Origin of the sequence: Mesorhizobium sp. M0011 (genome assembly GCF_040324155.1) — a bacterium.
Lineage (GTDB): Bacteria > Pseudomonadota > Alphaproteobacteria > Rhizobiales > Rhizobiaceae > Mesorhizobium.
The window spans coordinates 1-112,164 of sequence record NZ_JAMYVQ010000007.1 but is presented as its reverse complement, the minus strand read 5'-3'; the positions used below and the strand labels follow the sequence as shown (position 1 = coordinate 112,164).

110 protein-coding genes and 5 pseudogenes (1 of these 115 only partly in view) are annotated in these 112,164 nt (G+C 59.8%); 44 read left to right on the top strand and 71 right to left on the bottom strand.

The features are described from left to right. A protein-coding gene (locus tag NKK51_RS10500) for a methanol/ethanol family PQQ-dependent dehydrogenase (RefSeq protein ID WP_127293373.1) crosses the window boundary here: on the bottom strand, positions 1-700 show its 5' end (the start). It extends 1,202 nt beyond the left edge of the window; the window shows 700 of its 1,902 coding nt (coding positions 1-700); it begins with the start codon at positions 698-700; its stop codon lies beyond the left edge, outside the window. A gap of 684 nt (positions 701-1,384) precedes the next feature. Between NKK51_RS10500 and NKK51_RS10495 the strand changes: the two genes are divergently transcribed. Beyond that, positions 1,385-1,738, top strand: a complete 354-nt coding sequence (locus NKK51_RS10495; protein WP_023810388.1) for a hypothetical protein — start codon at positions 1,385-1,387, stop codon at positions 1,736-1,738. A 127-nt stretch (positions 1,739-1,865) separates the two neighbouring features. Here NKK51_RS10495 and NKK51_RS10490 read toward each other — a convergent pair whose 3' ends face one another. The 6 genes from NKK51_RS10490 to NKK51_RS10465 form a co-directional block, all read right to left on the bottom strand. After that, positions 1,866-2,729: a quinoprotein dehydrogenase-associated SoxYZ-like carrier gene (locus NKK51_RS10490; protein ID WP_352552672.1), complete on the bottom strand. Its 864-nt coding sequence runs from the start codon at positions 2,727-2,729 to the stop codon at positions 1,866-1,868. A 118-nt stretch (positions 2,730-2,847) separates the two neighbouring features. Continuing rightward, a complete protein-coding gene (locus tag NKK51_RS10485) occupies positions 2,848-3,819 on the bottom strand; it encodes a quinoprotein relay system zinc metallohydrolase 2 (protein WP_352552671.1) in 972 nt (323 codons plus the stop codon). Between the two features lie 34 nt (positions 3,820-3,853). Further along, entirely contained in the window at positions 3,854-4,594 is a 741-nt protein-coding gene (locus NKK51_RS10480; protein WP_023810391.1) for an ABC transporter ATP-binding protein, read from the bottom strand. After that, positions 4,563-5,387, bottom strand: coding sequence for an ABC transporter permease (locus NKK51_RS10475; RefSeq protein WP_031212962.1), 825 nt, complete (start codon positions 5,385-5,387; stop codon positions 4,563-4,565). The genes NKK51_RS10480 and NKK51_RS10475 overlap by 32 nt, the downstream gene beginning before the upstream one ends. Beyond that, entirely contained in the window at positions 5,384-6,370 is a 987-nt protein-coding gene (locus NKK51_RS10470) for an ABC transporter substrate-binding protein (protein ID WP_352552669.1), read from the bottom strand. The genes NKK51_RS10475 and NKK51_RS10470 overlap by 4 nt, the downstream gene beginning before the upstream one ends. Before the next feature lie 33 nt (positions 6,371-6,403). Further along, positions 6,404-6,613: a hypothetical protein gene (locus tag NKK51_RS10465; RefSeq protein ID WP_352552667.1), complete on the bottom strand. Its 210-nt coding sequence runs from the start codon at positions 6,611-6,613 to the stop codon at positions 6,404-6,406. 363 nt (positions 6,614-6,976) lie between these two features. On the opposite strand from NKK51_RS10465, the gene NKK51_RS10460 reads away from it, so the two are divergent. Continuing rightward, positions 6,977-7,357: a c-type cytochrome gene (locus NKK51_RS10460; protein WP_024504374.1), complete on the top strand. Its 381-nt coding sequence runs from the start codon at positions 6,977-6,979 to the stop codon at positions 7,355-7,357. 47 nt (positions 7,358-7,404) lie between these two features. On the opposite strand, the gene gph is transcribed toward NKK51_RS10460, so the two are convergent. The 10 genes from gph to NKK51_RS10410 are packed head-to-tail and all read right to left on the bottom strand — an operon-like array spanning position 7,405 to position 17,383. Then, positions 7,405-8,106: a phosphoglycolate phosphatase gene (gene gph / locus NKK51_RS10455; protein WP_352552665.1), complete on the bottom strand. Its 702-nt coding sequence runs from the start codon at positions 8,104-8,106 to the stop codon at positions 7,405-7,407. Beyond that, the gene (locus NKK51_RS10450; RefSeq protein WP_023810397.1) at positions 8,103-8,660 is read right to left on the bottom strand and encodes a thioredoxin family protein; all 558 of its coding nucleotides are present in this window, start codon (positions 8,658-8,660) and stop codon (positions 8,103-8,105) included. Before NKK51_RS10450 ends, gph begins: the two co-directional genes overlap by 4 nt. 21 nt (positions 8,661-8,681) lie before the next feature. Then, complete coding sequence (gene rpe, locus NKK51_RS10445; RefSeq protein WP_128303317.1) at positions 8,682-9,368, bottom strand: ribulose-phosphate 3-epimerase; 687 nt, start codon at positions 9,366-9,368, stop codon at positions 8,682-8,684. Between the two features lie 59 nt (positions 9,369-9,427). Then, complete coding sequence (cbbX, locus tag NKK51_RS10440) at positions 9,428-10,366, bottom strand: CbbX protein (RefSeq protein ID WP_352552663.1); 939 nt, start codon at positions 10,364-10,366, stop codon at positions 9,428-9,430. A gap of 7 nt (positions 10,367-10,373) precedes the next feature. Next, positions 10,374-10,808 (bottom strand): ribulose bisphosphate carboxylase small subunit, encoded by a 435-nt coding sequence (locus NKK51_RS10435; protein ID WP_013532057.1) that lies wholly within the window; start codon positions 10,806-10,808, stop codon positions 10,374-10,376. Between the two features lie 18 nt (positions 10,809-10,826). After that, positions 10,827-12,320 (bottom strand): ribulose-bisphosphate carboxylase large subunit, encoded by a 1,494-nt coding sequence (locus NKK51_RS10430; RefSeq protein ID WP_352552661.1) that lies wholly within the window; start codon positions 12,318-12,320, stop codon positions 10,827-10,829. Between the two features lie 21 nt (positions 12,321-12,341). Then, positions 12,342-13,421, bottom strand: a complete 1,080-nt coding sequence (fba, locus tag NKK51_RS10425; protein WP_023810402.1) for a class II fructose-bisphosphate aldolase — start codon at positions 13,419-13,421, stop codon at positions 12,342-12,344. 11 nt (positions 13,422-13,432) lie between these two features. Beyond that, positions 13,433-15,445 (bottom strand): transketolase, encoded by a 2,013-nt coding sequence (tkt, locus tag NKK51_RS10420; RefSeq protein ID WP_352552660.1) that lies wholly within the window; start codon positions 15,443-15,445, stop codon positions 13,433-13,435. Between the two features lie 10 nt (positions 15,446-15,455). Further along, positions 15,456-16,328, bottom strand: a complete 873-nt coding sequence (locus tag NKK51_RS10415) for a phosphoribulokinase (protein ID WP_352440189.1) — start codon at positions 16,326-16,328, stop codon at positions 15,456-15,458. A gap of 8 nt (positions 16,329-16,336) precedes the next feature. Next, entirely contained in the window at positions 16,337-17,383 is a 1,047-nt protein-coding gene (locus tag NKK51_RS10410) for a class 1 fructose-bisphosphatase (RefSeq protein ID WP_023810405.1), read from the bottom strand. A 124-nt stretch (positions 17,384-17,507) separates the two neighbouring features. Here NKK51_RS10410 and NKK51_RS10405 point away from each other — a divergent pair, with 124 nt between their 5' ends. Both NKK51_RS10405 and NKK51_RS10400 read left to right on the top strand, forming a co-directional pair. Continuing rightward, a complete protein-coding gene (locus tag NKK51_RS10405; protein WP_352552658.1) occupies positions 17,508-18,446 on the top strand; it encodes a LysR family transcriptional regulator in 939 nt (312 codons plus the stop codon). Positions 18,447-18,646: 200 nt separating this feature from the next. Next, positions 18,647-18,847, top strand: a complete 201-nt coding sequence (locus NKK51_RS10400) for a hypothetical protein (protein ID WP_352552657.1) — start codon at positions 18,647-18,649, stop codon at positions 18,845-18,847. A 16-nt stretch (positions 18,848-18,863) separates the two neighbouring features. Here NKK51_RS10400 and NKK51_RS10395 read toward each other — a convergent pair whose 3' ends face one another. The 7 genes from NKK51_RS10395 to NKK51_RS10365 are packed head-to-tail and all read right to left on the bottom strand — an operon-like array spanning position 18,864 to position 24,103. Then, complete coding sequence (locus NKK51_RS10395; protein WP_352552655.1) at positions 18,864-19,439, bottom strand: hypothetical protein; 576 nt, start codon at positions 19,437-19,439, stop codon at positions 18,864-18,866. A 53-nt stretch (positions 19,440-19,492) separates the two neighbouring features. Then, the gene (locus NKK51_RS10390) at positions 19,493-20,329 is read right to left on the bottom strand and encodes a lanthanide ABC transporter permease protein PedC (RefSeq protein ID WP_050580490.1); all 837 of its coding nucleotides are present in this window, start codon (positions 20,327-20,329) and stop codon (positions 19,493-19,495) included. 35 nt (positions 20,330-20,364) lie between these two features. Next, a complete protein-coding gene (locus tag NKK51_RS10385; RefSeq protein ID WP_352552653.1) occupies positions 20,365-21,153 on the bottom strand; it encodes a lanthanide ABC transporter ATP-binding protein PedB/LutE in 789 nt (262 codons plus the stop codon). Positions 21,154-21,208: 55 nt separating this feature from the next. Next, positions 21,209-21,652: a hypothetical protein gene (locus NKK51_RS10380; protein ID WP_023810411.1), complete on the bottom strand. Its 444-nt coding sequence runs from the start codon at positions 21,650-21,652 to the stop codon at positions 21,209-21,211. A gap of 29 nt (positions 21,653-21,681) precedes the next feature. Continuing rightward, on the bottom strand, positions 21,682-22,653 hold the full coding sequence (locus NKK51_RS10375) for a YVTN family beta-propeller repeat protein (protein ID WP_023810412.1): 972 nt from the start codon (positions 22,651-22,653) through the stop codon (positions 21,682-21,684). 21 nt (positions 22,654-22,674) lie between these two features. Then, positions 22,675-23,904: a lanthanide ABC transporter ABC transporter substrate-binding protein PedA1 gene (locus NKK51_RS10370; protein ID WP_352552651.1), complete on the bottom strand. Its 1,230-nt coding sequence runs from the start codon at positions 23,902-23,904 to the stop codon at positions 22,675-22,677. Continuing rightward, positions 23,786-24,103, bottom strand: a complete 318-nt coding sequence (locus NKK51_RS10365; RefSeq protein ID WP_352552864.1) for a hypothetical protein — start codon at positions 24,101-24,103, stop codon at positions 23,786-23,788. The genes NKK51_RS10370 and NKK51_RS10365 overlap by 119 nt, the downstream gene beginning before the upstream one ends. A 51-nt stretch (positions 24,104-24,154) precedes the next feature. On the opposite strand from NKK51_RS10365, the gene NKK51_RS10360 reads away from it, so the two are divergent. The 4 genes from NKK51_RS10360 to NKK51_RS10345 are packed head-to-tail and all read left to right on the top strand — an operon-like array spanning position 24,155 to position 28,521. After that, positions 24,155-25,984, top strand: coding sequence for a (5-formylfuran-3-yl)methyl phosphate synthase (locus tag NKK51_RS10360; RefSeq protein WP_352552650.1), 1,830 nt, complete (start codon positions 24,155-24,157; stop codon positions 25,982-25,984). Positions 25,985-25,987: 3 nt separating this feature from the next. Further along, a complete protein-coding gene (locus NKK51_RS10355; protein WP_023810415.1) occupies positions 25,988-26,539 on the top strand; it encodes a flavoprotein in 552 nt (183 codons plus the stop codon). Further along, positions 26,532-27,926 carry a DUF6513 domain-containing protein gene (locus NKK51_RS10350; RefSeq protein WP_352552648.1) on the top strand — a complete coding sequence of 465 codons (1,395 nt, stop codon included), beginning with the start codon at positions 26,532-26,534 and terminating at the stop codon, positions 27,924-27,926. Before NKK51_RS10355 ends, NKK51_RS10350 begins: the two co-directional genes overlap by 8 nt. Positions 27,927-27,930: 4 nt before the next feature. Continuing rightward, positions 27,931-28,521, top strand: coding sequence for a DUF447 domain-containing protein (locus NKK51_RS10345; protein WP_352552647.1), 591 nt, complete (start codon positions 27,931-27,933; stop codon positions 28,519-28,521). Positions 28,522-28,540: 19 nt separating this feature from the next. Here NKK51_RS10345 and NKK51_RS10340 read toward each other — a convergent pair whose 3' ends face one another. Next, positions 28,541-29,578, bottom strand: coding sequence for a hydantoinase/oxoprolinase family protein (locus NKK51_RS10340; RefSeq protein WP_128303327.1), 1,038 nt, complete (start codon positions 29,576-29,578; stop codon positions 28,541-28,543). Between the two features lie 33 nt (positions 29,579-29,611). On the opposite strand from NKK51_RS10340, the gene NKK51_RS10335 reads away from it, so the two are divergent. Continuing rightward, complete coding sequence (locus tag NKK51_RS10335; RefSeq protein ID WP_352552645.1) at positions 29,612-30,322, top strand: HisA/HisF-related TIM barrel protein; 711 nt, start codon at positions 29,612-29,614, stop codon at positions 30,320-30,322. Positions 30,323-30,459: 137 nt separating this feature from the next. Here the strand turns inward: NKK51_RS10335 and fae are convergent, their stop codons facing one another. From fae to NKK51_RS10300, 7 genes are all read right to left on the bottom strand, one after another. Further along, complete coding sequence (gene fae / locus NKK51_RS10330) at positions 30,460-30,966, bottom strand: formaldehyde-activating enzyme (protein WP_013532036.1); 507 nt, start codon at positions 30,964-30,966, stop codon at positions 30,460-30,462. A 149-nt stretch (positions 30,967-31,115) separates the two neighbouring features. After that, positions 31,116-31,976, bottom strand: a complete 861-nt coding sequence (locus NKK51_RS10325) for a triphosphoribosyl-dephospho-CoA synthase (protein WP_352552643.1) — start codon at positions 31,974-31,976, stop codon at positions 31,116-31,118. A gap of 11 nt (positions 31,977-31,987) precedes the next feature. After that, positions 31,988-32,935 (bottom strand): ATP-grasp domain-containing protein, encoded by a 948-nt coding sequence (locus NKK51_RS10320; RefSeq protein WP_352552641.1) that lies wholly within the window; start codon positions 32,933-32,935, stop codon positions 31,988-31,990. Positions 32,936-33,069: 134 nt separating this feature from the next. Next, positions 33,070-34,026 (bottom strand): methenyltetrahydromethanopterin cyclohydrolase, encoded by a 957-nt coding sequence (gene mch / locus NKK51_RS10315; protein WP_352552640.1) that lies wholly within the window; start codon positions 34,024-34,026, stop codon positions 33,070-33,072. Further along, entirely contained in the window at positions 34,023-35,117 is a 1,095-nt protein-coding gene (locus NKK51_RS10310) for an ATP-grasp domain-containing protein (RefSeq protein ID WP_128303332.1), read from the bottom strand. Before NKK51_RS10310 ends, mch begins: the two co-directional genes overlap by 4 nt. A 13-nt stretch (positions 35,118-35,130) precedes the next feature. Next, a complete protein-coding gene (locus tag NKK51_RS10305) occupies positions 35,131-36,024 on the bottom strand; it encodes an NAD(P)-dependent methylenetetrahydromethanopterin dehydrogenase (RefSeq protein ID WP_352552638.1) in 894 nt (297 codons plus the stop codon). 29 nt (positions 36,025-36,053) lie between these two features. Next, the gene (locus NKK51_RS10300; RefSeq protein ID WP_352552637.1) at positions 36,054-37,025 is read right to left on the bottom strand and encodes a beta-ribofuranosylaminobenzene 5'-phosphate synthase family protein; all 972 of its coding nucleotides are present in this window, start codon (positions 37,023-37,025) and stop codon (positions 36,054-36,056) included. Between the two features lie 155 nt (positions 37,026-37,180). Here NKK51_RS10300 and NKK51_RS10295 point away from each other — a divergent pair, with 155 nt between their 5' ends. From NKK51_RS10295 to NKK51_RS10265, 7 genes are all read left to right on the top strand, one after another. Beyond that, entirely contained in the window at positions 37,181-37,561 is a 381-nt protein-coding gene (locus tag NKK51_RS10295) for a 4a-hydroxytetrahydrobiopterin dehydratase (protein ID WP_013532029.1), read from the top strand. A gap of 117 nt (positions 37,562-37,678) precedes the next feature. Then, on the top strand, positions 37,679-38,767 hold the full coding sequence (locus NKK51_RS10290; protein ID WP_352552635.1) for a tungsten formylmethanofuran dehydrogenase: 1,089 nt from the start codon (positions 37,679-37,681) through the stop codon (positions 38,765-38,767). Further along, complete coding sequence (locus NKK51_RS10285) at positions 38,761-40,392, top strand: formylmethanofuran dehydrogenase subunit A (protein WP_352552633.1); 1,632 nt, start codon at positions 38,761-38,763, stop codon at positions 40,390-40,392. The genes NKK51_RS10290 and NKK51_RS10285 overlap by 7 nt, the downstream gene beginning before the upstream one ends. Then, positions 40,380-41,288 (top strand): formylmethanofuran--tetrahydromethanopterin N-formyltransferase, encoded by a 909-nt coding sequence (gene fhcD / locus NKK51_RS10280; protein ID WP_352552632.1) that lies wholly within the window; start codon positions 40,380-40,382, stop codon positions 41,286-41,288. The genes NKK51_RS10285 and fhcD overlap by 13 nt, the downstream gene beginning before the upstream one ends. Beyond that, positions 41,285-42,094, top strand: a complete 810-nt coding sequence (locus NKK51_RS10275) for a formylmethanofuran dehydrogenase subunit C (protein WP_352552631.1) — start codon at positions 41,285-41,287, stop codon at positions 42,092-42,094. The genes fhcD and NKK51_RS10275 overlap by 4 nt, the downstream gene beginning before the upstream one ends. Before the next feature lie 99 nt (positions 42,095-42,193). Then, entirely contained in the window at positions 42,194-43,024 is an 831-nt protein-coding gene (fghA, locus tag NKK51_RS10270; protein WP_352552630.1) for an S-formylglutathione hydrolase, read from the top strand. Next, positions 43,008-43,307, top strand: a complete 300-nt coding sequence (locus tag NKK51_RS10265) for a hypothetical protein (protein WP_352552628.1) — start codon at positions 43,008-43,010, stop codon at positions 43,305-43,307. Before fghA ends, NKK51_RS10265 begins: the two co-directional genes overlap by 17 nt. A gap of 47 nt (positions 43,308-43,354) precedes the next feature. On the opposite strand, the gene NKK51_RS10260 is transcribed toward NKK51_RS10265, so the two are convergent. The 4 genes from NKK51_RS10260 to NKK51_RS10245 form a co-directional block, all read right to left on the bottom strand. Then, positions 43,355-43,561, bottom strand: a complete 207-nt coding sequence (locus tag NKK51_RS10260; protein WP_127293307.1) for a type II toxin-antitoxin system HicB family antitoxin — start codon at positions 43,559-43,561, stop codon at positions 43,355-43,357. A gap of 4 nt (positions 43,562-43,565) precedes the next feature. After that, on the bottom strand, positions 43,566-43,790 hold the full coding sequence (locus NKK51_RS10255; protein ID WP_352552851.1) for a type II toxin-antitoxin system HicA family toxin: 225 nt from the start codon (positions 43,788-43,790) through the stop codon (positions 43,566-43,568). A 952-nt stretch (positions 43,791-44,742) separates the two neighbouring features. Then, positions 44,743-45,027: a hypothetical protein gene (locus NKK51_RS10250; RefSeq protein ID WP_352552627.1), complete on the bottom strand. Its 285-nt coding sequence runs from the start codon at positions 45,025-45,027 to the stop codon at positions 44,743-44,745. Between the two features lie 158 nt (positions 45,028-45,185). Then, complete coding sequence (locus tag NKK51_RS10245) at positions 45,186-46,028, bottom strand: DUF3800 domain-containing protein (RefSeq protein ID WP_352552625.1); 843 nt, start codon at positions 46,026-46,028, stop codon at positions 45,186-45,188. 461 nt (positions 46,029-46,489) lie between these two features. On the opposite strand from NKK51_RS10245, the gene NKK51_RS10240 reads away from it, so the two are divergent. Beyond that, complete coding sequence (locus NKK51_RS10240) at positions 46,490-46,855, top strand: hypothetical protein (protein ID WP_352552623.1); 366 nt, start codon at positions 46,490-46,492, stop codon at positions 46,853-46,855. On the opposite strand, the gene NKK51_RS10235 is transcribed toward NKK51_RS10240, so the two are convergent. Further along, the gene (locus NKK51_RS10235; RefSeq protein WP_352552622.1) at positions 46,813-47,121 is read right to left on the bottom strand and encodes a hypothetical protein; all 309 of its coding nucleotides are present in this window, start codon (positions 47,119-47,121) and stop codon (positions 46,813-46,815) included. The genes NKK51_RS10240 and NKK51_RS10235 overlap by 43 nt on opposite strands. Before the next feature lie 548 nt (positions 47,122-47,669). Between NKK51_RS10235 and NKK51_RS10230 the strand changes: the two genes are divergently transcribed. Further along, on the top strand, positions 47,670-48,455 hold the full coding sequence (locus tag NKK51_RS10230; protein ID WP_352552621.1) for an 8-oxoguanine DNA glycosylase: 786 nt from the start codon (positions 47,670-47,672) through the stop codon (positions 48,453-48,455). On the opposite strand, the gene NKK51_RS10225 is transcribed toward NKK51_RS10230, so the two are convergent. The 5 genes from NKK51_RS10225 to NKK51_RS10205 form a co-directional block, all read right to left on the bottom strand. After that, on the bottom strand, positions 48,440-49,129 hold the full coding sequence (locus NKK51_RS10225; RefSeq protein WP_352552620.1) for a nitroreductase family protein: 690 nt from the start codon (positions 49,127-49,129) through the stop codon (positions 48,440-48,442). The two genes, NKK51_RS10230 and NKK51_RS10225, sit on opposite strands and share 16 nt — an antisense overlap. Then, on the bottom strand, positions 49,116-49,712 hold the full coding sequence (locus NKK51_RS10220) for a 7-cyano-7-deazaguanine synthase (RefSeq protein ID WP_352552619.1): 597 nt from the start codon (positions 49,710-49,712) through the stop codon (positions 49,116-49,118). Before NKK51_RS10220 ends, NKK51_RS10225 begins: the two co-directional genes overlap by 14 nt. Next, positions 49,709-50,899, bottom strand: coding sequence for a PfkB family carbohydrate kinase (locus NKK51_RS10215; RefSeq protein WP_352552618.1), 1,191 nt, complete (start codon positions 50,897-50,899; stop codon positions 49,709-49,711). The genes NKK51_RS10220 and NKK51_RS10215 overlap by 4 nt, the downstream gene beginning before the upstream one ends. Next, positions 50,896-51,153 carry a hypothetical protein gene (locus tag NKK51_RS10210; protein ID WP_352552617.1) on the bottom strand — a complete coding sequence of 86 codons (258 nt, stop codon included), beginning with the start codon at positions 51,151-51,153 and terminating at the stop codon, positions 50,896-50,898. The genes NKK51_RS10215 and NKK51_RS10210 overlap by 4 nt, the downstream gene beginning before the upstream one ends. A gap of 353 nt (positions 51,154-51,506) precedes the next feature. Further along, entirely contained in the window at positions 51,507-52,019 is a 513-nt protein-coding gene (locus NKK51_RS10205; protein ID WP_352552615.1) for a hypothetical protein, read from the bottom strand. Positions 52,020-52,239: 220 nt separating this feature from the next. On the opposite strand from NKK51_RS10205, the gene NKK51_RS10200 reads away from it, so the two are divergent. Together NKK51_RS10200 and NKK51_RS10195 are read left to right on the top strand one after the other, a co-directional pair. Then, positions 52,240-53,652: a deoxyguanosinetriphosphate triphosphohydrolase family protein gene (locus tag NKK51_RS10200; RefSeq protein WP_352552614.1), complete on the top strand. Its 1,413-nt coding sequence runs from the start codon at positions 52,240-52,242 to the stop codon at positions 53,650-53,652. A 35-nt stretch (positions 53,653-53,687) separates the two neighbouring features. After that, positions 53,688-54,428, top strand: a complete 741-nt coding sequence (locus NKK51_RS10195) for a hypothetical protein (RefSeq protein WP_352552612.1) — start codon at positions 53,688-53,690, stop codon at positions 54,426-54,428. 559 nt (positions 54,429-54,987) lie between these two features. Here the strand turns inward: NKK51_RS10195 and NKK51_RS10190 are convergent. The 7 genes from NKK51_RS10190 to NKK51_RS10160 form a co-directional block, all read right to left on the bottom strand. Further along, the gene (locus NKK51_RS10190) at positions 54,988-55,515 is read right to left on the bottom strand and encodes a YjaZ family protein (protein WP_352552611.1); all 528 of its coding nucleotides are present in this window, start codon (positions 55,513-55,515) and stop codon (positions 54,988-54,990) included. A gap of 42 nt (positions 55,516-55,557) precedes the next feature. Further along, entirely contained in the window at positions 55,558-57,534 is a 1,977-nt protein-coding gene (locus NKK51_RS10185; protein WP_352552609.1) for a TniQ family protein, read from the bottom strand. A 2-nt stretch (positions 57,535-57,536) separates the two neighbouring features. Then, positions 57,537-58,613, bottom strand: coding sequence for an ATP-binding protein (locus tag NKK51_RS10180; RefSeq protein WP_352511224.1), 1,077 nt, complete (start codon positions 58,611-58,613; stop codon positions 57,537-57,539). Continuing rightward, entirely contained in the window at positions 58,610-60,856 is a 2,247-nt protein-coding gene (locus NKK51_RS10175; RefSeq protein WP_352552849.1) for a TnsB C-terminal domain-containing protein, read from the bottom strand. The genes NKK51_RS10180 and NKK51_RS10175 overlap by 4 nt, the downstream gene beginning before the upstream one ends. A gap of 67 nt (positions 60,857-60,923) precedes the next feature. Further along, entirely contained in the window at positions 60,924-61,505 is a 582-nt protein-coding gene (locus tag NKK51_RS10170; protein WP_352552608.1) for a PDDEXK family nuclease, read from the bottom strand. A gap of 1,613 nt (positions 61,506-63,118) precedes the next feature. After that, positions 63,119-63,598, bottom strand: a complete 480-nt coding sequence (locus tag NKK51_RS10165) for a hypothetical protein (RefSeq protein ID WP_352552606.1) — start codon at positions 63,596-63,598, stop codon at positions 63,119-63,121. A gap of 347 nt (positions 63,599-63,945) precedes the next feature. Further along, positions 63,946-64,464 carry a hypothetical protein gene (locus NKK51_RS10160; protein WP_352552604.1) on the bottom strand — a complete coding sequence of 173 codons (519 nt, stop codon included), beginning with the start codon at positions 64,462-64,464 and terminating at the stop codon, positions 63,946-63,948. Between the two features lie 254 nt (positions 64,465-64,718). Between NKK51_RS10160 and NKK51_RS10155 the strand changes: the two genes are divergently transcribed. The 4 genes and pseudogenes from NKK51_RS10155 to NKK51_RS10140 form a co-directional block, all read left to right on the top strand. After that, positions 64,719-66,395: a RecQ family ATP-dependent DNA helicase gene (locus NKK51_RS10155; protein ID WP_352552603.1), complete on the top strand. Its 1,677-nt coding sequence runs from the start codon at positions 64,719-64,721 to the stop codon at positions 66,393-66,395. A gap of 268 nt (positions 66,396-66,663) precedes the next feature. Further along, the gene (locus tag NKK51_RS10150) at positions 66,664-66,999 is read left to right on the top strand and encodes a system killer suppression protein (protein WP_352552601.1); all 336 of its coding nucleotides are present in this window, start codon (positions 66,664-66,666) and stop codon (positions 66,997-66,999) included. Further along, positions 66,999-68,090 carry a HigA family addiction module antitoxin gene (locus NKK51_RS10145; protein ID WP_352552600.1) on the top strand — a complete coding sequence of 364 codons (1,092 nt, stop codon included), beginning with the start codon at positions 66,999-67,001 and terminating at the stop codon, positions 68,088-68,090. Before NKK51_RS10150 ends, NKK51_RS10145 begins: the two co-directional genes overlap by 1 nt. A gap of 7 nt (positions 68,091-68,097) precedes the next feature. Continuing rightward, a pseudogene (locus NKK51_RS10140) lies at positions 68,098-68,352 on the top strand (ATP-binding cassette domain-containing protein); the annotation flags it as partial. A gap of 345 nt (positions 68,353-68,697) precedes the next feature. Here NKK51_RS10140 and NKK51_RS10135 read toward each other — a convergent pair. The 3 genes from NKK51_RS10135 to NKK51_RS10125 all read right to left on the bottom strand — a co-directional run bounded on the left by NKK51_RS10135 (position 68,698) and on the right by NKK51_RS10125 (position 71,004). Further along, positions 68,698-69,141: a hypothetical protein gene (locus tag NKK51_RS10135; RefSeq protein WP_352552599.1), complete on the bottom strand. Its 444-nt coding sequence runs from the start codon at positions 69,139-69,141 to the stop codon at positions 68,698-68,700. Between the two features lie 427 nt (positions 69,142-69,568). Further along, positions 69,569-70,360: a hypothetical protein gene (locus NKK51_RS10130; protein ID WP_352552597.1), complete on the bottom strand. Its 792-nt coding sequence runs from the start codon at positions 70,358-70,360 to the stop codon at positions 69,569-69,571. A gap of 359 nt (positions 70,361-70,719) precedes the next feature. Continuing rightward, positions 70,720-71,004 (bottom strand): hypothetical protein, encoded by a 285-nt coding sequence (locus NKK51_RS10125; protein ID WP_352552596.1) that lies wholly within the window; start codon positions 71,002-71,004, stop codon positions 70,720-70,722. Positions 71,005-71,476: 472 nt separating this feature from the next. Between NKK51_RS10125 and NKK51_RS10120 the strand changes: the two genes are divergently transcribed. Continuing rightward, positions 71,477-72,907, top strand: a complete 1,431-nt coding sequence (locus NKK51_RS10120) for an ATP-binding protein (protein ID WP_352552594.1) — start codon at positions 71,477-71,479, stop codon at positions 72,905-72,907. Between the two features lie 291 nt (positions 72,908-73,198). Here NKK51_RS10120 and NKK51_RS10115 read toward each other — a convergent pair whose 3' ends face one another. Continuing rightward, the gene (locus NKK51_RS10115; RefSeq protein ID WP_352552593.1) at positions 73,199-73,876 is read right to left on the bottom strand and encodes a hypothetical protein; all 678 of its coding nucleotides are present in this window, start codon (positions 73,874-73,876) and stop codon (positions 73,199-73,201) included. On the opposite strand from NKK51_RS10115, the gene NKK51_RS10110 reads away from it, so the two are divergent. Then, the gene (locus NKK51_RS10110) at positions 73,867-75,219 is read left to right on the top strand and encodes an IS5 family transposase (protein WP_352552591.1); all 1,353 of its coding nucleotides are present in this window, start codon (positions 73,867-73,869) and stop codon (positions 75,217-75,219) included. The genes NKK51_RS10115 and NKK51_RS10110 overlap by 10 nt on opposite strands. Positions 75,220-75,296: 77 nt before the next feature. After that, positions 75,297-76,301, top strand: a complete 1,005-nt coding sequence (locus NKK51_RS10105; protein WP_352511181.1) for a hypothetical protein — start codon at positions 75,297-75,299, stop codon at positions 76,299-76,301. A gap of 617 nt (positions 76,302-76,918) precedes the next feature. On the opposite strand, the gene NKK51_RS10100 is transcribed toward NKK51_RS10105, so the two are convergent. Beyond that, entirely contained in the window at positions 76,919-77,923 is a 1,005-nt protein-coding gene (locus NKK51_RS10100) for an NADP-dependent oxidoreductase (protein WP_352552590.1), read from the bottom strand. 132 nt (positions 77,924-78,055) lie between these two features. Between NKK51_RS10100 and NKK51_RS10095 the strand changes: the two genes are divergently transcribed. Next, on the top strand, positions 78,056-78,967 hold the full coding sequence (locus NKK51_RS10095) for a LysR family transcriptional regulator (RefSeq protein WP_352552589.1): 912 nt from the start codon (positions 78,056-78,058) through the stop codon (positions 78,965-78,967). A 355-nt stretch (positions 78,968-79,322) separates the two neighbouring features. Here the strand turns inward: NKK51_RS10095 and NKK51_RS10090 are convergent, their stop codons facing one another. Continuing rightward, positions 79,323-82,850, bottom strand: a complete 3,528-nt coding sequence (locus NKK51_RS10090) for an AAA family ATPase (protein WP_352552587.1) — start codon at positions 82,848-82,850, stop codon at positions 79,323-79,325. Next, on the bottom strand, positions 82,850-84,124 hold the full coding sequence (locus NKK51_RS10085; RefSeq protein ID WP_352552585.1) for a metallophosphoesterase family protein: 1,275 nt from the start codon (positions 84,122-84,124) through the stop codon (positions 82,850-82,852). The genes NKK51_RS10090 and NKK51_RS10085 overlap by 1 nt, the downstream gene beginning before the upstream one ends. 724 nt (positions 84,125-84,848) lie before the next feature. Between NKK51_RS10085 and NKK51_RS10080 the strand changes: the two genes are divergently transcribed. Further along, on the top strand, positions 84,849-85,838 hold the full coding sequence (locus tag NKK51_RS10080) for a hypothetical protein (protein ID WP_352511147.1): 990 nt from the start codon (positions 84,849-84,851) through the stop codon (positions 85,836-85,838). Positions 85,839-86,020: 182 nt separating this feature from the next. Here NKK51_RS10080 and NKK51_RS10075 read toward each other — a convergent pair. Both NKK51_RS10075 and NKK51_RS10070 read right to left on the bottom strand, forming a co-directional pair. Continuing rightward, positions 86,021-86,606: pseudogene (locus tag NKK51_RS10075) on the bottom strand (DUF6088 family protein). Between the two features lie 216 nt (positions 86,607-86,822). Then, positions 86,823-87,945: pseudogene (locus tag NKK51_RS10070) on the bottom strand (IS630 family transposase). A 46-nt stretch (positions 87,946-87,991) separates the two neighbouring features. Here NKK51_RS10070 and NKK51_RS10065 point away from each other — a divergent pair. Together NKK51_RS10065 and NKK51_RS10060 are read left to right on the top strand one after the other, a co-directional pair. Next, positions 87,992-88,297 carry a LexA family protein gene (locus NKK51_RS10065; RefSeq protein WP_352511145.1) on the top strand — a complete coding sequence of 102 codons (306 nt, stop codon included), beginning with the start codon at positions 87,992-87,994 and terminating at the stop codon, positions 88,295-88,297. Positions 88,298-88,512: 215 nt separating this feature from the next. Beyond that, on the top strand, positions 88,513-89,064 hold the full coding sequence (locus tag NKK51_RS10060) for a hypothetical protein (RefSeq protein WP_352511144.1): 552 nt from the start codon (positions 88,513-88,515) through the stop codon (positions 89,062-89,064). 256 nt (positions 89,065-89,320) lie between these two features. On the opposite strand, the gene NKK51_RS10055 is transcribed toward NKK51_RS10060, so the two are convergent. The 4 genes and pseudogenes from NKK51_RS10055 to NKK51_RS32405 all read right to left on the bottom strand — a co-directional run. Next, positions 89,321-89,677 (bottom strand): HEPN domain-containing protein, encoded by a 357-nt coding sequence (locus NKK51_RS10055; RefSeq protein ID WP_352552584.1) that lies wholly within the window; start codon positions 89,675-89,677, stop codon positions 89,321-89,323. 64 nt (positions 89,678-89,741) lie between these two features. Further along, the gene (locus NKK51_RS10050) at positions 89,742-90,101 is read right to left on the bottom strand and encodes a nucleotidyltransferase domain-containing protein (protein ID WP_352552582.1); all 360 of its coding nucleotides are present in this window, start codon (positions 90,099-90,101) and stop codon (positions 89,742-89,744) included. Positions 90,102-90,225: 124 nt separating this feature from the next. Continuing rightward, entirely contained in the window at positions 90,226-90,576 is a 351-nt protein-coding gene (locus NKK51_RS10045; protein WP_352511141.1) for a hypothetical protein, read from the bottom strand. Positions 90,577-90,653: 77 nt separating this feature from the next. Further along, positions 90,654-90,740: pseudogene (locus tag NKK51_RS32405) on the bottom strand (transcriptional regulator TraR); the annotation flags it as partial. A 321-nt stretch (positions 90,741-91,061) separates the two neighbouring features. Here NKK51_RS32405 and NKK51_RS10040 point away from each other — a divergent pair. The 3 genes from NKK51_RS10040 (at position 91,062) to NKK51_RS10030 (ending at position 94,456) form a co-directional block, all read left to right on the top strand. Next, on the top strand, positions 91,062-91,463 hold the full coding sequence (locus tag NKK51_RS10040; protein WP_352552581.1) for a hypothetical protein: 402 nt from the start codon (positions 91,062-91,064) through the stop codon (positions 91,461-91,463). 404 nt (positions 91,464-91,867) lie between these two features. Then, on the top strand, positions 91,868-92,488 hold the full coding sequence (locus NKK51_RS10035; RefSeq protein WP_352512711.1) for a hypothetical protein: 621 nt from the start codon (positions 91,868-91,870) through the stop codon (positions 92,486-92,488). A gap of 69 nt (positions 92,489-92,557) precedes the next feature. Beyond that, positions 92,558-94,456, top strand: a complete 1,899-nt coding sequence (locus tag NKK51_RS10030; RefSeq protein ID WP_352552579.1) for an AAA family ATPase — start codon at positions 92,558-92,560, stop codon at positions 94,454-94,456. Between the two features lie 647 nt (positions 94,457-95,103). Here NKK51_RS10030 and NKK51_RS10025 read toward each other — a convergent pair. The 4 genes from NKK51_RS10025 to NKK51_RS10010 form a co-directional block, all read right to left on the bottom strand. After that, entirely contained in the window at positions 95,104-95,721 is a 618-nt protein-coding gene (locus NKK51_RS10025; RefSeq protein WP_352552577.1) for a hypothetical protein, read from the bottom strand. 6 nt (positions 95,722-95,727) lie between these two features. After that, complete coding sequence (locus NKK51_RS10020; RefSeq protein WP_352552575.1) at positions 95,728-96,018, bottom strand: hypothetical protein; 291 nt, start codon at positions 96,016-96,018, stop codon at positions 95,728-95,730. A gap of 324 nt (positions 96,019-96,342) precedes the next feature. After that, entirely contained in the window at positions 96,343-96,477 is a 135-nt protein-coding gene (locus tag NKK51_RS10015; protein WP_352552574.1) for a hypothetical protein, read from the bottom strand. Positions 96,478-96,617: 140 nt separating this feature from the next. Further along, on the bottom strand, positions 96,618-97,184 hold the full coding sequence (locus NKK51_RS10010; RefSeq protein ID WP_352552572.1) for a PIN domain-containing protein: 567 nt from the start codon (positions 97,182-97,184) through the stop codon (positions 96,618-96,620). A 97-nt stretch (positions 97,185-97,281) separates the two neighbouring features. Between NKK51_RS10010 and NKK51_RS10005 the strand changes: the two genes are divergently transcribed. From NKK51_RS10005 to NKK51_RS09995, 3 genes are all read left to right on the top strand, one after another. Further along, positions 97,282-97,521 (top strand): hypothetical protein, encoded by a 240-nt coding sequence (locus NKK51_RS10005; RefSeq protein WP_352552571.1) that lies wholly within the window; start codon positions 97,282-97,284, stop codon positions 97,519-97,521. 390 nt (positions 97,522-97,911) lie between these two features. Then, positions 97,912-98,586, top strand: a complete 675-nt coding sequence (locus NKK51_RS10000; protein ID WP_352552569.1) for a hypothetical protein — start codon at positions 97,912-97,914, stop codon at positions 98,584-98,586. A gap of 2 nt (positions 98,587-98,588) precedes the next feature. Next, positions 98,589-99,596, top strand: coding sequence for a hypothetical protein (locus tag NKK51_RS09995; protein ID WP_352552568.1), 1,008 nt, complete (start codon positions 98,589-98,591; stop codon positions 99,594-99,596). Positions 99,597-100,107: 511 nt separating this feature from the next. On the opposite strand, the gene NKK51_RS09990 is transcribed toward NKK51_RS09995, so the two are convergent. Beyond that, positions 100,108-100,377 (bottom strand): DNA -binding domain-containing protein, encoded by a 270-nt coding sequence (locus tag NKK51_RS09990; RefSeq protein ID WP_352552566.1) that lies wholly within the window; start codon positions 100,375-100,377, stop codon positions 100,108-100,110. Between the two features lie 665 nt (positions 100,378-101,042). Here NKK51_RS09990 and NKK51_RS09985 point away from each other — a divergent pair. Then, the gene (locus NKK51_RS09985) at positions 101,043-101,603 is read left to right on the top strand and encodes a Ros/MucR family transcriptional regulator (RefSeq protein WP_502902452.1); all 561 of its coding nucleotides are present in this window, start codon (positions 101,043-101,045) and stop codon (positions 101,601-101,603) included. A 205-nt stretch (positions 101,604-101,808) separates the two neighbouring features. Here NKK51_RS09985 and NKK51_RS09980 read toward each other — a convergent pair whose 3' ends face one another. Together NKK51_RS09980 and NKK51_RS09975 are read right to left on the bottom strand one after the other, a co-directional pair. Further along, on the bottom strand, positions 101,809-102,111 hold the full coding sequence (locus tag NKK51_RS09980) for a DUF982 domain-containing protein (protein ID WP_352552565.1): 303 nt from the start codon (positions 102,109-102,111) through the stop codon (positions 101,809-101,811). 118 nt (positions 102,112-102,229) lie between these two features. Then, positions 102,230-102,694 carry a phasin gene (locus tag NKK51_RS09975; RefSeq protein ID WP_352552563.1) on the bottom strand — a complete coding sequence of 155 codons (465 nt, stop codon included), beginning with the start codon at positions 102,692-102,694 and terminating at the stop codon, positions 102,230-102,232. Between the two features lie 401 nt (positions 102,695-103,095). Here NKK51_RS09975 and NKK51_RS09970 point away from each other — a divergent pair. From NKK51_RS09970 to NKK51_RS09960, 3 genes and pseudogenes are all read left to right on the top strand, one after another. Continuing rightward, positions 103,096-103,216: pseudogene (locus NKK51_RS09970) on the top strand (IS630 family transposase); the annotation flags it as partial. A 268-nt stretch (positions 103,217-103,484) separates the two neighbouring features. Continuing rightward, on the top strand, positions 103,485-103,790 hold the full coding sequence (locus tag NKK51_RS09965) for a hypothetical protein (RefSeq protein ID WP_352552561.1): 306 nt from the start codon (positions 103,485-103,487) through the stop codon (positions 103,788-103,790). A 535-nt stretch (positions 103,791-104,325) separates the two neighbouring features. Then, positions 104,326-104,937 (top strand): hypothetical protein, encoded by a 612-nt coding sequence (locus tag NKK51_RS09960; protein WP_352552559.1) that lies wholly within the window; start codon positions 104,326-104,328, stop codon positions 104,935-104,937. A gap of 35 nt (positions 104,938-104,972) precedes the next feature. On the opposite strand, the gene NKK51_RS09955 is transcribed toward NKK51_RS09960, so the two are convergent. Both NKK51_RS09955 and NKK51_RS09950 read right to left on the bottom strand, forming a co-directional pair. Then, complete coding sequence (locus NKK51_RS09955) at positions 104,973-105,821, bottom strand: thermonuclease family protein (RefSeq protein WP_352552558.1); 849 nt, start codon at positions 105,819-105,821, stop codon at positions 104,973-104,975. A gap of 488 nt (positions 105,822-106,309) precedes the next feature. Further along, positions 106,310-107,053 carry a class I SAM-dependent DNA methyltransferase gene (locus NKK51_RS09950; RefSeq protein ID WP_352552556.1) on the bottom strand — a complete coding sequence of 248 codons (744 nt, stop codon included), beginning with the start codon at positions 107,051-107,053 and terminating at the stop codon, positions 106,310-106,312. A gap of 1,069 nt (positions 107,054-108,122) precedes the next feature. On the opposite strand from NKK51_RS09950, the gene NKK51_RS09945 reads away from it, so the two are divergent. The 3 genes from NKK51_RS09945 (at position 108,123) to NKK51_RS09935 (ending at position 112,100) form a co-directional block, all read left to right on the top strand. Further along, positions 108,123-110,789 (top strand): AMP-binding protein, encoded by a 2,667-nt coding sequence (locus NKK51_RS09945; RefSeq protein ID WP_352552554.1) that lies wholly within the window; start codon positions 108,123-108,125, stop codon positions 110,787-110,789. Between the two features lie 3 nt (positions 110,790-110,792). Further along, positions 110,793-111,734, top strand: coding sequence for a PhzF family phenazine biosynthesis protein (locus tag NKK51_RS09940; protein ID WP_352552553.1), 942 nt, complete (start codon positions 110,793-110,795; stop codon positions 111,732-111,734). Positions 111,735-111,809: 75 nt separating this feature from the next. Further along, a complete protein-coding gene (locus NKK51_RS09935; protein WP_352552551.1) occupies positions 111,810-112,100 on the top strand; it encodes a transposase in 291 nt (96 codons plus the stop codon). Positions 112,101-112,164 lie beyond the last annotated feature (64 nt).

Below are 112,164 nucleotides of genomic sequence, written 5' to 3'. Positions count from 1 at the left end.
CGAGCAGGGTGTCCGCGTCCGGACCTTCCGAATAGGCTTTCCAGGCGAGTTTGCCATCTTTCAGATTGTAGGCGGCCAGCCAGCCGCGAACGCCGAATTCGGCGCCGGATACGCCGATGAGCACCTTGTCCTTGACGACGACGGGGGCAGCCGTACCGGATTCGCCTTTGCCGCCATCGGTCTGGTCGCCGTTCTTGACCGACCAGACGACCTTGCCGGTCTTCGCGTCGAGGGCGACGACCGTGGTGTCGGCCTGATTGAGAATGATCTTGCCGTCACCATAGGCAACGCCGCGATTGACCGTATCGCAACACATGATCGGAATGACGTTGGGATCCTGCTTGGGTTCGTATTTCCAGAGGATCTTTCCGTCATTCTTGAGATCGAGCGCAAAGACATTGTTCGGGAAAGGCGTGTGAACATACATCACATCGCCGATGATAAGCGGTCCACCCTCGTGGCCTCGTAGCACGCCGGTGGAAAAGGTCCACTTGACCTGCAGGTTCTTCACATTGTCCGCAGTAATCTGGTTGAGTTTGGAATAGCGGGTGTTGGCGTAGTCACCCGTCTGCATTGCCCAGTTCTTCGAATCCGAAGCCAGCTTTGCAAGGTCCTCGTTAGCCGACGCCGTAAAGGCCGCGCCGAGCGACAGAAACGCCGCAGTGGTTAGAATATAGGTAGCTTTCGTAAGTACACGCATCCGAATTCCTCCCGAGGTTCATAGTGATGAATCATTTGCTGAGCCCACAAGGGCTTGCCCAAGCGATTCACGGGGGGGAAATATTTCCGGCAGCGTGTCACGACCTAAGCCAGATGTGCAGAGGGCACCGTTACTGCCCACCTCACCTTGGCCTACGAAAGACTGTCGCCGCTCCCTAATGACGGTGACGCCCTTGAAGCCGGAAACAGGGTGAGGCTATGTCATCGCAAAACGCTAGGCAAGCAAAAAAGCCTGGGTGTTTTTTGCACCGCAATATCGTAAATGCTGCGGCGCAATATAAGGAAATAAGTGGGGTAGTATTTGTTAGATGAAGTATTCCTGATTGAGAAATAACGGTGGGCCGGATAAAATTTGATTATTTTCTGAGTTTTACATTTCACCTAAGCGTGGATTTTATTTGGAGGTATTCACTTCGATGTCTCGGCATGGCCATGTACGTGCCCGTTGGGAAACGATAGTGAGCCAAGCATGAGATGATCGTTGGAGTTGGAGCGTGGAGCGGGCCATGGGGGCCCCATGCGGAACCACCGTCGACCAGCACCGCATTCCTCCTTTGGTCGTATACGGAAGCCATGGGCGCTTGACTGACTCTGCGGCACGTTGCCAACTGCCACGGTGATCCCGACTGGGCGCATCACGCCCAGGCCAACCGGAGGTTTTCCCGTGATCAGATATGTTGGATTTTCGACTTTGCCGCTGCTCCTTGCCGCGCCGCTGGCCTTCGCAAACCCGGCGGGCGCCGCGGGAGATTACCCGACAGCAACGATTGCCGATTACGTGCTCGGCTGCATGCAGACGAACGGCCAGACACGTCAGGCGCTGGAAAGCTGTTCCTGCTCGATCGACGTCATCGCCTCGATCCTTCCCTACGACCACTATGAGAGAGCCGAGACTTTCAAGAGCATGTCTTTGACCACAGGGGAAAACGCGGGGCTGTTTCGCGAGAGCGCACCGGCGAAGGCAGCCCGTACCGAATTGAAGCGCGCGCAGTCGGAAGCCGACGTGCGCTGCTTTTAGAACCTGCTCAAATCCGCAAGCCGGATGGAGTTCCATCCTTTGTCTGGACAGTACCTTCCCGAAACAAGCTCCACTTTCGGGGTCAAGCTGGCAAGCACCCGGCAGTCCGGCACAGGATATCGAGACTTCAGAGTCCCGCTGTCTCCAGCGGCCACTGATTGCGAAATGTCTTGCCATCCGTATCGATCGCTTCAACCTGGATTTCGCCGTTGCCGTGCACGGTGAAATCAAATCGGAAATTGGGGTCTTCCGAAATCGATATTCCACCTTCCATGGAGAGGATCGGCTGGCCGGCTTGGGAGATCGACAGTTTCTGGACAAAATGCGCCGGTATGAAATACTGGGTCAGCGGATCCCGCTGCAGCCCCGAATTGTTAGGGTGCCGGATCATCAACTGCAGTTCCTCGGTCTTGGTCATCGTCTCTTTGGGCGGGAACTGGCGCAGCTTCATCTGACCCATCGTCGCGTTGGCCTCGTCCTGGTTCTTGACCGCAGGGGCGGAGCATCCGCCTGACGCCTTGACGAAGGTCTGCGCCATATGGAGTTGGCCGCCCTGCGTCTCAGCGATGGCCCGCAGATAGGAATAGTCGTTGACGCGCACGCGCGTCGACAGATGCGTCACGCCGGCATCCTTGCCGAGCTGGAACGTTGCCGCCACCGGTGCAGGGTTGGCATCGATGATCAAGGTAACGGATTTGATGCCGTCCGGCGCCTTGGCTGGATCGAGATAGATGTCGACGGGCACGATGGCGGCATCCTGCGCCCGCTTCGGCGCTTCGATCCTGACGACGCCGGTATCGACCAGAATTGCCCGATAGCCGAACACGTCGCCCTTCAAATCCTGCCAGATCCTATCCGAGGACGCGGTTGTTTGCTGTGCGCTGGCGGTTCCCGAGGAGCCGAGCAGCGTGCCGATGGCCAAGATGATCGCGAAGAAAACGAATGCGAGCGGCAAAGCGAGCTGCCGGCTCGAGTAAGCGTGATTTTGCATTTCGATGCCTCCACCAATGCAAGAGAGGTGGTGCCCAGGCTGGCGTTGAGGATAAGCCTTTGGCGACGCCTTGGCAAATCGCCGTGCCTTACAGCTGCCTGGCGCATGTCGGTGTCGTCTATTCCCATTCGAGTTCGGCAAATGCGGCCGTTGCGTTGCGCTCGTTGTAGTCGTCGAACAGGTGCCAATTATCCCGTTCGCTTTCGCCAGCGGTTTTGACTGCTTCGCGCAGCGGCGTTCCGTCGGCGATCGCCTTGCGGATATCGCGCGCCAGAACCTCGAAATAGCGTCGCTCCCCCGCCAGCGCCTGTGGCCAGTCGGCCGTTAAAGGACCATGACCTGGAACGACGCGCGCGGCGTCGATCGCGGTGAGCGCATCCATCTGGCGGAGCCATCCAAGCAGGGATCCGTCGAGCGTCGGCAAGGAGCCCATAAACACGAGATCGCCGGCAAAGAGCGTTCTGGTCGCGGGATCGAACACGGTCAGGTCGTTGTCGGTGTGCGCCGCCTTCCATGCCCGCAGTTCGATCATGCGCCCGCCGAGGTCGAGTTGCAGGCGATCGTCGACCAGCATGGTCGGCGACACGATCTCGATCCCCTCCATCAGCGCCTCGCCAAGCTGTTCGCGATAGTTGTGCAGATAGAACGCGCCACGCGCCTCAAGGGCACGCGGCAGATTGCGGTGACCGACGATGGTCGCGCCGATCTTCCGGAATGCCGCATTGCCGAAGATATGGTCGGGATGCATGTGCGTGTTGACCAGGAAGCGAACCGGCTTTGCTGTCAGCTTTCCGATCGCGGCGAGAAAGGCGTGCGCCTCGATCAGGCTGCCACCGCTGTCGATGACGGCAACCGCATCGGTGCCGATGACGGCGCCCAGATTGCAGATCGCACCGTCGTTGGGGGCGGTCATCAACTCATCCGCGCCCTGGAAGGCGAAGACGCCGTCGGCGATTTGTCTGACCGAGAACCGAGAACTGCCACCTGCGGCCAGAACGGCTCGTCCGAGGCAGCATGGCAGCAAGGCGGCGCTGGCGGCGGTGCAGGCGAAGCCACTCACAAGCCTGCGTCTTAGCCGATCAACCGACATGAAGGCCTCCGATATGCATTTCGCCTGCTGGCAATCAGGTGACGTCCGGAAATCTATGATGGAACGACCGCAGAAGGTCGCTCATCACCTGCGAATTGCGATGTTGCCGTGGCAGCCGTACGTCGAACACGCCGAGCACATGGGTTGGCCGCGGCGCGAGCACGATGATGCGGTCCGACAGCATCAGTGCCTCGCGTAGATTGTGCGTCACCATCAAGGCGGTCGTTGGCCGTGCCGACCACACGGTCAAAAGCAGATGCCGAAGCCGCTCGGCGGTCTGTTCGTCGAGCGAGACAAAGGGTTCGTCCAGGAAAAGCACCGCCGGCTCGGTGGCGAAAGCCCTGGCAAGTGCTGCCCTGCGCGCAAGGCCGAGCGACAGTTCGGCAGGATAGAGCGAGCGCATGCCGGCGAGGCCGAGCGTGTCGAACAGCCTGTCGAGATTTTTCGCTCTCAAGCTTTTCGGCAACGCCAGCCTGACATTCTGCTCCACCGTTCGCCACGGCAGCAGGGTCGGTTCCTGGAATACGGCGGCGATGCGGTTCGAACCTCCTTGCGGCAACTGGAAGGAGCCGGAAAAGTCTTTGTCCAAGCCAAGCAGGATACGCAGCGTCGTGGTTTTGCCGCAGCCCGACGGTCCCAGCAAGCAGGCGAATTCGCCTTGCCGGACCTCGAAGGAAAGGTCCTGAAGCGCCGTGATCGAGACGCCTCGCGCGGACCTGAAGGTCTTTTCGGCGATGTCGACCTTAAGCGGGACGACGGCGCCAACGGGTTGCATGTCGTTCAACGGGCTGCACCAGGAGAAGTTCAATGACAAGCATCACCGCCACGAAAGCCAGCGTGTAGGCAAGAATGGCGGCGACATCGAAGAGCTGGAAATAGAGATGGATCTGGAAGCCGACACCGTTCGAGCGGCCGAGCAACTCGACGACCAGGACGATCTTCCAGATGAGGGCGATGCCGGATCGCGATGCGGCGGCAAGATAGGGCTGCAATTGCGGCAGCAGGATATGGCGGATGCGTTCAAGGCGGCCGAAGCGATAGACGGTGGCCATTTCGGCGTAACTTGGATCAAGCGCCCTGGCGCCTTCGCGCATCGTCACCACGACATTCGGGATCTTGTTCACCGCCACCGCGCCGATCGCCGCCACCTCGTTGAGGCCGAACCAGATATAGCCGAGGACGATGACCACCAGCGCCGGGATGTTGAGGAACAGGATCACCCACGGGTTGAAAAAACGGTCGACGCGACGATGGCTGCCGAGCAAAACGCCGATGACGGATCCGATGATCATTGCGACGATATATGCCGCGGCGACCCGGCCGAGGGTCACGCCGAGATGGTAAAAAAGGTCGCCGCTCGCAGCCTCCCTGAGAAGCACCTGCCAGACCTGCCCAGGTCCTGGAAAGGCACGGCTTGGCCAGACACTTGCCGCAAGGTTCCATAGCAGGCAAAGCCCGAGCAGGGAGACCGCTACGGTCAGCGCGGGCATGAGTGCCGTCGCCAGATTGCGTCGGCCGGACATGGTCGGCGGGGCATCACGCGCGCCGTCGGTTCCCAATGCGGTCATTTCTCGGGGTCCTGCCAGAACGTGCCGGGCGCCATTTCCGGCGCGCTGCCGACAAGCTTCGCGCCGCCGATCGCCGCAAGCACATGGTATAGCCTCCCGGCGTCGGCCGCTTCGTCGGCGATCGACCGGCTGGGAATGCCCTGGCGGTAGCGATCGCGCAGCTTTTCCAGTTCCTTGCCTTCCGCGCGAATGATCGGCGCCAGGCGCAGCCATTCGTCATCGGATCTGGCCAGCAAGTCCTTGGCTTGCGCGGACGCCCTCACGAAACCCCTGACGGCATCGGGGTTCTCGTTGGCCCATTGGTCATGGAAGACGTAACCGAGCGCCGAAACGGGTCCCAGAGCCCCGAGCGTCTTTGCCGCGTCATTCACGCCGATCAATCGACGGAAGCCATTGGCCTCGAGACGCGCGCAAAAATGCCAGAAATTCAGCACTGCATCGAGTTCGCCCTGTATCGCCTTTTCCGAAATCAGTGGCGGCGCGCCAAAGACGATGTCGCTGGTTGCCGACAGGTCGACGCCGAGATCGCGTCTGGTCAGCGCTTGTATCAGCAGCCAACTCTTGTCGAGCGGGCCGCCGGCGACGCCGATCTTCTTGTCCTTGAGATCGGCGACCGTCCGGATCGGCGAATCCTCCTTCACCATGATCGCACCCACCGCGGTCGAATAGGGGGTCAATGTGAGGTCGCCGCCTTCGGAGCGCTGGCGCGAGACCCACAGCCAGTCGGAGACGATCATATCGATCGCGCCAGCCAGCATCGCGACGTTGGTTGCATCCTCGCCGGCGAAGTCGATGATCTCCAGACCGATCCCGTTCGCGGCATCGAATTTGTGCTGCCTTAGCGTATCGAGTTCCCAACTCACGGTTCCAAACTTCAGCACACCGAGGCGAATCCTGGCTGCCGCAACGCCCGGCCTGGTAGCAAGAACAGCGGCTGTCCCGAGAACCGCCAGACGCAACGTCATGCGCCGTGAAACCATCATGACACCTCCTCCCCAGGGTTCCGCGCTGCCAAATCAAATGGCTCGTTCCTTGTTTGGAAATGCGCATTTCCAGCGCATGACCTTGAGGGTCGGGTGTTCTTGGGACCATTTCGCGATTTCGCTGGGGGCAAGGATCATGCATTGGAACAGAGTGCCGCGGCTCTCGAAATAGAGATGTTCGTCTCGGCAATTGTTCGGATTGGCGCTGAGGCAAACCGTCAATATGAGATCGACCATGTCCATTCAGCACCTCTTGCGCGTTCCCAAACGCTCATCCCGGCGAGCTCAGCCCAACCAGAAGCGAGGGCAAAATCACCGTTTGCCGGATTTCCCGAGGTGCCAATGGAGAAACCGGAGTGAGGTCAAGCTACGCGCTCGCCGGATCACCGTCAACAAAGACGAATGGACGGGTCTGTTGAGCACCCAGGCCTCTAAACCTTTGTACGATTGACTTTCACAACATGCCAATTAGCTTCTGAATCACGCGGCGCGGCTCCACGGGAGAAGCGGATATTCCACACCACCGCGTAAGGCGCATGCCGACGGATCAAAGGATCGGCATGCGCAAATCGTCCAGGGCACCCAGACGATCAATGAGGAAATGCCATGCGCGCAATCGCATTTTTCGCAGTCATGTCCGTTGTGCCCTTCATCGCGAGCCAATCCCAGGCACAGGATGCGGCGGCGGGTGAGAAGGTCTTCGCCAAATGCAAGGTCTGCCATGTCGCCGACCAGGACAAGAACAAGGTCGGCCCGTCGTTGAACGGCGTCATCGGCCGAACGGCCGGCACGCACCCGGGGTTCAGCTATTCTCAGGCGATGGTCGCGGCAGGCAAGTCCGGCGTCAAATGGGATGAACCCACGCTGAAGACTTACCTTCACGATCCCAAGGCCATGGTCAAAGGAACAAAGATGGCGTTTGTCGGCCTCAAGCAGGACGAAGACATCGCCAATGTCATTGCCTATCTGAAGCAATTCTCGAAATAGAGCGCAGCCGGCCGTTCGAATTTGCGTTCGGCCGGCGGACGCCTCGATCACGCATCGGCTTGCAGCCTCTGCATTGCCGAAGGCAGATCGAAAAGGCTGTCGCAAACAAGGTCGGCGCCAAGCTCTTCCACCGGAATGTGGCTGTAGCCGCCGCGCAACAGAATGACGGGCATGCCGGCGGCGCGTGCGGCGCCCAGGTCAGCGCCACTGTCTCCGACCAGCAGCGCGTCACCGTCGTCGACCCCAAGCTGTGCCAACGCCAGCAGCAGGGCATCGGGCGCCGGTTTCAGGAATGTCACCGCGTCTCCGCCAACGATTGCGCCGAAATATTCCGTCAATCCGAAATGAAGCAGGATTTCGCGGGTCGCCAACTGCGGTTTGTTGGTTACCACCCCCATGCTTACTCCGCCCAAATGAAAGTGGGTGAGAGCCTCCCTGACGCCAGGCATCAGCCTTGTCAGGCCGGTCAGATGCCGGCGGTAGATAGGCGCCATGACGCGGTTGGCCTCATCGAGAGCGTTACCGAGCAGTGGCGCTCCCGACGCCGCGAAGGCTCGCTCGATCAATTTCCTGACGCCGCCGCCGATCATGGCCGTGACCTGATCCAGGCGCAGCGGCGGCAGATCGCGGCTGGCCAGCAATTCGTTGACTGCGGCCGCTATGTCCGGCGCCGAGTCGACCAGCGTGCCGTCGAGGTCGAACAGGATCGCCTTCGGCGATCGAAGCGGCCTACCTGCGCCGACGTTCATGCGGCATCCTTCCACTTGATCGAGCAGCCGATCGAGGCGATCTGGTCCAGCGGCCCGTCGCCGGTTCGGGCAACCTGCTTCATCGCCTCGAACAGATCGCGTCTCAGCCCGGGCGCTCCGGCTTCTCGTCGCGAGGCGTCCAGCCGACCGCGATATTGCAGTCCCAACTCGCTGTTGAACCCGAAGAAATCGGGAGTGCACACGGCTGCGTAATCGCGCGCCACAGTTTGGTGCTGGTCGTGCAGGTAAGGGAAGCTGAAGCCGCTCGTCGTGGCGAATAGCTTCATTTGGTCGAAGGAATCCTCCGGGTAGGCATCGGCATCGTTTGAGTTGATCGCGACAAAGCCGATACCTTCGGCCTTGAGGTCGTTGGCATCGCGCACGATACGTGAAATCACCGCCTTCACATAAGGGCAGTGATTGCAGATGAAGGCCACGACCAGGCCGTTCGGGCCGGCCTGGCTGAAGATCGAATGCGACCTGCCGTCGACGTCAGGCAAAACGGCATCGATGGCGCGCCAGCCGAAATCGCAGACAGGGGGGACGGCCGCCATGCTTGCCTCCGATGGAATGGTTTACGCGGCTTTCCGGATCGCACCGTCGGCCGCCTGTCGGATGGTTCCAATGTTGGCGCGATAGGCCGCCTCGGTGCCCCCCTTGAACACGGCCGACCCGGCGACCAGCACATTGGCGCCGGCCGCGGCGACCAGCGGGGCGGTTTCGGCCGTGACGCCGCCATCGATTTCGATGTCAATCGGGCGATGGCCAACCAGTGCCTTGATTCGCCTGATCTTCTCGATGACCGCGGAAATGAAGGCCTGGCCGCCAAAGCCTGGATTGACCGTCATCAGAAGCACCAGGTCGAGCCTGTCGAGCACATATTCGATGGCGCTCTCCGGCGTCGAAGGATTCAGCGATACGCCGGCCTTCTTGCCGAGATTTTTGATCGCCTGCAGGGAACGATCGAGATGCGGCCCGGCCTCGGCGTGCACCGTGATGATGTCGCAGCCGGCGTCGGCGAAGGCGGCCAGATAGGGGTCGGCCGGCGCGATCATCAGATGGCAGTCGAAGACTTTGTCCGTTCGGTCGCGGATCGCCTTGATCACCGGCGGACCGAAGGTGATGTTGGGTACGAAATGCCCGTCCATCACGTCGAGATGGATCCAGTCGGCACCCGCCCGCACGACAGCTTCGACCTCGTCGCCGAGCCGCGAGAAATCCGCGGAAAGCACGGAGGGTGCGATGATTGTCCTGGTGACCATGGTCGTCGTCTCCAATCCTGTCTGCGCTGTTGGTCTCTGCGCCAGCCGGCTTCATCCCGTCAGCGCATCTTCGTCTCCGGTTCGCCTTCGAGTTTCCCTTCCGCGAACACGCGGCTGCCGCGGATGTCGGATTCCTCGATGGTGACAAGATCGGCCTTGGTCAACACCCTGCTGCGCGATGCGAAAAGCCGGTTGGCCTGCCGCAGCCGTGCCCGATCGAGCCCATTGCGGACCGAACGCGCGTTGGAGAAATGCGGCAGCCTCATGCGGATCGGAAGATACTCTTCGAGCGCACGGGATGCCGCCTCGCTGAGGCGATAATTCTGCTCCGCGAGCATAATCTCGGCGATTGATTTCAGTTCGCTGACACCATAGTCGGGGAAATCGAGATGGTGGGCGATGCGCGAACGCATACCGGGATTGCTGTCGAAGAAGCGGTCCATCTTGTTCTTGTAGCCGGCAAGGATCACAACCAGATCGTCACGGTTGTTCTCCATGCACTGCAGCAGGATTTCGATCGATTCATGGCCGTAGTCGCGTTCGTTCTCGGGCTTGTAGAGATAGTAGGCCTCGTCGATGAAAAGCACGCCGCCCATGGCACGCTTGATCACCTCGCGGGTCTTGGGCGCGGTGTGGCCCACATACTGGCCAACGAGATCGTCGCGCGTCACGGCGACCATGTGGCCTTCGCGGACATAGCCCAGACGATGCAGGATTTCGGCCATCCTCAGCGCCACGGTGGTCTTTCCGGTGCCGGGATTTCCCGTAAAGTTCATGTGCAGCGTCGGGGCGCCCGAGGTCAGCCCGAACTTGCGGCGAAGCCGGTCGACCAGGAGGAGAGCGGCGATCTCGCGGATGCGGGTCTTGACCGGCTTCAGGCCAACGAGTTCACGGTCGAGCTTGTCCATCACCTCGTCGATGTTGGAGGCCTCGAACTCGGCCTGCAGATCAACCGTCGCGTCCTGTGCGGCAGCGTCCTTGGTCATCGCGTTCAGCATGGTTCAGCTAGCTCCGCTCGCCCTCGGGCCTGTCGGTCGCATAAGGCACGATCGAATAACCCTGGCTGCGGCCGTCGCGCTCCTGGCGCAGCAGCCGGAATCCGGGTTCGCTGGGAGGCCGGTTGACAATGAACGACATGCGCGGCGCTTCCCAGCCCTTGGTCGAATCGAAGGCGGTCACCCGCACATACATGTTCGGACAGGCTTTCCGGCAAGCATTGACCTCGAGCAGTATGCCCGCCGGATCTTTCAAATCGAACATCGGGTTGCCGTACATTTCCCAGTAGGTGTTTCGCGGATGCGGATCGTCCGTGTACTCGACGCTGACCGCCCAATGGTTCTTCAGCGCGTATTTGATCTGCGCCGAAATCTGCTCGTCGGTCAGGTCGGGCAGGAACGAGAACTGTCCCTGCGTGACCTTGTTTCCCGGATTGGTCATCATGACGATGGTTCCTTTCGTCTAGAAGCTGGGCGTTGCGGTTGGCACGAAGTCGGCCGTGTCGGTCGATTCGTAGTTGAAGGTGACGTCCTTCCAGGTCTCCAGGGCAGCCTTCAGCGGCGTGCACCATCTGGCCGCCTGTTCGAGGATCTTGGTCCCTTCGCGCAAGTAATCGCGCCCCTCGTTGCGGGCCAGGATCATCGCTTCCAGGGCGACGCGATTGGCCGTCGCGCCTGCCTGGATGCCGTCCGGATGGCCGATTGTGCCGCCGCCGAACTGCAGGATGACGTCCTCGCCGAGATAGTGGATCAACTGATGCATCTGGCCGGCATGGATGCCGCCCGAGGCGACGGGCATCACCTTGTTGAGCGAGGCCCATTCCTGATCGAAGAACAGCCCGGTTTCGAGGTTCTGCGGCGTGCGCTCCTCACGCAGCGTGTCATAAAATCCCTTGATCATGAGCGGGTCGCCTTCCAGCTTGCCGACCACCGTGCCGGCATGGATGTGGTCGACGCCGGCCATGCGCATCCATTTGCAGACGACGCGGAAATTCATGCCGTGGTTCTTCTGGCGCGAATAGGTCGAGTTGCCGGCACGGTGCAGGTGCAGGATCATGTCGTTGCGGCGTGCCCACTTGGCCATAGATTGGATCGCCGTGTAGCCGATGACGAGGTCGATCATGACGATGCAGGAGCCAAGCTGCTTGGCGAATTCGGCGCGCTCGTACATCTCCTCCATCGTGCCGGCGGTGACGTTGAGATAATGGCCTTTGACCTCGCCGGTCGCAGCCGACGCCTTGTTCACGGCCTCCATGCAGTAGAGGAAGCGGTCGCGCCAGTGCATGAAGGGCTGCGAGTTGATGTTCTCGTCGTCCTTGACGAAATCGAGGCCGCCCTTCAGCGCTTCGTAAACGACGCGCCCGTAATTGCGGCCCGACAGGCCGAGCTTCGGCTTCGTCGTAGCGCCGAGCAGCGGCCGGCCGAACTTGTCGAGCCGCTCACGCTCCACCACGATGCCTGTCGCCGGCCCCTGGAATGTTTTGAGGTACGCGACCGGGATACGCATGTCTTCCAGCCGCAGCGCCTTGACTGCCTTGAAGCCGAACACATTGCCGATGATCGATGCGGTCAAATTGGCGATCGAGCCCGGCTCGAACAGGTCGAGGTCGTAGGCGATGTAGGCGAAGTACTGTTGTTCGGTCTTGGTTCCGGGACCGGTGTTCGGCACCGGCTCGGATCTGAACGCCTTGGCGCGGTAGAGCTCGCAGGCGGTCAGCCGGTCGGTCCACACCACGGTCCACGTCGCGGTGGAGGATTCGCCGGCGATGGCGGCCGCCGCCTCCTCGTGGTCGACACCGGGTTGCGGCGTGATCCGGAACATCGCGATCAGATCGGTTTCCTTGGGCCTGTAGTCAGGCTCCCAATAGCCCATCTTCTTGTAGGGGATGACCCCTGACTTGTAGCGTTCCTTGCCTTCCTTGAGCGTCCCCACTGGCAGTATGTCGATCTTGTTCATGACAGGTCTCCTGTTTGTTGCTCAGGCGGCTTTCGCGGTTGCGATATGGGGGTCGAGTTTTCCCGCGGCGTAACGTTTCGCCATCTCGTCCATGGCGATGACCTTGATCTTCGAGGCGTTGGACGCCGTACCGAAGCGCTCGAAGCGGTCCCGGCAAAGGTCGCGCAAGGCATCCATGGCGGGTTTCAGGAATTTGCGGGGATCGAACTCGCGCGGGTCTTCCGTCGCGACGCGGCGGAACTGCCCGGCCATGGCCATGCGGCAATCGGTGTCGATGTTGACCTTGCGCACGCCGTAGCGGATGCCGCGCTCGATCTCCTCGACCGGAACGCCAAAGGTCTGGGGCATCTCGCCGCCGTATCTGTTGATGATGTCCTGCAGCTCCTGCGGCACCGAGGAAGAGCCGTGCATGACCAGATGCGTGTTGGGCAGCTTCTCGTGGATCGCCTCGATCACCTGCATAGCCAGGATGTCGCCGTCCGGCTTGCGGGTGAATTTGTAGGCGCCGTGCGAGGTGCCGCAGGCAATCGCCAGCGCGTCGACCTGGGTTGCGGTCACAAAATCGACCGCCTGATCTGGATCGGTCAAGAGTTGGTCGTGAGAGAGCGCGCCCTCGGCGCCGTGGCCATCCTCCGCCTCGCTTTGGCCGGTTTCCAGCGAACCGAGCACGCCCAGTTCGCCTTCGACGGAAGCGCCGACCCAATGCGCCATGCGTGCGACGCGTTCGGTTATGGCGACGTTGTAGTCGTAGCTTGCCGGCGTCTTGGCGTCCGCCATCAAGGATCCGTCCATCATCACCGAGGTGAAGCCGTGGCGGATCGCGGAAAGGCAGGTGGCCTCGCTGTTGCCGTGGTCTTGATGGATGCATAGCGGGATGGCCGGGTGGATTTCGGTCAGCGCCTCCATCATCTTGGCCAGCATGATGTCGTTGGCATAGGACCGGGCGCCACGTGAAGCCTGGATGATGACTGGCGCGTCGCAGGCCTTGGCCGCCTCCATGATGGCGAGGCCCTGTTCCATGTTGTTGATGTTGAATGCCGGAACGCCGTAGCCGTGCTCGGCGGCATGGTCGAGAAGCTGGCGAAGGGTGATGCGAGCCATTGTGAATCCTCCTAGATGATGAGCTTCAGCGCCGCTGCAGCAACCGCTTCGGATGTTATGTTGAAATGCCGGTAGAGGTCGGGGGCAGGGGCGCTGGCGCCGAAGCCGGTCATGCCGACGAAAGCGCCGGTCTCGCCGATCCAGCGGTCCCAGCCCAGCCGGGCTGCCGCTTCGACCGCGACGCGCGGCGCCGAGCCGAGGACGGCCTTGCGGGTGGCGCTTTCCTGCTCCTCGAAAAGCTCCCAGCACGGCATCGACACGACGGCGGCGGCGACGCCATGCTCGGTCTCCAGCCTTTCGGCGGCAGCAGCCGCGATCTCGACCTCCGAGCCGGTGGCGATCAGGGTGACGGCGCGGTGCTTTGTCGGCTCGCGCAGGATGTAAGCGCCCTGGCAGGAGCGGTTCTCGTCGCTGTGCGACCGACGCAGCATAGGCAGGTTCTGGCGCGACAGCACCAGGACGCTCGGCCGATCCTTGCTCTTTAGCGCGAGTTCCCAGCACTCCGCCGTTTCGATGACATCCGCCGGGCGGAAGACGTTGAGATTAGGCGTGGCACGCAGCATCGCAAGGTGCTCGACCGGCTGGTGCGTCGGGCCGTCCTCGCCGAGGCCGATGGAATCGTGTGTCATCACATAGATGACGCGCTGGCCCATGAGCGCCGAGAGCCGCATCGCGCCGCGCGCATAATCGGCGAAGCACAGGAACGTACCGCCATAGGGCACGAAACCACCATGCAGCGCGATGCCGTTCATGGCGGCCGCCATGCCGTGCTCACGAATGCCGTAGTGAATGTAGCGGCCGGCATAATCACCCGGCGCAATGCGGTTCATGCCCTTGGTGATCGTCAGATTTGAATGCGTCAGATCGGCCGAGCCGCCGACGGTCAATTCCGTTGCGCTGTTGATGACCTCCAGCGCCATCTCGGAGGCTTTTCGCGTCGCCACCTTGGTTGCCTTCTCGACATGTTCGCGACGAAAGGCTTCGAGCGCTTCGAAGACCGTGTCGGGCAGTTCGGCGGCGACGGCGTTTTCAAAAGCCTCGCGCCGCGGCGAGGCGGCAAGCCGCTGCTCCCAGGCGCGCCGCATCGCTTCGCCGCGACCGGCAATCTCGCGCCAGGCGAAAAGGATATCATCCGGCACATCGAACGGCGCGTGGGCCCAGCCGATGTTTTCGCGTGTCGCGGCGATCTCTACTTCACCCAGCGGTGCGCCGTGCGTCTTCTCCGAACCGCCGAGATTGGGGGCACCCATGCCGATCACTGTGCGGCAGGCAATCAGCGATGGCCGATCCGACCGCCGCGCCGACTCGATTGCCGCGGCGACTGCCTCCATGTCGTGGCCGGCGACGCTTTGGACATCCCAGCCGGCGGCCTTGAAGCGCGCCGGCTGGTCCATCGACGTGGAGAGGGAGGTCGGCCCGTCAATGGAAATCGCATTGTCGTCCCAGAAGACGATCAGGCGGGAAAGCTTCAGGTGACCAGCGAGGTCTATCGCCTCGTGACTGATGCCCTCCTGAAGGCAGCCGTCGCCCGCAATCACATAGGTATGATGATCGACCAGATCGGTACCGTAGCGGGCGGCAAGCATACGTTCCGCCAGCGCCATGCCGACGGCCGTGGAAATGCCCTGTCCGAGCGGTCCGGTGGTGGTCTCCACGCCAAGCGCATGGCCGTATTCCGGATGCCCGGCGGTGCGGCTGCCCAACTGCCGAAATCGCTGCAATTCCTCGACCTGCATGTCCTCATAGCCGAGCAAATGATGCAGCGCGTATTGCAGCATTGAGCCGTGGCCGGCTGAAAGCACGAAACGGTCACGGTCGGGCCAGCCCGGCCTCGACGGATCGATGTTGATGAAGCGGTTGAACAGCACCGTTGCGACATCGGCCATGCCCATCGGCATGCCAGGGTGACCCGAATTCGCCTTTTGGACGCTGTCCATCGCCAGCGCGCGAATGGCGTTCGCCATGTCGCGCTCCGAGACGGGAGCGGTTGTGGTGACGGGCTTCAGTGCTGTTTGGCTGGTCATTGCATCCTCCTCACGACACACGGCTCTTGCGTTCAGTCAATTGCAGAATGAGCGGCGTCAGGATCAGCTGCATGGCAAGATCGAGCTTGTTGCCTGGCACCACGATGGAATTTGGCCGCGACATGAACGAGTCGTGGATCATCGACAGCAGATACGGAAAATCGATGCCGCGCGGATTGGCGAAGCGGATAACCAGCATCGATTCGTCGGGCGTCGGAATCCAGCGCGCGATAAACGGGTTGGACGTATCGACGATCGGCACGCGCTGGAAGTTGATGGCGGTCTGCGAGAATTGCGGGACAATGTAGCGGACATAGTCGGGCATCCGGCGCAGGATGACGTCCATCACCGCCTCGGTGGAATAGCCGCGTGTCGAACGGTCGCGATGGATCTTCTGGATCCATTCGAGATTGATGACCGGCACGACGCCGATCTTGAGATCCGCATGCTTGGCCAAATTGATCGTGTCGGTGACGACACAGCCGTGCAGCCCCTCGTAGAAGAGCAGGTCGCTGGGAGCGAATTCGCGCCATTCGGTAAAGGTTCCCGGGGGCGTGCCGTGCTGCTTTTCCTCTTCCTCATCATGAATGTAGGTGCGGGTCTTGCCGGTTCCGCGGCGGCCATATTCCGCGAACACCTCTTCGAGAATTCCGAGTTCGTTGGCCGCGGCATTGAAATGGGTGAAGTTCGGGTTGCCGGCCTTTTCCTCCTCGGCCACCTTTGCCTTCATCGCCGCGCGGTCGTAGCGGTGGAATGCGTCGCCTTCGATGAAAGCGGCCTCGATGTTCTCGCGCCGGAAAATCAGCTCGAAGATGCGCTTGACCGAGGTCGTGCCGGCGCCCGACGACCCGGTGATGGTGATGATGGGGTGCTTGGCTGACATGGTGCTGCTCAGGCTCTGAACAGGCCGCGGCGGCTGAACAGCGGCGCACGCTCACCGATGTTGCTCGGCTCTGTGTGGTAGCGGGTGATGCGCGCGACTTCCCGCGCCGACCCGAAGATCATCGGCACGCGCTGATGCAGGCTCTCGGGTTCGATTTCCAGGATACGGTTGATCGCATCGGTGGCGGCACCGCCAGCCTGTTCTATGAGATAGGCGATCGGGTTGGCCTCGTAGACGAGGCGCAGCCGTCCCTGACCATAGCCCTTGCGCCGATCGCCGGGGTAGAGAAAAACGCCGCCGCGCATCAATATGCGGTAACAGTCGGCAACCAGAGAGGCGATCCAGCGCATGTTGAAATCCTTCTCGCGCGGTCCTTCGGTGCCCTCCAGGCAGTCGTCTACATAGAGCCGCACGGCCTCGTCCCAGTGCCGGTAGTTGGCGGCGTTGATGGCGAACTCCTGAGTGCGTTGCGGAATGATCCGGCTTTCATAGGCCTGGACGAAGGTTCCGAGCCTTGTCGAGAAGACGAAGACATGCGTGCCGCTGCCGAGCGACAGGACGAGTGCCAGCTGCGGCCCATAGATGAAGAAACCGGCGCCTAGCTGGTTCACGCCCGCCTGCAGGAAAGAGGCGGCCGGATCAGCGTCCGGCGCGCCAGTTGCGGTCAGGAGCGAGAAGATCGTTCCGATCGACACGTTGGTGTCGATGTTGGAAGAGCCGTCGAGCGGGTCGATCGCGATGGCGAGTGGCGCTTGCCTGTCGAGCAGGACTGGCTGCTCCAGCTCCTCGGAGGCGTAAAGCGCGACCGGCGCACGGCGCATGGCGTCGAGGAAGATGTCGTCGGAGAAGACGTCGAGATCCTTCTGGACGTCGCCATCGGCATTGGCGCCACGGGTTTCGGCAAAGGCGGCGCCGAGCACCCCTTGGTTGATGGTGTTGCGGACCTTGATGGCGGCCTGTGTCAACTGACGGACGGTCGTCACAACTGCCGAGCGAAATTCGTCAGGCTGGCCGAGATAGGAGTTCAGAAAAGCGTCGAGCGTTGCCGCTGGCATCGTAACCTCCCGGTCGGGCCGCATCTCCTCGGAGCGGCTGGACTGGAGGAATGGAAACAAACGTCGCCAGATAAGTAAAATTCAATAACTTTACTTAACCAGTAAAAATAATTTAGTGTGCGGCATGAGAAACCTCACGCTTAAGCATTTCAAGACCGTCCAGGCAATCATCAAGTGCGGCAAAATTGTCAGCGCAGCCAAGATGTTAGGTCTGTCTCCTCCAGCGCTGACAATCCAGCTGCGGCAAGTGGAGGAAGAATTCCAGCTGGCTCTGTTCGACCGAACGTCGGACGGCATGCGTCCCACTGCCGCAGGTCGGGCTTTCGTCGAGACAGCGCAGGTTATCGAGGAGCATCTCGGTTTGCTCGAAGACAAGATGGATGCCATCAAGGGCCTACGCACCGGCAGCTTGAGGCTCGGCGTTGTTTCCACCGCCAAATATTTCGCGCCGCGGCTGATGGCTGCGTTCATGAAGGACCATCCCGACATCGACATGCGGCTTGCCATCGGCAACCGTGCCCAGACGATCGACAACCTCAAGAACCACGACATCGATATCGCGCTGATGGGGCGCCCGGCGAAGGAGGTTCCGGTGCGTGCTTCGGTCTTCGGCGATCACCCGCTGGTCATCATCGCGCCGCCCGACCATCCGTTGGTCGCGGCGCGCGATATCTCCAAGGAGCGCATCTCCGAGGAGCATTTCCTTATTCGCGAGCCCGGCTCCGGAACCCGCATCTCGTTGGAAATATTCCTGAGCGACGTACCTGGGCGCATCGACGACCTCGGTGTCGAGATGGCCTCGAACGAAACGATCAAGCAGGCGGTGATGGCTGGTCTCGGCATCGCCTTCATCTCTGCCCACACCATCGCTGCGGAAACCGAAGCAGGCCGGCTTGTCATCCTCGACGTTGTCGGCATGCCGATCCGCCGGCAATGGTTTTCGGTGATGCGAACCGATCACGCGATCTCGCCGGCCATGGCCACGTTCAACGATTTCCTGATGCGCAAGGGCGCGATGTATCTGCCCCTTTTCGGAAAGCTGTATCCAGACAAGGCGGGATGACATTGCACGAACGCGGCGGATGAAAGCCCGGTGGAGAACGCTCGCGATCGTTGGTGTTATATAAGCAATATGTTATGTTGCAGTGCGAAAGAGCGGGGGCCGCGTCTTTCACACCCGTAAGCGATCCGTATGTGCAACCCCTGCAGACTGTTCGGAAACCTCCCGGGTAGCGTTCGGGAATTCGAAGGGGAAAAGGGGCAATGCTCTACACACTCGTTATGATGGTCTGCCTGACGGATGTACCGCGGACCTGCGAACAACGCGAACAAATGGTGGACGGTATGGCGATGAACCCCGGGACCGCCTTCATGCAGGCGCAGCCGCTGGTGGCTCGGTGGATCGAGACGCATCCCGGTTATTTCGTGCAGCGCTGGCGTGTGCTGCCTGGCAGGGGGTCATGAGGCAGGCGGCCAAGGTCTATTTCTTCACGGCGAGCGTTTCCGAGACGGTCTTCGACAACTGGTAAAGCCGCTGCTCGATTATCGTAGGTACATCGCAGACATAAGTCAGCGACTGGACCCGTTCGGTGAAAATTCGCGTCGCGAAATTCAGTTGGTCGGTTCGCCGTTCGACTTCGTCCGGATCCGCATCGGCCTTGGCGCGCAGCGCGTCGACTTCGGATGCTTCCTTGCGCAACTGTGCCGCCATTTCGAGCTGTTTGTGGGCATAGCGGGAGATGCCGGAGATCACGTGCGAACGCTCGGCGTCCATTTGGTCGAACATTCCCTGCACCAGCATCGTCATTTTTGGCGCAACCTGCTCGGGCGGCAGGGAAGTCGCGAAATCCTTGATCTCTTTTTGGGCTTCGGCAATCGGCGTCCGCCGGGCCGCCACCGCCTCGACAAGCGCCGACACACCGTGATCCTTCGCCCAATCTTTCGCGGTCGCAGGAAGCTCCGGCCCATTCCAGATCTGGCCAAGCGAGAGCTGTGGCACCTTACGCTGCATGCAGGGCCAGTCGGGATCGGTGTTTGCCGCGCCGGCGCTCCCCATCGAGGCAAGCGTGGCGACCAGAACCAGAGTGTGAGCAAGCCTCATTCGCGCCATCAGGCGTTTCCTCCCATGTCCTGTTTGCGGATCACCAAACCGCGCGAAGGGTCGTATGCGATGATGGCGCCGCCCAGAAACAGCAGCGTGCAGCCGGCGACGACGCCCAGCGACAGCCATTCGATCTGCCCGTAGAAGGCAAAGCGGATCAGTTCGACGGCATAGGTGAACGGGTTGCAGAGGCAGATCTTGTAGAGCAGCGGGCTCGCCTCCTGGATGCGCCACAAGGGATACAGCGCCGGAGACGCGAAATAGCCGGGAAAGATGACGAAGTTCATGATGCCGGCGAAGTTTTCGAGCTGCTTGATCAGCGAAGACAAGAGCATGCCGAGCGCGCAAAGCATCATGCCCGACAGGAACAGTGCCGGCAGCACGTAGAGGTAGCCGAGTGGCGGCGCCTTGACGCCCCACAACCAGGCAACGATCAGGAACGCGTAGACCTGCACGATCGATACGGCCACACCAGCGAGCATCTTCGACACCAGCAGGAACCAGCGCGGAAACGGGCTGACCAGCAGGATGCGCATGTTGCCCATCTCGCGGTCGTAGACCATCGACAGCGAAGACTGCATGCCGGAAAACAGCAGGATCATGCCGCAAAGGCCCGGTGTGATATAGACCTCGTAGAGCACATAGGTCTTGTAGGGCGGGATGATCGACACGCCGAGCACCTGGCGAAAGCCGGCGGCGAAGATGAACAGCCAGACGAGCGGCCGGACCAGCGAGGAAATGAAGCGTTCGCGCTGGTGCAGGAAGCGCAGGCACTCGCGCAGGACGACACCTTTCAGGCAAATGAGATAGTGGCGCAGGCCGAATGGCTCAGACCGCACCGGCATGATGCCGGCGAGCTTTCCGGGCATCGCTGGAGCGCTCATGGTGACGTCTCCACCATGCCCGCCGCATCGACGCGGCTGAGCTTCGAAAAGGTTTCACGAAGCGAATTTCCGCCGTTCGCACGGATCACATCCGACACCTTGCCGCTCGCGACCAGGTCACCTCGCCGCAGTATGACGACATGGTCGGCGTCTTCGACTTCGTCGATCAGATGCGTGGCCCAGAGCACGCCGATGCCCTCTGCCTGGACGAGCTTGCGGATGGTGGCGAGGATGCCCGCGCGGGACTCGATGTCGAGGCCGACGGTCGCCTCGTCAAGCAGGAGCAGGGAAGGTCGGTGAAGCAGCGCCCTGGCGATTTCGATGCGTCGCATCTGACCGCCGGAGAGGCTGCGTGCCTTGTCGTGCTGGCGGCCCTGCATGTCGACCGTTTCAAGCAGCGCGGCAATGCGCTGGCGAGCTTCGCGTCCGCCAATGCCATGCAGCGAGGCGTGGTAGGAGAGATTCTGGTAGACGCTGAGGTCGAGGTCGAGCGTGCGTGCCTGGAACACGATGCCGACCCGTCTGAGTGCTTCGCCGGACGCGCGGCGAATGTCATGGCCGAAGATGCGGATCGATCCGTGACGCGTGTCGTAGAGGTGGCTTATCAGTGAGAACAGCGTTGTCTTGCCGGCCCCGTTGAGGCCGAGCAGAACGGTGAAAGTCGCCGGCGCGATCGAGAAGGAGACGTCGTTGAGCGCCCGCTTCTGGCCATAGGAATGGCTGACGGCGCCGACATCGAGCGCCGCCACCTCTTCTCCCGGACCGTTTGTCCTCATATGCTGCATGCCGGGTCGCTCCTTCAGGACGCGTTGGCTATCTGGCGCCCTGGTCGCCTTTGTCTCACTTGATCGTAATCTTGCCCTTCAGTCCCTTGTCGGCAAGGTCGGGAACCGACCAGGTATATTCGCCCGGGCGAACGGTATGGAACTGCACCTGGATCGTTCCCGCATCGTCGAATTCCAGCCAGGCTGGTCCGCCGTCCATATGCACTTCCAAATCGTTGATGACGATCTGGTCCATCCAGACATTGCGGAAGAGGTCGGTCACGAACTTGTATTCGAAACCGCCTTTGGAGGTGATCTTCCAGCGATACCCCTGGCCGGCGATCAGCTCGAAGTCCTTCTGATTGACGGCATAGGTGGAATCGGCCGAACCGATAATCAATTCCGGCAGGTTCTTGCTGGCACGCGACGGTTTTGGTGTTGCGTCGTCGGCGCTTGCTCCGATCGGAGCAAGGACAAATCCGGCGAGCGCGGCGAAGAAAAACCTGCGGCAAAGTTTCATGTCTTGAGCCTCCCGATGATCAATGTCTGCTATTTGGGCGAAATGACCACACCCCAGGGCTGCTGGCCCACGGTGAGCGATTGGACCGGCTCGTCGGTGGCCGTGTCGATGAAGGTGATATCGTTGGAATTGCCATTCGTGGTGATTAGCGTTTTCTGGTCGGGCGTGAAGGCCAGATGCCAGACGCGCTGGCCGACGAGGATGTATTTCTCCACCTCGTAGGTATCGGTATTGATCACCGCGACATGGTTCGCCGGGCCGAGCGCGACATAGGCTTTCTTGCCATCGGCACTGATGGCGATGCCTACCGGCTGGATGGTTTCGGCCCGCAGTCCCTGAATCGCGAACTGGATCTTCTTCACCACTTCGCGTTTGGCGTTGTCGATGACGCTGACGGTGCCGCCAACCTCGGCGCTGACCCAGACCTGCGTGCCGTCGGGCTTGAAGTCGGCGAAGCGCGGGCGCGTGTCGACCAGCACGTTGTCGGTCACCTCATGCGTGCCGGTGTCGATGAAATGCGCCATGCTGGTGGTTTCCGAGGTGTTGACCATGGTCTTGCCATCGGGGCTGACACCCATGCCTTCCGGTTCCACGCCGACCGGAATCTCGGCCAGGACTTGCTTGCTTTCGACGTCGATGGCGGTGACGAGATTATCGTCCTCATTGGCGACATAAAGCGTCTTGCCGTCCGGCGAGAGCACGAACAATTCGGGATCGGGGCCGGATGGCAGCGTACCGACGATTTCAAGCGTCGCGGTATCGATGATCTGGACCGTATCGTCATCGCTGGCGCATAGGTAGACGAATTTGCCGTCATGCGAGATGGTGATGCCGCGAGGTCTCTGGCCGACTTCAACTGTCTTCACCACCTGCATCGTCGCCGTGTCGACGACGGTCATCGTGTTGTCCTTCTCGTTGGAAACGTAGGCCGTATAGGCCGATGCCGGACTGGCCGTCAGGCCGGCCGCGAGAATGGCGAATGCGCAAGCTCGTTTCTGCACGCAAATTCCTCCCGATTGACTCTACTTGAGAGCGCATTTCGTTTCCGGCTGATCGACACCGAGCGTGTCGAGTTCGGAGACCTGGTGAAGATAGCCCTCTTGTGGCGATGTCGAGACGACGGACTTGGTGTCGCCAAGCAGGATCGGCTGGCGAAGCTGGAGGTTCCATTTGCGGAAGGTCAGCTTCTGCCCCTTGAAAGCAGCAACCGAAAAATCGTCAGAGCGCATGTAGTCGCTGATCTTTTTCGCATCGTCGCCCTTGGTGCGCGTGGTGGCCTCGCCGACGGCACGCACCGCCGTCCAGGCCGACATGTCCTTGGAGAGCATCCGCCGGCTCGTCGTCTTCAGGAAGCGGCTCTGCATCTGGATGCCGCCCCATTGTTCGCTGGCGGGATGCCACGACGACGCAACCAGACCGGCCGTGCCGGCGACCAGCCGCGGCGTCCAGGTGCGATAGGGCACGTAGGTCCCGAAAACCTCGCTTTCGTCGGCGACAAGCACCACGTCATGCTCCGGGAGATCTTGCGTGAACACGGAAATCTGCTGCTGTATCTGCGTGGCGCCGGTGTCGGTGCGCCTGGCTGTGCCGGTATCCTTGAATTCCTTCTCGGCGACGATCTGGCCGCCGAAGCGGGTTGCCGCGCGGCGCAACGCATCGGCGTAGAGATGATCCTGCTCATGCGATCCATAGAGCAGCACCCAATTCGGCCACTTCTTCACCATGAGATACTGCGCCAGCGCATCGGCCAGCATGCTGCGCGTCGGCGCGATATGGAAAACGTTGATGCGGCAGTCCTCCTCGCGAAGGCTGTCGTCGGTCGCGCCGACGTTGAAGATCAGCACGCCTTTTTCACGGGCGATGTCGGCGATCGACAGCAATTGTTTGGCTGAAAGATCGGCGACCACATAACGGTCGCCCTTGGCGATCAGATCCTCGAATGCCCGAACCGCGTCGCCTTCGGGTTTGATCTCGGTCACGTCGAGGCTGAATTTCTGGTTGGTGAACTTTCCCGTCGTATTGTTGTCGCCGATCGCCACCTCGGCGCCGGCGACACCTTCGTCGCGTGGCGGCAGGTCGAGCATGGAAAGCGTCAATTGCGGTGCATAGGCCCGCAAATAGCCTATCTTGATTTCAGTTGTCTTTTTTTCCGGCTTCGCCACCGTTTCCTGGCCTGTCGCGTCGGAAACGTTGACGGTCAGGGAAAAAAAGCACAAAAAGGCAGCGAGAGTGCCTGGCACCGCGCTCGTCATCGATAGTAATTACCCATTCTTGCGCAAAGGTTCGACGGTTGCCGGAGCCGCGCCAAGTCAAGGTGCCCATGATCAACTTAGCCGACCCGCAAAATTTATCAAACCCTATCGGACGACTTTTCGCGCCTGCCAGAACGGTGCGGAAAGTCGCCAGCGTCGATTCGCGTGGCAACACCGACGAGACGTGGCGCAGGGGCATCGACCGCCTTTATAAAAACGTCTTGTCCTCCAAACTGGAGAAACTGTTCAAATGACCAGAATGCTGGCAAGCGTCACCGGCATCGAAGAGGCGGAGATCGCTCTTTCTGGAGGTGTCGATATCGTCGACCTGAAGGACCCGAAGGCGGGAGCCCTGGGCGCGGTGTCCACGGAAACCATGCGCCGAACGATTTCGTTCATCGCTGGTCGGGCTCCGGTCAGCGCGGTCTGCGGCGACCTGCCGATGGAACCCGAAACGATCCGCATCAAGGCCGAAGAGATCGCGGCGACCGGCGTCGACTATGTGAAGATCGGATTTTTTCCTTCGGCAAATATCTCTGCCTGCGCACAGGCGCTCGAACCGCTCGCCGCACGAACGAAGCTGATTGCCGTGCTGTTTGCCGATCTGGCGCCGGACTTCGAACTTCTGCCGATATTCGCCAGGCATCGCTTCCATGGCGTGATGGTCGATACCGCGCAAAAGGGGAGGGGCCGGCTGCTCGATCATCTGCCGCCGGAGCGTATTCCGGGATTCGTCGATCGCACGAAATCGCTTGGTCTGATGGTCGGCCTGAGTGGATCGCTGGAAGCTCCGGATATTCCGCGCCTCTTGCCTTTCGCTCCCGATTTTCTCGGCTTTCGGGGGGCGCTGTGTGGCCATTCCGGTCGCACGAGTTCGATCAGCGCCGAGGCGGTCTCGCAGATTCGAGAGTTGATCCCGACGGAATCCGGGACCGGCGGTCAATTGAGTATCGACTATCGCCTGTTGGCGGCGAGAGGCTATTCGCCGGACACCGACCCGACACTGGGCACGGACAGGATTTTTGTGCGGGATTTTGTTCTGCCGGTCCAGATCGGCGCCTACAGCTTCGAGCATGGCCATACTCAAAAAGTGCGCTTTGATGTGACCGCCGACGTGCTGCAAATCACCGACCATCCCGAGGACATGCGCCATGTATTCTCTTATGACATCATCATGGACGGCATTCGCACCATCGTCGCGCGAGGCCATATCCAGCTCAGCGAGGCTTTGGCCGAGCAGGTGGCAGCGCACGTCCTGGAGAACCAGCGGGTCGTGCGCGTTACGGTAAGGGTGGAAAAGCTCGAGCTCGGTCCTGGCGGTGTCGGCGTCGAGATCGAACGCAAGCGCCAATCGGCGGGACGCTGCGCTGCCTCCGGCACCGCTGGCCGAGAAGACGGAAGCGTTGTCTTCCGGCCGCGCCAGGAACGCCCCGAAATGCTCCGACGGGCCATCGTCAAGCTTGGCGGCAGCACGGCCCACGCGGCGGAGATGAAGAGCTGGATCGCAGCGCTGGCGGGTTCCCGGCTGCCGATCGTCATCGTGCCCGGCGGCGGGCTCTTTGCCGATCATGTGCGTGAGACGCAGACACGCATGGATTTTTCCGACACCGCCGCACATGCCATGGCGATCCTGGCCATGGAACAGTTCGGCCATGTCATCCTCGACCGGGACGAAAGGCTGACGCCGGCACGGTCGCTGGATGAGATCGGGCGAGCGTTGGAGGCGGGGAAGGTTCCGGTGTGGCTGCCGTCGTCACTGGCACTGCCGGCGCTGGATGTTCCGGCCTCCTGGGACATTACCTCCGATTCTCTGGCCGCCTGGCTTGCCGGTAAGCTTGGCGCAAACGCGCTGTTGCTTATCAAGCAGACCGGTGCATTCTTCGACAGCGATACCGCTGACAGCCTGAGGACCCGAGGCATTGTCGACCCAGGCTTTGCCGCCATGCTGCCTGACGGCGTCGATTTCCATCTCGCCGGTCCGAAGGATGCTGCCGAGGCCGGCGCGATGCTCGTGTTGGGCAAGCTGCCCGGCATCAGGATCGTGGCTTCTACAGGGTCGTCGGCAAAGAAGGCGGGATAGCCGATGGTGAAGCTGCATGTGCCGCGCTGGGCGTGGGTTTTGACGGGTTCCGGGCATTTTTTTACGGAGAGCTTCGCACTTGTTCGCCAACTCGAACATTGCGATGTCTTCGTGTCGAAGGCCGCCAACGAAGTGCTGCGCATGTACAAGCTCAAACTTGATTTCCCGGAGACGACGCGCGTGCTGCACGACAAGACCGCGAGCGCGATCCCGGTCGGCGAATTCTACCACGGTGTCTATCACACGGTCGTGGTGGCGCCGGCCACGTCCAACACGGTCGCCAAATGCGTGCATGGCATTTCCGACACGCTCGCCACCAATGTCTTTGCCCAAGCGGGAAAGTGCCGTGTGCCAGCCATCGTCTTTGCTTGCGACACCGCACCGGAACTCGAAACCCAGGCACCGCACGGGCTGGTCAAGGTCTATCCGCGCAGGATCGATCTGGAAAATACCGAGCAGTTGAAGAGTTTCGAGCGGACCCAGGTGGTCGAGTCGCTCGCTGATCTCGAAGCCTCGCTCACACGGCGACAGGCCGAACTCGCAAGCGATGGCTGAGCGGCTGGTTTTTCTTACCGGCCATCTGGCCAAGGCGCGGCTGGAACGGCTGCTGGCCGGGCTGGGCAGAACCGAATTCGCGTGGGAAATCGTCGACGTCGGCGTCAAGGTCGCCGCGCTGATGAGCGAGGACATTGTGAAGCGTCGGCTCACTCTGACAGGAGACGCCGACCGCGTCATCCTACCCGGACGCTATCGGGGAAACATCGAGCACCTGTCGGAGCATTTCGGCGTGCCTTTTGTGCGCGGCCCCGACGAGATCGCCGACCTTCCGGCCTTCCTTGGCCGGGCGGGCAAACCGCCGGATCTGACGCGTCACGATATGCGCATCTTCGCCGAGATCGTCGATGCGCCGATGCTGTCGGTCGAGGCACTGATGGCGAGGGCCTCGATGCTAGCTGCGGCCGGCGCCGATGTCATCGATCTGGGCTGCCTGCCGGAGACGCCGTTTCCATTGCTGGCGGAGGCTGTGCGAGCGCTCAAGGCACGGGGATTTATGGTCAGCGTCGATTCGGCCAGCGTGGACGAACTGACGATCGGGGCACGCGCCGGCGCGGACTATCTTCTCAGCCTCGATGAGAACACGCTGCCGTTGATCTTCGATCATAGGGCTACGGCAGTGTTGATACCTTCCACGCCTGGCGATCTGGATTCGCTCGGCCGGGCCATCGAAGCCGCGCAAAAGGCCGGTATCGCCTTCATTGCCGATCCCGTGCTCGACCCGATCCATTTCGGCTTCGCCGTTTCACTCGGGCGCTTCATCGAGGCGCGGCGCCGCTGGCCGGACGTCGAATTGCTGATGGGCACCGGCAATCTCACCGAATTGACCGACGCGGACAGTTCTGGTGTTACGGCCGTTCTAGCGGGACTCTGCTCGGAACTCCGGATCCGAAACGTGCTGGCGGTGCATGTCAGCCCACACACGGTGCGGACGATCGAGGAGCACGATATCGCCCGCCGCGTCATGTTGGCTGCTTGCACGGACGGCGCCTTGCCGCGCGGCTATCACCCAGGCCTGTTGCAGGTCCACGATCGCAAGCCTTTCACAGCCTCAACCGACGATATCGAGGCATTGGCGGCCCAGGTGCGCGATGCCAACTTCCGGATCGCGGTAGCGGAGGACGGCATCCATGTTTTCAATAGCAAAGGGCATGCAGTTGCCACGGATGCGTTCGAACTTTTTGCCGGGCTGGACGTCAACGCCGATGGCGCACACGCTTTTTACCTCGGCGCCGAACTGATGAAGGCCGAGATCGCGTGGCGCCTCGGCAAGCGTTATGTGCAGGACGAGCCGCTCGCATGGGGCGTTGCCGCGCCGGCTCCCGAACCCGACCGTACCCGTCTTGCCGAGCCGGGCAAGACGCTCCGCGCAAGGAAAGAGCGCTAGGACCATGCCCTACATTCGCGAATCGATCATCACGACGGTCAACAAGGCAGGCAACGTCCACATCGCGCCGATCGGCATCATCGCCGAGAATGACGGCTGGGTGATTGCGCCGTTCCGGCCGTCGGTCACGCTCGACAATCTCGCCGAAGTGCCGTTCGCCATCGCCAATTATACCGACGACGTGCGTGTCTTTGCCGGCTGCCTGACAGGCCGCAAGCATTGGCCAACTGTTCCGGTTGACGGGTTTCCGGTGCCGAGGCTCGAGGCCGCGCTGGCGTATTCGGGCCTCGAAGTCCAAGCGGTCGATGACAATGGCGTGCGCCCCCGCCATTTCTGCCGCGTGGTGCGGGAGGAAGCGCTTGCGCCGTTCACCGGCCTTAACCGAGCCAAGGCGGCGGTGCTTGAGCTGGCCATCCTGGTCAGCCGGCTCGGCATGCTGCCGCGCGACAAGATCGAGGCGGAAATCGCCTACCTTTCGATCGCCATCGAAAAGACAGCAGGCGACGGTGAAAAGGAAGCCTGGGGCTGGCTGATGCAGCGTGTCAGCGATCATTTGACCGCCAAAGGTTCCGGGAGCAAGGACGCGCGGGCTTAGGCCGAGCGCCGCATCCTGCTTACGACGGATATCCCGCCAAAAGCGCTACCGCGGAAGCGGGTGCCGCGCTGCTCGCTTGGCCGCGAACGGTGTCATCCGCGGGGATGATGTCGGCGAAATCGACATAGCTGCGTTCCATGCGTTCGGCCAGTCGCCTGATCTGCCAGCGACCGATTCCGGCCCCGACGATCGGGACATCCCGAGGCAAGGTCCCGGCAACCAGCGACGCTGCATCATGCATTTTGCGCAGTTGCTGCTCGCTGAACCAGCGCGCGATTTCACCCCATTCCGGCGAGGTCAGGTCAGTGGCGTCGCGCCCGACCATGCGCGCCAGCCGCGCGATCGAACCATCCACGGTCTTTTCCTTGCCGTCGGCGGGAGGGTGCCTGTCGTCGTCCTCGTCGAGCACGCCCAGGATGCGGTGAGCGTCGGCGATCGAGGCGAAATACTCGTTCATCAGCGGCGTTAGCCTGCCATGGACGGGAGCCGACGAGGCTACGCCGAACAGGAATGTCCTGGTAAAGCCGGTATAGACCAATTCGCCGGTTAGAAGCCGTCCGGCGTCGGTGTAGCCGTCATTGGCCACGACGCCGTTCTTGATGGCAATGATATCGGTGGTGGTGGAGCCCATGTCGACGAACAGGGCATCGCCGGCGAGTTTTGCCACCAACAAGGCTGTCGCGTGCCAATTGGCGGAAGCCACATCGGCGGCCAGCTGCGCTGCCCGCTCAATCCCGACGAAACCGGATGGCCCAGCATAGACCAGCTTTTTGTCTGTGGGGAAATGGGTGGAAATCTGACCCAGCAGAGCCCCTACGCCGACATCGCGGGACGGAAAGATGTCCGACAGTTCGCCTGTCATGGTGAATGCGTTGAGATCCGCACCCGCGTAGATCGGAGCCGTTTCGTCGAGGGCTGAAGCCAGCTTGTGCAGCCCTTGCCAGAGCGGCGTTGCGATCGTTACCGCCTCGACGATGCGACCGTCTTGTGCGCGGGTCACCTTCAGATGTGCGCCGCCAATGTCGAAACCGGCAATGATGCCCTTTCTTTTTTCCACGCTTCAAGCTTTCATGACGGGGGCAATTGGTCGGTGAAAAAAGCGTTGCGTATCATTCCGGTTCTCGACCTGAAAGACGGCGTGGTGGTTCGCGCCCAGCAGGGAAAACGCGATCGCTACAGGCCGATCGTTACGCCGCTCAGCCGAAGCCCTGATGTCGTCGCGGTCGCTGAAGGACTGCGTGGGCTTTATCCTTTTTCGACCTTCTACATCGCGGATCTGGACGCTATCGAAGGCGGTGTGCCAAACAGCGACGCACTCGCCCGGCTGAGGACGATGGCGGAGCCGCCGGAACTTTGGGTCGATGCCGGTGTGGCCGACGAAAAGACACTTTTGGCGGCGCTTGCCGAACGCTCGCTGTCTCCTGTTTTGGGCTCTGAATCGCAGCGGGACGACATGTTGCTGCGGCGTTTTCGCGATCATCCCGATCTCATCCTGTCCCTTGATTTCGTCGGCGATAGTTTTTGCGGACCGCGTTCTCTTCTCGATGAGCCCGAGCTTTGGCCGCAAAGGGTGATTGTCATGACGCTGGCCAAGGTCGGTGCGGCCGCCGGTCCCGACTTCGGGCGATTGCAGGAGGTCAAGGCCAAGGCCGGAAATCGCGCCGTCATCGCGGCCGGCGGCGTCCGAGATGAGACCGACATCAGCGCCTTGTCCGCGATGGGTGTCGCCGCGGCGCTGGTCGCAACCTCATTGCACAACGCTACGCTCACCCCCGGCCGCCTCGCGTCACTCGGCGCCTGACAATCGTCGCTCGTCAACTCCCGAAGGGCGAGCGCCCTTCGGGAGTTGACGTTTCAAAAGCCCAGAACCTTTTTCAGCCGGCGCAACAGACCATCCGTCTCAGAAGAGGGTTTTTCCTGTGCGGGGCTGTCTCTTGTCTAGGCTGCGAACGGATGCTTGACCTTGTCGCGCTGGGCCGTTGCTTCGGCGGCGGTCGGCGTTCCTGCAACGGCGCGCTGGATAGCTTCCTTTGTCGCCTCGTAATTGTATTTCTGGATCTTGGCGTCGTCCGCCGCGTCCCAATGGATGAATACCCCGACGCAGATGAACACGTCGTCCGCTTCGTTGGCCGGAATGGTCCCGTCCGCGACGCTGTCCTGCACGGCCTTTGCCACTGCGTGCTGCGCCGGGCCGAACATCTGGACCGCCTGCTTGGCGCCCTTGATCGTGACCTTGTTGAACATCACGGTGTTGGGTTTGCATTGAAGATTGGGCGCGATCACCGCCAAAAGCGAAGTAAAGCCGTCCTTGTTGTTGGTAAGCGCGTTGCAGAATGCCGTTTCGACCGCGCTCCCCCGCGGGCCGATGAGCAGGTCGACATGCGCGACTTCGTTGCCGTCTCCCACCAGCGATTCACCGACCATAACCTTTGAGATTTTTGCCATGCCAATTTCCTCCAAGACACAATTATGGTGTCCACGGACGCTGCAACCGAGCAGGCGCTCGATGGACAGCTATCCTTGTTGGCAGCGTCCGGATTTGCCCGGACCGGTTGGCTAGATAGCCGCGGAAGCACAGCTTCCACTTTTGGAAGTCAAGCACCAACGCCGCGATTATGCAAGGTGAGGGCGAGGGTGTGGACTAAAAGAGTAGCCACGGTGAGGTCGGCCGAGGTGCCGGGGTTGATGTTGTCGGTCTTTAACCGGCGGTCGAACTCCATGAGCAGGCGAATGCGCGACGGTTCGTCGCCCTCCGCATGGAGCGCCGCCTGAACGGCAACGGCTTCCTGCCGCGCCTGATTTGCGACGTCAACGCCGTGCTTGCGCATCACATGGCTGTCGGGGAAGTCGGCGAAAAACGCCATGTAGACGAATACCGTCGGCCACATGCCGGTTTCTCCACGTGCCAACGCTCCATCCAGCGCCGCGAGCCCGACCCCGAACACGTCGCCGAAACAGCTGCCGTACTGGCGGGCGATCATGTCCCGGTCGGTGGCCTCCCGCATCGCGTCCAGCAAATGGATCTTCGGCTCCTGCCGCACATCGTTGGCGGCTTCTCCGAGGCCGCCTGGCGCGGCCGTGACGATCGCCTCGAACACCGCCTTGGTATCCTGCACGCTCAAAGCCCGAAGCAGCGAGTCGAGATTGTCCTGCAGTCTGTCACCGCTCATTTCGGCGGCGCATATCAGTGGCCCTGTCAGAAGGATGATTCCGAGATTGGTATTGGTTGCGACCGCCAGTCGGGTCGCGCGCACCGCCTCCAGCATGCGCTGTCCGACCGGCAGACGAGGATCGGTCAGCGGCCCGGAAGAAACCTCCGCACTCATCATGAATTGAGCGGCCGACATGCCGTGTCCGTCGGCGAACAGATGGACGTTGCCCGGTTTGAGGGCTTCGATCTCCATCCTGCAGGCATCCTTGTAGCTGGCCCGGAGGCGTTCACGCGATAGCGCCATCCTACGGGCCCTCACGAATTCGCAGGCGCGGCGAAACGGTAGGGCCGCGGCGCGGCGGCCGCTTCGGCGCGGTCGGCCAGGAGTTTCAGCAAGGCATCGGCGATTGCTTCGGCGATGTTCACGGCGACCACCGATTGCAATCCCGACCAGGCGGGCATGCTGTTCACTTCGAGTATGAACAGATTGCCGTCGTCAGCCCGCACGATGTCCACGCCGGCAAAATCCGCGCCGACCGCGGCTGACGCGGCGACAGCCAGCGAGGCCAGTTCCGCCTTGCCATGTTCGGAAACCTGTTCCGGCACGCCGCCCCTGTTGACGTTCGTGATCCAGTCGTCGCTGATGCGGCTCATCATCGCCACGGTCTCGCCGGCGCAGACAAAGACGCGAAAATCCCGGAAAGGTGGACCGGCACGCGACACATATTGCTGAAGGTAGTAGACGCTGTTCACCTCTTCTGCGGCCGGCAGGTCCGAGAGCGTGCGGATCAGCTTTATCCCGCGGCCTTGCGCGCCGAACAATGGTTTCAGCACCAGCGGTCCCCGCGGAAGCTCTTGCGCCGCGATCTCCTCGGCGACGGCAAGTCCTTCTACGGCAAAGGTGCGTGGCGTAGGCAGGCCGGCATTTTTCAGGAGGAATGTCGTCATCGACTTGTCGACGCAGCGCTCGATCGCCTGGGCGGAATTCCACACGGGAACCGACAGTCTGCTTAACGCGTGCAGCACGCCGAGGCGCCGGGTAATCGCTTCGAATGATCCGGCGGCGATCGAACGGACGAGCACGGCGTCGGGCAGCGTGCCGCCGAAGCCAGGGTTCGAAAGCCCGCTCGGGCTGCTGGTGTCGAATGCGATCGCCGCCAGCGGCACGGCTGCAACGGCGGCGCCTCGCCGACCAAGCCCTGCCGCCAGGCCGTTGGAGCCGGTGTCCACTTTGTCGCTGACGATCAGGATGCGAGGGATCATGTGGCCTCTCGGGTACGGGAATGTCGGCGGCGCGAGCGATCCCGCGCCCTCATTGCCGCGTCCGCGGCAGGGCTGCACGAAATGCAGGCGTCGGGCAGGCGAATGACAGACGAATCTCTTTGCACCGCCATGCTCTAGCCGAGACTTCGTTCGAGCATCTTCAGATCACGCCGACCGGCGCGAAACGTATCGCCGGTTTCGATCGCTGTCACGATCACTTCGGCCGGGCTGAACAGCAGCGGGTCGATGGCATAGAAATCGCCCTTGAACCGCGTGAAGATCTCGGCGAAGGGTTGGCCGTAGTCCCGTGAGGCGCTGCTTGGGAGTTTTTCCGCGAGTTTGCCAGCTTCTTTCGCCGATCCTTTCACGAAGAGCTGGACGCTGCCGCCATAGATGATGGCATCGTTGGTTCGGCCCATGGCGGTCAGGAAATCCGGATGGGGGGCGGGGATCGGAGCCGTTCCGATGCCATCGACAACGTTCTCCAGCGGGAATTTGAGATCGTTGATCTTGTGCAGGGCAACCTCGAGCGCGCGCGCAACGATCTGCACGCCGCCGGCAAGGCTTTGTGTCGGCGCATAGAGGAAGGTGAGCTTTTCCGTCGCCAATCCAGTTGCCTTGCCCACTTTCTCAACGATCGCGCGGGGAGGCGGTTCGGCCGTCTCCAGGATAAGCACCGCGGACGATGCGATGTCGCGATAGGAAAGTGTTTCGAACAGCGGTTCGACCCGGGCGAGCGCCCGCGCCGGCCCAGATCCCATGGCGAAATAGTCCTGGCCAGATAGATTCCAGCCCGCATATTGGCTGCCCAGGCAGGCTAGCACCGGCTGCGAAGATCGCGCTTCGACGGTGAACGGCCATTGCTGTGACGCACGATCCATGAACACCGAAACGCTGCCGAGACCGCCCATCGCAGCCTCAGCCATGCGCAGCCCGGCTTCGACGCTGCCGACGGTCTTGGCGCCGGCATCGATCAGGCGCTCGCCCAATGGCCCCGTGGAGACGACGATACGCAGGCGTTCGGCGTCGTCGATCATGCCGTCAACGATGCGCTGTGCATTGTCGTTCAGGAATGCCGAACCGTCTTTCATGTCCGGTCTCCTTCCCATTGGAGTTGCAATTGACTGACTTGTCCCTTGATGAGCCGCTTGGTCGATTGGACGCTCGGACCGCGCGCGAAGACCGTGCAGACAGGGTCGCCGGCAATCAGACGGGTGCCAGCCGACTGCTGGTCCGCTGTCCATTCAGGCCAGGCGATCGACGGAAAGTGAGTGATTGGCGTCGCGGCGTAAGTCACCATCGACGCCATCGAATCGACGAAGCGCGGCAAGCGGAAGACCTGACCCGTCGCGGCGCGCAGATGCGCTTCGATCAATGGCGCTTCGACATCGTCGAAAATGTCGAGGGTGGCGCCTGGCCTTGGATTGATCTCGATGAACTTGTAGCCATCCGGCCCGCGGATGAGATCGGCGCTGCACAATCCAACCAGGCCGGCGCGCCGCGTCAGACTTGAGAGCCAACCGCCGATGAGCGCCGCCTGTCTGCGATCGAAGCGTCTCAACCGCACGGCGCCGCCGTAGCGATAGGGCGCTGTCGGGGAGGGGGACGTCCATTGTTGGCTGAAGCCCACGACGTGCGCGGTTTGCCCGTTGCCGACGAACAGGGCCGAGATGCTGCGACCGGCAACGAAGCGCTGGAAGTAGCGGCCGGCGGTCGGGCTTTCTCCGGTTGCTCGTCTGACGTGCCCGCCACCGGCGCCGCCCGCGGTCTTGGCCACCCAGTTCTCCGGATCAGGCGGCTGGTCCCATCGCAATTGCGGATGCGGGATGCCGAGTTCGGCGCAATCATCAGCCAGCAACTGCGGATCCTTGATCCTGCGGATCGCGCCGCCGCCATTGCCTGCGAGCGGAAAGTGTCGCGCGATCTTGTCCACGGTCTCAGGCATCCGCTCAAACCCAGAGCCCAGGATAATGGCGACCGGGAGGTCGTCGCCAGCCAATCGCCGAAGCGTGTCGATGATGCGCTCGCCATCGACGCCCCCCTGCAGGTCGCCTGGCAATATCGTCGCGCGTTCTGCGAGCGCGACGGTGTCCGTATCGCAAAAGAAATCGGCGACCAGCGGACGATAGCCGGCGCGACGCGCGGCGGCGGCCAGCGCCCGGCCTGAAATTGCCGCGATCAAAAGAGATCCGGCGTTACTTGGCAATCTCGCGTGCAAGGGAAAACGCTTCCTGAAAATCGAGCGTGATCGTCTTTTCGGATTCGATCATTCTTTTGAAGAGACCGAATTCGACCTTATATTTGACATTGCCGATGGCAAGCGGACCAATGCCGACAGCTTTTGCCGTTTCGAGTGGATCACCATTGGCATTGACGGCCAATCCTTCGATGCCGGCCGGGGGAACAGCATTGACGTCGGCCGCAATAAGCAGGTCATTGCCTTTCAATTGGGCTTTGGAGACCACTTGGACGCCGGCTTTAGCGCAAGCCAGGATAATTTCGTTTGCCTCGACCAGCTTTGTCTTGCGGGCGTCGCTCGATCCGTCAGCGGCATCGACGATGATGTTGAATCTGCTTTCGATCTCGGCCGCGATCTGCTTGACCCTTTCGATGCCGTCATGGCCGACAAGTGTGACCCGTGCACCTTCCTCTGCCGCGATGACGGCGGTGCAGAAGCCGACGACGCCGGTGGCGCCGAAAACAGCCACCCTCGTATCCCTGAGCCCACGCTGGAGTTTCTTCTCCAGCGCCTTTTCGACCTTGGCCACCATCGCCGCGGCCGTGGTGAACGAGCCGGCCGGATCGGCAAATACCGAAACCTGGAAAGGCGGCACCATCGCCTTCTTCGCGGCGTCGAACATGTCGAGCGCCAACGAGGCATCCTTCCCGGCGATGAAGATGCCGGTGTCGACACCCGCATCCGGCGGGCGCGAAAAGATCGCGTCCTGGACCAGGCCTGTCACTTCGGCGAGGCTTACATCGACATAGGGGACGACGGCGTCGAAACCTGCGTCGAGCGCCATATTCACGTCGAAGGGGCTCATCTGCTTCAACGGTGTCAGCATGTGCAGGATGTGTTTGCGGGCCATTTCTTGCCTTTCTGCCTGAAACGGGAGCGTCAGCTGCCGACGAGATTCAGCCTGGTTGAGCTGATCTTCGCGCCGGAGTTCCTGCCCTTGACGATCTTGATCTCAAGGCCGTCTCCAACTTTCGTCTTCCGAACCGCGTCGACGAACTTGAGTGCGGCGTCATGCGATGGCGCGAAGGCAAAGCCTGTCGGCCCCCAGGAACTCTGGCCGATGCCGACGGCGCCTGCTTCATTGAGACGGTGGGCCGCCATCTCGACCCCCTTCGAGGTGAACACGCCGCCCTGCGCCGGGGCGAAATGGCTGCCGATCAGCATCTGTATCGCGGTGACGGCGGCGCCGAATGCCGGAAGGTCCCGCTCGACCAGAGCCGGCATAATGCCCATCAGCACCCTCCGGCAGATCTCCCCGCTGCCTGCCGTTGGGAATGGCGGCAGCGAACGAAACGCCGCGACCTCGGCAGCGCCATGCAGTCCATGCCCGGAATGGTCGAGGATGAGGATGACGCGCCACTCTTCCGGAAACGGCAGCCGCGCGACGACCGGAGGCGTTCCGCCGCGGTCGTTCTTGCCGGCGTCGACTATGACGCCGCCGTCTTCGAAACTTGCGATGCCGATGCCGGATCGGCCGCCCCGCTCGAGCAGGCTGGCGTCGCCGACGATATCCAGAGGCAAATTATGGAGAGTGCGCAATGCCGAGGCGACGGCAAGGGCGATCTGCGTGCCGGACCCCAGACCCGCATGACTGGGGATCGACTGCTCGACCACCAGATGGTGCGGGCCGCGAATGCCGAGATGCTTGCAGAGCGTCGACAGATGCTCGCTGGCGCGGGTGCTCTCGGAGTCTTCGACGATGGTCTCGCCGGACCGCGACAGGGTGACGACGGTTTCGGGTTCGCTCAATGGAAGCCCGACGCTGCCGAACCGCCGTCCGGCATCGCCATTGAGATCAAGGAAGCCAAGGTGCAGGCGAGCGGGCACTCGTATGGTAACAGAATTCGACATCTGCCCCCCGATGGATGCATCATGGATGCATCATGGAAGTTTAGGTGCCCGGTACCATGATAACTGTTTTCGTCGATGGGGCAAGCCAAAGAGAATGCATCACGTGTTTGCCGGCTCCGGCGCATAGACAGACCGAGCAATTCGCGGAGGTCGAGATGAACGAGACAGTCAAGGAAAAGGTCTATTCGGAAGCCGAGATCGCCGATCGGCTTGAGAAGGAGCTGCCGAAATGGCGTTACGAAAACGGCTGGATCCGGCGCAAATACAAGACCCACAGCTGGAAATCGACGCTCATGGTCATCAACACGGTTGGCCATCTCGCCGAGGCGGCGTGGCACCATCCCGATATCACCGCCTCCTATGCCTGGGTCGAGGTGCGCCTGACGAACCACGCGGCGAAAGGCATTACCGACAAGGATTTCGAGTTGGCGAAAAAGATCGAGGATGTTGTTCAGTGGCAGCCGGCCAAGGAAGGCGGGGCGCTGGAAGGCACTCCGCTGACCGATCAACGCTTCGCTTACGTCAAATATGACTAGGCAGGGTCGGAATTTGTTGACGCGTATGAAAACATTCGCTGATCCGCTGCAAGGTGGGGTTCACGGCCAATCCAGTTTCGTCTAGGATCGGGCCGGCACCAGAAAGTAGTTTAGCGAATGGCGGTTGCTTGGATCGGCAACCGGGAAGCGCTGATTGAGCACGCGGCTGCGCATGCCGCGTCGCTATTGTCGTCAAGTCGGTGCCCGGTTTTCAGCTTTGATACGGATATAGACGGCACCAGGGCGGCGATCGCGCTGGCCGAGCGGGCTGGCGCGGCATACGACCATGCCGATGGCGCGGCACTTGCCCGGGAGACCGCGCTTTTTACGGACAAGGGGGCAATGACCGTCGCCCCCGGAGAGACGCGCCGGCGTGCCGATGTCGTGGTGATCGTGGGCGAGCTCCCGCGGATCCATCATGGTCTTGTTGGCGAACTCGACGGGACGGTTCCCGACCTCTCGACCGGGAACCAGCGCGCGTTCTTCGTGGTAGGTCCAAACGGGATGTCTGTGCCGCCGCTGAACGGCGGGCGCAAGGCAACGCAACTTTCCTGTGGCCAAGCCAGCCTCGCCGCCACGCTGGCGGCACTGAGAGCACAGTACAAAGGGCAGCGTACATCGCAACCGGTGTCGAATTTCAATGATTTCGCCAAAGCTCTGGCGGCCGCGCATTTTCCCGTGTTCCTGTTTTCAGGCCACGCCGCCGAAGGCTTGGCTTTGGAGATGCTGCAGGGACTGATCGCCGATCTCAATCGCAAATCGCGCGCATCCGGCCTTCATCTGCCGGCGAACGAAAACGGCTGGGGAAGCACGCTCGCCTCGGCCTGGATGACAGGTTTTCCGCTGCGCACCGGCTTTGCGCGCGGCTTCCCGGAATTCGATCCCTGGCGCTGCGATGTGGCGCGCATGATCGCTGCCGGCGAAGCCGACCTGCACCTGCGGATCTCCGCCACAACGGCTCAACCGAAGGAAAAAAAGCGCCGCATCGCGCTGATTGCGTTGACGAAAACGCAAGAGCCGGTTGCCGGCGCCGCGGTCACCATGGCCATCGGCGAGGCTGGGGTCGATCACGATGCGGTTGTCTACTCCAGCCGCACGGGCTCGCTCAGGTCGATCGATGCGCAAGCGGCCTCGCAATTGCCCTCCGCCGCGACGATCATCCGCCTGATCGCTACCCATGCTTTCGCCGAGCCACTGCCATGCTGACGAAAATCGCCGGCGGCGACATCATCGATCCCGTCAACGGCCGTCTCGGCAAAGGCGACCTCTGGATCAAGGACGACAAGATCGTTCCGGCGCCGGCGGGAGGGGCGGCCGACCGGATCATCGAAGCCAGCGGCTGCATCGTGATGGCTGGCGCCATCGACATCCACTCCCACATTGGCGGCGGCAATGTGAACACCGCGCGGCTGCTCTTGCCCGAACAGCACGCCGCCCATCAGCCGCGGCCAGCAATGACGCCGCTCTCCAATGCCGGCTGGTCGACGTTCCAGACCGGCTGCCTCTACGCAAAGATGGGCTTTACGACGGTGGTCGAGCCGGCGATGTCGCCGGGAGCGGCGCTTCACACGCATCTCGAACTGGCTGACATCCCGATCATCGACAAAGCAACCCTCGCCATTCTCGGCAATGACGATTTCCTGTTGTCGATGATCCGCGACGACGCCCCCCGAACGATGATCGAGGACTATGTCGCCTGGACGGTCGCTTCGACGCGAGCGCTTGGGGTCAAGGTGATCAACGCCGGTGCGGCGGCCGCCTTCAAGGAGAACGTCCGCACCTTCTCGCTGGACGATGTCGTGCCTTCCTATGGCGTCAGTTCGCGCAAGATCGTCAAGACGCTGCAGGCCGCCGTCGACAGTCTTGGCCTGCCGCATCCCCTGCATGTCCATTGCAACAATCTGGGCAGCCCCGGATCGGCGGATACGGCGGCTGCGACGATTGCAGCGGCGGATGGGCTGCCGCTGCATCTCGCCCACCTCCAGTTCTATGGCTATGGCACGGAAGGAAAACGCGGGTTTTCTTCCGCCGCCGCACGGCTTGCCGAACTGGTCAACGCGACGCCGGAAGTCACCATCGATATCGGCCAGGTCATGTTCGGCCAGACGGTCACGGTCTCCTCCGACGTCATGCGGCAGTTTTCGGCGCGTGGCAGCGCGCACCCGAAAAAGACCGTCATTCATGATGGTGACGGCAATGGCGGCGGCATCGTGCCCTACAGCTATGGCAAGGACTTCTACGGCACGATGCAGTGGGCGATCGGGCTCGAGCTTTTTCTCCTGATCGACGATCCCTGGCGTGTGTTCTTCACCACTGATCATCCCAACGGTGCACCTTTTACCGCTTATCCGGCGCTGTTCGAACTGCTGATGAGCCGGGAAGCGCGCGCCGAAATGACCGCTGGACTTTCACGATCCGCCCTGGCGCTCTCTACCCTGGCCGCAATCGACCGCGAATACACGTTCGAGGAAATCGCCATCATGACGCGGGCGGCGCCGGCCAAGCTGCTCGGCTTGACGGATCGAGGCCATCTCGGCGCCGGTGCAATAGCCGACATCGCTGTCTATCGCAGGGACCGCGATATCGCGAAAATGCTCGGACAGGCGGCGTATGTTTTCAAGGATGGCGATCTCGTCGTGCAAGACGGGGAAATCATCCATTACCGCTGGGGCAAGGCATTGAGGCTCAAGCCGCCTGTCGACAAGGCAATGGTGCGACGGCTCGAGGACTATCACCAGCAGCGCTACGGCCTGTCGCTGGACTGGTTCAATTTTCCGGATTCCGCGATTGCGCGCGAACAGCCATTCGGCGAGGTGCCATGCCGAACATGAGCGTCAATGGGGTGACGATCGACGATACCTTCGCCGAAGCCTTCGGCATGCGCGCAACCGCCATCGTCATCACCGCGCCGAGCCGGAAATGGGCTCGCCAGGCGGCGATCACGATGACCGGCTTCGCCACCTCGGTGATCGGTTGCGGCTGCGAAGCGGCAATCGATCTCGACCTGCCGCCATCGGCCACACCGGATGGCCGGCCGGGCTGCCGCGTCATGATTTTCGCGATGGGAACGGACGAATTGCAGAAACAACTGCTCAATCGTGTCGGCCAGTGCGTTTTGACCTCGCCGGGTTCCGCCTGCTTTGCCGGGCTGCAGGGCAGCGCCGAGCTCAAGCTCGGTTCGGCGCTGCGTTATTTCGGCGACGGCTGGCAAATCTCCAAGAAGATCGGCGACAGGCATTTCTGGCGTATTCCCGTCATGGATGGCGAGTTCCTGTGCGAAGCAACGACCGGACTGACGAAGGAAGCTGTCGGTGGCGGCAATTTCTTTGTCATGGCGCAAAGCAGCGCCAACGCTTTGGCCGCTGCCGAGGCCGCGGTCGGTGCGATCGGCATGGTGCCTGGCGCCATCGTGCCGTTTCCGGGCGGCATCGCCCGTTCGGGTTCCAAGATAGGTGGCAAATACAAAGGGATGATCGCCTCGGCCAACGAAGCCTATGCGCCGACGTTGCGCGGCGTCGTCGCGAGTGAACTCGGTCCCGACATCAACGCCGTCCTGGAAATCGTCATCGATGGTGAAACCAATGATGCAGTTGCCGCCGCGATGAAGGCCGGCATCAAGGCTGTCATAGAGCTCGGACCGAAAAGAGGCGCGGTTCGCATCAGCGCCGGCAATTACGGCGGCAAGCTCGGAAAATTCATCTACTCGCTGAAGGATATGCTGCCATGAAGGGGCTGACCTTCACCCTGGTTACAGAGCCGCCGGAGCGCCTTGACCTGTCGCCGCTGACGCCGGAGCGGCTGGCCGGGATCGAAAGGCGCGACGTCGAAGGAATCCAGATCGGCATGTCGAAGCACGGATCGAAGGTGGGCGACATTTTTCGCGTCGCCGGCAGCGATCCGACAAGCATCGTGTTCGAGGGCGGAAGCACGCGCCTTGACCTTGTGGCGCAAGGCATGCGGGGTGGGTCGGTTCGCCTCGTTGGCAATGCCGGCGCCCAGGCCGGGCGCGCCATGCGCGGTGGCAAGCTGACGATCGAAGGCAATTCGGGTCCATACGCCGGCTCCGGCATGCGCGGCGGCAGGCTTGAGATAACAGGCAATGCCGGCGACCACCTCGGCGCGCCGCTCGTGGGGGAACTGGCCGGCATGAACGGCGGTGTGTTGATCGTCAGGGGCAAGGCGGGCGCCTTCGCGGCGGACCGCATGCGGCGCGGCCTGATCGCGGTGCTGAAAGGCTCCGGCGACCTTGCCGGCAGCCGCATGATCGCCGGCACGCTGGTGGTGGCCGGTGGCACCGGTGATATGCCCGGCTATCTGATGCGTCGCGGTTCGATCCTTCTCGATCGCGCGCCGGCACGCATGTCGCCGAGCTTCGTCGAATGTGGCGCGCCCGAGAGCGTTTTCGCCGCCATCATCGATCGTCATCTGATCGCCGAGGGCATTTTGAAACGGCCGCTTCTGGGGAGCGCACCGCGCAAATATGGCGGGGATAACGCAGTGCTCGGAATGGGCGAGGTTCTTTTTTCGCGCTGAGATCCGTCGACACAAGAACCATAGGATGGCAGGACGCAAGTGCTGCCGCTGGTTGGCAGTAGGGGGCGACCGTCATCCGACCCGCAACGTGGAGAACACATGAAAATCATCTCTCAAACGAAAGCCCATGGCGGCGTGCAGGGCGTCTATTCCCATTTGTCGACGAGTTGCCGTTGCGACATGACTTTTGCCGTTTTCATACCTCCGCAGGCGCGGGAGGCGCCTTGTCCAATTGTGTGGTATCTCTCAGGCCTGACGTGCACCCACGCCAATGTAATGGACAAGGGCGAGTACAGGCGCATGGCCGCCGAGCTTGGCCTGATCGTCGTCTGTCCCGACACCAGCCCGCGTGGGGCCGACATTCCGGATGAAAAAGACAACTGGCAGTTCGGCTCCGGCGCCGGCTTCTATCTCGATGCGACGCAAGAGCCTTATGCGAAGAATTATCGCATGTATTCCTATGTCACCGAGGAGTTGCCGGCTCTCATCGCGGCTGAATTTCCAGCCGATATGGCGCGCCAAGCTATCTCCGGCCATTCCATGGGCGGGCATGGCGCGCTGACGATTGCCTTGAAGAATCCGCAGCGTTTCAAAAGCTGTTCGGCGTTCGCCCCGATCGCCCAGCCAAGCACCGCCGGCTGGTCGAGACCGGCCTTTGAGAAGTATCTGGGCAAGGATGAGGCCTCGTGGCGAACCTGCGACGCGACGTCGCTCATCGACGACGGATACCGTTTCCCCGAATTTTTGGTGGACCAGGGAACGTCGGACGGATTTCTTGACGACGGGCTGAGGCCTTGGCTGCTTGAGGCGGCCTGCGCCAAAGCGGGTATTCCGCTTAAATTGCGGATGCAGGATGGATATGATCACTCGTATCTTTTCATCTCCAGCTTCATGGACGACCATCTGAGATGGCATGCTGAGAGGCTTTGATCTGGGCAGGCCGAAGGCATGGCTAGATGCAAACAAGTTATCGACTCCGACGCCTTACACCGAGGGCGCCGCGCCTGCCGCCGTCAAACGCTACACATTCAGCCCCGACGCCGCCCACGCGAAAGAACTGAAAGCAGTAGCCGACCTCAATGAAATCCCCGAGCCGCCCTGCGGCGAAATGCCTGACGGCATCCAGTATTTCGAGGTGCCCACGGGTGAGGGGCGCAAGGTGCTGTTCGTGCGGATAGGGCAGGACGAGCAGACGCTGGAGGTGTTGCCGTAGAGATAGCAGGCGGGATCAGAGCCTGATCCGATTGAGTGAATTGCCTTCTACGCCTCTACGTATTCCGCGAGGCTGACACCCTTGGGCACATCCAGCCCATCGGCTCGCAAACCTTCGATGTGAAAGCGTATTGCATCGCGAATCTCGGTTTCCACTTCAGGCACAGTGGCACCTGTCGCGATGCAGCCGGGTAGGTCCGGCACATAGGCAGAGAAATTACTTCCTGCTTTTTCAATCACCACCGCGTAACGCATGTCATCACTCCTTCAAACCTGACTGCTTGAGGATGCTGTTCAGTGTTCCCTGTGCAACCTCTTCAGACGGCTTGCCAGCCACGGTGACGCGGCCGGCTTTGACTTCATGCTTATATTGGCGATGGCTGCCCTTGGTTGCAACCAGATACCAGCCGTCGGCCTCCAGCAGGCGAATGATCTCGCGAACTGTAAGCCGAGGTGGTGGCTGGTGCGAGAGCCAAAGTTGTATCCAGGCCCCTTCAGATCTAATTGAAATTGCAGGCATTTTAATTGGGAATATATTCCACACCCAAAGTTAGGTACCTGCCAGACGCAAAGTTGTATCCTGATGTGCCTGACAAGGGTTTTCTGGCCCCGTTTCTGGCATCAAGATCAAGTCTATCTCGTGCGGGACGAGGTATTTGCGCCTGGGCGATGGCCGAGGCCGCTCTCCCGTTAGCATCCGGATCGCGCCCAAGAGGAGCTGGGCAACCCGTCACCGCGGGAGATGGCGCTGAGACCACAGTCTGACTGCTGGCGAGCCCGCGATGCCCCTGAGCAGAGTGGCGCGCGGGACGACGGCGGCACTACCAACCGGGGTCTTGGCGGGAAGAGACCAGCAGAGGACTAGGCGGATGACCCGCGCCGACGGACTACCTTGACGCTATGAAGACGGTCACGAACCGACGGTGACAGCGAGATCAGGGCAGATTCCGAACGTTTATCCTCTGCATCGAGCTCTTCAACACCGATTGGAGAGCGTGCCTCCGGGGCTGAGTTGGAAGATCCCTCGGGGGGAATAGGCCTACGAGATGAGCCGTTGACGTTTGCCAATTGGCGCCTGACCTTGGTTGGGTTCAAACAAGAGGAGCCACGGTCATGGAAGATGGAAGCCGGAAAATCTACGTGACGAGCGAAGCAGAGAAGCTTGAGGTTCTCGCCGGGCTCGAGTTGTCCGGAAGCGTTCGCACCCTGAATCGGCTCCTCGGGACAAGTTACGCCGACTTGGCGGCTTCGCAGTCCGAAGAGGTCAGGGCGAGATACGCGAGATGGCAGGAGGTTGCCCGGAATGGACTGGCCATCGAGGCGGAATGGGGCGAGGGGGCTCTCCTGAATCTTAACGATCCAGTCTTCGTCGACATGCGAGCACGAGGGCAAATGAATCCCGTCCGCGTCCGGAATGCGGAAGCGTATGCCGCAGCTCATCCGCCGGCTGAGTTCAATTCAGCAAGCTCGTTGTAGGCGCGAATTTGGGTGCCGACCACTGTGTGCCGCACCCCCGTGCTAGCCGGAATCACAATAAAGGTTCCTTCGCTTTCGTCCGGCGCCTTTCCATCCTCCGTAAGCGCGAATTTCCCCGCACCTTTTGCTGTTGAGTGCTCTGATGCTTTTCGGCCCGCCAAGATCAGCATTAGCTGCATTTTGGCCTCGGAAGCCCCGTCCAGCGTTGGAAGAAGCTCAAGCTCGCCTGGCAGCAAAAGCCACAACGGGAATCGGAGCAGCGTGCAGCTTTTGAAGGCCGGCTCACTGTTCCGATGATCTAAAAAAGCGCTTGAAAAGCCGGAAGCACCGCCCTATAACATGTTCATGGCTTTGCCACGGGGTCTGGCTTTACGCTGACCGCCTTAAGGGACCTTCGGGTCCCTTATGTGTTTCTAGGGTTCACCCATTCCTTGTATGGATCATCGTAGCAGGAGTACTTGACCGCGATCGTCTCGTCGCCGTTGCTCCTCAAATCGATAATTTGTCCTGCTTCTGACAATCGGTCGTGCGCTCGGTTTTTCAAGCCGGTTGGACGGTGACCGAGGGGGTGAAGCACAAGGTCAGCCAATTGCAGCATGGGATTGCTTTTCCCGTCTGGCCAGATGGTCAGAAGCGTCTCTGCCAGCTCATCTTTCGTGAGAGGCGTATGCCTCGATGAGTTTGTTGCATCAAAGCCAGTTCCTTTTTTGAGAAGTCCCTCGAAATAATTTTCGATGAGGCGATCCTCGACCGCGCCTGATCGTTCATAAGCAATAGAGAGTTTCCGGCCAGCGAGCCTCGCGTACTTCGCCGCACGCTCGACGGAGATGTCGAAGGCCGTCCGGCTCATCTGCCATCGTGATCCTTCAGCGTGCTTCTCATAGTACCTGTCTCGATAGCCCGGGCGGCAGATCACGCATGCATGGGCCGTAATACGATCATCGATGATCAGAGCTTCCAGCTCTTCGAAGAAGAGGTTCCTCCGTTCCTCGTCCTGTTTCAGGAAACCGAACTTGCCCTTTCCGGATCGAATCTTATTTCCGTGCAGCTCCGGTACACCCCAGCGCTTGCAGAACCGAATTGTGGCATCAGACAGCGCCTGGACCGCCTCCGAAGGAACGATTATCCCGCCGAGGCCAAAGCTGAAGATATGAGACTCCATAGGCAGGGCGTCACCCGGTTTGCACATGGTACGAGTTCCGAAATCGTCCATGAAAAAAGTCAGGTGAGGCTGGTGGTCGTTCACAGTATTTCTTTCCACCACAATTGCTGTCGACACTGAGCCTTTGCGAGAACTACATCCATTCGGGTTTACAGATTGTTTTGCGTATCGCTCTTTGGGGTTTCGGATTCGGGGCACGTACCACAGAGCAATGCCCGGGAGTCGCCCTTACCGTCTCGCGACGTTGACTATGCCGCCTGGGCTCGTTTGGAGCAGAAGCCAGAGACCTCAATTTTATTGCGCTTCGTCACGACTATGGAACGGTCGGCTGAGATTGCCGGATCGGGAACGGGCGAGTGGAACTGCCGGAGCGACATGGAAGCGTAACGCGCCCCCTCATGGAATCGCGCCTCATCTCTTGCTATGGTGTCAGCTTGCTTCGGCTTCCGGGCGAGCCAAAGGGAGCGGGATATGAGGCGTGCTGCGGTTGACGTCAGCAACCTGGCGCCTGACCCTTTCTGTATCGAGAACAGAAAGGTTGCGCGATGGAAAACGAGCCACGGTATTTCTGCAGGCTGACCGAGGATGAAAAGCTTAGTGTCCTCGCCGGGCTCGAGCGGTCCGGCAGTGTCAGAATGATGGCCAACGTCTTGAAGGGGAACTTCTCGGACTTGGCGACCTCGGCGTCGAAGGACGTCAGGGCGAAGTACGCACGATGGCAGGAAGTCACAAAGAAGTGGCAGGCCATCGAGGCGGAATGGGGCGAGGGCGCCCTCCTGAAGCTCGACGATCCGGTCTTCGTGGACTTGCGTGCAAAAGGGCTGTTAAATTCGGATATCATCCGCAATGCAGAGGCATATGCTGCCGCTCATTCTGGCTTGCCGGAATTCAACACTCCGAGCGCCTTATGAGCGTCGCCCAAGTCACCAACCACTGTGTGTCGTTTCCCAGTCTTTGCCGGAATGACCACGTAGGCAACATGCTTTCCGTCCTTCCACAGGTCAAAGATTTCGCCATCGTCACTGCTGTCGACCGGATGTTCTTCGATCTCCCGGTCGATGTCGTCGGAATGATTCCCAGACAAACTCTTGCTCCTTCCATTGGCTTCGGCAGCTAGCGGCTTCCGAATCTTTGCCGCCACGCTGGTAAGCGCGATCCGGCCATAGCCGGCGCTCAAGGATTGACTGCCTGATGTCAAGGATTGCGGCCGAAAGGATTGACCGACGTCTTCGTGATGGGCGCCGCTGCGCCGGAGTTCAGCTCGCAGCCGCCGCCCACTATGGTTCCGTACCCAAAGTCGGAGTGGATCGCGAAAGTTTTTGAACGCTACCTCCGGCGCGACGACCTTTCGCGAGGGCCTATCTGCGGCTGACCCAAGTATTCCTTGGGTGAACATCCGGGACATCAGCTCGGAACTCCACTCCCAGTCCGCTTCTCGGCGTCGCCAGTGGGCTGGGAAGACGACAGAACATCTGGAGCATCGACTGCCAGTCCGGTAAGGCCATTGCAGCGCGCATCTGGCGGAGCACCATTGGACGATGTACCAAGCGTCTCGTAGGGCCCATCCGAGACGCATGGACCTCCAGATCGCCGCAGCGTTCGAATGTCAGGGCAGGTTCGCGCAAGTCTGCCGGATGAATGTCGGCGATGGTCGACATGAGCGCGCGGATGTCGTCGAATGAACTGAGCTCCCAAATGCTTTAGTAGCGCGGTAAAGGGCACGACATGCAGCGGGTTTGGATCAATATCGACGGACAGATTGAGGAATTCCATGTTCCGTCGCATGTCGAAGAGGTTATGCCCGGAGTAGTTTGGGGTTCGCCTGACGTGCTTTTCACGCCATCCTTCTGGAAGTATCAATCCGAAGCGCAAATCAGGCGACATCGCTATGCCGACCACCGCTTGGGAGACACGCTGCTCGAGGAGATCGCTGTCTGCCTTCTGGGCGGTTATGGCATTCCTGCGGAAATGGGAATGGTCGCGTTCCACCGTCTGAGGGAGCATGAAATGCTTCAGGGGGCAGCGGTGGAGCAGGAAATGTTGGACCTGCTGTCTCGGCCGTTCAAAATGGCCGGCAAGGAGCGTCGGTACAGATTTGCCGCGCAGAAAGCTTCGTACTTGTGCCGTTCGCTGAAGATGGCCAAGGAACTCGATACCGATCTTCCAGCGCGAGAATTGCGTGACAGGTTGCTCTCATTTCCAGGCATCGGCCCAAAAACGGCTTCGTGGATTGTCAGAAACTATCTGAACTCTGACGACGTCGCGATTATCGACGTCCACCTGTATCGTGCCTGCGTCATGATGAACGTGTTTGAATCGGAAACGGACCCTAGCAGAGATTATTTCAAGCTGGAAGATTTGTTCCTCACGTTCGCCGAAGGGATTAAGGTCAGAGCGAGTATCCTAGACGCCATCATGTGGGATTTCATGCGGCGGATCGGCCCGACTGCGCATCCCGCATTTGCGATCAACACAGGCAACCGAACTGACCAGCTTCAGCTAGCGTTTTGATGAATTCCGCGTCTTCCGATTGCCACTACTCCAACGGCGACTAGACCGCTGGCCGATGGCAAAAGTGCATCGACCACCTGCTGCCCAAGAATGCCAAGCGGACAGAATGCCAGATCGCGAGCCTCGGCAACCATCGCCATCGCCTGAATAACAGCGCCGGCGTCGCGCCAAAGGAGCGATTGATGGTCCGAATAAAGGCGCGACAGATCTCGGATGTCAGCGACGAGCGCAATCCAATGACCGTTGGCCTCCGGGAGCACCTTCCGGCAATTTTTTAGGAATGCATTTAGCTGCTGGGGATCTCGCGCCCCAACTGAGAGGAAGCGATCGCTGATGTCGTCATAGACGATTGGACGGACATCCCGACCGAGCAGCACGCCCATCACCGGATGAAGCGCGCCCGAGGAAACCACTGCCTTCAATTTCCGCCCGTGTTTCGCCGCGACCCCGACGAAATGGGCTCGCAGCGTTTCGCGAATAGCAAAAGCAACATCCTCGATCGGGGCCTCCGAGAGAATTCTGCTGGAGCGGCGTGCGCGAAGAACGCTTTCCAGCGATCGGTCGCCGAGTGAGAGCGGCCTGAGATCGAATTCGACGATGTGGGGGTCATGCCAACTAACTGGCTCTCCACGAGGAACGGCGCCAGCATTCGGGCGCGGGTCAATAGGGACCAATGCCGATCGCCTCCATCGTCTCGAAGTGCTTACGGCATCCTCTGCAGTAACCGCACGCATAGTCACTGACGTGGCATGAGTGCGCCCATGAAAGGATTCCCATCGGTACTCCTGATACCTGCACCAGTTCTTGGGCGCTATACTCGGCCGCAGGAGCTTCAAGCTCGAGGCCGCCTTCCTGCATGGAAAGCAATGAGCTCAACGCCTCGACGAACTCCCGCCGCCCGTCAACGTGGAATCCGTCGGTGCGCAGCGCGCCTATCTCGAGGACCGCGATATCGTGCTTGATGCACTCCATGGCCGCCAATGTCACGAGCATCTGATTTCGATAGGGCCACCACTCGCTGGCAGGTGCGTTGGGATCGGCCGGCTTTCCCGCTAGATCGCCACTGCCCAGTGCGGACAGGTCGCATTTGATGACGCGATGATCGATGCCAAGAGCTTTGCAGACCGCCGTTGCCGCTCGGATTTCGCCTTCAGCGGCTTTGTGTCCGTAGTCAATGGTGATGGCTAAGTCTGGCCTTCGCCAGAATGCAAGGCAGGTGGAATCCATGCCGCCCGAGAGCAACAGTGCCCGCTTCATGAACGCCACGCGATCTGGAAAAGAGCGCTCACGTAGTCTTCGTGAAGATGGGCTCCCGCACCCTTGGGAAGCTTGAGATCGACGTCGCGCATATTCTGCGCGACGCAGTAGACAGGCTTGTCCAAGGCTCTCGCGTAGCCGACTTCGAATACGGTGCCGGGACTGCTGCCATTTAGAATCGCGAAGACCGCGTCGCACTCGCGGATCGCTGCCAAGTCTTGCCGGACGACAAGTTCGGCCACGCCGGGACCGATCTCATGGATCGGGCTGAAAACGCGCATCCCCAACGCACGGAGTTGAGACCGCGCGTCATCGATGAGCATGCGCTGTCCGGTTTCGCGAAACGGGCCTGCGAGATACACCTTGCCTCCGGCTCGGGTAACCGTTTCGCGTGTGTGGGTATCTCCGGCACCGGGTGCTGTGATGGCGAGATTCCGTGTTTCCACGTAGTCAGCAGTTGATCGGCTCGCGAATGTCGCGGCGTCAAATGCGGATAACCCCCCGATTGCCCAAGCGTAGGAGAATGCAGTCACGAATACGTCTCCTGAACCGATGGAGAACACGTTCCGGGTTTTGAAAGCGGGAACGTGCTTGCTCTCGCCGCCTGAATATACCGTGGCACCGTCGATGCCCTCCTTGACAACAACGACTTCGGCGTTTTCTGACGAGATTATAAATCTGACCGCGTCATCGACCGAATTCTTCTTGGCCATGCTCAGTATTTCGCCCCGGTTAGCGACAATGGCCAGATGTTCGGCCTTTGAACCTGATTTCGAAAAGGAAAGAGGATCGAACGCCGACTGTGGGTCGTAAATCCCGTAGTGGGCAGTGATGCGCGGATCGCATTCCATCATTCCGAACTTGATTACGACTTCGCCAGTCATTTCGGGAAAAACTAGTTTTTCCAAGACGCGCTCGGGCGATATTCGAGGAACCGCTAGACAATGCAGGTAGTCGAACTCGACTGGCGCGCTCCTGCGAGTGATATTCAATTCAATGCCAGCCGCGCCGAACGACGCTTCGGCAGCTAAATCTTCGCCTTTGGACAGAGCGCTGTGGAGGCGTATCTTGGTGACGAGACCAACCAGCCCCATGGCCGCGCGGCCCGCCGATCCGAGTAGTTGGTCCCAATATGGAAAGGCGCACTTTTCTCTGTAAATGCCTCCTACGATATCGATCGTGGTCATACTGGATAGATTTCCACCGTCACCGCGCCACCACTGATCTGAGTAACTCGTGCCTCGTATTGCTGCCCGGCGCGCAAACATTGGATGATATCCGCAAGGCGCGCGGACGTGATCGATCCTGCGGTATTCCCTCCGGACATGGCCACGACCCGTAGCGGCGCTTCCTGGAGCACCACAGTCAGAACAGATCCGATCACAAGCGTGCCAACGACACTCATGTTCGGCGACGCCAAGTTTGTCACTTCGGTGAACATGCATGGATTCGGTAGTCCCGCGGGATTTCCACCGCCCCCCGATCCGGTGCTTGTTGGATTTGAAATCGTCGAAACGGGGCGCCAATCTTCGCCACCGCCACCGCCACCGCTGCCCGACATAGGTTTCCTCCCAAGTAGCTCCCGAATGTCAATTCAGCCTAAATGTAAGTCAAAGTCCAGTACGCTGCGTCGAGCGATATGCTGTAGCTTGCAACTGGATTTCATGCTCCCCGCGCGGCGGCTGCACTACGGCGAGTCTTGGGCAGGCGGAAGTCAGAGGTGAAATTTTCATGCGCTTCCTAGGGCGCAACACCTGTCAAGGCGAACGCAAAAACCAGTTCTGCCGCCACAGTTCAGAATCGGAGAGAGGGTGCGCGCGCTTCCACGATCTCGGCTTCGAGCCGCCTCAGTAGGGCATCCTTGCGCCTGTTGTTCTCGGCGATATCTGCATCGGTATATGTAATCGGACGCGCCAGGTCGGCGTCGTTGTAACGCTGTCCCTTTCTGTACGGTGATCCCGGTGGCGCCGATTTCACGTTGTACACGTTATAGGCCAGCACCGTCTCCCCGGTGAGCCGCCTTATGTCCTCTGGAAGGACCGCCTCCACGACTCCGCGCATGAAGTCGACGCCATTCCTTTGCGCTGAGGGTTCCGGCAGGTTCTGAACGACGACGTCGAGTTCGTCGGCGGGCACGCCGACCAAGATTCGATATGAGTGCTGGGAATCTTCGACGGTCAGTTCCCAGAAAGGGGGGACGGCCGGATCAATGAAGGCATTCCGCCTGATGTGGACGACATAGTTCGGGCCGCGTCGCGTTTCGCTTGCGCCCATGAGTTCAATGTCCGTGTTCCTATCGCGACCCATGCTTGCTCTCCCGTCTCATCCAAGACAGTCTCGCGTGGGGAGCTGCAACTTTCAAAGCGTCGGTCGATTCTAGCGATGGACCCCCGTCTCGGGTGGCACTGAGCCGGCCTCATCGGATGCTGCGGCAGGAAGCGCCAAGCGCTTCCCAATATCGCCGCGAACCTTTTCACAACCAGACCTAGGTTACGACTTCCTCCAGAAATGAAACTGGAGTTGGGGAATGAGTTCTATTTGGTCCACCGCGCGCTGGGGACGTGTCAGTTCGACCGATATAGACCCGCGAGGGTGGAGGTCGTTCTTTCAGCAAGATTATGATCGACTGCTGTTCTCTGCACCCGTCCGCCGGCTTGCCGACAAGACGCAGGTTTGGCCGATGGAAGAAAATGATGGAGTCAGAACCCGTCTTACCCATTCGCATGAAGTGGCTAACCTTGCTCGATCGATAGGGTCGAGAATAGCGGTCGAACGAGGCGACGCGTTTTTCGGAGCGGACCTACATACGCACGTCCAACCCGTATTGTCAGCGATAGGGCTCGCCCACGACTTGGGAAACCCGCCCTTCGGTCATCAAGGCGAGGCGGCCATCGGCAAGTGGTTCGCCCAACGTTCGGACTGGATCTTCACGCACGAGATGAAGGGACATGAAGCTCAACTTGAGACGCCAGTTCCACCCCACTTACACCGCGAATTCCTTTCCTTCGACGGCAACCCGCAAGGATTCCGCTTGGTGACACGGTTGCAGACAAACGTAGAGCATGCAGGTCTCCATCTCACTGCTGGCACGCTGGCCGCCCTGCTAAAATACCCGGTGGGTGCCATTTCCGTCGATCCAGAGCATCTCGTGAACAAGAAGTTCGGCTACTTCGAATCCGAAAGGGAGATCGTGAACTGGGTTCGGGCAGAAGTCGGGTTGGTTGAGGGGCAGCGTCATCCACTTACCTGGATCATGGAAGCCTGCGACGACATTGCATACAGCATTCTCGATGTCGACGACGTCATGAAGAAGAAGATAATCTCTCCGGACGACGTGTTGGCTATCCTCCTCCATGATCCGCGCAGCGCTTCGTCCGAGGCGGTTCAGAAAACTCGGGAAAGGTTCGCAAAGGTGCAAGCAAGCGGGCGCGACGCCGACGTGGCCCGGGATATCAAAATCGGATACCTGCGGGCCTTTCTCATTGAGGAACTCATCCACGAGGCGAGCAACAGTTTCGTGGTTTCATCAGGAGCTATAATGGGCAAAGTCCATGATACGCCGCTCATGGAGGGAGTGGCGCTATGCAGTGCTCTCAAGGACGTTGCGAAGAAGCACGCGTTCGCAAACCCCGCTGTCCTCAAGATGGAGGCCATCGGAGCCGCGGCCCTGGACGGCTTGATGACATTCTTCTGGCGTTCAATCAGCGATCGAAAGAAGTTTGACGACATGGCATCAAAGCGGATCAGCGCGGTGGCAAAATACGGCTGGTCTCTTGTGAGCCCGAACTATATTGAAGAAGCGAGCCGAAGCGGTTTAGCATTGGGAGAAGCAGCGGCGATACGCTATCGCGAACTGCGTTTACTGACGGACATGGTGTCGGGCATGACGGATTCGTTTGCGTTGAAGTTATGGGAGCAGATAAGGGAAATCCCAGGGTGAGGGTCGCGGCAGAGCAACGCATCGTGAAGCGGCGAATGGATGAGTACCTTTGGTGGGAAAAATCCGCTGCAAACGTACGCCTGCGCGCCTTGCTGAGGAAGCATTTCCTCGACTTCGATCGCGTTGCGATCGTCGGCGGCATGGTCAGAGATATCGCCAGAGCCGGAAAGTGCGCGTTTCACTCCGACATCGATCTAGTGATAGAAGCGCCGGCCCGGTCCGTAGCCGAGTTGGCGGCCAGAAACGGTGCCCGGAACAACCAGTTCGGGGGCTATTCCTTCGGCGCGGATGGCTGGAAGCTGGATTTTTGGGCTATGGAGACGACTTGGGCGGCCCGGGAAGGCCACGTTCAGGTATCCCGTTTGGAAGACATCACGCAGTGTACCTTCTTCGACTGGGATGCAATCCTATACGATCTGAAAGAGCGCAAGGTGATCTGTGCAGACTCGTATCTAGACGGCGTCCGTCGCGGAACCATGGACATCAGCCTGCTACCCAACCCCTCCCATTTAGGAAATCTGTACAGGGCCGTCCGTCGCATTCTCGCATGGGATTTGGAACCCGGGCCTAAGCTAATGGCGTTCATAGACAAGTATCTCGACGACGACGGCTTTGAAGTTGTCGTGCGGGAGGAAAGCAAGCGCTGCAAGCAGCGGTTCCTGCAGGCCTTCGGCGACGCGCGGACACTGCGACGTCACTTGGCTTGCAGAGATGATCGCAGGCAGATTTCTACTGTGTACGCGAAACAGATGAGCCTTCCTTGGGTGACCCACTGAGCGAGCGAACCTTTCTCTGGATCGCTGGTTTTTCGTAGGACCAGAGAGACTGCGACCGGCTTTCGGCCAGACGGACGTGATCGCGACTGTAGAAGAAGGCACCTGCGACATCGGTGTCGAGGGCTGCCTCGATGATGTCCCGCCCCAAGATTTCTCAAGGAAGGATCGGAGCGGCCCAATGCAAGAGCGTCAAACTGCCCGGCTTCCTCTATCACGAGGCGTATGCATGGTGCGGATATTGCGGAACGCCTATCGCATTCGAGCTGATGTGCGACGGGGACGATTGGCACCACATGGTAACTAACCTTGGTTGCCGTTCCAGGACGGCGAACTTTCCTCTTGAGATCCCGCTACCCGTGCGGTACAAATTCGTTGTTATCACCGTCCCTGCGATGAAACGCGTAGGGAAAGCTAGCGACTAATCGATTGACGCAGCGTACTGCGGATAGCGCTAGCCCATCAGGGGAAACCCTGGTCACACGGTTACGCCGGTGGGTCGAAAGACTTGGTAGATCGAGGTGGAATATAGCTAAGGGCGGCTTCGGCCGCTCTTAGCTTTTTAGGGCTTGAAAACGGTTTCTTCGACGAGACGTCCGAACGGAGCGTTTCGCCTGACGCCGATGCGCACGTCCTTAGCATAGGCGCTTTCGACATGGAGCCGGACGACATGGCGGCCTGAGGCGGAGATACCCCCGGACGCCAAATTGAAGAACATGTAATAGCGTTGCCCTGCCACGAGCGCAGGATTCGTTTTGAGCTGAAAGCTCATCCAGTTCCGGCGGTGCGTTAGGCTGACCGTGGCCGCCGGCTTCGAGGCCAGCGCGTTGATCATCATCGGCAACTGAGTTGATCGGGCATGCCTGTCCGGGCAGAACACCCGGCGTTTTTCCGCTGTGCCAATCGAGTAGCAACCTTCCACATGTGGTAGCCCGGAATCCGTATAGCAGTGGTCCGAGTAGGTCGTGACAATGTCAACCCCGATGGCCTTACCGTTGGCTGTCCGCCAATCAAATGAATCATCTCTCTGCCACAGATGCTTCAAGGGATAGTCGACCAGGAGGTGAGAGATCAGTGCAGGATGAAACACGCTAACTCGCTGTCTGGAACAGGTAGGTTCTGAAATTCGCCGTCAGAGGGTCGTGTTCGAGACGGAAGTTCGTTCTTCCGATTTCCCGGCGGCCCTCGCTAGGCGCGCTTGCGCACTTGATTTTTCGTAAGTCCAAAAGGTGGGAGACGAAGCCTCCAATCCCTCAACCCGCTCACGCTCATAGAAGAAAGCCCCAAGATTCTCCTGGGGAACCGCCGCCTCGACGCCTGCGCATCGAAGAATCAGACGGACCTGTTTGTGATGCATATTTGTCTTCTGGCAGAGCTCGCCAAGCGAAACGAAGCGCGTCCTGAACGCCTCCGCGCTCTCCCTTGAAACAACCGGGATCATCCGCCTTGCGTCAGGGCTGAATTCCTCAATCAACGTCAGATAGCCTGACGCGATCAAGGCGCTGACGACCCGATCATGCGTCCCCGGAAGGAAAGCTTCTGTCTCCTCCTTGGTAAGGTTTGTGCGCGTCTCGCGCGAACGCACGATCCGCGTCATCTCGTCGGCGTCCAGCAGCAGTGCCATGTAGTCCATCCTGCCAACAAGCCTGCCTTTCCAGCTCAGCTTCCCCGTGAAGACCATGTCGAGAAGGTCTGGAATGCTGCAGGAGGACGCACGTCGCGCGCCGATAACATCGACCTGGCGCTCGGTTGGTTCTGAAATCTCGCAAGCGCCGTCGAAAAGGTGGGTCCGAAGCTCTTCGACTGCTTCTGTTGAGAAACGTCGCTTCGCATTCCTTCGAGAGCCTGTATCTGCCAATGCAGAAAGGTGCCCGCCGGCGACCAATGCCTTCAGGTGTAGGCGGGGAACGCCGAGAAGCTTCTCGACCTCCGGAGCGGTGATCGCATCCTTGAGCTCGGAAACGACTCGATGGACGTCGCCGGACGTGGCGAGGATGCGATGGTCCATGACCCCGGATCGCTCTCCCGCGCCGTCGATGCCCATCCGCTTGAATAGCCGACGGATGGTGAGGGCATGCACGCCGGAGTCCCGGGCCGCGGTGCGAACCGTGTGGACCTTGCGGTCGCCCGCTGGCTCTCCGAGCACGTCGGTCCCGGGTTCGATCGGCATGGTCGCCAGGGCGAAGTGGCGCACGGCGTCGCGCAGTTTGGCGTATGCCGGGTCGTCCACCGTCTTTTGGAGCAGGCCGTATGCATAACCGTAGGTGTCCCGTGGACCCCAGAAACCGCGCGTCGAAGACTGCGCGTCGTTGAGCCTTCCGAGAAACGTGCGAAGGGATTCCTCACCGACGCTGGCAATACGGAATCCTTCATCGGCGGCCGCGGCCCAGTCGGAGGCGGTGAACTGCGCGACCTTGACCTTGGGCTCGTGCAGCGAGGAAACGCCGAGAGCCTCGCAGAACGGGGCCGCCACGTACAGCGGGAGGTCGTCCAGCCAGTTCTCCTGCGACCGCACACCGCGGAGCCGATTCTGAAGCCATGTCTGGAAAGGGGAGGCGGGCGCAGGGATCGCCGCGTCAGCAATCTGGTGAAGGCTCGGAATCAGCCCATGCATCGTGCCGCTGAAATCGAACGGAGCGAAAGGCGTTCGGATGGGGTTCGTCGCAGTGAGAAGAACATTGTGCCGGCCGCAGGACCGAAAATGAGACAAGGTCCATTGAAGCCGGAGCCACGGTCTGCTGGACGACGGACCATCATAGCGGTCCATGTCCTCCCGCGCGCAGCGGGCACAGAACCGGAAATACGTCCGATTGACCGCAAGCCGGACGACTGTCTCGTCTGCTACCTCGTAGAATCTGCCGCCCTTGGGAATGGGCGTAAACCTCAGCAGGGTTTCCGGGTCTGCCCGTCCAAGCGTGGCGATGTCTCGCACTGCCGACGGGACACCCTTGTCGAGGCTCCGCTGATGGATGCTCATGTCGCGGAGGAGATCCTTCAGCGAACGGCCATTCAGGACCGCCAGGCGGGACGCGAAGCCCGCCGCCGGTTCCTGATCCTCGAGCGGATAGGCAAACGCAAGCGGTTCGAGAATCCGCCCGTTCGTTCTCATGATCAGTGGTCCTCGATCATGAATAGGCCGGGCTCCAATCGAATCCAGTCGTCTACAAGGAAGGGGTTCATTTCGTCATGGCCGCGGGCCTGTGAATGTTCGATGTAGGCTAGGGCGAAATGGTCGCGCGTCAGAGCGGCAGCGTTTTTCGACGCCGCTTGCTCAATCGCGGCGAGGATCACCTGAGCGATCCGTCCGTACCGATACCTGGCCGCATGCGCGATACGGTCCGGGAGGTCGCTTTCCAGCACCTTGCTGGGGTTCAGCCCGGCCGCTTCGCACATAGCGGCCACGACATTGAGGATGAGGATGCGCTCCGCTGGAAGAACGACATCCGGAAGGTGCAGGTGTCGTGCGCGCCGCTCGATCTGCTCGTCAAGCTTCGCGAGGGAGGTGATGCTTGGCATGCCGGACATGATGAGGCTGACAGGCCACGGCGTGTAGTTCATGACGCCCTTGAGCGCCTTCCTGACGGAGTCCCGCTCCTTGTCGGATTCGGTCAGCTTCAGCAGGTGCTGCGTTTCGTCGATATGAATGACAAGAACCTTCCGCAGGTGGAGCTGCTCGGGGAGGATGTCCCATACCTCGCCTTGCTCGTACTTGCGGGTGATCTTGTAACCTGCCTTCCGCAGGATATTCAGCCCTAGGAACTTGAGGGTCGAAGGTCCCATCAGCGTAAGGGAAATCACGGGTTCGATGGTGCCATACGACTTCTTGATCGGGGCCAGCGTGAGGTTTTCCTCAAGCATGCGCTCCACCAAGGTAGTTTTTCCCGCGCCGCTTTCGCCGGTGACGAACAGGATGCGGCCGTCGTCTCTCCGATTGTTTTTCTTCGCCAGCATCATCGCGACAAAGCGGGAGAGAGTCTTTTTGGCGACGTCGTCCCGTCCGCAGCGCACGTAAACGCTCTTCGCGCGTTCCAGCATCTGCTTGACGCGTTTGTCCTTCTCGCTCAGGCGGCTCTCGATCGTATCGAGAAAGTCGTCGTCGGACATGGCATCGTTCCAGTCCGTCACGGGCGTACCGTCGGCACGCTCGTGATCTGCACGGAGCCCCTGATCGGCAAGTTGACGCGTCATTCGTCGTCTCCGTCGTAAAGGTTCATGCTTCCGCCGAACGGCTTCGGCTTTGGTGAACTTTCTTCGTGGGGCGATTCCGGAGACGGGAGGGACTTCTGCCCGGTATCGACACTGCGTCGCGTCGAGAGCGCGACGATTGTACCCAAACCGTCGCCCTCGGGTTCCTCGGCCGCATGTTCAACAGACCCAAGTCCTGCCCTGCCGGAGAACACGATCCGAGCTTCGATCAGATCCAGCGTCTTTTCCGTGATTTCGTGGGTCGCGATGGCGGCCCTCTTGCGGACGTTTTCGGCCAGATCAAGGAAGTGCCGATGGGCATCGATGCGGATCGTTCGCCCTGCTGCCTGCTCGGCTTTGACGAACTCGCGCACCGCCTGCTTCGCCAGGAGCGTTTCAGCAATCGTCTTCCCGTTGCCTGTGCCGTCCACGCTGGGAACCGTGAGGAAGTGCTGGTCTTCGGGGACTCCTTTGATCCGACCCCTGAACTGCTTGGGAATCCGGACGTATACGCCGCCCAGGTCCTCAGGTTCGATGATGACGTCGACCTTCTTCTGGCCCAAGAGAGCATAGAGACGAGCGAGTTCCAGCGAGTTGTATGAAATCCCCAGAAACTCGACGCCGTGCTTGCTGATGCTGCGATCCTTGCGCCGCAGCCCGAAGGCAACGGCCAGTTGCTGCTTGGATGGGGCAGGCGGCAGGCCAGCCTTTTCAAGCTCCATCCACTTGCCGTACGGCGTCCGGCCCTCGAGGCCACGGTGGGGGCGGAGATGGTAGTAGTCGACGATGAACACGATGAGGGTCTTGTAGAATTCTCCGACCGTCAGCGCCGCGAGCTGTTCCGCCGGATAGTCTCCCCGTTCGACAACGTTCGCGAACGCTCGTCCGGCGAAGTAGCGGCAAAGGCGCTTCATGTAGCGGAAAAAGGCTTCGACCGTGCCGCGCATGCGGGGGTCTTGCTCTGGGATCACACGACTGACGTTAGCGCGCATCGCTGCGTCATCGAATTCGCTGCCGTACGCCGGTCCTCCGTCAGTCGCCACATAGGTGGGGCGGCCATGCATATGCCAAGAGGCCTTTGCGCCCGCCGCAGCCGCCAATTCGGTCTTGTCGACCATTACCGACCTGAGCGCCGGCTTCGTCGTGGCAGTCGAGGGACTGTTGATGGAAAGGTTGAACCCGACGATGGCGCGGGACGCGCAGCAGATTCCCGCCGTAAAGGCCATCCGGACGCGGGGCACAAGCTTTCGCTGCTCGGGCTTCAAGACCTTCCAGATAGCGGAGCGCTCAATGAGCGCATGGAGGTCGACTTCCCAGTCGTCCATTTCGACCCGGCCCAACGCCGTGGTGACCAAAAGCCCCTTGCCGACCGGTGTGTATTTCCGAAGAGCGTAGTCGCTGTCCTCACGGCCGGCGTCGACCATAAAGGGGTCGAGCGCATGAATCCTGCGGCGAATGGCGTTGTCGCTGGCGTAGACATGCTGTTGCGGCGGAAGCCTTTTGTTGATTTCGTGGAAGGCCAGCTCAACGTTCTGGCAGATGTCCGCCATCTTGGGCTTCAGGATGCTGGCAAACTTTTGGACTTCAACGGCAATCACCGCGGCGGCGCGGGGGTCGAGTTGATCCCGGTTTCCGCAGTTCGAGTAGCGCGGACGGAAGCTGTCCATGCGGCAGTGCCCCGCAATGAACTTTGCCATCCATTTCTTTAGGGAGGGAGGGCTTGGGTAATCGAATGCCTTCCGCACTTCGCCTGGGAGTCGCCGGCCGGGCCGCCGTCGCTCTCCGAATGTGTCGAGGTACCAACGATCCATGCGGTCCGCGTTCTCCTCAATGAAACGCGCGCAGTCATCGATCGTGCGGCGAGGTCGCCAACGCCCTTCGACGTTGGCCGCGGCGTCCAGAAAACGAACGCACCACTCCTTCTTCCAGGCGACGGTCCTCAGTTCCTCTTCCGAAAGATCGCTGAGGTCGGAGTCGTCGAACCGCACCCGCAGGATCCCGAGGGCCTTGGAATAATAGCCTTCGTCCATGCGAATGCGCTTCGAACGGATCAGGCCGTTGATCTCTTTGTCCGTCTTTACGACGAAGAAGTCCTCGGCGATCAGGTCGCCGGTCACGGGCTGCAGCACGTGCGAGTCCTTGACCTTGCGCTCGACCCTGAAGGACTGACCGTCGATGACGAGCCTGTCGTGTCGGCCAAATAGGTGAGGTCTTTCGTAGTCTCCCGCCAACACCGCTGGATTCATCAGTTTCACGCACGCCCCCATTATCTTTGTTTTCCTTCGCCTTTATTGGGTTCCCGTAAGGATTGAATTAACGGAGCACTTCGCGTGCCGCGAGATTGACGAGGAGTGCATTGTCAGCCAGCCGGACGTTTGCCGGGACCTTCAGGAGTCCTTTCTGGACAAGGGTCACGGCGGCGCGTCGCCCGCGGTCGCCCAAGCCTGTTGCCCGGATGATGTCCGAGAGCAGTACGCGCGGAGGAAGCCCGCGAAGCGCGGCGGTCACGAGCGCCTGACCTTCGAAGTCGAAGTCGGACGCATACGCCAAGATTTCCCTAGCGTTCTCGATCTGCGTCAGCGTCAGGTCCTTCTCGGTCAGGATCCGGAACTCGTCGGCGAACCGATCGCCTTGTTGTTCAGAGACAAGCCGGAGCGTTTCTCGGAGGTCGTCATCCACGTCCTCCTTGTACTTGACGGCGTAGGCGATCCTGCCTGATGCCGTTCGCTGGACGAAGTCGAAGTAGTGTTTTCGCTTCTCGCCGTGTTGGATGTACTCCGCTTTCTGCTGTTCGCGGATCTCCAGGGTTTGGGGCAGGGTGACGAGGACTACAAGTACGGACTCTTCCAGGCCGCTGTCGAACCGAATGGTCCTGCGGCGGAACGGATCGACCACGGCGCCTACCTTGGAGCCGCGCTTCCTCGGTCGCGGCACACGGTTGGCTACGCTGTCCTCGACGTCTACCGCAGAGGCATCCCGGCCCCAGTCACGTGTAGCGGCATCGGTATAGACCAGCCCCCGGACGAGCTGCGGATCTCGGCCACCTGATGGTTGGCGAGCGCGTCAGAACGGAAGCCGAACCCGTGGGCGGACGTCTTCAAAGCTTCGGCGAGCAGGAGGTTGTGGCAGCGCATTTTCGTTTCCCTTGCGATAATCGGAGCGCCCCGCCGACAGGCGACGAACGCATTGATGAGCCGACCGCAGGCGACGGGAAGGATTCCGACAGCAGGCGGAACCAGACCCGACCTTCCGGTCGTGGAAACGTTCACGCAAGCCGTCGCGGGAAACCGCCACGTCATCCATCGATCAAGGGGAGGGCCGAAAAGCCGGGCTTGAAATCCCGGCGGAACACACCCGGGGGGCTTCAGCCCTGAGCTTTGCGAACTTCCCGCAGTGCTATCGATATGTTCTTCGCGAACATGAAATTGTCCTCTCGAATGGTCGCTTGAGCGCGTGTCCATTACGGACCCGCAACCGGAGCGGCGAATACGGCGTCAAAGCGGAGCGTCTCAAAAGAAAATCTTGGAGAAGGTTACGAGAGGATCCGGCGGACCTGACGACCGTCCGCCGGGGCGGCCAACGCGTTGAGCAAACATCGCGATACGGCAGCGGGTGCCGTCTGCTCAGCCAGCGGCAGATCATCTGTCCGTTGGGAGAAAAATGTTTAGAGGCGAGCTGTTTGCTCATGACTACGATCCTTCCTAGCTAGATAAACAGGCTAGCTGGGGAAGGGCGAACCGAAGCCGATGTCAGCCATCGGCATGAATCATACCGATGGCTTAAGTTCTGGCTTTACGGCCGTCCTGCCCAACTATCGATATGAATTTCATCATGGAATTCGGTTCCTTTTTTCCGGCAGGCTTGGTGCCGGGAGCGGCGTTTTGACGGCAAAGGATTGAGATATGGTTAGGAAAACTCATCAAATTCGATAGGATCCGAACTTCTTCGATCGCGATATCGAAATCCTTGTCTTCAGGGTGCCGCGAGAGGTGGGGCAAATGGCAAATGATACCGACTTGCAGTCAAAGTGGAGACTGGTTCGCTGGCGAACTAACTGGGATAGTTGACGGGGATTTTTCGGATTGCCGAAGGCCTAAGGCAGGGCGAATGCGACATCACAAGTAAGCTTTCCCAGCGAAAATTCGGATTTCGTCGCGAAATGTTTACTGTTTCTCGATAGGCCACTTTATGTCATAGGAAGCGTGAATTGAACATTCTAATTGAAGCCCGGCAAGGAAAGTTGTTCTTCCACGTCAAGCTTGACGACGGCAGCGAGGAGAGCGGCTTCGCCCCCGAAGGGCTTGGAAAAGTTCTAGCCGCCATTCGGAACGCTGTGCTCCGGAACATGCTTATACTGCATTTCCGGGAGGAGCATGACAGATATGCGCGCATGTTAGAGGGTCGTAAGGTTCATATCGACGAGAACGGCACCAAGGTCTGCATGTCAATCGACACTGCATCCGACGAAGGAGTGTTCAGGACCAGCAGTCTCAGCGAATTGATAGAATTCATCGATCCGCGAACTGGAAATCCAAAACTTTCCGGTACCAATTCATCCCCTTTGCGCTCCTGAGCTTGCGGGCATTCTCGATCCTTTCAAGGCCGATGAATTCTGCTCCTGCAGGACGAGTGATCGCCTCCGTAATGTTGGGTTTTTCGATGTTCAGCATCGCGCCCCAGCCGAATTCTTCTTCGACACTGTTCCATACAGGATAGATCTCCTTCACGGCTTCGATGACCCAGCCATAGGAGCCATCCCAGCCATATTTCTGATGGTCGGGTGTTGGCCCGAGTTCCCATCCGAGTTCGGAAGTCAGCCCGATTTCCAATGGGGACAGTATCGGCCACAGGAATTGCGGCGCTTTGATATCGACCATCTCATTGGCGGCATAGTCCCTGACCATTTCCCGAAGCAATTCAAGCCTATTCTCCTCGCCTGAGGAAGGCGTTCTGTCGGTGTACTCCACCATTGCCGTCGACATGTTCATTCGCTCCTGCTCTGTCCTCGAATTGTAGCCGGCCGGCGCAGACTTGTGAGCCCGCCGGACGTCAAGCCCGCGGTTATTTTCGGAGCAAAAGAGCCTGCAGCACTCGGTGGTGAGAACCACGACCTCTTCCTGCTATCGATGTTATCGACCTCATCGATATGCAGTGAGCACGACCCACGCGCCACGACCATCAACAACCGCCTGGCTTCGATCCTTGATAGCCTGCAGAAAGACCGGGCGGGGTCCGCCATGCGGCGGTGCTGGGCGGCCTTCATGCACGTCACCGTTGCATGGGACGCGTCCCCGGCATGGTGAGCCCCTGCATCCGCCGAATATCCGAACGCAATTCACAGGTGCTCTTCATTCGATGGTCTCGTGCCACGCGAGATCGGCGGGCGTACCAGTCGAAATACCTCAACCGCGAGTACGTTTGGCCGAACTGCGGAGACCACGTCAGCGATTGCGGCGCGAATATTGGAATACCGAAGCCCCTCCTGAGGCGAGCCCTGCCCGTCCCCTCTGAAGATAATGCCATCCCTTCCAAGGTTCCGAGAGCAGACCAGAGCTTGCCCTTGCAAGCCCGCTACGGTCTGCAAGCAGTGGAGAAAAAAGCAAGCCGCCACATGCCCTGACAGCTCCCGGAGCAGCCTGACGGTTGCGTCGGTGCCGAGAATGATGGTCAGTGGATAGCGCAAGGCAGCCTTGAGCTGTCGATCGCCTGGTCTCGTCGGCACGTCGATAATCAGTCGCCACTTTGACCATGAAATGACCCATCCACAGTCGACCTTACAGTAGATTATCGACAGCGAACGGGCGATGCCTTTGGATGCGCCAAAGCGACCCTGGTCCACATCGATGGCATTCATTAGCTGGAAGCCGTCATCATAGGATTGCTTCAGGCAGAGCATATTGCCGCGGCGGGAATTCTGCTGCGGGTCATTCGCGGCGGAGCCTTGCGGACTTTCGCGCTGTCGCGGCCGAATGAAAGATAGATCGCATCATCGCGCGGCCCAAAGCACCCTGTAGCAAATTTCATCCTTTGATCAATGCAGCAATGGTCACCCTTTCATAAACCTGTTCTGCTATGTGCGTTATTTCGGGGACTTGGACACGAGCAGAAATGGATCAACCTATTGCCACCGGTTCGTGGCACGAAATACGCCTTCAAGTTCTCAAGCGTGACAATTACCGCTGCGTCTCATGCTCGACGCCGGTGAAATCGTCCGAAGCGGATGTCCACCACCTGTTGCCCAGATCGATGGGTGGAACGGACGAACTCTCGAATCTGGTCACCCTGTGCGATGGCTGCCATGCAGTCCATCACCCAAACCTGGCGGGTGGCCTTGCGAGGAGGGTTATTGAGCGATGGGCGGTCAGGCTTGCCCGTTGGTTGGATACTGAAGGCCAGGTTTCCGAAGGCGTTGGCAATTTCGGCCCGGTCCTCCGTCTGTTCGGGATAGATCGCTTCCGGGAAGGCCAGTTGCCGATCGTGCTGGCTGCTCTCTCTGGAAAGTCGGTCCTGGTCGTCAGTCCGACTGGATCAGGCAAGACCCTTTGCTTTCAACTGCCTGCTGTGCTTCGCCGCGGTCTGACCATGGTTGTCAGCCCTCTGAAAACTCTGATGTCGGAACAGGTGTCTGGCCTGTTGGCCAAGAAGATCCCGGCCACCTTCATAAATAGCGACCTGAGCGCCGACGAAAAGCAAACCCGGTTTTCACTGCTGGGACAGGGCGCGATCAAGTTGCTCTATCTGGCTCCCGAGCGCTTCTTCGTCAGGAGCGAGGACGAACGTGCTCGCCTGAAGCAGACGCGGCCATCGTTCATCGTCGTGGACGAGGCCCACTGTGTCGATCAATGGGGCAGGGACTTTCGGCGGGAATACGGCCGGCTGAAGGAGGTCCGCGAAAAGCTAGGTGCGCCACCCGTCTTGGCATTCACCGCGACCGCTGGGCTCGAGATGCAGCAACGCATCCTGAAATCGCTCGGTATCGAAGACGCCGAGGTCTTTGTGCGCGACGTCGACAGACCCAATATCGCGCTCCTCCGATGGCGGTGCGCAGCCGATCAGCGAGCCGGGGAAATCGCATCTCTCCTGCGGATACCCCAGCTCCAAGGACACAAGGCGATGGTGTTCGTGCCCTCGACGAAGGTCGGGGAGGAGTTGCAAGCGGCGCTACGCAACCTCGGACTTGAAGTGCCGCTCTATCATTCCAGACTGGGAAACGCATGGGAACGGCAGGAGCTCGTTAAGCGCTTCCTTGGGCAAAGCAGGCCATCCCTCGACCAGATCATCTGCACTAACGCCTTTGGCATGGGCCTCGACGTCCCGAATGTCCGCCTCGTGATCCATTGGCAGCAGTCTGCGTCGGTTGAGGACCAGCTACAGGAATTCGGTCGCGCTGGGAGGGACGGAAAGCCTTCCGTGGCGGTTATGTTCCACAATGGTTTGAGCGTTGGTCGCGATATCTCAAGGCTGCGTTTCATGGCCGAGACAACAGTGGAGTCGGCACAAGTCTCCGCGCTCGACCGGGAGACGATGCTAGAGCAGCGCTATCATCAGATTGATCAAGTCAGTGAGCTGATGAAGACCGGGTCCTGCATGCGCACCGCAATCTCGGAGTATTTTCAGGGGCCGAAGACCACTCGACGCCCAAGCCTCTCGGTCTGGATCCTGGACTGGGCATTCGGCAACCGCACGAAGTCTCGACGTTTCCAGGCTTGTTGCGATCATTGCGACAAGGCGGACCTCAGACGCCGCGGGATGGCGGGATACGTTGCCCGGGTTATTGCTGGCTAAGTTCACAGGGATCGATGAAAACGCGCGCGTCAGCCGATTTTCGCATGGCGGTACCGATCGAATAGTCACGGCCAAATTCCGCGGACGATGTCCATGAGACGACTGCTTTCCGCAGCTTTGCCGCGAGTTCGTGTGAATCCCGCGTGCGACACGTATGCCTTCGTTGCAACCAGACCGAGTTCCCTGGCAACATTGATTCTGCGCGATTCGATGGCCAGCACTTGACCTTCGCTATTTTTGCTTTACCTAATGGGTTAAGGGTTTTCAGGTGGATATTGAGTATGCAACCACGAAACTGGAGAAACTCTGCCTCAGCAGCAAGGCCTTGGTGAAGGAGTTCGGAACCGTTGTCGCTGGCGCATTCCAGAATCGTCATGCATTCCTTGCCGCAGCGCCGGCGTTGGCCGACGTGCCTACCGACAAGCCGTTCAGGCGTCACCTTTTAGAAGGTGACCGCAAAGGCCAATGGTCCGTGGCGGTGAAGAACGGAATCTGCATCTGTCTGGTGCCGGATCACGACCCGGTGCCAGAGATGGAAAGCGGCGGCGGAGACCTCAAGAAGGTCACCAAGGTAAGGATCGTTTACGTAGGGGATTACCACTGATGGCAACCGCGACGACCAAGAAGCCGGACTACATCGTTTCCCCAGGCGCAATCCTGGACGAAATCCTGGAAGAACGCGGGATCGCCAAGCAGGCATTCGCCGAACGATGCGGACGGACGCCTAAGTTCATCAGCGAGGTCATTTCAGGAAAAGCTCCGCTCACCGAGGAAACGGCGCTCCATTTCGGCAGGGTCCTCGACATGGAACCGCAGGTCTGGGTCAATCTCGAAAGCAATTACCGATTGAGGCTGGCGGAGCGCCAGGAGGAAGAAGAGTTCGCTCGGCAGTCGGCCTGGGCGAAGAAATTTCCGGTGAGGGACATGGTCCGGTACCGGATGTTCGACACCCCAAAAAGCCCGGCGGAAACAGTTCGATGCATCCTGGACTTCTTCGGGACAGCTTCGATCGCGGCGTGCGACGACATGCTCGCCAGCCGACAGGCTTCGGTGGCCTATCGGCGATCGCAGTCTTTCCGCGGCCACCCCGAAGCTGTCATGGCGTGGCTTCATTGGGGGGCGCGCATCGCCGCGGACATTCAATGCTCCGAGTACGATCCCATGAGGTTCAAGGCTTGCCTGAAGCAAGCCCGCTCGTTGACACTGTCCGGACCCGAAGAGATTCAGGCCCGTCTCGGAAAGCTATGCGCCGACGCGGGTGTCGCTCTCGTGTTCTCCCCGGAGTTGCCGGGCACGAGACTTAGCGGCGCTGCCCGATGGGCGGGAGACACTCCGATCATCCAGCTGAGCCTTCGGCACAAGTCCGACGATCACCTCTGGTTTACGTTCTTCCACGAGGCGGGTCACATCCTACTGCACGGCAAGAAAGGCCTTTTCATCGACGACGACAAAGGTGACATTGACGATCCTAGGGAAGCTGAAGCAAATGAGTTCGCGGCATCGAGCCTGATCCCAAAGCCAATGTGGAAAGCGTTCGTTGCCAATCGATGCTTTGACGAGGCTTCCATCCGAGCGTTTTCCGCGGAATGCGGCATCGCGCCCGGCATTGCAGTCGGGCGCCTTCAATACGAGCGCGTGGTCCCCTACAACACGGCGCTGAACAGGTTGAAGCAGCGGTTCGAGTGGATCGCCTAGACAGACCGGAGTCCCAGCCTTCGGTCTCGAAGTGCGCGGCCTGGGGAAGGCGGAAGCCGAGGAGCGGGCGCGCTTTTACATCGCGCTGGTAGGCCTCAGCGAATTCACCGGGGCTTACCCGAGGCAGCTTTACGGCGGCATGGCGCAGCGTGTCGGCATTGCCCGCGCTTTGACCGTGCAGCCCGAGATCCTGCTGCTTGACGAACCGCTCGGCGCCCTCGACGCCATGACCAAGATTTCCATGCAGGAGGAACTGGCGCGCGGTCGGCAAGGTTTCGAGCATCTCGGGATGATGCGGCCTTGGTGATCTTGGATCGTGCGCCGGATGCTTGAGGACGATGAAAGGTCGCGGAAAGGTCGCGCCGGCGATTGACTTTTCTACCGAGATCGCTATGGTTTCGGTTGTCGTAAAGAGCATAACGAGCATCGGCCCCTGTTTCAGCGCCAGCTCGCTAGGACGACCAAGTTGTGCAGGAAGCTTGTGACAGGACACTTCGGGTGGCTTCCAACCCCTTGAGCTAAGGAAGCGCTTCTACTGTCGAAATTTTAACGAACGCCCATGGAGCCTATGCAGGTTCCCTGGGCGTTTCGCTTTCTGCGGCCTTCTCTAATCAGTCAGCGGCACGTGCGCAAGAATAGAACCTATCCGGGTCCCGTGTGGGTTTCGTTGCGCGAAAGCCGTTACCACCGAATAATGGATATCATCGCCGCGAATCTTGTGCTCGAGGACGGCAATCCCGATTTTTGTGCGGACGACTGTCACCCGCACGTCCCCGATGTGGCCGAACTCGCAATACACTGGCGAGCCGGGGCAGACGATAGCGGCGACGTATTTCGGAACGTCGCCTTCCTCAACGTATCCGCACGCGAGGACCTCCGCTTTGTGTCGCGCCCAGATGTGACGTACTCCAAAGCCGCCCCGCGCGCTGTGGCGCCCGAGTTTTAGGACGACGGGTGCGCCTGGAATTGCCACTCCCCTGACGTTCTTTTCTTCGACCCTCCCGAAATAATACGTGCCGTTTGAAGGATGTTGAATGAGAGTATTCGGCATCTACCCCGTCATGAACTGAAACTGCATCGAGCGCGCCCCTAACATGAGGCATTGAATATTGACAGTGAATGTCACCGGAATCGTCTCCGGCACCACATTCCGGAATCCACCTGGCAACCGATCGCTCAACCCTCGACATACCTTTGGAGCGGCATTCGGCAGCAAAAAACCGCCATGCCTGAACTCCCAGCAATGGTAGGCCCACCGATGTCTGGAGCGGGGAGGCCCGCATCAGGGCAGCCACGGGACGACATGACCGCAATCGACAGGGTGATCCGCATTTGCGACCGAGCACAAACAGGGATTTTGCGCTCGCGCTGATAGCGTTTTCCCGGGTTGCGTAATCGCAGATTTCCGCGCGTCCGGTCTGACGATGAAGATCACGGAACAAGATGGCGGCCGCGTCATCATTAAAGCAAACCGTGTCCTAGTCCGCTGATGCTTGTTTTTTGAGAGCATCACAGGCTGAGTTCAGTCTGTGATGAATCAGACTGACGTCGCGCCTGCTCGGTTCGTCTTGACTACTTGCGATTTGGCCCAGCCATCGTGTCGCCTTTTCGATTTCTTCGATCGCGGTCCTGATGCCTTTGACCTTTTCTACAGCCTGTCTGCGACGCTTTTGAAGGGCATCCTGCCGTTCGGCATTCGACATCGCTACGCCGGTCTTCGGCAGCCGACCACGCCGTTTCGGAGATTGTGCGGGAAATTGGACGTCAATGAGCTTCATGACGATGCGCTCGATGGCTTCGTGTTTCCAGGCTCCCGTTGTGTCGTATTGCCCCGGCGTGATTTTTGCGATGCGATGGGCTTCGAGAATGGCTTCTGTTGCTGTTCCTGAGAATCCTCCGCTCATGAGTGATGCGACGCCTGTAAGCGTGTTCGCGAAGTGTCGGCTGAGAAATGGATCGCTCCGTTTAGCGGCCGGATAATAGGCGAGGATCGGCGCTGTGATCTCGCGAAGCATCGCTTCGTTCGGTTCCGCTGGCGACAGCGACGTCGACTGTGTTGAAGGGGGCCTTTCGCCGAGGGGCTTCGGACCTCCAATTCTTCGCAGGTGTTCAACGATCGCCCTGCCGGTCGGGATTATAATGTTTTCGAAACGCTCCGCTCCGCAGTGGATTTCGTAGACGTTGTGCCTGCCTCCATCGTGCTTGACCTGTCCTTTTCCATTGATGACGTAGGTCTTTCCTTCGAAGTCGATCGTGCGCGTGCCCGTCACTTTTCCCTCATATTTACGTTATTACCGGAATCTCATGTCGGAGCAATTGCGTCAACATGAGGCCGGATCGAAATGCCGACACGGTCGCATCTTGGCTGGAGCGCCATCTGCGCGGGGTCCGCCTGGTGAATCCAAGGGGTCACCGCTAGTCGATCCGCCTCGCTGAGCTTAGGGAAACCCGCTTGCCGACTCAGGTCGCGCAGCAGCTTCTCGTCCAGGTGGCATTCTGCCTCTCGTCGCGTGAGCGCAAGTCAGGGCGTATGCCAAGCAGAGATCGACCAGGGCGTTGTCGTTCCGCAGATGGATGCATGGGGCGCCCGCCGCGAACCACTAGCCGAGCGATCCTTTGACCATCACTTTCACGCAATGGTCTCCACGATCTCATAGCGCTGGATCAGCGGTCCAATCCCATCGTTGAGTAGGGTCAGGACGCTCTGCGCTGTCGGAGCGAGGATTTCAATCCGCTCGATGCGAACCGGACTCCATGAAGGTTCGTCGTCCTCATTCGAGGTGACTTCGCGGCGGAGTTCGATGACGGCCTGCCGCACCTCGTCCAGTTCCGCAAAAAAGAAGCCCGGGGTTCCAGGGTCTTTCCAGCGGCCTTCGTTCGGCTCAACGTCTAATGAATAGGTATACAAGATCATGGTTCGTTCGCTCCTGCTGTACGCCCTGCCGGATGCTACAATTGCCTGTCCTACCGCCGGAGATCAAATCCCCCGAAACGTCGATCCCAAGCAACACCGAACGAGACAGTCTTCCCGTCTGGGAGGCCGAGGCCGCTCTTCTGCCCAAGAACCCTGGTGCGTCCGGAACCCACGTCCGATTGAATTCCGAGCGCCTCTTTTGCAGCGTTAGGTAGCAAAAGCCACCAACCGTTAAACCCCTCCCGGCCCACTTAATATCACCCGATGCAATTCAGGAAAAAGTCGGCACGGGGCCGGGGCTGGCACGCTCTGATCATAGGAGGCACATACCTCTTCGCGTACTGAAACTCCCTGAGGAGGCGACTATTATGCCGGGCGGAAGACCGGGATCAATGGCGCGCTTGAAATTAGCATAATCGTGATTATACTAAACGTAATTATGCTAATCGTGATTATGCTAGGGGGCGGATGGATGAGGTTTGTCGGCAGGGAACGCGAACTTGAACTTATCCGCAAGGAACTTGCCCTTCCTCGGCCATCGTTGATTGTGGCCTATGGCAGGCGGCGGATCGGGAAGTCACGGCTGCTGCGGGAAGCAGTAGACGGGACAAACGAAATCTATTTCCAGGCGACGCGCGTCTCGTCGACCTTGAACCTCGAAGCTTTCAAAGCCGAAACGGCACGCATCCTTGGAAGCGATCCGCTGCTCCAGGCCATCGAGTCTTGGGAGGGGGTGCTCCACTACGTGGCGGGCGCCGCCGGCAGCGGCCGCAGAGGGCTTGCCGTGATTATCGACGAGTTTCCATATATCGTCGACCAAGAGCAGGCACTGCCTTCGATCCTCCAGAAATTCTGGGATAGCGGTGCTCCTCGGACGGGAAGCCTGAAACTTATCATCTGCGGTTCGGCTATCGCGCAGATGGAAGAACTGCTCGCGGAGCGGAACCCGCTTTATGGCCGCAAGACGATGACGCTTGAGGTGAAACAGCTTCCGTTGCGGGACGCCGCCTTGTTTTTTCCAGACTACGATTCGCGCCAGGCCATCGAGGCCTATGGCATTTTCGGGGGAATCCCCCACTACCTGCAGCTCTGCGACCCGGAGAAGAGCCTCAGGCAAAATGTGGTGGACCTGCTCTTGACGGAAACAGGCGCACTGGTGGACGAGCCTATGACGCTGCTCCAAAACGAGCTGCGGGACCCCGGCATGTATTCAAGCATCGCGGCCGCGATCGCGGACGGCTGTACGACATCAAGCGAGATCGCAGGAAGGCTTCGGGTGGATGCAGGAAGCCTGCCTCCCTACATCCAGAAGCTTTCGAGGCTCGACCTCGCAAACGTCAACAAGTCCTTGGACGCAAGCGAGAAGGCGAGGAATCGCCGCTACACGCTGAATGACCCCCTGATGGCCTTCTGGCATCACTTCGTCCGTCCGAACCTGTCTGCGATCAACAGCGGCTTTGGCGAACGGCTATACCAAGACGTGATCGAGTCCAGGCTGCCTGAATTCATGGGCGGAGCGTTCGAACGCATGTGCGTGGATCATGCCCGCGCGAACGCTCAGGAATCTCTCGGTTCTCCCGCGATGGAGGTCGGAAGCGTCTGGGGCCATGTGGACTTTGACATCGACGTTGCGGGTCGGACCCTGAACGGCTCCTTCTTTTACGGCGAATGCAAGTGGCGCTCGGTGGCGATGGATCTTGCGATGCTCGAAACCCTGCGAAATCGTTCGGAGCAGACGACCTATGGCGCAGGGAAAAAAGGCAAGCACTATCTGTTATTCAGCCGCAACGGCTTCCGTGCAGAAGTCGAAGAACTAGCAAAGTCCGACGGTTCGATACACCTGCTGCGACTGGATGACTTGGCCAGGCATCCGCTCCCAAAGACTGCGCCCAATTCGATTTAGAATTTAGACAGGGAAAGCGAGTTTGCTCTTTGACAAATCAGCATCTGAGTTTGGTGGCATTTGCTGACTAATGCTGCTCTTTTGCCGCCGAGGGTCGCTCGCTCCGCCCTCGGTGGGAACCGGAAGCGTAAGCGACAGTTCCCAGTTGCTGGCTAGCCAGACAGGGTTCCAGAACAGTTGCCAGGAGGAAGAAGCGTGTTTGGAACAGTGAGCATAAACCCGTTTGAATGCATCGACTTGACCCGGTCCAACTCCGCATCATTCGATCCGAGTCTGAAGCGAAGGACGTACTTATCGATCAATTCCCGGATGTGGCCGACATAGGCGGCTTCTGCTCGTTACCCCTTTATGCGAATGGGAATTGACGCGAGCAGTCTGCCCGGAAACATTTGCTGGCGCGGTCTTGAGCTTCTTGCAATTCCTCCCTAACCTGGAGTTGCTTCGCCCGGAAGGCACGCAAATCTCCTCGGCGGGCGCTTGCCGACCGACAACGGGATGCTCCCGCGCATGTGAGCATAAGTTGGCGCCTGGCGTGCGGAACTGCAATCCGCGCGTGTCTCGACACATGAACACGACAATATGCTCGCCGACAGCAAGGTCTTGCTTGTCCCGCTCCAGGATTGACGGATAGCCGAAGCGTTTCATCACCAGCTTTGGCACTTCCAAAGTTCGCTCTGACGCGCCGATGTCAATGGAGCCGGAGGCGATAGGGCTTTCAGCAGGCTCAGTCGCCAGCGATGCGAGTTGGAGGTAGATGAAAATAATTGCAACGGCACCCTTAATTTCGGGCGCGCGAGTAAGTACATGCCGCTTCACAGCGCCATCTTGGGGGTCGGCCATAAATAGTTCGGCCTGAAAAATAGCTTGAAGCCTTGTGTTGCAGGGATTCCCAAGGGGTTTGAAGTATTGGAAAATGCCGGAAATCGAATCCGATCCTGTCCCTTTCCGGTGTTTTCGCGATGCTGCCATCCCGTCCGTCACGCAACAGGAATGACCTCTTCCGCGAACGTCTGGACGCGATCATCAACATGAGGCACCCGCTGGTCCGGCTTTCAGGTCTGATGCCATGGGCACGGTTCGATGAGACGTTCGGCCGCTTCTACCGTCCGGTCGGCAGGCCGGCCAAGCCGACGCGGTTGATGGTCGGGCTGCATTACCTCAAGCACGTCCATGACCTGTCGGACGAGGAGGTGGTGGATCGATGGGTGGAGAATGCCTACTGGCAGTATTTCTGCGGCTTCGAGTTCTTCCAGCACGAGGCGCCGATCGACGCCAGCACGATGACGCGCTGGCGCAAGCGGATCGGGCCGGAGGGGCTTGAGGAAATGCTGAAGGCGAGCGTCGAGGTTGCACTCGACACCGGGACGGCCAAGCCGAACTCGCTGGAGCGGATCACCATCGACACCACGGTGCAGCCGAAGGCGATCGCCTATCCGACCGACAGCCGGCTTTACCTGAAGGCCATCCAGATACTGGTTCGCCAGGCGAAGCGGCATGGCGTCGTGCTCAGGCAGAGCCACACCCGACTCGCCAAGGCCGCGGCGGTTCGCGCCGGCCGCTATGCCCACGCCCGGCAGTTCCGCCGGATGCGACGCGAACTGAAGCGCCTGCGCACCTATCTCGGACGCGTGTTCCGCGACATCAGCCGCAAGATCGCCGGCAATGCCGAACTCGAGGTCAGGTTTGCTCGATTGCTCGGGCTGGTCGAGCGGCTGCTGGTCCAGAAGCCGAAAGACAAGAACAAGCTCTATTCACTGCATGCGCCCGAGGTGGTCTGCATCTCGAAAGGCAAAGCCCGTACGCCCTACGAGTTTGGCTGCAAGGTCGGGATCGCAACGACGAACCGGGAAGGCCTCGTGCTGGCCGCCAAATCCTTCGAGGGTAATCCGTATGACGGCCATACGCTCGCCGCGACCGTCGATCAGGCGGTGGAGATCGGCGGCGTCGACCCGGACCGCATCTATGTCGACAAGGGCTATCGCGGCCACGACTACAAAGGCTCGGGCTCGGTAATGATCGCCGGCCATCGGCGCGGCCTGACGGCCACCATGAAGCGGGAACTGAAGCGACGATCGGCCATCGAGGCCACCATCGGCCATATGAAAACCGATGGGAGGCTGGACCGGAACTTCCTTCTCGGCCATGTTGGCGACGCCATCAATGCGCTGCTCGTGGCCGCAGGCCACAATCTGCGCCTCATCCTCGCCACGCTGGCGCTTTGGCGTGCGCTCATCCTGCTGGCGCTTGCTGCTTCAGCCGCGAAACCGGATACTTCCCCCCGTCTCCGCGACCATGCCGTGTCAATGGCTTAACCGTTGTTCAGGGCGGACTAAATACGATCTGTGAAACCGAAGAAGACGAGACCCCTTCAACGCTCCCGAACATCTCCGTGAGCGTCCGCGGTTTCGACAACGAGGAAGCCGCGAAGGCATTGGCCCATGCAATGTTGGCGCTTATCCATGAGGTCGGGCGCTATATTGATATCAGCACCATCGACGGTGTTACGATCGCGATGGACTATGACGAGGCCTTGCGGGAGCTCGATCGAGGCGTCGAGGGTCTTGGGCCTGAAGAGCGGACCAATGACGAGGGATTGGTAGGAGTCGGCAAATCCATCGTGGTCAAGCGCGGCGATGCCGTGAAGACGCATTTAGTGTTCTCAGCTGGTCCCGTATGTTGCCTTGCACTTGAGGAGCATGAGCCTGAGGATTTCCGTGTTGCTTTGGCGATCATCGCTCACGAATGCGCACATGTGGCGGAACATGCCGACCGTGAGCGGCAGTTCCCCGGTATCCTTCTGGACCAGACGCCAGCTAGTTACATCCGCCTTTACGAGCAGCAATTCTCCCAAGCCTTTTGGTGTGAATACGCCGTATGCCGAGCATCTGCTCGATTTGCGAGGAACGAGGAGCAGCGGTTCCGGAACAATCTCGCTGTTCGCCTGCAGGACGCGCGCATCAAGGCCCGCGATGCTATCAGATCTTACCGGACCCACGGAGATGTGGAGCGGGTTTTTCAGGAAGTCGGCGTGGTCGTTTTGGAGCCTTTACGCATGGCTTCCTACCTGTTTGGCCATCTTGACGGCATGGCAGAGGAAGAACTCCCCGAGGTTGCGCTGGAGGTCCCGAAGGAGGACCAGGCTTTCGTTTCTGCCGTCACCACCCTCGTGTCACAGTTACGCTCTCTATGGGAAAACCGGGGAAGCTGGGCTAGCCACGATGATATGCTCATTCTGGGTCGGACAGCCTTTGATCTGCTCAGGGAATGCGGTGTGCACGCGCGACCCGAGCCGGACGGACGTGCCTATATCAACGTGCCGTTTACGCCCGACACGTTACCAGGTGCATCAGCTGCGGACCTCCTTGCGGCGCAATGGCAAGGTCGACGTCGCTAGGGAAGCGGGTGGCGCGGCCTAGCCCATAGGGACAATAGCGAGAATGCAGGTGCGGCCTGCTCGCCTAGCTACCTTCTTAGCACCGACCTCTTGCGAACACGCCGCGTCCTCTCTCGTCGCCCGTGTCGCGGACCGTCACGTTGCGGACATTGATTCTCCTGGCACAGCCAACATCGTCTGATAAGATAGAGGCGCATTTCTTTGCGCGTGGATTCGGCACGACGCGATTCTTCCATGATGACACTTCAACTGGGCACTGATCTGCTCTTATGAGACGGTCAGTTCCCTTATAAAAAATGCATCAAGATCCGTGCCAATTTATCCGCTCGCCCTGAAGAGGATCTTTTCGCCGCTTTCAGCTATTTTGGTTGAGGCAGGGCCCGCTAACGACATGGCGAACGGTGGAAACGCGACAATCAATGTCGGAAAGCCGCGATCGTACAGTCCGCCACGCCGCTCCCGCTGTTTCGCTATTAGGATCGCGGGAACGAATCCTCGAACAAAGCGGTTCGTTGCGCACGGGAATTTCAAGTAGGGCCGTCCACGAAATCGGCCGCTCAGTCGGATAAAGAACTCACGGCTTCCCGCGGCAATTAATGACAAAACATCATTTAGGTTCATAGTTTTACTAGCTGCTTGCCGAAGTTCTCGCCATTCAACAAGCGGACAAAGGCATACGGCACCGATTCGATCCCTTCAGCGATGTCTTCTCTTGTCTCAAGAAGCCCCTGTTTATACCAGGATAAAAGGTCGGCCTTTGCTGTCTCAAATTCGTTTTCATGGTCATCAAGCAAAAAACCCTCGATCCGAGCGCGGGTGATCAGGGTTTTCCGGAGATGCCGCAAACCGATATCCTGTTGATCGAAACGATCAGCCAAAGCAACCGTTCCGACCACGATAACTCGACCGAACGTATTTAGATTTAACATTGCCGCATCATGTATCGGTCCCGCGGTATTATCGATAAAAACGTCCACTCCGTTCGGGCATGCAGCGGCGACATCGGCCACCAAGTCAGTGGACGTTCGGTGGTTGACGCCTTCGCGATACCCAAGTTTTTTGCACCACTCGAGTTTTGCGTCCGTGCCTGCAACAGCAACCGGATCAAGCCCCTTGATCCGCGCGATTTGGCCCGCAATCTGCCCCACGCCACCAGAGGCCGCCGATATCAAAACTGTTTCGCCTTTTTTCGGATTGCCGGTCTTGAGTAGCGAGAAATACGCGGTCAGACCTGGCATCCCTAGGTAGCTGAGCGAGGCTTGCATTGGGGCGTCGGTAACGGTCACAAGCTTGGCTGACGAGGCAGGAACGGTAGTAAGAGGCTGCCATCCAAAATAGTCACTCATGACGATATCACCGGGTTTGAAATCGGGAGATTCCGATGAGATCACTTCCCCGATTCCACCTCCCGACATCAGCTCTCCCAATCCGAAGCCAGCGGCGTAATTTTTTGCCCGACTGATCCTACCGCGCATGTACGGATCCACCGAAAGCCACAGGGTTTTGAGTAGCAGTTCTCCGTTTGCGGGTTCCAGAATCGGGCGATCTTCCAGCGTCCAATTGCCGACCGTCGGCATTCCCGACGGATAACTCCGTAGTACCCAGCTAGGATTTTTGGCCATGGCGGTCCTCCTTACGAGTACAGGTGCCCCGACGTCTCGGCCGGTTCCGCCACTCAAACCCTGATGGCCGAACCGCCTTTCTTCTTGATGCAATAGATTGCATCCCGTGATAATGGGCAACTTGGAGAAACATTGTTTTACATTATGAAAGAGTGGCTGATGGATATGGTGGCGGCAATGCGCATCGCTGTCGAAGTTGCGCGCCTTGGAAGTTTCACCGCAGGAAGCCGGGAGTTAAGGCTTTCCGCGCCGTCAGTGAGTCGAATTATGGCTGAGCTGGAGGCCGATTTAGGGGTGCGTCTTTTCAACCGTACCACCCGTCAACTCAATCTAACCGATGCCGGCCTGGACTTTGTGGAAAAAAGTTCCGGCATACTTGAGCAGCTCGATAACATGCGGAGCGTGGTTCGCGAGCGCCACGACACCCCGCGCGGGCAATTGCGCGTGTCGTGCGTTACGGCGTTCGGCAACGAATGCCTAGCGCCAGCCTTGCCTGAGTTTTTGCAAAGGTTTCCCCAGCTAGGCATCTCACTGGATGTCGGCAACCGCTTGGTTGATCTTATCGAAGAGCATTACGATGTTGCAATTCGAGTTGGTCCATTAAGCGATTCATCTATGATTGCGCAGAAGATATCTACGCAAAGAATAATATTTGTCGCCTCTCCCGAATTCTGTCGAAGGTTTGGGATGCCCAAATCGCTCGACGAAATCAGAAGCTATCCATCGGTCTCGCAAGTCAGCGGAGAATGGGGGCGAACACACCAGTTTAGACATTTGGGTGAAATCATCGATTTCGAAGTTTTGCAACACTTTGCAATGAACTCCGCACAGGCAGTGAAAAATGCGTGCCTGACCGGATACGGCTATTCATTGCTACCGGATTTTTTGATTACAGACGACATTGCAGAAAACCGTCTGGTGCAGCTGCTGCCAAACTACGGACCCGTGGAGCAACCAATCTACGCCTTTTATGCGCAACGGCGCCATACACCGCAGAAGATACGAGTGTTCATTGACTACTTGACTGAGGTTTTCGGTAGTTGAACACTTGAATGCTGCCAGAATAGTTCTTGTCCCAACTGTTGTGCAGGCCCCCGAGTTCGGGCGAGGGCCCAGCGACGACATCAGCCGCACCTCGAAAAATCAGCCTCAGCCAGGCGTGACAGTCGCTCGATTGGGAAAAGCATGAAGAAAGCGATATCGGCACTGGCACCCGCACTTAGCCTATGGGCAGCTGCGGCAATTGCCTCGTGCGTCCAAATGAGCTCGCCCGCTTCAAGCGCGAGTTCGTCTCGTAGCGCGCCCCGTAGCACAGCCCGAAGCTCTTCCGGTGATCGCCGCAAACCCCTGGCTTCTCGGCTCATCGTCGAACCGCGACGGCGATGTCGCGGCCGCCGGACTACGCTACCTGCTGGGTACTCGCCACGAGATGAAGGGCCGGGGCAACATGCGGCAGTTCGTGGATCGTCATGCTCGGGCATACCTTCCGCGCAAGGTCGCACAGGTGCTGATGGTGGGTGAAATAGACCACCTGGCCCACCTTTGCCATTTCCGCGAAGAGTCGGAAGGCTTCCTCTGCACGGAAATCGTCAAAGGTCTCCATGATGTCATCGGCAAGGAAAGGCACCGACCGATGCGAAGAGGAGAACTCGTGATATCCGGCAACGCGAAGCGCAAGATAGAGCTGGAACCGCGTTCCCTTCGACAGCGCGGCCGCAATCTTCGATCCGCCGTCCGCGCTCACCGCGACCAGCATCTCCGTGTCCCTGTCAGGCTGGGTAGCGAGACCCCGGTAGTTGCCCCTGCTGATAGTATGGAACGCCTCAGACGCTTGAGCCATCATGGAACTCCGATGGCGGTCCCGGTAAATTCGAAGCGCCTGTTCGGCTGCCGCGACTCCAATGCGTAGATTGAGATAGCGGACAGCCTTTTCTTCGATTTCGAGCGACACAGTCCGGCGACGCTCTTCGACCCGGGCGACGGCATCGTCATCTCCTATTGCATTGACCGCGTCAGCCGCCTTGCTGTGTTCGGTGAACAGTTCCCGGTTCCGTTGATCCTGATCCTCGAAACGGCCTTTGAGTTCTGCCGCCTCCGTTTCAAGGGCCGCCCGATCAGTGTTCTCGAGGGACCGTTCAGCTTCGTCCAGGGTGGGTGATCCAACAGCGTTCATGATGTCTGTCGCGGCGGAATCAGCTTCACCTCTGAGCGTGGCTCGTCGCTCGAGCTGCTGCAGCACGACTCCGATATCCGTAAGCGAGGTCACGCCGAAGAACTGGAGGAGTTCGCCTTTTCGCCGTTCATGGATCGCAATGGCGTCAGACAACTCACGCTGCTTTTCCTTAGCGACCTGGATAGCCTGCTCTTTCTCAACGCGACGGGCCCAAGCGGACGCGGCCTCGCGAACGCGATTTTCTGTCGCCGCGGCGAGATCCAGCGCAGCGGACTGTTGTACGGATATGCTCAGTTCATCAGCGAGGCGGCCCACTTCGGCAGCAAAATCTGCCTGGTCCCTCTCCATCTTCGTGACACGATCTGCCAGTCCGCTCTTCTTCTCGATGAAGGATCCGAGATCGCCGACGGCTGACAGGATCTCTCGAACGTCCGCGACCGGCCGCGGGCCTTGATCGCCCAGCCACGACGCAGAGCACGCCGCCGTCCATTCGGATGTCCAACGCTGATCGTCCGCGGTGGCTTCTTCAAGGATACGCTCGCGGTCTGCCAGTTCCCGCTGACGGTCCTCCAAGTCTCGCCGGAACTGCTTGATTTCGGACGCCCGGTCGACGAGGGCTTGGGCAAATGCCACCAGTGTCTCGAAGCTCGCGTTCGAATCATATGACGCGCCAACAGCGGCGAAGGCGGCTTTCAGCCGGTCGCCAGCGGCCACACCATCGGCTTTCGCCGCTTGCCGATCCCGCTCAGCTGCCCGAAGCGTGGACAATGCCTCGAGAGCCAGATCGCGCGAACCCAACCAAGCCTCAAGCCGTTCGGAGGAACTGTCTGCCTGAAAGCCGGGCGCGATGCGCAAGAAGGCCTCGGCAATTTCGTCGTTGATGCGTTGAAAGTCCGTTCTCGCGGCTTGGAGGAGCTCTTGGGCGCGGGCAATGTCCGCATCCATGACAACAGCGGCTTGAAGGCTCTGCTGAAGTCTCGCCAGTTCATGGACATGCACGAAGCGGGCGTTGGTTGCGAGGTCGTCGCGCCGGAGGGTCTCTTCGAAGAGGTCGGCCGTGCTCTCGTCCAATTTCCGGCGATGGTCTGCCCATGCCTCCTCGCGGGCCGCTCGGACGGTGCCAGCCTCCTGTTCGGTGACGATGCCTGCGACGGCTTCCAATGCTTCGAGTTCGGCGGTCAGGTGCTTGCGATCCGATGCCAGACGCTCCACCTCCTGCTGGTGGCGTTCGACCTTCTTTCGAGCCGTTGCGAGGTCGGCCTTCCACCGCTCGATGCTGAACTTGTCCGGTACGGCCATGTCGAGAAGCTGCTGCGGGTTCCCGGCCCACGGCCTCAGTTCGCGCAGCTTGGACGAGAGCGTCTCCTGGTGTGAAGCAAGGGTCCGGTCGGCCAGTCGCAGACGAACGCCATGGTCGTCGGCTCGCAGCACAGCCAGTGTGGCCGTCATGCCTGCCATGCCGGCGTCGGCAGAGGCATAGGATGCGGCTCCGGTGCCTTGTCCCGCGGCCTCGAATTTTTCGCGCGCTTCGGCCATGCGTCGCCGCGCACCTGAAACCTCGTTCTCTGCCGACCTGAGCGACGACGTCACGCCGGATCGGCTCTCGATAAGGTCGCTGAGGGCGCCGACGACGGACGTCCCAAGAACCAGACGCGCCGGATCGGCCTCGTCCTCCTGGCCAATCCGACGCAGAATCCCTGCGATCGCAGCGTCGGCCTCGCGCATCTGCAATCGACGTTCGGGAATGTCCTTCGCCGCCGTGAGATAGCGCGCCCGCAGATCCGGGAGCCGCGACGCGCGATCGGCAAGCCTCAGTGCAGCATCGTCGACAGTCTCCTTTTCCAACTCCGACACAAGTTCATCGATGTTCTCGATGGCGCTTCTTGAGCGCGTCGCCAGTTCGATCTCGTCTTTCTGGAGCGTCGCAAGTTCCTCGGCCACCCCGATCGGGGGCTCCGGAAGGGATTCAAGGGGAGCGAGCTTCTCGCGGGCGGCTCGCAACGTTGTCAGACGAGGAAGCGCGATGAGCAGGCGTTGGATCTGGTCGATCCGCGACTGTATGCGGCCGCGAGCGGCAATCGTCTCTTCATACCGTGAGGCGGCGCTTTCTCGCGTGCCGACCAACTGGGCATATCGGCTGGCCAGTGTGTCGATCTTCGCCCGCTCCTCTTTGAGCGCGTCAAGCTGGCTCTTTAGCTCGCCCAATTCTCCGCTCCGCGCTCGCTTCTTGTAGAAGGCGTCCGCTTCCGTTCTCAGGTCGCCAAGCCGGTGGCTCAGGTCGGCCAGGCCAGCGCTGGCCGAAAACAGGAGTTCTCCGAGGTCGCCCTTGCTCGCCAGGATGCTTTCACCGCCTGCCTCGAGCGTGTCGTCGTCGAGCGAGAACATCGTCCGGTAAGACCCCCGATCGATGCCTCCGAGATCTACGCGCAGCACGGCTTCGGAGATAGGCTGGTCATCCGCGTCAAGAAGGCTGTTCTGCGGGCGCTTGATGCGAAAAACCTCTCGCTCACCCGCCGCTAGTTCCAAAGCCGCGCCGAGCCGCATCGAGGCATAGGGATGCAGGAAGTCATAGGGGCTGCGCGTCTCGATCCCGAACAGGAGGTCCAGGACGGCCGCGAGCGCGGTCGATTTCCCGGCCTCGTTCGGGCCATAGACGATATGCAGGTCCGAGCTGCCCTTGGTGCGCTGGCCGAAGTCGATCGTGTGGTCGGTGAACTTTCCGTAACGGGCGAGATCGAGACGACGAATACGCATCAGGCAGCCTCCACGTCCGAGTCGGCATGCAGGCGTGCGACTACGTTGTCCGCGCCGTCATTCAGCAGGTCGGCAACGACGAGGTCGAATGCGGCCTCGTCCTCTCCGAGTATATGACGGCATTCCGGAGGCAGCTGTCCTCTCAGTTCCTCCGCGACCTCGAATGCCGCCGCCTTGAACGCATCCGAACCTGCAATCTCGTCCGAGATCAGACGCCGCAGCTCGCTCAGCGGATCTCCGGAATCGGCTTGCGCAGCCGACGGTGGCTGGCACTGGACCTCCAGTTTCTCGACCCAACAGCGACCCACCGTGGATGCCCGGTCATCGGCTTCGGCCTTGAGGAGGTCGATGTCGCATCGGATGCGCCAGGCGAGGGGAGTGATGCCCGTCAGGCGGACGCGCGCAACCAGGTGATCGGAAGCGGCATCCGTCCGGGTTCGTTCCAGCGCCTTTCCGATTTCCCGAGCCAGGCCGGCCCAGTCTTGAATCTGGCTCGTATCGACTTCGACGCGTTCGAATTGTGCGACGCTGGTGAAGCGCTCTTCGATCCGGACTGACAGGTCGTCGGCAACGGTTACGAGCGATACCGACTTGACGCCGGATTCGTTGATGTCGCGTCCTTGGGGCATGCCGGGCATGACCACGGTACATTTTCCTTCGAACACCGATCGTTTGTGGATGTGGCCGAGCGCCCAGTATTGGAAGCCCGCCGCCTGAAGGTCGGCGAGGCTGCATGGGGCATAGGGATTGTGGCCGCTCGATCCCGAGAGGCTGGTGTGAAGGATGCCGACGTTGAAGGCTCCGTCGATCGCGGGCTTGTACTTGCCGACGAGACTTTCAGGGGCCTGCGGATCGGCAAAGCTCAGGCCATGAACGACGACGGGGAAGTCGCCTCGCGCCCGGTCGACCGCGATGGCGTCGGCCCGCCCGCTGAACACCTTCACCGTTTCCGGAAAGACCAATTCCTTCGTGATCTGCGAGACGGCGTCGTGATTGCCCCGGATAATGAAAACACGAATGCCCGCTTCGTGCAGCCGACGCACCTGTTCCGCGAGAAACCGCGCGGTCTTCATCGATGTCTGCTCGCCGTCGTAGAGATCGCCAGCCAGCAGCAGCGCGTCGACCTGCTCTCGAAGGCAGAGATCAATGACACGGACAAATGCCTGCCGGGTCGCATTCCCGATCAGGTCGGCGAGCTCCGGGCTTCGCATAGCCAAAGACTTGAGTGGTGAATCCAAATGGATATCCGCCGCGTGAACAAACCGATACGCCACTTACGCTGCCTCCCGCACCCAATCAGCTGCCGCTGATTCCCAAGGAACCGTACGTTGCACGCCATAGCGGCAGCGGATGCCAATTCCTGTCATTTGTCCCCAGGAAACTGCACAGGCTAAATGAAAAGGCCGAAAGGAAGCTGCGTGCGTGCAGCGCTGTCAGCAATTGCGGGGAAAGAAGCGCTAGTCCCGCTAGCGCAGACTACATGAAGAGGCCCGACAGGTGCGTGCGCGCATTGCCGAACTGGAGTGCGACCTCATGATGACCACACCTATGGGACGCGCGCAAAAATTGTCTTTCCCGTGCTAGGCGGGGGATGCATGACGCCTTGGTCAACATCCGACCAGCCGATCTTCCGGCCTTCCAATCCGCGAGACCGGCCGACAGGCAAGGCGGACGCGTCGAAGCATTGCGCTCGACGACCTTTCGGCTGAGCTGCCTGTACCGGGTTCCGTCCGCGAGGAAATGCGGCACAAGGTTCGCCGTTTACAAGCAGGGGACGCTGCGGTCATCGAGACGTTCGTCGCCTTCGCAGGACACCGGGATCGGATCGTCCTCGATTACTTTACCAAGGGTTGCGAAGTTGGGAAAACATTTCCCGGGATTCGTCCGCGTCCTTAAACGAATATGCCATAAGTCGCGACAGTCGGCGGGGCGAGCTCTGACGATAGCTCTGGTCGGATCGACCGTTGTTTCGATAACATCGTTGAGGAGGTTATATTAATGGAAGGTTCGAAAGGCCCGGACGGAACCTCGCACGAGCTGGACCAGACCATGCCGCCACGGGACGCCGTCCCGTCTCGGCAGGGACGTCGCGGTCAGTCAGGCTTGAAGAAGAGGAATGAGCAGACGATCGACTACGAGAGCCTCGGCATTCCCAGCGCCGCGGTGCCGTTGTTCGAAGAGGCGCGGGAGATGTTTTCTTCGATCGGCCGAAAGAGAACGGACGAGGTCTTCACCTGCGGGGAGGCGCTCTCGAGGGTGCGCGAAAGCGCCCCCAGCCAGGAAGCGTTCGAGCGATGGTCGAAACGTGCGTGCAGCCTGACGAGGCGAGGGGCGGGCAACTACATCGCGGTTCACAACAATCTACGGGAGCATCGGAACGTCCTCGTCGACTGCAGCATGCCGGCAGCGGCGATGTACACTCTGGCGACCGCCGAACAGGAACTCCTCGCTTCCGTAGTCGCAGACCTCAAGGCAGGCAAGCGGCCAACCGTTCGCGAAATCAAGACGCTCGTTTCCGGTGAAACCCAAAGCCTGAAACGAGAGCCTGCCGACACCGCCGGATCCGAGGGCCTGAGGGCGCTGTCGCGGCAGAAGATCCAGAACGCGGTTCCGATCCTCGTCGAGCGGCTTTGGGGTATCCTGAAGGATATCCAGGAGGCGCTCGAGCCGCATTTCGAAGGCAAGAAGGTCGCCAAGGGAGCCCTCGTTGGGAAAGTGGAGCATCCAGCACGCCGAGCCGGAGCCGAGCTGCAGAGCCTGGCGGTCTTCGTCGAACCGAACGCCCAAAGCAGCAGCGATTGGATCGTACATCCGGCGCGCTTACCGCATGGAAGCCAGTGGTGGAAGGTTTCCCAGGTTCTTTACAAACTCGGCGGTCGCGAGGATTGGCCCGACGCCAGCGAACTGGGAGCATGGCTAGTGAACGACGTCGTGCCGGCGCTCGAATTCGCTGTCGGCGCAACCCGTTCAAAAGATGCCGTAGAATGAAAGCGAAGCGATCGCCTCCTCATGCGGCGCGCGGCTCCCGCCCAACGCGTACCTGGGATTCCCGCCGGCACTCGTAGGCCGGATGGCCTTGGGGGCGTCAAGCTGCGAACCTGTGGCAGAAGTGAGACGTGCGCTTGTTCAGCGCTTCCCGCCGATCCTCGGCCGGAAGGAGGAGGAAGGCATCAGCCATGCGCAACCCTCCCTACGCTGCGCGCGAGCCAGGTGGGAAGCTGAGGCGCTGCCGCAACCAGCTCGCTGAACGCAGCGGGCGGCAGTTTCCGTTTCAGGGTGTGTAGGGCAGTCTCTGCTCCCTCCGGTCCGAGCCAGGCAAGCGCTCGCACGGCCTGACCCGCTGGCCGATGTAGCATGGCGAGCTGCCAGCGCGGCGCGTGGCGAAGCTCGACGACCTGCTTGCCAAGGCTCATCATTCTAGTGCGCCGCGATGTCAGATAGACCGACGGGACCGGCACCTGCGTCGTAAGCCCGAGACTGTTGGCAGCAGCCGCACCGCTTGAGACGATGACCTCGCCGCGCTGAGCGGCGAGCGCCTCGACCGCCTGTTCCACTGAGGGCGCTCGGAAACCGAACCGGCCCGTGACCGGCAGCAGGTAGACGCCGCGCCCGGCTCGGAGCAGGAGGCCCCGCTCGGCCAAACGCGACAAAGGCTTGGTCTAACGCGGCGCGGTTGGCTAGGTGAAGCAAGCTCTTCGCTGCGACGGGCGTGCCTCCCGGCAGCCGCTTCACATACTCCAGGATTTGTTCGGTCATCCTACACCGTCGGGCTGGAGTATCTGGCAGGCAGGGAAACCTATCGCCGGTCGATCACAATCCCGACCGCGGCCGCTACCGGGCCGGCGCAATATCAGGTGACGCTCACCTACGCCTGCATGGGGTCCACAGGCTTGGTTTCCCCATTATCGTAGAGTCTCCGCCAATCCAGTTCGACATTACGCCCGAACAGGGGCTAGTACCTCTGCACAGGGATTATGACTCTTTGGCCGTTGGCTTTGGATAGGCCTTGGCAATTTGAGGCGCGCGTTTTCGGTTGAGAACATCCAGTTGATGCGGGCGCCACTGGTGTTTCGCAGGTGCTCCCAGGCAGCGGTCTCTGCGACGAGGCGATCGTAGCTGTCGATACGACGATCGAGGCACTGGCCGCGCAGAACGCCGATTTCGATCTCGACCATGTTGAGCCAGCTGGCGTGCTTGGGCGTGTAGTGGAACTCCAGCCGTCGCAGGATGCGTCGCGCCTCTGATGGCGGCAGGGCCTGATACAGCGCGGCGGGCGTGTGGGTTGACAGATTGTCGAGCACCACCCTGACGCGTTCGGCTTGGGGGTAATGGATATCGACGAGGTCGCGCATGCAGTGGGCAAAGTCTTGTGCTGCGCGCCGCTCGGTGACCTTGACCTTGCGCCAGGAACGATGCGCATCGAGGAAGACGAACAGGTTTGCGGTGCCGTTGCGTTTGCACTCGAAGTCGTAGCGCTCCAGCCTTCCCGGCGCGACCGGGATTGGCTGACGCACCTCGCTGATGAGTTGGGTCGGGCTTTCGTCAAAGCACACCACGGGCCGCTTCGGATCGGGTGCTTCGGCATAGAGGTCGAGCACATCCTCCATGCGCGCGACATACTCCGCGTCAACCTTTGGAATGCACCACATTTCCTTGCGCCAAGGCTTGAGATCGTTCTCGGCCAGGCACCGACGCACCGTCTCGCGCGACAGCTGTTCGTGCTCGGTCAGCTTGACGAACTCGTCGGCCAACAACTCCAGTGTCCAACGGGCGCGACCCGGCGGCGGGCTGGAACAGGCGGTGGCCACCAGCAAGGCTCCTCCTTGCCGCTCAGCTTGCGCTCCGCCCCGGGGCGCGGCTCTTCGCTGAGCGCCGCCTCCAGACCTATCTCCACGAAGCGGCGCTTGGTGCGGTAGACCGTGGAGCCGCCGACCACCACCGTCGTCGCAATGGTTTCGTCGCCCAGGCCGACATCGGCAGCGAGCAGAATCTGGGCCCGCTTGAGCTTGCGCGCCGGATGCTTGCCGCTTCGCAGCATCGTTGTGAGTGCGTCGCGTTCGGGTTGGTCGAGATCGACGCGATAGCGTACATTCATCCGGAAGGCCTCCTTCGGTTTGCGGAGATTCCGGAAGAATCGACAAATGAATCAATTAGTTGACGGGCGGTCGCCAGCGGGTCCCAGCTTTACCGAAAAGCAGGGCCAGTATCTCGCCTTCATCTGGACCTACGGCTTGCTCAACGCTCGCTCGCCGGCCGAACGCGATATGCAGCGCTTCTTCGGCGTCACCGCACCTTCCGTCCATCAGATGGTGCTCACCCTTGAGCGCACTGGATTGATCCGCAGGCAACCGGGCCTCGCGCGCAGTATTGAACTGCTTGTCGAACCCGATAGCCTTCCCAGGCTACAACCCATCCAATCCGTCAAATCCTCTGTGCAGAGGTACTAGTGCCGTTCACCGCATCCGCCGACGGCCGAGTTATTGCGGGCTCCAATGTCATGAAATAGCGGGATTTTTTGTCGGTTATGCATCGGCTGGCCTAACGATACTTCTCCCTGCTTACAGGGTAACAATTGACTCATAATGTTAGCCGCAGCCAAGTTTGGCGTTGAGAGGGGACCAACTGAGACTGATCGCATCAACCTGAAGGAGGTTGGATCACTATGTCAGGCAACATCGCAACTTGGTTTCGTACGCACTACATCGCAGCTATCGTCGGTCCAGCATCGGGGGCGATATTCGCCCTTGGTGGCACTTACTTTATCCATCCCTACTCGGGCAGCCAGCAGCAGTTGCCTGCACCTCAGATCGTCTGCGCCCAACCGCCCACGAACATGCAGAAACTTCCCCAAGGGGTTGCAGGTTGGTCGGGGCAAACTGGCACAAGCCAGTTTGCGATGAACGGCGGCCTGAAGGACGGGCTGCTTGGTGGACTAGGGAGCGACGCATATATCGATGACCGCGCTCTTTCCGGGTTGGCCGACGAGCAGTCGAGCTATCCTCAGTTCCAGGCGACCTTCAACCATAGCAAGAAATATGGGCCGCCCCCCGGAGTGAATAAGAGATCGGGTAAAGTCACCAGCTCCTTGAACGGCATGAGTGGATTTAATGCGGTGAGGCGATACACTCCGAATCCGAAGTTTGTGCCGTACCCGAAGAAGTCCAGTGGCGCGGGTTATGTTGACCCGGCTGACGCTGGTCAAAACTATCAGTAAGACATATTTGACAAACCGCTTATCCCGTTCGCTCAGGGGACCACAACATCTTGACGTAGCAGAATTGAGGGAAAGCACCCCAAAACTGCCGCGCGGCGCCTTGGCGATGCCAAGGAGGGGCGCGGTGCCATTCACAGCAGCATCGTTCAGCTGATGGTGTCACGATTCGGGATGGGCAGTCACGGCGCCGCTCCGCGACGGCGTCAGATCATTCGGCGGCGATCGCCAGCGCCCTGCCTACCTCGCCGAACGGAACTCAAGGACCAGAAGAAGGTCGAGGCCCCAGTTCCAGGGCCACTTTGTCGCGAAGCTCGCCGATCTTGTCGAGGATGCGCTGGACCTCTGAAGCATCCGGGAGAGGTTCCGCCGTATATGGATCGTCGACAGGGTAACGAAAGGCGGTCGCCCAAGGCGATATCGGCACCAGCACAACGGCATCGCCAAGCAGCGGGTGCGTGTTGGGCAACGCGCCGACGAGCCTGCGGAGATCGTGGCCGCCCGATCCCCTGAGGTAGGGAAGCCCAAGATGGACGAGCAGCGTCTTGATCAGCTTCTCAACCGCCTGCTGGCAGTGATAGGCCGCTGCGGGAATGTTCGGTTCCGGATCCGGCACGAGCGAGCGGCGGGCAGCGTCGTATCGGTGTCGGCGATATCCAGCCAGGCATGTGCATCGGAACTCACGGATGCGCCGTCATGCCCGATGTCGGTTCGAGCGATCCGATGATCGCGTATCCGTCGCGTGCGATGTCATGGCTCAGGCTGTCGATGTCGTCCCTCTTGGCCTCAAATACCGAGCGGCGCAACGGGTACACCTGGATGGACGCATCGAGGTCGGAGACGAGTTCCCAGAGTTTGGACGGCGTGAACTGCTGAGGCCGAACGTCATCCGGCAGCACCACGCAGAGATCCCAGTCGCTGTCGGGCTGGTGATCTCCGCGCGCCCGGCTTCCGAACAGGATGACGGCCTCTGCATGGGTAGCCTCTGCAAGACGTTCTGCAGCGGTCTCGACATCTCGTTCAATGACGATCTCAGCCATGCTGTTCTCTCCAATCTTACGAGATGATACAGCGGGAGCACGCAATCGTGAAGCGGTGTTCACGCATCGACCACCCAGGCCCTGCCAAGATGCCGCTGTCGAAATATGCCGCCCGCACCGCCATTCACTCAGCGGCCAGCGCGATAGCCGGCCGTTGTGCGGGCAGCGCCAGTATCCGCGGAACGAGTTGATCCGGCTTGCTGTAGCGCCGCCGTCCGGTCATCCGCTCCTCGCCCTTTCGCCGCGGCATAAGCACTGGCCGCTTGGAACGCTTCAGCCGCATGTACTGGCGAGGCTCCTCGAACTCCCTCACGCCACAGAAGTCCCATCCATAGGCGCGGAACAGTTCCGGCTCTTCCTCTCGGAAGCGGTCCACCCACAAGACGAGGTTGTCGAGTACCTCGACCCGATGCACCCGATAGAAGCGGGCGAGATCCTTCACGATCTGCCGCTTGTTCGGGTGGCACATTTCCATGATGTCTTTGATGTGTTCCTTCTTCCACTGGGTCGTGTCTCCGACGATCCCGCAGTAGGTGACCGGACCGACCCGGCGGCCAGGCCCGCCAAAGCCTCTTCAAGGTTGCTTTGATCGCCTTCGATTGCGGCGAGATCAGTCAGCTTGTCCAGCCAGTGCTGCATTCGTTTTCCTCCGTGATCGCTCCGGTGCTTCGGTTCCTGCGCCGCCTGCGACTGTTTCAGCGATCGTAGCATATGGCTCCGCAGATCTTTATGGGCTCCATGCAATGAGGTTTAAGGACTAGGTCACAGCTCAGGAGATGAAGCTATTAGAGCGGCTCGCCGGCTTGGAGCCCGACCCGTAGGAACGCCAAGAACAAATCGCGCTTCCGGGTTCCTTGGAATTCCCCGTTGACATGGATCAATTTTCGCTGAAGCATTAGTAGAATATAAGTATTGCGCGGCCGATATGAATCGGCATTTCGTAGGAGAGGAAATTTGTTGATGATGTATATTACTATGAGTCATATTGTCGAGGTCGTGACTTATTCTGAAGTCAAATTTGTATCGGACGATATTGACAATTCAATTTGTGTATTCGATGTGATGATGGCATCACTCCATGCGCAACAGATCGGAATTGAGCAGAGGTTGGAGTTCCGCTTCGATTTGAACGATATGAATATCGCTGGCCGATCTGCCGATGGCAGAAAATTTGATTACTCCATGCGCCTTGGGATTCCTTTTGGCCCGCCGGACGAACTTCCGGCATATTCGAGGTGCCGGAGCAAACCAAATGAGTTCATCGCGGATATTCTTTACTCGGCGTTGTATGAGCAGAGCGAGCGGCGCCAGACCGTCATTTCGGAGAACGGCCCGCATCCCGGCGCGAGCTTTCAAGGCTGAAGGATACAGGTGCGTTCGATGATTCTGAGGACAAATGTCGCGAGCAGAATCGAGCGATCGTTGAGGCTATCCATCATTTGAGGTTGAAGCGTTACTCGCCTCGATTGAGCGATCCGCGCACTATCTCGTATGTCGTCTCTGGCCAACAGGTGAGGCCGTGTCGGTCCCCACGGGACGCCGCACTGGCTGTCGTTTGCTTCGCTGACTCGCCGTCGTCCCTATGCGGCCATCATCATGCTTCCGTCAGCATGACGTTTCGAGCGACCATGGCCGTTGACTCTGTCTTGAGTGTTCTGTATTTGTTCCCGTCACCATGAAACAGGCATCGCTCCTCATACGCTGATCGCCCCGACGCTGCACTTCGCAGCGGCCGATCATTCTTGCGTATGCGTATGGAGCGTCCCATGACCGCCCACCCTGAAATCCAAACCGACCAACTCGCGTCCGTCCGCGCCGATGCCGCGCGTCTTCATTTTCATCCACGCGGAACCGTTCGTTGTGTCGGCGCGCCTCTGTTCAGGAACCAGGTCGCGCGAGACCTCGGATGCCTGCTCGACCTCGACCCGGCGGTGGTCGAATGGTCATGCCTCCCGCTCGTCCTGCATCGCCGGGGCGACAGCCACGTTCCGGATTTCCTAGTCCTCCGGGAAGAGGGGGCATGTCTGTTGGATTCATTTGCTGCGGCAAGCGACCCTCGGGACCGTTGGAACGAGCAAGCCGCTGCCGAAATTGGTTTCCGTTACTCCGCATGGTCGGCTGATGATCTCAGAGCGGGGTACACGCTCGATAACGCGAAGGACCTCCTGCGGTATGCCCGTTGGCATTGTCCGCTGGGCGACCGTGTTCGCCTCCTTGCAGCGCTGGACGATAATGGCTCGCTGACCGTTGCGGAATGCATTCCGGCGTTTCGCGAAGCGCCGCCAATAGCAGGGTTTTCGTCGCTGGTCCTGCATCGCTTCGTCGAGATCGATCTCGACGAAGCCAGGATCGGACCCGAGACCGCCGTCCGCCGTATCCGCAGCTGAACGCGGCTTCGGAACACCACCGCCCGCGGCCGCACCCGAGCGCCGGGAACCATCAAGTCAGGATTTCCAATGAAACAGATGTCGAAAGCGCTGAGCATCAAGCTCGCCTCAAACGCAACGCGGTTCGTCGCTTACTGCACAGTAATGCGGGCACTCAGGCATCAACGCGAATTCCTGTCGGGACGGCCGGCCGTGATCGTCCTGATCGCACAGAGGGAAGAGGACGTGGAAATTTATGAGAGCGCGACCAAATTCCCGGCGCAGAGAGAATCGCTCATCACCGGAAGCGTGTACGATCGCGACCGGACGCTCGTCATGACGGTCAAACCGGAGGGCCGGAGAAAGTCCGAACGGTTCGACCTCCTTGGGCTCACAGGTTCCAACGACCGCATTATCGTTGTCACGCATTCCCGCGACCTTCTCGCGGAAAACGTCGACGCGGTTGCGGATGCCGTGCTTGTGCTTCCGGCCGTCCAGCCCCGATACCTCAAGGCGGCCGCCCGTTTCTGTCGCGGTCAGCTCCTGTCGGACGAGGACGCCTCATTCCTGGCGACGGTCCCGCTGCACGTTCTCGGCGCGATCTGGCGCAAGGGCAGGGGGCTGGACAAGGTTCTGCAAGCTGCTCGCGCCATCACCCTGACCGCTCCAAAGACGAGCCTAGGGCAGGGACCGACACTGGACGACCTCCATGGACTGGGCGCCGCGGCCGACTGGGGAAGGGAGCTTGCCGTCGACTTGAAGGACTGGCGCGCAGGCAAGATCGGGTGGTCGGAAGTCGACAGGGGAATCCTGCTCAGCGGGCCGCCGGGGTCGGGCAAGACGATGTTCGCCGCGGCCCTCGCGCGAACCTGTGGAGTCCATCTTGTCTTGGGTTCGCTGGCGCGCTGGCAGGCAATGGGCCACTTGGGAGATCTTTTGAAGGCGATGAGAGGCGCGTTCGCTGAAGGCATGAAGAATGCGCCCTCGATCGTGTTCATTGACGAAATCGATTCCGTAGGGGACAGGATGACCTTCTCCGGGCACAACGCGCAATACAGCCGTGAGGTCGTCAATGGCCTGCTGGAATGCCTCGATGGATCCGGTGGCCGGGAAGGCGTCGTCGTGGTCGGGGCGACGAACTTTCCCCATATGCTGGATGCGGCGCTGACCCGTCCGGGTCGCCTCGACAGGCATGTGAACATTCCGCTGCCGGACATGGCGGGACGACAAGGAATTCTCGGCTGGCATCTAGCCGCGGCGTCGTCTGCTCTGGACCTGACTTCCGTCGCCGCTCGCACGAACGGCTGGACAGGGGCAGCTCTGGAGCAGCTTGCTCGGCAGGCGCGTCGCCGCGCACGCCGCGCGCGGCGCAACCTCGAAACCGCGGACTTGCTCGCCGAGTTGCCCGAACTGGTGCCTCTTCCTGAAGCCATGCTGTGGCGAAACGCGATCCACGAGGCCGGTCACGTTGTCGTCGGCCTGACGCTGGGTGTCGGCGATTTCAGGAGCGTGGAGATCATCGACGCCTTCGACTCGTCAGGCGAGACCATGCAAAGGGGAGGAGGGGCGCTTTTCGACGAGCAGGTCTTTCCGGAGCGGACCAAGGCCGGCTTCCTGGACCGGATCGCTCTCGCGCTTGCAGGACTGGCAGCCGAGGAGGTTGTCTTCGGTTCGAGGTCTGCCGGCGGAGGGGGCAGGAAAGGTTCGGACCTTCACATCGCCACGGTGACTGCCCTGCAGGTCGAAGCCGCCTACGGGATGGGTGGAGGATTCACGTTCCTGTCCGGGGCAAGCGAGGAGGAACTGCTGGTGACGCTGCATATGAACGGCGGCCTGCAGGCCAGGGTGGAAAACCTCCTTGCCGCGGAGTTCCGTCGCGCGAAGACGCTTGTGGAAGAGATGAGACCCGAGCTCGAAAATATTGCGGGGGCACTGCTTCGTGAGCGCCATCTCTCGGCAGAAGCGGTCGAGGAACTAATTTCATGGTAAGCGTTCTCGGACTGACGCCCTTCCGTGAATTGTCAGTGCCGTTCCTCCCGCCCCCGGGTCCTGAACTTCGCCTCGTGCTGCCCTCTTGGAAGCGCTGGAAACCTCGAAGGCGCAGGGCGATCATCGCCAGGCTCGCCGCTGAGCCAACGCGCCTATGTCGACGTACGTGTTCCACCACAGATCAAGGATTAAACTTCTGATGGCGGTTGCTACCGAATGGCGAGTATCTGGCTATCGGCAGTTTTGCGGGTTTCCTAGCGGTAGTTTTACGAGTCGGCTTGGTCGACGCAAGTGAGGACAGACCTAATCGCCCGAAGGATGCCGAAGTCTGCGTCTCAAACTTGGCAGCCGCCCTAGGTAAGAACCCTCTCGAAACGCGAAAGCTGGCGCTCGAGAACCTGCAAAGCTTCGGCATTAGGTAGCAAAAACCACCAGGCTTAAAATGGCATCCCTTCCCGATGACCTGCGCGCGTGGAAGGCCGTGCCCCAGGTCACGCTGAACACTGTCTTGCAGGTCTTTTCAGTGCATTCGAAACGGTTACGACTCGTCGTATGGCACTGCACCGTTCCGCAGCTAGGGCAAGTTTCTTACCCGGAACCCGGTCCGGAGTTGATCGGAGCGAAGTCAGGTGGTTAACGGCTTGCCACTAGGCAGCAAGAGCCGCAGCCATCCTGCGCAATTCAGGCATCATCTGCGGCTCTTCGGGTTCAACGATCTCAGAGCCAATATCCATCACGAGGGACTTGACCAACGTTGTCTTATTTAACGCACTTTTCTTGACGAGTTCGTCAAACTCGGCGCCAACGCGTGGAGTTATTTTCATCGAAAGACGTTTCGACGGGGTATCGTGCCAGCTTTTCCACTTCGCTCGATGAACCGCCGCGTTTTTACGAAGCCGCTCCACCAAGAAATCGTCATTTACAGACCTGTGCACGAAGTACGCGATCAGCGACTTCCGGAGGATCACGCCAGCAGAAGGATCAATCCGATAAGATGCTAGGTCCAACGTATCCATAAACGGCGCAGCCATAACCACTTCCAAGGGCCTGGAAGCAATCTCGCGAGCAACACGGATTGCTGGCGTCGACTGCGGCGGGATAGCCACAACGGCGCCACACTCGTCGCATGTAGCCGCCATGATCTGCTTCGCCATGCCGATCCCGCTTTCGAAAGGCACATCGTGATAGTCGAAAGTCGTCGTAACGACTTTCCGGCACTTTTCGCAGAGCGCCTTGCTCTTATCTCCAGCATACCAGATTTTCATGTTAGCCTACCTTGATGGATGTACACTTATGAAGACCGTGTCAGGGTCAACGAAATAGAATTTTATGTACCATCCATCTCGTTTAAGGATATGGACTTCAATGCCTTCGAACTCATGGTGCTCAGAACTCTCATGATGCGTGCCATTGCACCTGTCGATAATCGGCATCAGTTGCTCGGGGGAAATATCGCCAGTCATCAAGGCATTCTTGTCCTCGATGCTCCCGCGGGCCGCATGCTGATAAGTACCTTCCTTCAGTGCCTTGATGACGCGATACCTGACGCCCTTGAAAGCCATCCGTTCCTCAATATACGAAGTTCTTCGTAAAATTCAACAAAAAAATCACGCCGCAAGCGAGAAGGTTGCGTGACTACCCCTACTCAGTAACCCGTTATCAAATGGACAACCAATACGCGCCGGCGCTGTGAAGCGCCTTGTGAGCGGAACTTTTTGCTTTTCGATTCCAAATACGTAGGTCGCTTTCGGTGGTTTTTGCTACCTAACACCGTAGATTTCGGCCGTAAACGCCACCAGGTCTGACCGACCGCCTCATCGCGAGCCGGTCTGGACATGCTTCTTCCGTAGGCCGGGACTCATCGAGCCATTCCACGGCCCCGCCGATCATGACGGCGGCAGGCGGTCCTCGGCCTTGTTCTCAGGCCGGATATTGCCGCCAGCGTATTTGCCGTCGATCTCGTCTTCGCCCTCACGCAACATGTTTCCCCTGCGCCACGCGATCGCCTCGCGCAGTTTCATCAGAAGCACACAGGCCGTCTTGTATTGCACGCCGATCTTGGCGAGCGGGATTCAAACCGCAATGCTCGCGTGTCCGGCCGGTAGGGCCCGCGGATACAAGAGCGTTCATCTCCGCGAGCGTTTGGACGATCGAGGTAGCGTCAGGCGCAACACCTCAGATGCGGGCTCGGGGTCTCCAAAGACCTGACGTCGATCCTAGCAGATGGTCCTGTCACAAGGTCTCGTTTCATCGGAACTTCCCAAGTTTCCTCGATCGGATTGAAAAGGCCGGGCAATTCAAAATGAGCATGGATTCGAAGGAAATCGTGGACGTCCATCGAGACGACAGGGATTCTGTACACAATCGCGGTCGCCGCGATCGCAAGGTCTTGGCCCGGACCTCGCCGATGGTTCTGGGGGGACGGCACCCACAAATGCCGCAGGCTCGGGACCGTAGTCATCGATGCGTACGTCCGCGCAACTGCGGCATCCATAGCGAGGAAGACCATATCGGTTTCGAGCACTTCATTAAGCCAGCGTGAGAGATCGTGGGCCCGGCTGGGGTTCCTCAACCGCAGCGATTCAATGCCCCGTTGCAGTTCGAAAACCGCGCCGAAGGGAATTGCCAGCCGATGACTCGACGTCGCCCAGTCCGCCCAGGCGAGGACATGACGGTTCGGTCTTTTTTTTGTGAACTCGCTCAGGACATTTGTGTCGAGAAGAAACATTCCGGTGGGCTCCTTTGCGGCCAGAATTGCTTTATGATGCACGAGGCCTAAATCAGAACCACCGGCGAATAGTAAACGCGGTCAATTGGAGCGTGCATTGGCGAGCGGCGGGACAAGTGGCGGTCGTACAGGACTTGGCATCTGGACCGTCAAAGAGGCGAGGGCACGATTCAACGATTTGTTGGCGGCTGCTGCCGAAGAAGGGCCGCAGGAGATTCACGACCGTCGACGGACGTTCGTGCTCCAGATGTCGAAACTCGGACCGAGGAAGTCCGCTCGGGATGTCTTGCTGAAGGGCGGGCCGCTGAATGATGATGAAGAGCTTGATCTCGACTGATTTGCGCGGCTGTTCCAGGCAGGCGATCTTGCGGCTATATAGCCTGCTGCCGACCTCCAGCGATGACATTCGATCGTAGACAATAACCAGCTGCCTTCCACGATGACGTTGTTGCCGATGGACTCTTTCAGCGGGTGGATCGAGCACTCATCCTCTTCGCCCCCGCACACCTCGCAGAGCATGTGCATGTAGTCCGCGAAAGCCGGATAGCTGAAGTTCAGCGTTCTGCCATCGAGGACCGGAAGCAGCCGTGCTGTTTTGCGCTGAAATCAATCATCCAAGGGCGCGCCACCCATTGCCCAACAGCCTACATTCGTTCAGATGTGGTGTTCAATACAATGTGGAGGGGCAGGTCACGGTGTGTGGTCAGCTGCCGTTGAGAGGTTTTCCGTGAGCGGAGACGCGCTGCATCGGTTTATCGATACTGTCGAGGGCCACTATAAGTCGCCAAACCCGGAGCCGCTGCTGCTTTCGCGTTTTGGGCAACAGCACAAAGAACTGCTGGCTGAGCTCAAGGCAGAGTTCGTTTCGCTCAAGGCTGCGGTCCGCGCGGCAGGCGAGGACCGCATCCGATTCATTGACACGACGGTCGGTCGCGAGGCAATCGCTCCTGTTGCGATTGCTGCCGAACTGCAATTACAGATCCAGGAAGATTCAGCCAGCCGACAGCAGGCGGCGAACTACTTCGAGAGCCTGCCGACGCCGGTCCAGATCGCCTTCTGCGTTCGGACCGATGCTGGAGAGAATGTCGCAATCGATACCGTCCGGCCGTTTCGTTTTGCTAAAGTCACAGCGCCGGACCTGGTCCGGCCGACGCAGCGTATCATCCCGGATGTCTATCGTCGGCCCGGTCTTTCACTGCGCACCGCGTCCTTGCAAGATAGGGAAACGCTTTGGCGCCTTTTCCTTGCCTGGTCTAGCGAAGCCAATGTCGATCCGGGGATTTTCCGGCAAGGTGAGGCGTCTACTGCGCTCGGCAGGCTGCTTGCGGCGCAGCCGGCCGACCTTATTCCCCGGCTTGTGATACCCGCCGATATCGCGCAGATCCTGCTCAAACATTCCTGACGATGGCCAAGAAGAACGCGGTACAAGATGTTTCTAGGTCGGAGAAGCGGGGCCCGCCTGGGCCGACGCCGCTGCTTCTCATTGCTGGTCTGCCCGAAATGACGGCGCTGCCTGCCGCGGCGACCATCAATAATAATAGCCGCACACAGTGGCGCGCAATCGCGAGCGTGTTTACCAATCGCGACGGCGGTATCTACGGCGAGCCCGGCGCCATTCTTGAGCTCGGCAGGAATGCGTGCCGGTTCGCGACTGCTAGTGAGCGAGACTCCGATGGCGTTCCGACTCCCAGTCGCATCGCTATGGCCTATGTCGATGAGCCCGGATACGAGCATCTCTGGGACGTTTTCGGTCATGCTGTCTGGCCGATCCCCCTCCGCCATCCCGACTGGACATGGCCGAGGGGGCGGCACTGGCGTCACGAGATCGAGACAGTGAACCGAGTCCTTGCACACGCGATCGCCGCAGCCCGGGCGGATAACTCCGAAGCGACCCGACTTCGGCTCGAAGCGCACCGCGCCGACGACGTCCTCCTGCTGCCCGGTCGCAATTTCCATCTCAATTGCGAGAGCCGCCTTATTGAGCGCTTCCGCGCGTTCATGTCGGGTCAGATCGATATTGCCGGGATCGAAGACGGAATTCGCGTCGAGAAATTCGCCTTTGAGCGGCTCGCTGAATTCTACAAGCGCATGGGTGGGCGAGGGAAGCGCTACGCCGTCGACAGTCGGGACGTCATCTTCGCCAAGAGCAACCATGGCCAAGATGGTGGTCAGCATGGGATTGCTGCGTCTACGGAGATCACTGCGCCGCTACTCCAGCGTACGCTTGAGAGCCGATATCGGTTTGGCACGCCGTTGGATCCGCCGGGATTCCAACATGATGCGCAACGTGAAGGCGGTAGCCCATTCAACTACGAGCCATTCCACTGCGTCACCAAGGGACAGGTCCAAATGAGTGGCGATCACGTCAATGTCTTCCCCAGCGACGTGGTGACCGGAATGATTGGGGGCTGAAAAAGTAAAGGGCGGGCATCACTGCCCGCCCGATACATTCAACGCGTTATCTTCATTTTCCATCGACTAGTTGGTTCCAACTACGCGGTCCCCAAAGTTCCGCGACTCGAAGGTCGCAGCTACCCGGTTTCCACGGACCGAACGGCCCTCGACAACATGGCTTCGGGACGGCCCCGATGCGCCAGTGAGCTTTCACCGCAAGGCGGCTTAGGCTCGAATTAGGATAACATCAAACTCGTTGCCTTCATGAGGCACGAGAATATCTTAGTCGTGGGCACGCGTTCTGGCAAGTGTGGGCTAATTCTGTCGACGCCCTATTGCAAATCGGCTCGATCGGCAACAACTCAAATCCGTCCGCCCGGCTTCGGGATCAAAGCTTAGCCCGCTCGGCTTCGCGCCACCAGAATCTTCCAATTTGAACCGAGTTCCCGCAGCCCCGGTTGCAAACAAAATGTTGAGGCTGGCGCCGTGAAGGTGTTCACAAGCGTAGCATGTGGGCGCTCCTTCGCTCTCATCCGGCGAACAATTCCTTGTAACCGGTGGTCGCCATCCAGTTCGCCCGATCGAGGTGGCTTCGCGCGGCTTTCCGCGCGCGCTCCGGTTCTTCCACCGGATCGATGCCGAGGATGATCTGCGCCATCTCCTCATAGCTGGCATCGTCGGCAGATGCATCCAGGAACCTTATGTAGACCGTGAAGTGCTCCTTGTCGTAGGCGGTCAGCCTGTCGGACCAGGGAACTTCGTCTTTAAGGCCTGGTTCAACGTCTGGGTGTTTAACCATGATACCGGGCTCCGAATCGGAACATATCTTTCGACGAGCTACCCAAGGGAGGGAGAACATCGTCCCAAAGACGACATCCCGATCATCATCCGCAAGCGCCCGCTCGAGGCGATATGCGCCCTTCTGGGCGATGCAACCCCAGGTTAGGGATGAATTACAAAAAGCTCAAGACCGTGCGTCTGCACGTCAAGTTTCCGGCGGGCTGCTCAGCCATCAATTTCATCTTCCCAAAGAGAGCATGCCGGAGCAGAATCCGTCCCCTTCGTTTCGAGACGACTTGCGGCCGAGACGCGCGTCTCAGTAAGCATGCCGTCATCCTGAAAATGCGCCAAGCACTGCGGCACGGTCGCCAACAAAGGTGTCTAGCAGCTTGGAAACGGACTTGCGATAACCGAGATAGGTCGCAACGCGACTAGTCGGCTTTCCTGCGACAGCGGGAAGGCCGATGGAGAAAAGGGCAATCACATCGCATGAAGCGAGGACTTCTCGACCTCGAAGCTTCATGGGTGGTGCGAAAATCTTCGGCTCTTTCGTTCCGTAAAGTTCACACGAAGGGATCGGAAGATCAGAACCAAGCTCCCTCCGGTCCAAGGGCGGTCAGCATCATTGGATCAACACGTGCACGAAGGCGGGACGTGGCACTATAGGCCTTAGTGCCGACGAGCATGGCGATAGACCTGCCGGGGTTTTATTTGCTTTCAGCGGCAGCCACCACTAATAAGCATTGCTTCACCGACTATGTCTCACGCTACCCGGAGAGTTTCGTGACAGAACCCGACAAAAACATCGATACCCTCATCGAACTCACCGTCGATGTGGTCTCAGCTTATGTCTCCAACAATCCGGTTCCGGTGAGCGATCTTCCTGCCCTGATCGGCCAAGTGCACGCAGCGCTGAAAGGCACGGCCGGCAGCGTCTCCGCAGAAGAGCCGGAGGCTCTCAGGCCTGCAGTTCCGGTCAAGAAGTCGGTGACTCCGGACTACATCATCTGCCTTGAGGACGGGAAGAAATTCAAATCGCTAAAGCGCCATCTGTCGACCGACTTTGGGCTGACAACGGACGAATATCGGGCCAAATGGGGTCTGTCGGCAGATTATCCGATGGTCGCGCCGAATTACGCCGCGACGCGCTCGGCAATGGCCAAGACGATGGGCCTCGGTCGCAAACCGAAAGAGCCGGAAGCGCCGGTGCAGGCGAAGCGGACCCGCAAGAAGGTCGCAGCTTAGTTTCTGCAATCGAGAGTCTTTTTAAAGCGCGGCAGCCACCGGCATTGTCTGCGCGGAACTAGAAAGGGGCTGGGCATCGCCAGCCCCTTTCGAGAAGACATCCTTGCTTTCACGAGGAATTGGCGACGGCTTGCAGCAATCTGCCGCCCCGGATTTCCGGTCGAGCCATGTTCTCGCCCGCTTTTATCGAGCGGGTCGCCGATGCCTACGCTTGCACTTTCCCCGTGCCCGATTGCAGGCAGCGAGCCAACTGCATGGCGGAGGTTGCATCCTCCAATATGGCGGCCCGTTTCGCAAAGCCGAAGAAGGCATTGCGCGCTACGCTTACGGGTTTTCGCCGATCGTATGCGTCGCAGCACGCCCTGAGGGCGGCTTCGTGGATGACGTCTCTGCGATCTTCAGGCCAGTCGTTGAGGAAATCGATAGCGTCCGCAAGGCTGGCAATCTCTTGCACGACGTATGCTGCACGTTTCACGAAAAGTGGACTGCTGAAAGCCTCCGGGTTCATTCGTTTCTCCCACCTGCTGAACCGCTGGTTTCCCTAAAACAGGCAGCCTCATCGACACCCGCGGGCGAGGTACCCAGTGGGCGAGGTGCTGACCTTCGGTCCCGATTGCCTGAGCCAATCAGGCGGCGGCCTTGAGTTCCTTCAAAGCCATCTCAAAAGCATCCTTGAACGGCTTGGATACATCCTCGGTAGCTCTCAGCATCAAGGCTTGGAGGACCTTGGCCTGCTCGGCGGATTTTTCGATCTGTTTGTGCAGGAAAGCGATCTGCACCTCGAGGAACTCGGAGGGCGACTTCACGGCAACCAGTGCTTCGAGATGCGTGAAGCCAGCTTCGGCATTGGCCCGCAGAGAGGCAATCATCTGCTGGGACACCTCGTTGCTGGTGGTCTTGGTCATTTCAAAGGTCGACTCAAAAGCCTTTTGAGTCGTTTCGGCGCCCGAACTCAATTTGGAAAATGCCTCCTTCGACCGCTCAAGGCCCTGTTCGGCGACAGCGCGGACTTGCTCGACAGGCCTGGACCGGTCGAAGGCAGGGGAGCCGGCGTTTTCGATCGTTTCGGTATTTCCGGTGATCTTGGACATTTTTTCGATCCTTTTCCACGGGCGACAGCTAAACAAAGCCGCCGTCCTCTATGTACGGACTAGTCGCAACGGATTTATGAAGCTGACATGAATTTGCGCGAGCAAACTTTGCCTGGTGCTGCGCGAAATTGGGCCAGCAAAAGCATGACCAAAGAGCCGGGGATTCCTTGGCCCCACGCGGCTCCGGATGTCCGCAATTTAGCCACGGTCTGCTTCGAGTCCTGAGGGTGAATTCGACCGAGGACGAGCGAAGATATTGATCGTCCAATTAGGGAAATTTGATCAGTCCGTGAAGCGCTGGTCCGACCTGAAACCGGGCGATGTCGTCGTGACAATCCGCCGGCGCATTAAGGTGGCGGGCGTGCACGAGGAGATCGGACAGGGCGCCTCTCGACTTTTAGATCAAGGCACTGCTGCGCGCCAAGGCCGAGCGGACCACAAAGGCGCGGCTCGGTCCTCGACCAATCCACTCCTGTCGAGTGCGCAAACTACTTCAAGGCTGCAAAATATGAAATGGATTAAACAGGACGTGCTTGCGTGGCCAAGGACATCATGATTAGGGGCGGCCTGCCAACCTCCACCGTGATAGAGCTCGTCCACTGTAGCGATCTCGACAGAATTGTATCGTGGCTAACAAACGGAACCAGCCGCGCAAAGCCAAGCTATTGCAATAACGTCGGCTTTTAGCTGGCACGGCTCTTGCTGCCTGAACTGTAACGTGCGCTTCGGCACAGAGCCGCTTCCAGCGGATCTCACGACCACTGCGCATAGGTATGCTTGGCAAGTTTCCATGGCTCTGCAGCGCGCGGGCGACCTGCTGAGAAGCCGGTCGAAGCCCGGAAACCAGGCTTGGTCGATCTACAATGCCGTCGAGATTGCGGACGTCCCGGATATGCAGACGGCCTACGAGGATCATTTCCTCGCGGTCTATGGCCACGGAACTTGGCGCATGACCCGCACGCGTCCTGAGGCGTTCGTGCCGAATTGGCGTCCCGAGATGGCCTTCACCGCTAGCGATTACCGGCCGGTTCTTAACCGCCCGAGCCTGTGGCGCCGCATCAAGACGAGCATGAAACGTTGGCTAGGTCGAATCTAAGGACGCGGACCCGTTCTTTGGCGAAGCTTGGAGTGCTTGGCAGTTTGCACTTAACCACCGTTCTGATCGTCTGGTCCGTGGAACGACTGGTTTTGGGAACGCGTTCAGCTCCTCTGAAAGACCGGCTCGCGGCAGCAAAGCCGCTGTTGGGTCGGCGCCTCAGGAACGTCGCTTATGCGTCGGAAGCTGCCGATGGCCCATGTCAGCTACTTGAGCCCTAAGCAGACCGGGCAGCAACTACAGCGCGGCGGCGACAACGGAGTCACGCCGCATATGACGACGCAAGCTCCCGCTTGGCGGAAGGTAGAATTCTTGCCGATCATATCCGGGCGGATTGAGTGCACTAAGGGCCGGAGGAAAAGCCGACGCTCCAGATTCGGAGCGACATGACGATACAGTTCATCGAGCGCGCCCCGACTACATTAGACATCGTCAGTTCGTCTTTTGATCATGTCCACATAAGGGGTGCTAGTTCATTTTATTCTGCACATAAGCTCGCGGAACGCCGAATTTTCAGTATGACCCCGCGATCAAAGTGCTCCGAGACAAGGTCGTCGTCTCACCCTCGAAGCAGACGCCGGAAGAGCAACTTCTTGAGGTCATCCGCAAGGCTAGGGAATCTGAAGGCAACGCAAAGCCCCACGAATGGCCGCCAATTATCAGTCTCAGCGAAACGAACGGATACTTCTTCAAGTCAGGCAGCGCGGAACTCAGCCCGAGCTTTGACGCGGCCTTACGGGAAAACACTGCCGAACAGATTGCGGACATAGCCGCGAAGTATGCGGTGGATGTCGTGGAGGTCATCGGGCACACGGATGAGCAGAAGATCTCGCGCCTTGGATCAAACCTTGACGCCGAGCTTCAAGACGTACTCGGCGGCACTTCCCCCGTCGGCGTGCTGCACCCTGCCGACAACGCAGGTTGGGGCTTGGCGCGCGCGGTTGCCGTAGCCAAAGTACTGAAAAGCGTCCCGGCGCTCGATGCGATTACCATCTTGCCTATGTCTGGCGCCCAACTGATTCTTCCCGACGACACCTTGACCAACGGATCCCAAGCGGGTGACCTGAAATCGCGACGTCGGATAGAGATCCGGGTCAGGAAACGCAATTCGCCGTCGACTACAGAGGTCGGCGCGAAGATTCAGTGAGACGACTGCAGCACCGGTTAAGACCGTTTCCGCGATCAGCGAAGGGCGGGTCGCCACCCTGCCGCCTGTGCTTCGGCCTCCGAACAAAACCATCGCTCGCCCTTGCCTTGCGTGATTTCAGTCCTGTCGTAGTGTTCCTGCCCGGGCACGTGATAAATGCGCTCGCCCGACGAATTGATATTGCCTTTGATGTCGCATGCCTCGGAACCAGACGAGACCCCGACAAGCGGTGCGATCGGCTCGGTTGCACCCTGGCCAGTCCGTCGATCCGCCCTCCATTCCCACGGACGCTCGAACGCGCCGATCCATATCCCTTTGCCTTCCGCCTTTGCAGTCTCCTGCAGCTCGGCGTAGGCGCCTTTGCTATAACGCGGCCAGTCAAGAGCCCAGCCATTCCTGACGAGTGCAGCCTGAACGCTTTCTCCGTCCGCCCGGAAGCAGTTCCCGACGAAACGGCCGTAGCGGTCACGGGCGACGAATTCGCATCGGGTGGGAGACGAGGCGGCTAGAAATTGGTCCACCGCCTCGGCAGCCTTTGCGCCGCATCGGTATGCCTTGCCGTTCCCGTCTGCACAGGTTTGAGACGACTCGGGCGCGTCGATTCCATTGAAGCGAATGCGCTGGCCATGGATTTCGATCGTGTCACCGTCAATGACGGAAGCACGGCCGACCAAATCCTCTTGAACCGAAGAAGTCTTGCCCTGCGCGAAGGGGATGAGTCCCGGGCTATCTCCTGAGATGAAGCTGAACCCGAAATACCCAACGGCGCCGGCAGCCAGAAGCGCAGCTGCGACCGTCCAATACCAGCTTCCTTTCGAGCGCTGTCGTGAACGTCGCGTCGCCCCGACCTTTCGCCGCCGCCTCAGTCGAACATGATCACCCATTGCCGCCCCCGGTGTGCCTGTCAGCGCCGGACACATTGCTCCAAGACCCAACCTTTCGCCATATGCGGTGGAAAAATTCGGCCAAGCGATCTGCCGAAGATCTGGCGTAATTCATATCGTCGTGGACGCGATAGGAGGGCGGAAGGCAAATCGGGGGGCCGCAGTTGTCCGGCGCCTCCCGGGTTTCCGGGCAATGCCTACATCACGCTGCCATTCGAACCGGGTCACTGAGGTCCCTAGTCAATTTCGTCTTCGCATCAATAAAGCTGGTCTTGCCTTGGGCGTCGAAGATCGGTTTCTGGCTCCGGTGCTAGCGGCAAATGGGCAGGGGCTCCAGTGGCTCTGCCCATTTTGATGCAGGCCTTGCATCTTCGGGCTGGGAAATGTTTTCCCGGTTGGCGACGCAAGGATTGGGCACATGGATCAGGAACGAACTAATAGTCTCGACCCGTATGGCTGCCCGTGGCGCAGGCAGTTTCCGCGTCTTGTCAACTTGAAGATGCCGCTCGGCGATACACGGAGATATGGCGCGTGGACGCTTGGGTGAACGCACCTCCCGCCCAATCTCCCCAACGCTCCGTCAACTCCAACCCCACGCACTCAGCCATCGTATCGAGCTCCTGATGGTAGACATATCGAATCGGCTGTGGCAGACGCCGCACGGACGTGTTGGAAAACCAGAGAATTGCTGAAACCAAGTTCTGTTTCAATGAGTCGTGGACATCCGTTCGGATAACTGTGTTTTCATGGTCCACGAGCAGTGTCGTGGTTTTTTGCCCATTGATGAATCCATTCAAGGCTGGCACATCGAACTCCATTACCAGAATGCCCTTCTGGCTCAGGGCTGACGCAGCAGATCGCAGGCAAGCTATTTGAGCTTCGCGCGCCAAGAGCAGCGGAAATGTGTTGTAGATGCAATATATAGTGTCGTAACGGTTGGCACATGTGAAATTGGCAATGTTGCCCTGCCAAGCCTTGATTGCATTGGTACGACTGGCAAGCAGTTTCAACATGCTATCGGAATTATCTATGCCTTCAACCCTGACCGTTCGCTCGCTCAACGGAATTGCCACGCGTCCGCTGCCGATGCCGAGTTCGAGCGCAGTGCCTCCGCTGCAATGTCGCTCGAGGAATGCAACAGCCTCGTGCGCCTCGGCAATCCTACCTCGCATGTCGGTATATTTCTGGTAGACCGAAGCCCAAATGTCATCGTACGTGAAGCCATCGTCCAAATTTTGGCGCTCCTCTCGGTGTGAGTAAATTCTTTATTAGCCATCCTGCGCTCGACAGCCGCTGAACTCACCTCGTTGGCAGTCTCTGCAGCGATCGGCAGTTCGTATCGCCGTGCAATGAACACCATCAAAAGTCGTGCCAATTTTTGCCGACAAGCCGACAGAGCAGTTGGTGTTGGTTTCTCCGGTGTCTTATTTCGACAGAGTCAACTGACCTGTGTCTCGGACCTGACACACCCATGCGAGCGTTTGTCGCTCGAAAGAAGAAGGAGCGACGGCTGGCATTGGCCAAGGCTGCGGACCGGGCACGGAAGGAGCTTGACTGCATGGCGCAGAGCAATCAGGGCGCTCGTTGACCACCCCGGACAATGGCCTCGACCTCGCTGCGGTCCCTGTTTCGCGCGTCGGCTGGCGCACATCTGCCCGCCGCTTCCAAAAGATCAAGAGAGTCCGATGGCATCAAATGTCAGGTGACTTTCGCGATCCGATGGGGCTTTCGATGTCGGATGCCTGACAAATTGCGGAAAACAACCAAATGGAATGTCGGGGCCAGCACACTAAACGCAATGACAATCTTCCGCACGATCTCTTGTGAAGGCGTTCAAGCAGCACGCAAATGGGCTCTGCTGTACATCGAAAGATGGCTGGCAAGCGCCGATGGCATGTCTCTTGCTGTTGAGCGGTGACAGCCACGCAGCGATGGAGCGCAAAATGACGAAACAGGCACGAGGAGAGGTGCGTTGGGCGCATCGGTGGGTACTGTCTCACTTATCGGCGCGCCCGGTAGAGCACAGTGACCAGCCGTCATCGCTGCCGACCTGTGGCAAGCAGTTGCTGGTGGTCACCGGGCAGACTAGGGGGTCGCCTCAGCTGTGAACATACCCTCCAGAACGGCGGAAAGTATTCTTCAAGCCCCACAACGAATAGCGCGTTCAAATGCGCTGCCACGCGATACCGCAGGCAGATGAGATTTCCTACCGGATTGCCCAGCGCGACTGGCCGCACCCAGCGATGGAATTGACCTCAAAAACCACCGGACCGTTGAGGAGAATCTAATGGAGACCTGGCGATGCATACCCTGATACCGAACTTGTCGGGTTCGCGCCGGCCGTCACGTTTCGGCCACGATACGGTTGCCGACGTTATCGGCAAGACTTTGGATAAATTCTCATCGAACATCGCTGTGCGAACAGACGATAATGGCGATGTAAGCTACGAAGCGCTGGGGAAGTCCGCGTCCAGTCTTATGGGGCGCTTGGAGGCCGCTGGTGTGCGCCCTGGTGATGCGGTCATTGTTAAACTTGGCCGGTCAACTGAACTGGTCGCGACGATTCTTGCGACCCAGATGCTGGGCACTGCCTTCGTGCCAGTTGATTCAGCCGAAACCGACCAGCGTTTGGACCATATAAGGCGCAGCACGAACGCCAGTGCCATGGTTGGCCATGGCCCAAAAGGTTCAGTCCGCGTCCGGCGCCTTCCAACCCCCAATGGCGTCGATCCGGCGTTCCCAGGCATCGCTTACATCATGCACACCTCGGGGAGCACAGGAATCCCCAAAGGGGTTCCTGTTTCGCAGGCCGCTCTCCTGAATTTGGTCGCCTGGTATATCGACATGATCCATTTCTCCGAGAGCACCAGCATTTCGCAGCTTACGCGGCCAGCGTTCGATCTCTCGATCCCCGAGTTCTTCGTGCCTTTTGCGACCGGCGGCACGATCGTTGTGCCATCCACTCAACTTCACGCTCAAATCATTCAAACGACCAACTTTCTGGCTCAAAGCGGAACCAACGTCATTCAAATGGTTCCAACACTGCTACGCCGATTTCTTGACGCTCTTGAACGTCTGCCCCATACAGTCGAGCGGTTTGCGGAATTGAAGTATGTAATCTGCAATGGTGAACCGTTGCCGGACTCACTTCGGCGGCGATTATATTCGAACCTGCCGGAAACGATGTTGATAAACAGCTATGGGCCAACCGAATGCTGTGTTGCCGTTAGTTTCGAATATTGTCCTCGCGATGACGTGGAGCTCCCCGTCTTTATCGGTAAACCCGCCTGCAACATCGATTTCTTCGTTCTTGATGAGAACCAGTGCCGGGTCGACGTTGAGGTTGAGGGCGAGCTCTGGATAGGGGGCGTGCAGACCTCTGATCGCTACGTGGCCGACGAAGCTCAGTCAGATCTGCGCTTCGTGCGATGCATGACGGCTGCGGGTGAGCAACTGTTGTACCGCACCGGGGACTATGTCGTGGCGTCAGAAGAGTGCGGCTTGCGCTTTGTCGGAAGAAAGGATGATCAGATCAAGTTTCGGGGAACGCGACTGGAAAAGGGAGAAATCACAAGCGCGATAGACGCGACTGGCGTTTGCGCTGACTCGGCGGTGGTCGTGGTAGATCGAGACGACGACGCGGGCCAGGAACTTGTGTCTCTCGTGACACCAGCTAGCGCCGACATAGAAGAAGTTCACCGACGACTATCGGGCGCGCTGCCCAAGGATCGTGTTCCGAGGCTCGTCGTTCCTCTCGTCGAGCTTCCCTTTACTGCCAACGGGAAACTTGACCAGCTCGCCCTTCAGAGAGTTGCCAAAGAGGCCCTCAGTGCGAACGGAATCCGACACGAACCCCGGGCCTCACATGCAGCGGCATCGCCGCTGGACCACTTGCTGGAAGCGGTACACGCCGCCACGGGAAGAGTGGCATTGCCCAGCTGGACAGCTCGGGAGCACAACATTGACTCACTAAACTTCCTCGAAATACAGCTCAAGTTGGCGGAAAGGGGGTTGATGTTCGGCGACGACGTCTGCCAGGAGCGAAGCGTCTCGCTTGAGGAGTGGGCCAGGCGAATTCAGCCGCTTGATCGAATTGGACAAGCGCAGGCGACAGGCGGGCGAGCAGCCCGGTTTAGGGACGAGCTCGCGCAATTGGTCGAACACGTTGAAGCGCGGGGTCCTGCTATAATTATTCTGCATTCGTCGCTCGTTGCGTTGCGGGGCGTCGGCGCGAGTGAGGTAGCCTCGGCTCTGCTAGAAGCGATTGAGCGCGTCTCCGCTTCGTCCACGGTTATTCTCCCGGCATTCACGTTGAGCTACTGCAGCACGCGATACTTTCATTGGATGGACACCAAGTCAGAGACGGGCGTGCTGGCCGATCTCGTGACGCGAGAGCTTCCCTCCGGGCGCACCAGGCATCCTGCTTATTCTATGGTCGTGACCGGACCGAGGGCGGAAGAATTGTGCGAGCTGGACTGGTGGAAACGCACTCCGTTCGGCGACGACTCTATATTTGGCGAAACGAGCCGCTCAGATGGTTTGATTGTCGGCCTTGGGACATCAAGCTTTACCCACGTGCATAGGTGCGAATTGTTAGCGGGCGTGCCTTACAGCAAGACAATAGACTTAAAGGGTATAGCCGACTTCGCAGGTGGCCCGGTGGACGTCTCGACGCCGGTATATTGTCGCGACGTCGAGGGCCGACCTGAATATTCGTTCCTGGCACACGATACTGAGCGTGACATTCGCGAAATGAGGGATGTGCTTTTTGAATTCGCAATAGGCGGGACATACGCAAGATTGGTTGGCGCAAGAGAGATGGAGGCCAAGCTAGTTCCCGTTATGCGGACCGAACCGTATGGGTTCTTGCACGAGGGAGCCAGGGCCAAGGCGCAGCGCGCATACCCTTGCGAAGAGCAGGTCGAAGACGGCCTAGGCTTTCGGACTTTGGCGCAGCGCAGGAGCTGAGATATGATTCCCGGAAGTCGTCAAGGATTTGTCCTCCCGCCCAGCTCAAGTCAGGAAAGGTTTGATGCCAAGAGATCGGAGGACGCTTCACCGATAGTCGTTTATGCGTTTGCGGACGACCGCTTCGCCGGCAACCCGGCAGCAGTCGTGCTCTACGACAGATATCCGGCGCCGGCCGAGTGCGTGCGGCTGGCGCAAGATTTCCGTCAGCCTTTAACCGTGTTTCTTTGCCCGCTGAAAGACGCAGGCCATTTTGAGATTCGCTGGTTCACTCAGAACGCAGAATTGGACCTTTGTGGACATGGAACGTTGGCAGCGACATATTGGGTGTATTCCTCCACCGCTTACAATAGGAACCTTCAAGTGTCCTATCAATCGCGAAGCGGACCTCTCCGTGGCTGGCTGGAAGGGGACGTTGTACAAGTCGCGCTTCCGGCAATGGACACGACCGCGGCGACCTCGACGGAATACGAGGCGGTGGAACGGTGCATCGGCGTACCGGTCAAAGAAATTCGGAAGGCGTATGACGATTTCGTCGTCGTCGTCGGCGACGAGCGTACCGTTCTTGACTATGAGCCGAATTTTCGCAGCATAGCAGAGATCGATTGCCGCGGTATCGTTCTCACGGCGCCTGTCGATCCAAATGGGGCACTCGCTGAGTTTGATATCGTATCCAGATTCTTTTCGCCGAGAATCGCAATCGACGAGGATCAGGTCTGCGTGTCAGCGCACTGCAAACTCTATCCATATTGGGCGAGGGTCCTTGGTAGGACGGATTTGCGTGCGCTGCAGGCTTCTGAGAGCGGAGGAGTGCTCCAACTGTCATCCTCGGATGGTCGTGTCATCGTTGGAGGAAGAGCCAAGCTAGGGAATGTCGAGGGGCGCTACGAAGGCCCACGAGATGTGCACCGCCGATTGCCGTTTGCATGGAAACATTTGGGATGAACATCCGCCCTCCAGCACTGTAAGCGCGTAGGCATCCCCACGTAGCGTGCAGGCGGTTGATCGCTCATTTTCAGCATGAATCATGCGGAGAATCCTGTGAGCGACAGTATGAGCCATCATCGAACATTCGAGATTTTGACGGCGGAGCCTGTGCCGTCCCGACGCAAGCCGCGCCATCGGTCGGACGAAGAGAAGGCACGGGTTGTCGCCGAAGCGTTCTCGCCAGGGGGTAGTGTGTCGGCGGTTGCGCGTTCCGAGGGGCTGGACCCCTCGCAGCTCTATGCGTGGCGCCGCAAGGCGCTTTCGTCGGGCATGGTTGCGCCACTGGGTTGTGTGCGTCAAGTTCTGCAAAATGGGCGATCATGAAGCTGGTCATGCGGCTTGGCGTAGAGCGAGCTTCTTGTGCTCGCGCAGGTCGTCCATGTTGATG

Excerpts from the sequence above, each read along its gene's own strand:
- NKK51_RS10490 (WP_352552672.1), bottom strand. The coding sequence starts at position 2,729 with ATGCAAAATCACGCTTACTCGAGCCGGCAGCTCGCTTTGCCGCTCGCA.
- NKK51_RS10485 (WP_352552671.1), bottom strand. The coding sequence starts at position 3,819 with ATGTCGGTTGATCGGCTAAGACGCAGGCTTGTGAGTGGCTTCGCCTGC.
- NKK51_RS10480 (WP_023810391.1), bottom strand. The coding sequence starts at position 4,594 with ATGCAACCCGTTGGCGCCGTCGTCCCGCTTAAGGTCGACATCGCCGAA.
- NKK51_RS10475 (WP_031212962.1), bottom strand. The coding sequence starts at position 5,387 with ATGACCGCATTGGGAACCGACGGCGCGCGTGATGCCCCGCCGACCATG.
- NKK51_RS10470 (WP_352552669.1), bottom strand. The coding sequence starts at position 6,370 with ATGATGGTTTCACGGCGCATGACGTTGCGTCTGGCGGTTCTCGGGACA.
- NKK51_RS10465 (WP_352552667.1), bottom strand. The coding sequence starts at position 6,613 with ATGGACATGGTCGATCTCATATTGACGGTTTGCCTCAGCGCCAATCCG.
- NKK51_RS10460 (WP_024504374.1), top strand. The coding sequence starts at position 6,977 with ATGCGCGCAATCGCATTTTTCGCAGTCATGTCCGTTGTGCCCTTCATC.
- gph (WP_352552665.1), bottom strand. The coding sequence starts at position 8,106 with ATGAACGTCGGCGCAGGTAGGCCGCTTCGATCGCCGAAGGCGATCCTG.
- NKK51_RS10450 (WP_023810397.1), bottom strand. The coding sequence starts at position 8,660 with ATGGCGGCCGTCCCCCCTGTCTGCGATTTCGGCTGGCGCGCCATCGAT.
- rpe (WP_128303317.1), bottom strand. The coding sequence starts at position 9,368 with ATGGTCACCAGGACAATCATCGCACCCTCCGTGCTTTCCGCGGATTTC.
- cbbX (WP_352552663.1), bottom strand. The coding sequence starts at position 10,366 with ATGCTGAACGCGATGACCAAGGACGCTGCCGCACAGGACGCGACGGTT.
- NKK51_RS10435 (WP_013532057.1), bottom strand. The coding sequence starts at position 10,808 with ATGATGACCAATCCGGGAAACAAGGTCACGCAGGGACAGTTCTCGTTC.
- NKK51_RS10430 (WP_352552661.1), bottom strand. The coding sequence starts at position 12,320 with ATGAACAAGATCGACATACTGCCAGTGGGGACGCTCAAGGAAGGCAAG.
- fba (WP_023810402.1), bottom strand. The coding sequence starts at position 13,421 with ATGGCTCGCATCACCCTTCGCCAGCTTCTCGACCATGCCGCCGAGCAC.
- tkt (WP_352552660.1), bottom strand. The coding sequence starts at position 15,445 with ATGACCAGCCAAACAGCACTGAAGCCCGTCACCACAACCGCTCCCGTC.
- NKK51_RS10415 (WP_352440189.1), bottom strand. The coding sequence starts at position 16,328 with ATGTCAGCCAAGCACCCCATCATCACCATCACCGGGTCGTCGGGCGCC.
- NKK51_RS10410 (WP_023810405.1), bottom strand. The coding sequence starts at position 17,383 with ATGCCAGCGGCAACGCTCGACGCTTTTCTGAACTCCTATCTCGGCCAG.
- NKK51_RS10405 (WP_352552658.1), top strand. The coding sequence starts at position 17,508 with ATGAGAAACCTCACGCTTAAGCATTTCAAGACCGTCCAGGCAATCATC.
- NKK51_RS10400 (WP_352552657.1), top strand. The coding sequence starts at position 18,647 with ATGCTCTACACACTCGTTATGATGGTCTGCCTGACGGATGTACCGCGG.
- NKK51_RS10395 (WP_352552655.1), bottom strand. The coding sequence starts at position 19,439 with ATGGGGAGCGCCGGCGCGGCAAACACCGATCCCGACTGGCCCTGCATG.
- NKK51_RS10390 (WP_050580490.1), bottom strand. The coding sequence starts at position 20,329 with ATGCCGGTGCGGTCTGAGCCATTCGGCCTGCGCCACTATCTCATTTGC.
- NKK51_RS10385 (WP_352552653.1), bottom strand. The coding sequence starts at position 21,153 with ATGCAGCATATGAGGACAAACGGTCCGGGAGAAGAGGTGGCGGCGCTC.
- NKK51_RS10380 (WP_023810411.1), bottom strand. The coding sequence starts at position 21,652 with ATGAAACTTTGCCGCAGGTTTTTCTTCGCCGCGCTCGCCGGATTTGTC.
- NKK51_RS10370 (WP_352552651.1), bottom strand. The coding sequence starts at position 23,904 with ATGACGAGCGCGGTGCCAGGCACTCTCGCTGCCTTTTTGTGCTTTTTT.
- NKK51_RS10365 (WP_352552864.1), bottom strand. The coding sequence starts at position 24,103 with ATGCCCCTGCGCCACGTCTCGTCGGTGTTGCCACGCGAATCGACGCTG.
- NKK51_RS10360 (WP_352552650.1), top strand. The coding sequence starts at position 24,155 with ATGACCAGAATGCTGGCAAGCGTCACCGGCATCGAAGAGGCGGAGATC.
- NKK51_RS10355 (WP_023810415.1), top strand. The coding sequence starts at position 25,988 with ATGGTGAAGCTGCATGTGCCGCGCTGGGCGTGGGTTTTGACGGGTTCC.
- NKK51_RS10350 (WP_352552648.1), top strand. The coding sequence starts at position 26,532 with ATGGCTGAGCGGCTGGTTTTTCTTACCGGCCATCTGGCCAAGGCGCGG.
- NKK51_RS10345 (WP_352552647.1), top strand. The coding sequence starts at position 27,931 with ATGCCCTACATTCGCGAATCGATCATCACGACGGTCAACAAGGCAGGC.
- fae (WP_013532036.1), bottom strand. The coding sequence starts at position 30,966 with ATGGCAAAAATCTCAAAGGTTATGGTCGGTGAATCGCTGGTGGGAGAC.
- NKK51_RS10325 (WP_352552643.1), bottom strand. The coding sequence starts at position 31,976 with ATGGCGCTATCGCGTGAACGCCTCCGGGCCAGCTACAAGGATGCCTGC.
- NKK51_RS10320 (WP_352552641.1), bottom strand. The coding sequence starts at position 32,935 with ATGATCCCTCGCATCCTGATCGTCAGCGACAAAGTGGACACCGGCTCC.
- mch (WP_352552640.1), bottom strand. The coding sequence starts at position 34,026 with ATGAAAGACGGTTCGGCATTCCTGAACGACAATGCACAGCGCATCGTT.
- NKK51_RS10305 (WP_352552638.1), bottom strand. The coding sequence starts at position 36,024 with ATGGCCCGCAAACACATCCTGCACATGCTGACACCGTTGAAGCAGATG.
- NKK51_RS10300 (WP_352552637.1), bottom strand. The coding sequence starts at position 37,025 with ATGTCGAATTCTGTTACCATACGAGTGCCCGCTCGCCTGCACCTTGGC.
- NKK51_RS10295 (WP_013532029.1), top strand. The coding sequence starts at position 37,181 with ATGAACGAGACAGTCAAGGAAAAGGTCTATTCGGAAGCCGAGATCGCC.
- NKK51_RS10290 (WP_352552635.1), top strand. The coding sequence starts at position 37,679 with ATGGCGGTTGCTTGGATCGGCAACCGGGAAGCGCTGATTGAGCACGCG.
- NKK51_RS10285 (WP_352552633.1), top strand. The coding sequence starts at position 38,761 with ATGCTGACGAAAATCGCCGGCGGCGACATCATCGATCCCGTCAACGGC.
- fhcD (WP_352552632.1), top strand. The coding sequence starts at position 40,380 with ATGCCGAACATGAGCGTCAATGGGGTGACGATCGACGATACCTTCGCC.
- NKK51_RS10275 (WP_352552631.1), top strand. The coding sequence starts at position 41,285 with ATGAAGGGGCTGACCTTCACCCTGGTTACAGAGCCGCCGGAGCGCCTT.
- fghA (WP_352552630.1), top strand. The coding sequence starts at position 42,194 with ATGAAAATCATCTCTCAAACGAAAGCCCATGGCGGCGTGCAGGGCGTC.
- NKK51_RS10265 (WP_352552628.1), top strand. The coding sequence starts at position 43,008 with ATGCTGAGAGGCTTTGATCTGGGCAGGCCGAAGGCATGGCTAGATGCA.
- NKK51_RS10260 (WP_127293307.1), bottom strand. The coding sequence starts at position 43,561 with ATGCGTTACGCGGTGGTGATTGAAAAAGCAGGAAGTAATTTCTCTGCC.
- NKK51_RS10240 (WP_352552623.1), top strand. The coding sequence starts at position 46,490 with ATGGAAAACGAGCCACGGTATTTCTGCAGGCTGACCGAGGATGAAAAG.
- NKK51_RS10230 (WP_352552621.1), top strand. The coding sequence starts at position 47,670 with ATGCAGCGGGTTTGGATCAATATCGACGGACAGATTGAGGAATTCCAT.
- NKK51_RS10220 (WP_352552619.1), bottom strand. The coding sequence starts at position 49,712 with ATGAAGCGGGCACTGTTGCTCTCGGGCGGCATGGATTCCACCTGCCTT.
- NKK51_RS10215 (WP_352552618.1), bottom strand. The coding sequence starts at position 50,899 with ATGACCACGATCGATATCGTAGGAGGCATTTACAGAGAAAAGTGCGCC.
- NKK51_RS10210 (WP_352552617.1), bottom strand. The coding sequence starts at position 51,153 with ATGTTCACCGAAGTGACAAACTTGGCGTCGCCGAACATGAGTGTCGTT.
- NKK51_RS10205 (WP_352552615.1), bottom strand. The coding sequence starts at position 52,019 with ATGGGTCGCGATAGGAACACGGACATTGAACTCATGGGCGCAAGCGAA.
- NKK51_RS10200 (WP_352552614.1), top strand. The coding sequence starts at position 52,240 with ATGAGTTCTATTTGGTCCACCGCGCGCTGGGGACGTGTCAGTTCGACC.
- NKK51_RS10195 (WP_352552612.1), top strand. The coding sequence starts at position 53,688 with ATGGATGAGTACCTTTGGTGGGAAAAATCCGCTGCAAACGTACGCCTG.
- NKK51_RS10185 (WP_352552609.1), bottom strand. The coding sequence starts at position 57,534 with ATGAGAACGAACGGGCGGATTCTCGAACCGCTTGCGTTTGCCTATCCG.
- NKK51_RS10180 (WP_352511224.1), bottom strand. The coding sequence starts at position 58,613 with ATGACGCGTCAACTTGCCGATCAGGGGCTCCGTGCAGATCACGAGCGT.
- NKK51_RS10175 (WP_352552849.1), bottom strand. The coding sequence starts at position 60,856 with ATGAATCCAGCGGTGTTGGCGGGAGACTACGAAAGACCTCACCTATTT.
- NKK51_RS10165 (WP_352552606.1), bottom strand. The coding sequence starts at position 63,598 with ATGAACATGTCGACGGCAATGGTGGAGTACACCGACAGAACGCCTTCC.
- NKK51_RS10160 (WP_352552604.1), bottom strand. The coding sequence starts at position 64,464 with ATGAATGCCATCGATGTGGACCAGGGTCGCTTTGGCGCATCCAAAGGC.
- NKK51_RS10155 (WP_352552603.1), top strand. The coding sequence starts at position 64,719 with ATGGATCAACCTATTGCCACCGGTTCGTGGCACGAAATACGCCTTCAA.
- NKK51_RS10145 (WP_352552600.1), top strand. The coding sequence starts at position 66,999 with ATGGCAACCGCGACGACCAAGAAGCCGGACTACATCGTTTCCCCAGGC.
- NKK51_RS10135 (WP_352552599.1), bottom strand. The coding sequence starts at position 69,141 with ATGCCGAATACTCTCATTCAACATCCTTCAAACGGCACGTATTATTTC.
- NKK51_RS10125 (WP_352552596.1), bottom strand. The coding sequence starts at position 71,004 with ATGATCTTGTATACCTATTCATTAGACGTTGAGCCGAACGAAGGCCGC.
- NKK51_RS10120 (WP_352552594.1), top strand. The coding sequence starts at position 71,477 with ATGAGGTTTGTCGGCAGGGAACGCGAACTTGAACTTATCCGCAAGGAA.
- NKK51_RS10110 (WP_352552591.1), top strand. The coding sequence starts at position 73,867 with ATGCTGCCATCCCGTCCGTCACGCAACAGGAATGACCTCTTCCGCGAA.
- NKK51_RS10115 (WP_352552593.1), bottom strand. The coding sequence starts at position 73,876 with ATGGCAGCATCGCGAAAACACCGGAAAGGGACAGGATCGGATTCGATT.
- NKK51_RS10100 (WP_352552590.1), bottom strand. The coding sequence starts at position 77,923 with ATGGCCAAAAATCCTAGCTGGGTACTACGGAGTTATCCGTCGGGAATG.
- NKK51_RS10090 (WP_352552587.1), bottom strand. The coding sequence starts at position 82,850 with ATGCGTATTCGTCGTCTCGATCTCGCCCGTTACGGAAAGTTCACCGAC.
- NKK51_RS10080 (WP_352511147.1), top strand. The coding sequence starts at position 84,849 with ATGGAAGGTTCGAAAGGCCCGGACGGAACCTCGCACGAGCTGGACCAG.
- NKK51_RS10065 (WP_352511145.1), top strand. The coding sequence starts at position 87,992 with ATGAATCAATTAGTTGACGGGCGGTCGCCAGCGGGTCCCAGCTTTACC.
- NKK51_RS10060 (WP_352511144.1), top strand. The coding sequence starts at position 88,513 with ATGTCAGGCAACATCGCAACTTGGTTTCGTACGCACTACATCGCAGCT.
- NKK51_RS10050 (WP_352552582.1), bottom strand. The coding sequence starts at position 90,101 with ATGGCTGAGATCGTCATTGAACGAGATGTCGAGACCGCTGCAGAACGT.
- NKK51_RS10045 (WP_352511141.1), bottom strand. The coding sequence starts at position 90,576 with ATGGAAATGTGCCACCCGAACAAGCGGCAGATCGTGAAGGATCTCGCC.
- NKK51_RS10040 (WP_352552581.1), top strand. The coding sequence starts at position 91,062 with ATGATGTATATTACTATGAGTCATATTGTCGAGGTCGTGACTTATTCT.
- NKK51_RS10035 (WP_352512711.1), top strand. The coding sequence starts at position 91,868 with ATGACCGCCCACCCTGAAATCCAAACCGACCAACTCGCGTCCGTCCGC.
- NKK51_RS10030 (WP_352552579.1), top strand. The coding sequence starts at position 92,558 with ATGAAACAGATGTCGAAAGCGCTGAGCATCAAGCTCGCCTCAAACGCA.
- NKK51_RS10025 (WP_352552577.1), bottom strand. The coding sequence starts at position 95,721 with ATGAAAATCTGGTATGCTGGAGATAAGAGCAAGGCGCTCTGCGAAAAG.
- NKK51_RS10020 (WP_352552575.1), bottom strand. The coding sequence starts at position 96,018 with ATGGCTTTCAAGGGCGTCAGGTATCGCGTCATCAAGGCACTGAAGGAA.
- NKK51_RS10015 (WP_352552574.1), bottom strand. The coding sequence starts at position 96,477 with ATGAAACTGCGCGAGGCGATCGCGTGGCGCAGGGGAAACATGTTGCGT.
- NKK51_RS10010 (WP_352552572.1), bottom strand. The coding sequence starts at position 97,184 with ATGTTTCTTCTCGACACAAATGTCCTGAGCGAGTTCACAAAAAAAAGA.
- NKK51_RS09995 (WP_352552568.1), top strand. The coding sequence starts at position 98,589 with ATGGCCAAGAAGAACGCGGTACAAGATGTTTCTAGGTCGGAGAAGCGG.
- NKK51_RS09990 (WP_352552566.1), bottom strand. The coding sequence starts at position 100,377 with ATGGTTAAACACCCAGACGTTGAACCAGGCCTTAAAGACGAAGTTCCC.
- NKK51_RS09985 (WP_502902452.1), top strand. The coding sequence starts at position 101,043 with ATGGCGATAGACCTGCCGGGGTTTTATTTGCTTTCAGCGGCAGCCACC.
- NKK51_RS09980 (WP_352552565.1), bottom strand. The coding sequence starts at position 102,111 with ATGAACCCGGAGGCTTTCAGCAGTCCACTTTTCGTGAAACGTGCAGCA.
- NKK51_RS09975 (WP_352552563.1), bottom strand. The coding sequence starts at position 102,694 with ATGTCCAAGATCACCGGAAATACCGAAACGATCGAAAACGCCGGCTCC.
- NKK51_RS09965 (WP_352552561.1), top strand. The coding sequence starts at position 103,485 with ATGGCTCTGCAGCGCGCGGGCGACCTGCTGAGAAGCCGGTCGAAGCCC.
- NKK51_RS09955 (WP_352552558.1), bottom strand. The coding sequence starts at position 105,821 with ATGGGTGATCATGTTCGACTGAGGCGGCGGCGAAAGGTCGGGGCGACG.
- NKK51_RS09945 (WP_352552554.1), top strand. The coding sequence starts at position 108,123 with ATGCATACCCTGATACCGAACTTGTCGGGTTCGCGCCGGCCGTCACGT.
- NKK51_RS09940 (WP_352552553.1), top strand. The coding sequence starts at position 110,793 with ATGATTCCCGGAAGTCGTCAAGGATTTGTCCTCCCGCCCAGCTCAAGT.
- NKK51_RS09935 (WP_352552551.1), top strand. The coding sequence starts at position 111,810 with ATGAATCATGCGGAGAATCCTGTGAGCGACAGTATGAGCCATCATCGA.